The organism is Micromonospora sp. NPDC049101, assembly GCF_040648675.1.
Lineage (GTDB): Bacteria > Actinomycetota > Actinomycetes > Mycobacteriales > Micromonosporaceae > Micromonospora.
Genome location: NZ_JBEZED010000001.1, coordinates 57285 through 171220, shown reverse-complemented (window position 1 = coordinate 171220; position 113936 = coordinate 57285). Strand labels below are relative to the sequence as shown.

General features: G+C 71.8%; 108 protein-coding genes and 2 pseudogenes (2 of these 110 cut by a window edge). 63 read left to right on the top strand and 47 right to left on the bottom strand.

The window, feature by feature from the left end:
- Window positions 1–360: the 3' portion of a nucleosidase gene (locus AB0B57_RS00805; protein WP_357063548.1), read on the top strand. The gene continues 213 nt to the left of window position 1, outside the view; 360 of the gene's 573 nt are visible here — the last part of the coding sequence; its start codon lies off the left edge, out of view; the stop codon is at window positions 358–360.
- A 10-nt stretch (window positions 361–370) separates the two neighbouring features.
- Here AB0B57_RS00805 and AB0B57_RS00800 read toward each other — a convergent pair whose 3' ends face one another.
- Together AB0B57_RS00800 and AB0B57_RS00795 are read right to left on the bottom strand one after the other, a co-directional pair.
- Window positions 371–1555 (bottom strand): low temperature requirement protein A, encoded by a 1185-nt coding sequence (locus tag AB0B57_RS00800; RefSeq protein WP_357063545.1) that lies wholly within the window; start codon window positions 1553–1555, stop codon window positions 371–373.
- Window positions 1556–1668: 113 nt separating this feature from the next.
- On the bottom strand, window positions 1669–2853 hold the full coding sequence (locus AB0B57_RS00795; protein ID WP_357063543.1) for a low temperature requirement protein A: 1185 nt from the start codon (window positions 2851–2853) through the stop codon (window positions 1669–1671).
- 169 nt (window positions 2854–3022) lie between these two features.
- Here AB0B57_RS00795 and AB0B57_RS00790 point away from each other — a divergent pair, with 169 nt between their 5' ends.
- From AB0B57_RS00790 to AB0B57_RS00770, 5 genes are all read left to right on the top strand, one after another.
- On the top strand, window positions 3023–3871 hold the full coding sequence (locus AB0B57_RS00790; RefSeq protein ID WP_357063541.1) for a S1 family peptidase: 849 nt from the start codon (window positions 3023–3025) through the stop codon (window positions 3869–3871).
- A 96-nt stretch (window positions 3872–3967) separates the two neighbouring features.
- Window positions 3968–4993 carry a sugar kinase gene (locus tag AB0B57_RS00785; protein WP_357063538.1) on the top strand — a complete coding sequence of 342 codons (1026 nt, stop codon included), beginning with the start codon at window positions 3968–3970 and terminating at the stop codon, window positions 4991–4993.
- Between the two features lie 130 nt (window positions 4994–5123).
- Window positions 5124–5741 (top strand): bifunctional 4-hydroxy-2-oxoglutarate aldolase/2-dehydro-3-deoxy-phosphogluconate aldolase, encoded by a 618-nt coding sequence (locus AB0B57_RS00780; RefSeq protein ID WP_357063536.1) that lies wholly within the window; start codon window positions 5124–5126, stop codon window positions 5739–5741.
- A 344-nt stretch (window positions 5742–6085) separates the two neighbouring features.
- Window positions 6086–9799, top strand: coding sequence for a S8 family serine peptidase (locus tag AB0B57_RS00775; RefSeq protein WP_357063533.1), 3714 nt, complete (start codon window positions 6086–6088; stop codon window positions 9797–9799).
- A gap of 141 nt (window positions 9800–9940) precedes the next feature.
- Window positions 9941–10441, top strand: a complete 501-nt coding sequence (locus AB0B57_RS00770) for an anthrone oxygenase family protein (protein ID WP_357063531.1) — start codon at window positions 9941–9943, stop codon at window positions 10439–10441.
- Window positions 10442–10454: 13 nt separating this feature from the next.
- Here AB0B57_RS00770 and AB0B57_RS00765 read toward each other — a convergent pair whose 3' ends face one another.
- Entirely contained in the window at window positions 10455–10955 is a 501-nt protein-coding gene (locus AB0B57_RS00765) for a MarR family transcriptional regulator (RefSeq protein WP_357063528.1), read from the bottom strand.
- Window positions 10956–11089: 134 nt separating this feature from the next.
- Here AB0B57_RS00765 and AB0B57_RS00760 point away from each other — a divergent pair, with 134 nt between their 5' ends.
- Complete coding sequence (locus AB0B57_RS00760; RefSeq protein WP_357063525.1) at window positions 11090–11650, top strand: NAD(P)H-dependent oxidoreductase; 561 nt, start codon at window positions 11090–11092, stop codon at window positions 11648–11650.
- Between the two features lie 74 nt (window positions 11651–11724).
- On the opposite strand, the gene AB0B57_RS00755 is transcribed toward AB0B57_RS00760, so the two are convergent.
- Window positions 11725–12663, bottom strand: coding sequence for an SDR family NAD(P)-dependent oxidoreductase (locus AB0B57_RS00755; RefSeq protein ID WP_357063520.1), 939 nt, complete (start codon window positions 12661–12663; stop codon window positions 11725–11727).
- A gap of 119 nt (window positions 12664–12782) precedes the next feature.
- Here AB0B57_RS00755 and AB0B57_RS00750 point away from each other — a divergent pair, with 119 nt between their 5' ends.
- Window positions 12783–13688: a LysR family transcriptional regulator gene (locus AB0B57_RS00750; RefSeq protein WP_357063518.1), complete on the top strand. Its 906-nt coding sequence runs from the start codon at window positions 12783–12785 to the stop codon at window positions 13686–13688.
- A 77-nt stretch (window positions 13689–13765) separates the two neighbouring features.
- Window positions 13766–15070 carry an MFS transporter gene (locus AB0B57_RS00745; protein ID WP_357063516.1) on the top strand — a complete coding sequence of 435 codons (1305 nt, stop codon included), beginning with the start codon at window positions 13766–13768 and terminating at the stop codon, window positions 15068–15070.
- A 36-nt stretch (window positions 15071–15106) separates the two neighbouring features.
- On the opposite strand, the gene AB0B57_RS00740 is transcribed toward AB0B57_RS00745, so the two are convergent.
- The 3 genes from AB0B57_RS00740 to AB0B57_RS00730 are packed head-to-tail and all read right to left on the bottom strand — an operon-like array spanning window position 15107 to window position 17726.
- Window positions 15107–15592, bottom strand: a complete 486-nt coding sequence (locus AB0B57_RS00740) for a GNAT family N-acetyltransferase (RefSeq protein WP_357063513.1) — start codon at window positions 15590–15592, stop codon at window positions 15107–15109.
- 47 nt (window positions 15593–15639) lie between these two features.
- Window positions 15640–16656 (bottom strand): aminoglycoside phosphotransferase family protein, encoded by a 1017-nt coding sequence (locus AB0B57_RS00735; RefSeq protein WP_357063509.1) that lies wholly within the window; start codon window positions 16654–16656, stop codon window positions 15640–15642.
- On the bottom strand, window positions 16653–17726 hold the full coding sequence (locus tag AB0B57_RS00730) for a LacI family DNA-binding transcriptional regulator (RefSeq protein WP_357063507.1): 1074 nt from the start codon (window positions 17724–17726) through the stop codon (window positions 16653–16655). Before AB0B57_RS00730 ends, AB0B57_RS00735 begins: the two co-directional genes overlap by 4 nt.
- 114 nt (window positions 17727–17840) lie before the next feature.
- Between AB0B57_RS00730 and AB0B57_RS00725 the strand changes: the two genes are divergently transcribed.
- The 3 genes from AB0B57_RS00725 to AB0B57_RS00715 are packed head-to-tail and all read left to right on the top strand — an operon-like array spanning window position 17841 to window position 20940.
- Window positions 17841–18992, top strand: coding sequence for a Gfo/Idh/MocA family oxidoreductase (locus AB0B57_RS00725; protein WP_357063504.1), 1152 nt, complete (start codon window positions 17841–17843; stop codon window positions 18990–18992).
- The gene (locus AB0B57_RS00720; protein ID WP_357063501.1) at window positions 18989–20140 is read left to right on the top strand and encodes a dihydrodipicolinate synthase family protein; all 1152 of its coding nucleotides are present in this window, start codon (window positions 18989–18991) and stop codon (window positions 20138–20140) included. Before AB0B57_RS00725 ends, AB0B57_RS00720 begins: the two co-directional genes overlap by 4 nt.
- Entirely contained in the window at window positions 20137–20940 is an 804-nt protein-coding gene (locus AB0B57_RS00715; protein ID WP_357063499.1) for a sugar phosphate isomerase/epimerase, read from the top strand. The genes AB0B57_RS00720 and AB0B57_RS00715 overlap by 4 nt, the downstream gene beginning before the upstream one ends.
- A gap of 255 nt (window positions 20941–21195) precedes the next feature.
- On the opposite strand, the pseudogene AB0B57_RS00710 reads toward AB0B57_RS00715, so the two are convergent.
- Window positions 21196–21369, bottom strand: a pseudogene (locus tag AB0B57_RS00710) (thiamine pyrophosphate-binding protein); the annotation flags it as partial.
- A 184-nt stretch (window positions 21370–21553) separates the two neighbouring features.
- Window positions 21554–21859 (bottom strand): annotated as a pseudogene (locus AB0B57_RS00705) (GntR family transcriptional regulator); the annotation flags it as partial.
- Between the two features lie 231 nt (window positions 21860–22090).
- Here AB0B57_RS00705 and AB0B57_RS00700 point away from each other — a divergent pair.
- From AB0B57_RS00700 to AB0B57_RS00675, 6 genes are all read left to right on the top strand, one after another.
- Entirely contained in the window at window positions 22091–25159 is a 3069-nt protein-coding gene (locus AB0B57_RS00700) for a S8 family serine peptidase (RefSeq protein WP_357063497.1), read from the top strand.
- Window positions 25160–25541: 382 nt separating this feature from the next.
- Window positions 25542–26876 (top strand): transcriptional regulator, encoded by a 1335-nt coding sequence (locus tag AB0B57_RS00695; protein WP_357063495.1) that lies wholly within the window; start codon window positions 25542–25544, stop codon window positions 26874–26876.
- A 17-nt stretch (window positions 26877–26893) separates the two neighbouring features.
- Complete coding sequence (locus AB0B57_RS00690) at window positions 26894–27268, top strand: hypothetical protein (RefSeq protein ID WP_357063492.1); 375 nt, start codon at window positions 26894–26896, stop codon at window positions 27266–27268.
- Window positions 27269–27505: 237 nt separating this feature from the next.
- On the top strand, window positions 27506–27742 hold the full coding sequence (locus tag AB0B57_RS00685) for a hypothetical protein (protein WP_357063489.1): 237 nt from the start codon (window positions 27506–27508) through the stop codon (window positions 27740–27742).
- A 137-nt stretch (window positions 27743–27879) separates the two neighbouring features.
- Window positions 27880–29223 carry a serine hydrolase domain-containing protein gene (locus tag AB0B57_RS00680; RefSeq protein WP_357063486.1) on the top strand — a complete coding sequence of 448 codons (1344 nt, stop codon included), beginning with the start codon at window positions 27880–27882 and terminating at the stop codon, window positions 29221–29223.
- A 46-nt stretch (window positions 29224–29269) separates the two neighbouring features.
- A complete protein-coding gene (locus AB0B57_RS00675) occupies window positions 29270–29884 on the top strand; it encodes a hypothetical protein (protein WP_357063483.1) in 615 nt (204 codons plus the stop codon).
- Between the two features lie 45 nt (window positions 29885–29929).
- Here AB0B57_RS00675 and AB0B57_RS00670 read toward each other — a convergent pair whose 3' ends face one another.
- The 3 genes from AB0B57_RS00670 to AB0B57_RS00660 are packed head-to-tail and all read right to left on the bottom strand — an operon-like array spanning window position 29930 to window position 31826.
- The gene (locus AB0B57_RS00670) at window positions 29930–30562 is read right to left on the bottom strand and encodes a DUF4291 domain-containing protein (RefSeq protein ID WP_357063480.1); all 633 of its coding nucleotides are present in this window, start codon (window positions 30560–30562) and stop codon (window positions 29930–29932) included.
- A 45-nt stretch (window positions 30563–30607) separates the two neighbouring features.
- Window positions 30608–30844 (bottom strand): pyridoxamine 5'-phosphate oxidase family protein, encoded by a 237-nt coding sequence (locus AB0B57_RS00665; protein ID WP_357063478.1) that lies wholly within the window; start codon window positions 30842–30844, stop codon window positions 30608–30610.
- Window positions 30845–30893: 49 nt separating this feature from the next.
- The gene (locus tag AB0B57_RS00660; protein WP_357063475.1) at window positions 30894–31826 is read right to left on the bottom strand and encodes a LysR family transcriptional regulator; all 933 of its coding nucleotides are present in this window, start codon (window positions 31824–31826) and stop codon (window positions 30894–30896) included.
- A 122-nt stretch (window positions 31827–31948) separates the two neighbouring features.
- Here AB0B57_RS00660 and AB0B57_RS00655 point away from each other — a divergent pair, with 122 nt between their 5' ends.
- On the top strand, window positions 31949–33211 hold the full coding sequence (locus AB0B57_RS00655; RefSeq protein WP_357063472.1) for an MFS transporter: 1263 nt from the start codon (window positions 31949–31951) through the stop codon (window positions 33209–33211).
- Window positions 33212–33218: 7 nt separating this feature from the next.
- Window positions 33219–33959 (top strand): hypothetical protein, encoded by a 741-nt coding sequence (locus tag AB0B57_RS00650; protein WP_357063469.1) that lies wholly within the window; start codon window positions 33219–33221, stop codon window positions 33957–33959.
- Between the two features lie 24 nt (window positions 33960–33983).
- Here the strand turns inward: AB0B57_RS00650 and AB0B57_RS00645 are convergent, their stop codons facing one another.
- Window positions 33984–34886, bottom strand: coding sequence for a hypothetical protein (locus AB0B57_RS00645; RefSeq protein WP_357063467.1), 903 nt, complete (start codon window positions 34884–34886; stop codon window positions 33984–33986).
- The gene (locus tag AB0B57_RS00640) at window positions 34883–35284 is read right to left on the bottom strand and encodes a hypothetical protein (RefSeq protein WP_357063465.1); all 402 of its coding nucleotides are present in this window, start codon (window positions 35282–35284) and stop codon (window positions 34883–34885) included. The genes AB0B57_RS00645 and AB0B57_RS00640 overlap by 4 nt, the downstream gene beginning before the upstream one ends.
- Window positions 35285–35356: 72 nt before the next feature.
- Between AB0B57_RS00640 and AB0B57_RS00635 the strand changes: the two genes are divergently transcribed.
- Window positions 35357–38155 carry a CHAT domain-containing protein gene (locus AB0B57_RS00635; protein ID WP_357063462.1) on the top strand — a complete coding sequence of 933 codons (2799 nt, stop codon included), beginning with the start codon at window positions 35357–35359 and terminating at the stop codon, window positions 38153–38155.
- Window positions 38156–38186: 31 nt separating this feature from the next.
- Here AB0B57_RS00635 and AB0B57_RS00630 read toward each other — a convergent pair whose 3' ends face one another.
- Window positions 38187–39296: a tetratricopeptide repeat protein gene (locus AB0B57_RS00630; protein ID WP_357063459.1), complete on the bottom strand. Its 1110-nt coding sequence runs from the start codon at window positions 39294–39296 to the stop codon at window positions 38187–38189.
- Between the two features lie 124 nt (window positions 39297–39420).
- Here AB0B57_RS00630 and AB0B57_RS00625 point away from each other — a divergent pair, with 124 nt between their 5' ends.
- A complete protein-coding gene (locus AB0B57_RS00625) occupies window positions 39421–40233 on the top strand; it encodes a hypothetical protein (protein WP_357063456.1) in 813 nt (270 codons plus the stop codon).
- 3 nt (window positions 40234–40236) lie between these two features.
- Here the strand turns inward: AB0B57_RS00625 and AB0B57_RS00620 are convergent, their stop codons facing one another.
- A complete protein-coding gene (locus AB0B57_RS00620; protein ID WP_357063454.1) occupies window positions 40237–41253 on the bottom strand; it encodes a hypothetical protein in 1017 nt (338 codons plus the stop codon).
- A gap of 219 nt (window positions 41254–41472) precedes the next feature.
- Here AB0B57_RS00620 and AB0B57_RS00615 point away from each other — a divergent pair, with 219 nt between their 5' ends.
- Complete coding sequence (locus AB0B57_RS00615) at window positions 41473–42309, top strand: RNA methyltransferase (protein WP_357064486.1); 837 nt, start codon at window positions 41473–41475, stop codon at window positions 42307–42309.
- On the opposite strand, the gene AB0B57_RS00610 is transcribed toward AB0B57_RS00615, so the two are convergent.
- Window positions 42299–42835, bottom strand: a complete 537-nt coding sequence (locus tag AB0B57_RS00610) for an alpha/beta hydrolase (RefSeq protein ID WP_357063452.1) — start codon at window positions 42833–42835, stop codon at window positions 42299–42301. The two genes, AB0B57_RS00615 and AB0B57_RS00610, sit on opposite strands and share 11 nt — an antisense overlap.
- 50 nt (window positions 42836–42885) lie before the next feature.
- On the bottom strand, window positions 42886–44466 hold the full coding sequence (locus AB0B57_RS00605) for an NAD(P)/FAD-dependent oxidoreductase (RefSeq protein WP_357064484.1): 1581 nt from the start codon (window positions 44464–44466) through the stop codon (window positions 42886–42888).
- Window positions 44467–44603: 137 nt separating this feature from the next.
- Between AB0B57_RS00605 and AB0B57_RS00600 the strand changes: the two genes are divergently transcribed.
- From AB0B57_RS00600 to AB0B57_RS00580, 5 genes are all read left to right on the top strand, one after another.
- Window positions 44604–45848: a hypothetical protein gene (locus tag AB0B57_RS00600; RefSeq protein WP_357063449.1), complete on the top strand. Its 1245-nt coding sequence runs from the start codon at window positions 44604–44606 to the stop codon at window positions 45846–45848.
- A gap of 33 nt (window positions 45849–45881) precedes the next feature.
- Entirely contained in the window at window positions 45882–46322 is a 441-nt protein-coding gene (locus tag AB0B57_RS00595) for a hypothetical protein (RefSeq protein ID WP_357063446.1), read from the top strand.
- 68 nt (window positions 46323–46390) lie between these two features.
- On the top strand, window positions 46391–46963 hold the full coding sequence (locus AB0B57_RS00590; RefSeq protein WP_357063444.1) for a GNAT family protein: 573 nt from the start codon (window positions 46391–46393) through the stop codon (window positions 46961–46963).
- Window positions 46964–46992: 29 nt separating this feature from the next.
- Window positions 46993–47406 (top strand): type II toxin-antitoxin system Phd/YefM family antitoxin, encoded by a 414-nt coding sequence (locus tag AB0B57_RS00585; protein ID WP_357063442.1) that lies wholly within the window; start codon window positions 46993–46995, stop codon window positions 47404–47406.
- A 99-nt stretch (window positions 47407–47505) separates the two neighbouring features.
- Window positions 47506–48216, top strand: coding sequence for a helix-turn-helix domain-containing protein (locus tag AB0B57_RS00580; RefSeq protein WP_357063439.1), 711 nt, complete (start codon window positions 47506–47508; stop codon window positions 48214–48216).
- Here AB0B57_RS00580 and AB0B57_RS00575 read toward each other — a convergent pair.
- The 6 genes from AB0B57_RS00575 to AB0B57_RS00550 all read right to left on the bottom strand — a co-directional run bounded on the left by AB0B57_RS00575 (window position 48198) and on the right by AB0B57_RS00550 (window position 52556).
- Window positions 48198–48776: a dihydrofolate reductase family protein gene (locus AB0B57_RS00575; protein ID WP_357063436.1), complete on the bottom strand. Its 579-nt coding sequence runs from the start codon at window positions 48774–48776 to the stop codon at window positions 48198–48200. The two genes, AB0B57_RS00580 and AB0B57_RS00575, sit on opposite strands and share 19 nt — an antisense overlap.
- 154 nt (window positions 48777–48930) lie before the next feature.
- Window positions 48931–49998: an ABC transporter ATP-binding protein gene (locus AB0B57_RS00570; protein ID WP_357063434.1), complete on the bottom strand. Its 1068-nt coding sequence runs from the start codon at window positions 49996–49998 to the stop codon at window positions 48931–48933.
- Entirely contained in the window at window positions 49995–50810 is an 816-nt protein-coding gene (locus AB0B57_RS00565) for an ABC transporter permease (RefSeq protein ID WP_357063431.1), read from the bottom strand. Before AB0B57_RS00565 ends, AB0B57_RS00570 begins: the two co-directional genes overlap by 4 nt.
- A complete protein-coding gene (gene modA / locus AB0B57_RS00560) occupies window positions 50807–51592 on the bottom strand; it encodes a molybdate ABC transporter substrate-binding protein (protein WP_357063428.1) in 786 nt (261 codons plus the stop codon). The genes AB0B57_RS00565 and modA overlap by 4 nt, the downstream gene beginning before the upstream one ends.
- Entirely contained in the window at window positions 51589–52011 is a 423-nt protein-coding gene (locus tag AB0B57_RS00555; protein ID WP_357063425.1) for a helix-turn-helix domain-containing protein, read from the bottom strand. Before AB0B57_RS00555 ends, modA begins: the two co-directional genes overlap by 4 nt.
- A gap of 101 nt (window positions 52012–52112) precedes the next feature.
- Window positions 52113–52556 (bottom strand): helix-turn-helix domain-containing protein, encoded by a 444-nt coding sequence (locus AB0B57_RS00550; protein ID WP_357063422.1) that lies wholly within the window; start codon window positions 52554–52556, stop codon window positions 52113–52115.
- A gap of 138 nt (window positions 52557–52694) precedes the next feature.
- Between AB0B57_RS00550 and AB0B57_RS00545 the strand changes: the two genes are divergently transcribed.
- Window positions 52695–53561: an aldo/keto reductase family oxidoreductase gene (locus AB0B57_RS00545; RefSeq protein WP_357063419.1), complete on the top strand. Its 867-nt coding sequence runs from the start codon at window positions 52695–52697 to the stop codon at window positions 53559–53561.
- A gap of 102 nt (window positions 53562–53663) precedes the next feature.
- Here the strand turns inward: AB0B57_RS00545 and AB0B57_RS00540 are convergent, their stop codons facing one another.
- Entirely contained in the window at window positions 53664–54491 is an 828-nt protein-coding gene (locus AB0B57_RS00540) for a hypothetical protein (protein WP_357063416.1), read from the bottom strand.
- A gap of 85 nt (window positions 54492–54576) precedes the next feature.
- Between AB0B57_RS00540 and AB0B57_RS00535 the strand changes: the two genes are divergently transcribed.
- Entirely contained in the window at window positions 54577–55158 is a 582-nt protein-coding gene (locus AB0B57_RS00535) for a helix-turn-helix domain-containing protein (RefSeq protein ID WP_357064483.1), read from the top strand.
- Window positions 55159–55345: 187 nt separating this feature from the next.
- On the opposite strand, the gene AB0B57_RS00530 is transcribed toward AB0B57_RS00535, so the two are convergent.
- Together AB0B57_RS00530 and AB0B57_RS00525 are read right to left on the bottom strand one after the other, a co-directional pair.
- A complete protein-coding gene (locus tag AB0B57_RS00530) occupies window positions 55346–55801 on the bottom strand; it encodes a DUF1772 domain-containing protein (protein WP_357063413.1) in 456 nt (151 codons plus the stop codon).
- Window positions 55802–55974: 173 nt separating this feature from the next.
- Window positions 55975–56847 carry an SGNH/GDSL hydrolase family protein gene (locus AB0B57_RS00525; RefSeq protein WP_357063411.1) on the bottom strand — a complete coding sequence of 291 codons (873 nt, stop codon included), beginning with the start codon at window positions 56845–56847 and terminating at the stop codon, window positions 55975–55977.
- A gap of 56 nt (window positions 56848–56903) precedes the next feature.
- On the opposite strand from AB0B57_RS00525, the gene AB0B57_RS00520 reads away from it, so the two are divergent.
- A complete protein-coding gene (locus AB0B57_RS00520; RefSeq protein WP_357063408.1) occupies window positions 56904–57545 on the top strand; it encodes a TetR/AcrR family transcriptional regulator in 642 nt (213 codons plus the stop codon).
- Between the two features lie 106 nt (window positions 57546–57651).
- On the opposite strand, the gene AB0B57_RS00515 is transcribed toward AB0B57_RS00520, so the two are convergent.
- From AB0B57_RS00515 to AB0B57_RS00505, 3 genes are all read right to left on the bottom strand, one after another.
- Window positions 57652–58044, bottom strand: a complete 393-nt coding sequence (locus tag AB0B57_RS00515; protein WP_357063405.1) for an SCO5389 family protein — start codon at window positions 58042–58044, stop codon at window positions 57652–57654.
- Window positions 58045–58173: 129 nt separating this feature from the next.
- Window positions 58174–58665, bottom strand: a complete 492-nt coding sequence (gene smpB / locus AB0B57_RS00510; RefSeq protein ID WP_357063402.1) for an SsrA-binding protein SmpB — start codon at window positions 58663–58665, stop codon at window positions 58174–58176.
- 30 nt (window positions 58666–58695) lie between these two features.
- Window positions 58696–60948, bottom strand: coding sequence for a hypothetical protein (locus AB0B57_RS00505; RefSeq protein ID WP_357063399.1), 2253 nt, complete (start codon window positions 60946–60948; stop codon window positions 58696–58698).
- A 151-nt stretch (window positions 60949–61099) separates the two neighbouring features.
- Between AB0B57_RS00505 and AB0B57_RS00500 the strand changes: the two genes are divergently transcribed.
- The 3 genes from AB0B57_RS00500 (at window position 61100) to AB0B57_RS00490 (ending at window position 66347) form a co-directional block, all read left to right on the top strand.
- The gene (locus tag AB0B57_RS00500) at window positions 61100–62758 is read left to right on the top strand and encodes an FAD-dependent oxidoreductase (RefSeq protein ID WP_357063396.1); all 1659 of its coding nucleotides are present in this window, start codon (window positions 61100–61102) and stop codon (window positions 62756–62758) included.
- A 114-nt stretch (window positions 62759–62872) separates the two neighbouring features.
- Window positions 62873–64330, top strand: a complete 1458-nt coding sequence (locus tag AB0B57_RS00495) for an ATP-binding protein (protein ID WP_357063393.1) — start codon at window positions 62873–62875, stop codon at window positions 64328–64330.
- A 76-nt stretch (window positions 64331–64406) separates the two neighbouring features.
- Entirely contained in the window at window positions 64407–66347 is a 1941-nt protein-coding gene (locus AB0B57_RS00490; protein WP_357064481.1) for an ABC transporter ATP-binding protein, read from the top strand.
- Window positions 66348–66745: 398 nt separating this feature from the next.
- On the opposite strand, the gene AB0B57_RS00485 is transcribed toward AB0B57_RS00490, so the two are convergent.
- From AB0B57_RS00485 to AB0B57_RS00460, 6 genes are all read right to left on the bottom strand, one after another.
- Window positions 66746–67261, bottom strand: a complete 516-nt coding sequence (locus AB0B57_RS00485) for an NUDIX domain-containing protein (RefSeq protein WP_357063390.1) — start codon at window positions 67259–67261, stop codon at window positions 66746–66748.
- Window positions 67262–67443: 182 nt separating this feature from the next.
- On the bottom strand, window positions 67444–68085 hold the full coding sequence (locus AB0B57_RS00480; protein ID WP_357063386.1) for an SRPBCC family protein: 642 nt from the start codon (window positions 68083–68085) through the stop codon (window positions 67444–67446).
- Window positions 68085–68450: a metalloregulator ArsR/SmtB family transcription factor gene (locus AB0B57_RS00475; RefSeq protein WP_357063383.1), complete on the bottom strand. Its 366-nt coding sequence runs from the start codon at window positions 68448–68450 to the stop codon at window positions 68085–68087. The genes AB0B57_RS00480 and AB0B57_RS00475 overlap by 1 nt, the downstream gene beginning before the upstream one ends.
- A 28-nt stretch (window positions 68451–68478) precedes the next feature.
- Entirely contained in the window at window positions 68479–70569 is a 2091-nt protein-coding gene (locus AB0B57_RS00470) for a xanthine dehydrogenase family protein molybdopterin-binding subunit (RefSeq protein ID WP_357063380.1), read from the bottom strand.
- On the bottom strand, window positions 70566–71549 hold the full coding sequence (locus AB0B57_RS00465; RefSeq protein WP_357063377.1) for a xanthine dehydrogenase family protein subunit M: 984 nt from the start codon (window positions 71547–71549) through the stop codon (window positions 70566–70568). Before AB0B57_RS00465 ends, AB0B57_RS00470 begins: the two co-directional genes overlap by 4 nt.
- On the bottom strand, window positions 71546–72043 hold the full coding sequence (locus tag AB0B57_RS00460; RefSeq protein ID WP_357064479.1) for a 2Fe-2S iron-sulfur cluster-binding protein: 498 nt from the start codon (window positions 72041–72043) through the stop codon (window positions 71546–71548). The genes AB0B57_RS00465 and AB0B57_RS00460 overlap by 4 nt, the downstream gene beginning before the upstream one ends.
- Window positions 72044–72168: 125 nt before the next feature.
- Here AB0B57_RS00460 and AB0B57_RS00455 point away from each other — a divergent pair, with 125 nt between their 5' ends.
- Window positions 72169–72744, top strand: coding sequence for a nucleotidyltransferase family protein (locus tag AB0B57_RS00455; RefSeq protein WP_357063374.1), 576 nt, complete (start codon window positions 72169–72171; stop codon window positions 72742–72744).
- Here the strand turns inward: AB0B57_RS00455 and AB0B57_RS00450 are convergent.
- From AB0B57_RS00450 to AB0B57_RS00430, 5 genes are all read right to left on the bottom strand, one after another.
- The gene (locus tag AB0B57_RS00450) at window positions 72731–73399 is read right to left on the bottom strand and encodes a TMEM175 family protein (protein WP_357063371.1); all 669 of its coding nucleotides are present in this window, start codon (window positions 73397–73399) and stop codon (window positions 72731–72733) included. The two genes, AB0B57_RS00455 and AB0B57_RS00450, sit on opposite strands and share 14 nt — an antisense overlap.
- Before the next feature lie 119 nt (window positions 73400–73518).
- Window positions 73519–74886 carry a GH1 family beta-glucosidase gene (locus AB0B57_RS00445; RefSeq protein WP_357064478.1) on the bottom strand — a complete coding sequence of 456 codons (1368 nt, stop codon included), beginning with the start codon at window positions 74884–74886 and terminating at the stop codon, window positions 73519–73521.
- A 38-nt stretch (window positions 74887–74924) separates the two neighbouring features.
- Entirely contained in the window at window positions 74925–75764 is an 840-nt protein-coding gene (locus AB0B57_RS00440) for a carbohydrate ABC transporter permease (protein ID WP_357063369.1), read from the bottom strand.
- On the bottom strand, window positions 75757–76749 hold the full coding sequence (locus AB0B57_RS00435; RefSeq protein ID WP_357063367.1) for a sugar ABC transporter permease: 993 nt from the start codon (window positions 76747–76749) through the stop codon (window positions 75757–75759). The genes AB0B57_RS00440 and AB0B57_RS00435 overlap by 8 nt, the downstream gene beginning before the upstream one ends.
- A 70-nt stretch (window positions 76750–76819) precedes the next feature.
- A complete protein-coding gene (locus AB0B57_RS00430) occupies window positions 76820–78118 on the bottom strand; it encodes a sugar ABC transporter substrate-binding protein (RefSeq protein WP_357063364.1) in 1299 nt (432 codons plus the stop codon).
- Window positions 78119–78356: 238 nt separating this feature from the next.
- On the opposite strand from AB0B57_RS00430, the gene AB0B57_RS00425 reads away from it, so the two are divergent.
- Together AB0B57_RS00425 and AB0B57_RS00420 are read left to right on the top strand one after the other, a co-directional pair.
- Entirely contained in the window at window positions 78357–79556 is a 1200-nt protein-coding gene (locus AB0B57_RS00425) for an ROK family transcriptional regulator (protein ID WP_357063361.1), read from the top strand.
- A gap of 227 nt (window positions 79557–79783) precedes the next feature.
- Window positions 79784–82012, top strand: a complete 2229-nt coding sequence (locus AB0B57_RS00420) for a discoidin domain-containing protein (RefSeq protein WP_357063359.1) — start codon at window positions 79784–79786, stop codon at window positions 82010–82012.
- A gap of 111 nt (window positions 82013–82123) precedes the next feature.
- Here AB0B57_RS00420 and AB0B57_RS00415 read toward each other — a convergent pair whose 3' ends face one another.
- On the bottom strand, window positions 82124–83446 hold the full coding sequence (locus tag AB0B57_RS00415; protein ID WP_357063356.1) for an FAD-dependent oxidoreductase: 1323 nt from the start codon (window positions 83444–83446) through the stop codon (window positions 82124–82126).
- A 347-nt stretch (window positions 83447–83793) separates the two neighbouring features.
- On the opposite strand from AB0B57_RS00415, the gene AB0B57_RS00410 reads away from it, so the two are divergent.
- The 3 genes from AB0B57_RS00410 (at window position 83794) to AB0B57_RS00400 (ending at window position 86566) form a co-directional block, all read left to right on the top strand.
- Window positions 83794–84150: a YciI family protein gene (locus AB0B57_RS00410; RefSeq protein WP_357063353.1), complete on the top strand. Its 357-nt coding sequence runs from the start codon at window positions 83794–83796 to the stop codon at window positions 84148–84150.
- 2 nt (window positions 84151–84152) lie between these two features.
- The gene (locus tag AB0B57_RS00405; RefSeq protein ID WP_357063351.1) at window positions 84153–85361 is read left to right on the top strand and encodes an RNA polymerase sigma factor; all 1209 of its coding nucleotides are present in this window, start codon (window positions 84153–84155) and stop codon (window positions 85359–85361) included.
- 71 nt (window positions 85362–85432) lie between these two features.
- Window positions 85433–86566: a glutamate--cysteine ligase gene (locus AB0B57_RS00400; protein ID WP_357063349.1), complete on the top strand. Its 1134-nt coding sequence runs from the start codon at window positions 85433–85435 to the stop codon at window positions 86564–86566.
- Between the two features lie 13 nt (window positions 86567–86579).
- Here the strand turns inward: AB0B57_RS00400 and AB0B57_RS00395 are convergent, their stop codons facing one another.
- Both AB0B57_RS00395 and AB0B57_RS00390 read right to left on the bottom strand, forming a co-directional pair.
- Window positions 86580–88364 carry an N-acetylglutaminylglutamine amidotransferase gene (locus tag AB0B57_RS00395; protein ID WP_357063346.1) on the bottom strand — a complete coding sequence of 595 codons (1785 nt, stop codon included), beginning with the start codon at window positions 88362–88364 and terminating at the stop codon, window positions 86580–86582.
- Between the two features lie 160 nt (window positions 88365–88524).
- Window positions 88525–88956, bottom strand: a complete 432-nt coding sequence (locus AB0B57_RS00390; protein ID WP_357063344.1) for a MarR family transcriptional regulator — start codon at window positions 88954–88956, stop codon at window positions 88525–88527.
- A gap of 79 nt (window positions 88957–89035) precedes the next feature.
- Between AB0B57_RS00390 and AB0B57_RS00385 the strand changes: the two genes are divergently transcribed.
- Window positions 89036–90829 (top strand): ABC transporter ATP-binding protein, encoded by a 1794-nt coding sequence (locus AB0B57_RS00385; RefSeq protein ID WP_357063342.1) that lies wholly within the window; start codon window positions 89036–89038, stop codon window positions 90827–90829.
- Between the two features lie 36 nt (window positions 90830–90865).
- On the opposite strand, the gene AB0B57_RS00380 is transcribed toward AB0B57_RS00385, so the two are convergent.
- Window positions 90866–92065 (bottom strand): hypothetical protein, encoded by a 1200-nt coding sequence (locus AB0B57_RS00380; protein ID WP_357063339.1) that lies wholly within the window; start codon window positions 92063–92065, stop codon window positions 90866–90868.
- A 368-nt stretch (window positions 92066–92433) separates the two neighbouring features.
- Here AB0B57_RS00380 and AB0B57_RS00375 point away from each other — a divergent pair, with 368 nt between their 5' ends.
- The 6 genes from AB0B57_RS00375 to AB0B57_RS00350 all read left to right on the top strand — a co-directional run bounded on the left by AB0B57_RS00375 (window position 92434) and on the right by AB0B57_RS00350 (window position 97959).
- A complete protein-coding gene (locus tag AB0B57_RS00375; protein ID WP_357063336.1) occupies window positions 92434–93165 on the top strand; it encodes a restriction endonuclease in 732 nt (243 codons plus the stop codon).
- A gap of 49 nt (window positions 93166–93214) precedes the next feature.
- A complete protein-coding gene (locus tag AB0B57_RS00370; protein WP_357063333.1) occupies window positions 93215–94663 on the top strand; it encodes a Fic family protein in 1449 nt (482 codons plus the stop codon).
- A gap of 183 nt (window positions 94664–94846) precedes the next feature.
- Window positions 94847–95488 carry a TMEM175 family protein gene (locus tag AB0B57_RS00365; RefSeq protein WP_357063330.1) on the top strand — a complete coding sequence of 214 codons (642 nt, stop codon included), beginning with the start codon at window positions 94847–94849 and terminating at the stop codon, window positions 95486–95488.
- A 12-nt stretch (window positions 95489–95500) separates the two neighbouring features.
- Window positions 95501–96052 carry a hypothetical protein gene (locus AB0B57_RS00360; protein ID WP_357063328.1) on the top strand — a complete coding sequence of 184 codons (552 nt, stop codon included), beginning with the start codon at window positions 95501–95503 and terminating at the stop codon, window positions 96050–96052.
- Between the two features lie 138 nt (window positions 96053–96190).
- Window positions 96191–96760 carry a peroxidase gene (locus AB0B57_RS00355; protein ID WP_357063326.1) on the top strand — a complete coding sequence of 190 codons (570 nt, stop codon included), beginning with the start codon at window positions 96191–96193 and terminating at the stop codon, window positions 96758–96760.
- Window positions 96761–97068: 308 nt separating this feature from the next.
- Window positions 97069–97959, top strand: a complete 891-nt coding sequence (locus tag AB0B57_RS00350; RefSeq protein WP_357063324.1) for a hypothetical protein — start codon at window positions 97069–97071, stop codon at window positions 97957–97959.
- Between the two features lie 53 nt (window positions 97960–98012).
- Here the strand turns inward: AB0B57_RS00350 and AB0B57_RS00345 are convergent, their stop codons facing one another.
- Together AB0B57_RS00345 and AB0B57_RS00340 are read right to left on the bottom strand one after the other, a co-directional pair.
- Window positions 98013–98294: a hypothetical protein gene (locus tag AB0B57_RS00345; RefSeq protein WP_357064477.1), complete on the bottom strand. Its 282-nt coding sequence runs from the start codon at window positions 98292–98294 to the stop codon at window positions 98013–98015.
- Entirely contained in the window at window positions 98288–98581 is a 294-nt protein-coding gene (locus AB0B57_RS00340; protein WP_357063321.1) for a DivIVA domain-containing protein, read from the bottom strand. The genes AB0B57_RS00345 and AB0B57_RS00340 overlap by 7 nt, the downstream gene beginning before the upstream one ends.
- A 287-nt stretch (window positions 98582–98868) precedes the next feature.
- On the opposite strand from AB0B57_RS00340, the gene AB0B57_RS00335 reads away from it, so the two are divergent.
- The 16 genes from AB0B57_RS00335 to AB0B57_RS00260 all read left to right on the top strand — a co-directional run.
- Window positions 98869–99108 (top strand): winged helix-turn-helix domain-containing protein, encoded by a 240-nt coding sequence (locus AB0B57_RS00335; protein ID WP_357063319.1) that lies wholly within the window; start codon window positions 98869–98871, stop codon window positions 99106–99108.
- Between the two features lie 303 nt (window positions 99109–99411).
- A complete protein-coding gene (locus AB0B57_RS00330; RefSeq protein ID WP_357063317.1) occupies window positions 99412–99792 on the top strand; it encodes an HNH endonuclease in 381 nt (126 codons plus the stop codon).
- Window positions 99793–99927: 135 nt separating this feature from the next.
- Complete coding sequence (locus AB0B57_RS00325; RefSeq protein ID WP_357063314.1) at window positions 99928–100878, top strand: DUF559 domain-containing protein; 951 nt, start codon at window positions 99928–99930, stop codon at window positions 100876–100878.
- Between the two features lie 358 nt (window positions 100879–101236).
- Entirely contained in the window at window positions 101237–102640 is a 1404-nt protein-coding gene (gene mptB / locus AB0B57_RS00320) for a polyprenol phosphomannose-dependent alpha 1,6 mannosyltransferase MptB (RefSeq protein WP_357063312.1), read from the top strand.
- Window positions 102637–103866 (top strand): glycosyltransferase 87 family protein, encoded by a 1230-nt coding sequence (locus tag AB0B57_RS00315; RefSeq protein ID WP_357063309.1) that lies wholly within the window; start codon window positions 102637–102639, stop codon window positions 103864–103866. Before mptB ends, AB0B57_RS00315 begins: the two co-directional genes overlap by 4 nt.
- Window positions 103867–103919: 53 nt before the next feature.
- On the top strand, window positions 103920–104369 hold the full coding sequence (locus tag AB0B57_RS00310; protein WP_357063306.1) for a ribonuclease domain-containing protein: 450 nt from the start codon (window positions 103920–103922) through the stop codon (window positions 104367–104369).
- A 109-nt stretch (window positions 104370–104478) separates the two neighbouring features.
- Entirely contained in the window at window positions 104479–104847 is a 369-nt protein-coding gene (locus AB0B57_RS00305) for a barstar family protein (RefSeq protein WP_357063303.1), read from the top strand.
- A gap of 284 nt (window positions 104848–105131) precedes the next feature.
- Window positions 105132–106073 (top strand): hypothetical protein, encoded by a 942-nt coding sequence (locus AB0B57_RS00300; protein ID WP_357063301.1) that lies wholly within the window; start codon window positions 105132–105134, stop codon window positions 106071–106073.
- Window positions 106074–106113: 40 nt separating this feature from the next.
- The gene (locus tag AB0B57_RS00295; protein ID WP_357063298.1) at window positions 106114–107283 is read left to right on the top strand and encodes a hypothetical protein; all 1170 of its coding nucleotides are present in this window, start codon (window positions 106114–106116) and stop codon (window positions 107281–107283) included.
- A gap of 17 nt (window positions 107284–107300) precedes the next feature.
- Window positions 107301–107729 (top strand): hypothetical protein, encoded by a 429-nt coding sequence (locus tag AB0B57_RS00290; protein WP_030489675.1) that lies wholly within the window; start codon window positions 107301–107303, stop codon window positions 107727–107729.
- Window positions 107730–107773: 44 nt separating this feature from the next.
- Window positions 107774–108028 carry a hypothetical protein gene (locus AB0B57_RS00285; protein ID WP_357063295.1) on the top strand — a complete coding sequence of 85 codons (255 nt, stop codon included), beginning with the start codon at window positions 107774–107776 and terminating at the stop codon, window positions 108026–108028.
- Between the two features lie 2 nt (window positions 108029–108030).
- Window positions 108031–111222: a hypothetical protein gene (locus AB0B57_RS00280; protein WP_357063293.1), complete on the top strand. Its 3192-nt coding sequence runs from the start codon at window positions 108031–108033 to the stop codon at window positions 111220–111222.
- A complete protein-coding gene (locus AB0B57_RS00275; protein WP_357063290.1) occupies window positions 111219–112697 on the top strand; it encodes a hypothetical protein in 1479 nt (492 codons plus the stop codon). The genes AB0B57_RS00280 and AB0B57_RS00275 overlap by 4 nt, the downstream gene beginning before the upstream one ends.
- A 2-nt stretch (window positions 112698–112699) precedes the next feature.
- Window positions 112700–113197 (top strand): hypothetical protein, encoded by a 498-nt coding sequence (locus AB0B57_RS00270; RefSeq protein ID WP_357063288.1) that lies wholly within the window; start codon window positions 112700–112702, stop codon window positions 113195–113197.
- Window positions 113197–113844: a hypothetical protein gene (locus AB0B57_RS00265; RefSeq protein WP_357063286.1), complete on the top strand. Its 648-nt coding sequence runs from the start codon at window positions 113197–113199 to the stop codon at window positions 113842–113844. Before AB0B57_RS00270 ends, AB0B57_RS00265 begins: the two co-directional genes overlap by 1 nt.
- On the top strand, window positions 113841–113936 hold the beginning of the coding sequence (locus AB0B57_RS00260) for a hypothetical protein (protein ID WP_357063283.1). The gene runs 1932 nt beyond the window's last position; 96 of the gene's 2028 nt are visible here — the first part of the coding sequence; it begins with the start codon at window positions 113841–113843; its stop codon lies beyond the right edge, outside the window. Before AB0B57_RS00265 ends, AB0B57_RS00260 begins: the two co-directional genes overlap by 4 nt.

Below are 113936 nucleotides of genomic sequence, written 5' to 3'. Positions count from 1 at the left end.
GCCGGCATCCACGAGATCGCCACCGTCCTCCAGCACGATCTGGACACCGACCTGCTGCGGACGCTCACCGGGGAGACCTGCGGTGCGCCGCTGACCCTGGCCGCCGAGGGTGCCGTGCTGGCCACCGGCGACACGTTCGTGGCCGACGACGCGGCGCGGGACCGGTTGGCGCTGCGTGCCGACCTGGTCGACATGGAGGGGTACGCGGTGGCGTGGGCGGCCGCGCAGGCGGGTGTGCCGTGCCGGCTGGTCAAGCAGGTCAGCGACGAGGCGGGCGACGGCGCGGTGCGCAGCTGGCAGGAGTCGGTGGACGCGTGCGCCCGGGCCCTCGCCGAGTGGGCCGGCCACCACCTCGCCTGACCGTCGACGGTCATTCGGCGGGCCCTCGCGGTCGGAGCCCCCGCCTGGTCTCCCGGCTCTGCCCCCTGGGCAGCAGCACGTGCACGGCCAGCCCGAGGGCCACGATCGCGGTGACCAGCACCGGTGGCCAGCGGCCGGCCCAGGGCAGCAGCAGGGGCGGCAGTTGCGAGGCCACGCGAACCCACGGCACGCGGCCGGACAGCAGATAGGCGAACAGCACCCGGCCGAGCACGAACACCAGGGGCCCGCCGATGATCAGGACCAGCCACCGCACCGGTGTCGTTCCGGTGGGTCGGTCGACGACGAGGTCGAAGGAAGCCGCCGTGACGAGCACGCCGACCAGGAGCACCAGATGGGAGTACGGAGCGATCCGGGTGGACCGGCCGGGCTCCGACGAGGCCGCGGTTTCGAGCAACTCGCCGGCCCGATAGACGTAGATCTGCCACAGCAGCAGCATGATGGCGAACGCGCAGAGCAGCGCGGTGACCCTGGAGCGGTCGAAGTCGCTGCGGCTCAGCTCCAGGGTGGGCACCAGGATGATGTCGCCGAGGGCCAGGATGACGAACTGCTGGTACCGCTCGCCCAGGTGGCCGGTGGTCCGGTCGTACTGTTCGAGAGGCACCCGGCCGAGCCACGGTGTGGGGTAGCGTGCCGCCGCGGAGAGCAGGTCGATGGCGATCGCGGTGGTCCAGATCCACCACCGGGCGGTGCCGGCCAGCGCCCCGACGATCCAGAGGACGCCGGACACCAGGAACCAGAACAGGAACCGGGTGGCTCGCGCCATGGCCGCGGGGTGCTGCTGCCGGTACAGGGCGCTGAGCAGGACGATGCCGCGCACCACGTGCGTGCCGACGTAGGCGAGTGCGAAGGCCAGCGACTGCCCTCCGGTGACCATCGGCAGCGATGCCGCCATCCCCACCGATCCGACCATGGCGACCATCAGGATGGCCTGGATGGGGCGCTGCTGAGGGTCGTAGAACTCGGTCGTGGTGGAGGTGACCGACCAGGTCCACCAGATCGCGACGAGCAGCAGCGCCACCGACGCGCTCTGGGCCCAGGACGTCTGGTCGGCGAGCAGCTTCGAGGTCTGCGCGAGCGCGGCCACGAAGACCACATCGAAGAGCAGCTCCAGCAGCGTCGCCCGGGTCGACCCGTCCAGACGGCGTACCAACGCCGGGGTGCCTCCGGTGGTCATGCCCGGCCTCCCGCCGTGTCTTCCGAGAATTATCGGCGGCCCCGGCGCGGACGTCCCCGGATCGGCGATTCCCGCCAAGCGGGGAGGAGAGGGATCGGTGCCCCCGGGCGCGGTCAGGCGTCGTCGGTTCGCCGGACGTTCAGCCCCGGCGCGGTCTCCCGGTCTCCGGCGGGGACGACGATGTGACCGGCCAGCGCGAGCGCCACGACGGCGGCGACCAGCAGCGGCGGCCAGCCGCCGGCCCACGGCAGCACCAGTAGTGGCGTGAGCTGCCAGGCAACTCGCCGCCATGGCACGACCCAGGACACCAGCAGGGCGAACAGGACGCGACCGAGCACGAACAGCGTCGGGCCGCCGACGATCAGCACGAGCCACCGCACCGGTGTCGTTCCGGTCGGATGGGCGACGACCATCTCGAACGAGGCCGCCGTGGCGACCACACCGGCCAGCAGGACCAGATGGGTGTACGGAGCCAGCCGCACCGGCCGGTGCGCCCGGGCCTCGGCCGCCACCATCAACTCGCTGGCGCGGAAGACGTAGACCTGCCAGAGCAGCAGCATGGTGGCGAATGCGCAGAGCAGGGCGACGACCCGGAGAAACCGGAGTTCGCCCCGGCTGACCTGCAGGGTCGGCAGCAGGACGATGTCGCCGAGGGCCAGGATGACGAACTGCTGGTACCTCTCGCCCAGGTGCCCGGTGATCCGCTTGTACTGGTCGATGGGCACCTTGCCCAGCCGGGGCGTGGGGTAGCGGGCCGCCGAGGCGACCAGGTCGATCGTGATGGCGATGGTCCAGAGCGCCCAGTTCGGACTGTTCGACAGCGCGCCGGTGACCCAGAAGACGCCGGACACCGTGAACCAGAAGAGAAACCGGGTGGCCCGCTCCCTGGCCGTCCGGTGCCCCTGCCGGTGCAGGACGACGACCAGGATGACGCAGCGGGTCACGTGCGTGCCGACGTACGAGAACACGAAGAGCAGCAGGTGCGCGACGCTGACCATCGGCAGCGCCACCGCCATCCCCACCGAGCCGACCATGGCGATCATCAGGACGGCCTGGATCGGGCGCTGCCGCGGGTTGTAGAACTCGGTGGTGGTCGCGGTGAGCGACCAGGTCCACCAGATGGCGGTCAGCATCAGCAGCACCTTGGCGCTGCCGGCCCAGGTGCGCTCCTCGGTCAGCAGGGTCGACAGCAACGCGAGGGCGGCCACGAAGACCACGTCGAAGAGCAACTCCAGCAGCGTGGCCCGGGTCGACCCCTCCATCCGGCGTACCAGCGCCGAATTTTCTCCGGTGGTCATGCCCGGCCTCCCGCCGTGTTTCCGAGGATTATCGGCGGCGTCGGCGGGGCCCGTCCCCGGATCGGCGATTCCCACCGGCCGGGGAGGGGACGGCCCGAGGTTGCCACGGCGCCGGACCCGGGGCGATGCTTAGGGGCATCCATCATGCTCGATTCTCGCGGAGGCTCGGATGCGCCGCTCCCCGCTCGTCGCCCTCGTCCTGACCACCCTCCTGCTCGTCACGCCCAGCACGGCGCGGGCCGCCGTCCCGGACCGGGCCGCCGACGCGGCGGCCACCCTGACCGGGGTACGCACCGCGGGCACCGCCTGGGGGCTCGACCCCGCCACCGGCCGGATGACCCTCACCGTCGACGACACCGTGGCCCCCGGCGAGCTGGCCGCGTTGCGGACGACAGCCGACCGGGCCGGCGTGCTGCTGCGCCGCGAACCCGGAACGTTGCGCCCCCTGATCGCCGGTGGGCAGGGCATCTACGGCGGTGGCGCGCGCTGCTCGCTCGGCGCGAACGCGCGCAGCGGCAGCACCTACTACGTGATCACCGCCGGGCACTGCACCACCACCGCCGCCACCTGGTACGCCGACAGCGCGCAGACCACCGTGCTCGGCACCCGCACCGCCACCAGCTACCCCACCAACGACTACGGGCTGATCCGCTACACCGGGCGGATCGCCCACCCGAGCGCGGTCTACACGTACCCCGGTCTGCTGACCATCAACGGTCCCGGCACCGCGTACATCGGTCAGGCGGTGTGCCGCAGCGGCAGCACCACCGGCGTGCGCTGCGGCACCGTCACCGGTCTGAACCAGACCGTCAACTACGCCACCGGCGTGATCTACGGCCTGATCCGCACCAACATCTGCGCCGAGCCGGGCGACAGCGGCGGTCCGCTCTACGTGGCCTCCACCGGCACCATCCTCGGCATCCTCTCCGGTGGCAGCGGCAACTGCACCTCCGGCGGCACCACCTACTACCAGCCGATCGGGGAGGTGCTGGCCGCGTACGGGCTGACGTTGCCCTGACCGGCGAGGTGTGACGTATGACGGGTTGCCCGTCTCGCGCCCGAACACCTAGGCTCGGCGGCGCCCAGGATCCCCGCCGCGAGGACGTGTGCCCCGATGCCGACCGACTCCCCACCTGACGACGCGACCGTCCCGGCGGGCCCCGCGCCGATCGAGGTGGCCGCGGTCGGGGAGACGATGGTGGTGCTCTGTCCCGCGCCGGGTGAGCCGTTGGAGCATGCCGACCGGGTCGCCGTCTCGGTCGGCGGCGCGGAATCCAACGTGGCCGGCTACCTGGCGCGGCTGGGGCACCGGGCGGCCTGGGTGAGCCGGGTCGGCGACGACCCCTTCGGCCGGGCCGTCGTCCGGCACGTCGCCGCGACCGGCGTCCGTGTCGACCAGGTCAGCGTGGACCCGGCCGCCCCCACCGGCCTGTACGTCAAGGACCCGGGCCCGGAGGGCACCGCCGTGCACTACTACCGGGCGGGCTCGGCGGCCTCCCGGATGGATCCGGGCACGCTCGCCGCCCCGGGTCTGGCCGGTGCCCGTGTGCTGCACCTGTCCGGCATCACGCCGGTGCTCTCCGCGTCCTGCCGGGCGCTTGTCGAGCACGCCGTGACGGACCGGCCGCTGGCGGGGGCACTTGTCAGCTTCGACGTCAACCACCGGGGCCGGTTGTGGCCCGCCGAGCAGGCCGCTGGGGTGCTGCGCGACCTGGCCGACCGCAGCGACCTGGTCTTCGTCGGGCAGGACGAGGCGGAGACGCTGTGGGGCACCGCCGACCCGCTGGCCGTACGCCGGCTGTTGCCCGGGCCGGAGACGGTGGTGGTCAAGGATGGCGCGGTGGGCGCCACCGCACTGCGCCGGGACGCCGAGCCGATCTTCGTGTCCGCGCCCCTGGTGACGGTGGTGGAGCCGGTCGGCGCCGGAGACGCGTTCGCGGCCGGCTACCTGGCGGGGCTGCTGCGCGGCCTCGACCCCGTGCGCCGCCTGCGCCTCGGGCACCTCGTCGCCGCACAGGCGTTGACCAGCAGCGGCGACAACGCCCCGATCCCGCCGTGGGCCTGGTTCGAGCGGCTGGTCGACGCCCCCGTCGAGGCCTGGTCGCCGCTCGATCTGACCGGCGCCCTGGCGACGACCTGAGTCAGGCCGTCGCCGTCCGACCGGGCCAGGTGCGGCGGTCGATCGGGCCAGGTCGAAGGCCGGCGGGGCCCGGTCGGCGGTCGACGGCCAGTAGGCAACAGATTCACCGCGATCTCGGATGGAGTGCACCATGACCACAGCAGACTTCGAGCACATCTTCGGCAACGCCCGGGTGATGGCGATCCTGCGCGGCCTGCCGGTCGCCGAGACCGTCCGGCTCGCCGAGCGTGCCTGGGACCTCGGCATCGACGTGGTGGAGGTGCCGGTGGCCACCCCGGACGCCGTACCGTCGCTGCGCGCCGCCGTCGAGGCGGGCACCGCGCGCGGCCGGATCGTGGGCGCGGGCACCGTGCTCGACGTCGAGCAGGTCGCCGCTGCCGCCGACGCGGGCGCCCAGTTCACCGTGGCGCCCGGCCTGGACCTCGCGATCGCCGACGCGGCCGCCGCGCGTGGTCTGCCGCACCTGCCCGGCGTGGCCACCCCCACCGAGGCCCAGCAGGCGCTGCGGCACGGCCTCACCTGGCTCAAGGCGTTCCCCGCGATCTCGCTCGGGCCGGCCTGGTTCAAGGCGATGGCCGGCCCGCTGCCGCAGCTGCGCTTCGTCGCGACCGGCGGCCTGGACGCCAGCAACGCCGGCGCGTTCCTCCAGGCCGGCGTACGGGTGGCGGCCGTCGGCTCAGCCCTGTCCGACCCGACCCAACTGGACCGGCTAGCCGCCCTGCTAACCCTCCAGTCCCCAACGCCCTAACGCCCCCCACCGCCCCCCACCGCCCCCCCACCGCCCCCCACCGCCCCCCACCGCGCCCCCACCGCCTCCCGCCCGCCCCCGCGTCGGCGGTGCGGGCGGTTGATCATGAGGTTATTGTCACGACACGCCGCGACGGGCGGCTATAACTCCATGATCAACGGAGAGGGGGCGGGGAGGGGCGGGGGCGGGGAGGGGAGGGGCGGGGAGGGGCGGGGAGGGTGGGGTGGGTGGGTTGGTGGCGGGTTTGTGCCATGGCGTAAGTGCGTCGGGGGTTGGTGGGGGTCGGGGGTGGGTGTTGCGTCGATGCTGTGCGGCGTACCACTTCTCGACGCAAAGAGGTCATCTTGGCTCTGTCTCGCCGGCGTCGCCGATCCGGGCTGATCGCCCTCGGCACCGCCCTCACCCTGGCGGCCGGGTTCACCCCACCCGCCGCGGGGGCGTCCGTCGCCCCGCCGAACACCCCCGACCGACCGGCCGGCCTTCCCCCGGCGGCCGCCGGACGGGCGGCCACCGTCACGCTGATCACCGGTGACACGGTCACGGTGACCACCGCGGCGGACGGCAGCACCGTGTCGACCGTGCGCCGCCCGGACGGCAGTACGCCGACCTTCCACCGCACCGTGCGCGACGGCGACACGTACGTCTACCCGGACACCGCGCTGTCGTACGTCACCAGCGGTGTGCTGGACCGGCAACTGTTCAACGTCACCGACCTGATCGCCGACGGCTACGACGACGCCCACACCGACACGTTGCCGCTGATCGTCACGATGACCGACGCGGCGGCCCGCGCCCGCACCCGTCCCACTGTGGACGGTGCCGAGCTGGTCCGCCCGCTCGACAGCGTGCAGGGCGCCGCGTTGACGCGCCAGCGCGCCACCGCCGACCGGTTCTGGACCGCTCTCACCGCCGGCACCGCCCGGCGTACGGGTGCCGTCCCGACCCTCGCCAACGGCATCGCCAAGGTCTGGTTGGACGGTCGGGTGCACGCCGACCTGGCCCAGTCCACCGCGCAGATCGGCGCCCCGGCGGTCTGGGCCGAGGGCAACACCGCCGCCGGTGTCGACGTCGCGGTCCTGGACTCCGGCGCCGACGCCGAGCACCCGGACCTCGCCGGTCAGATCGCCACGTCGAGCAGTTTCGTGCCGACGGAGCCCGACATCCTCGACTACAAGGGCCACGGTACGCACGTCGCCTCGACGATCGCCGGTAGCGGTGCGGCGTCCGGCGGGGTCGAGCGGGGCGTCGCCCCCGGCGCCCGGCTGCACATCGGCAAGGTGCTCAACAGCGAGGGCAGCGGGCAGGACTCCTGGATCATCGCCGGCATGGAGTGGGCGGCCCGCGAGCAGAAGGCCCGGGTCGTCAGCATGAGCCTGGGCGGTGAGGCCACCGACGGCAGTGACCCGATGAGCCAGGCGGTCGACCGGCTCAGCGCCGAGACCGGCGCGCTGTTCGTGATCGCCGCCGGTAACGGCGGGCCGAACAGCATCGGCAGCCCGGGTGCGGCGAACTCCGCGCTGACGGTGGGCGCCGTCGACTCCACCGACCACCTCGCCGAGTTCTCCAGCCAGGGGCCCCGTGCCGGCGACGGCGGGCTCAAGCCCGAGATCACCGCACCCGGCGTGGACATCCTGGCGGCCCGTTCCCACTACGTACGCGGTGGCTCCGGGGACTACACGCTGATGAGCGGCACGTCGATGGCCACCCCGCACGTGGCCGGCACGGCGGCGCTGGTTGCCGCCGCGCACCCGGACTGGACCGGTCAGCGCATCAAGGAGGCGCTGGTCAGCACGGTCAAGGCCACTGCCGAGTACACCCCGTACCAGGCGGGTGCCGGTCGGGTCGACGCGGTCGCGGCCACGCGGGCCACCGTCTTCGCCACCCCGAGCGCCTACTCCGGCTTCCAGGCCTGGCCGCAGCAGCCGGGGATGACAGTCGACCGGACGGTCACCTACACCAACCTCGGCGGCGCGCCGATCACGCTGAAGCTGGCCCTCGACGCGACCGCCGCGCCGGCCGGCCTCTTCGCTCTCTCCGCCGACCGGGTCACCGTGCCCGCCGGGGGCACCGCCACGGTGACGCTGAGGGCCGCGTACGACAAGCTGCCGGCGGAGAAGCAGGTCAGCGGCATGATCGTCGCCACTGACGAGGCCGGCGTGATCCGCGGCCGTACCCTCGTCGGCGCCGGCAAGGAGGGCCAGCGGCAGAACCTGACGCTCGTCGCCAAGGACCGGGACGGCAAGCCGCTCGCCGGCAAGGTCATCCTCACCACCGACGGGCTGTTCAGCGCCGTGGACCTGCCCGAGAGCGGCACCGCCACGCTGCGGCTGCCGGTGGCGAGTTGGACCGGCTGGATCTCCGCGGACGTGCGCGGCGCGCACGGGCCACGTTCCAAGGGCATGGCGATGCTCAGCTTCACCGACGTCAACCTGGACCGCGACCGCACCGTCACCCTGGACGCGCGGGAGGCCCGACAGGTGCGGGCCGCGGTGCCACAGGAGGCCACCGCCACCTCGCTGCGGATGGACATCCACCGGTCCACCGCGAACGGCCTCACCGAGAGTCAGGTGCTGCCCAACGACTCGTACGACAGCATGTGGGCCCTGCCGACGACCCGCAGGGTCACCGACGGCGAGTTCGAGTTCGGTGCCCGGTGGCGGCTCGAACAGCCGGCGTTGACGATCTCCGCGGCCGGCCGCACGTACGACGATCTGCTGGTGAAGCGGGCGACCCCGGCGCTGCCGGCCGGTCGTCGCCAGCTGGACGCGGTCTACGTCGCCGACACCTCGGCGGCCGGGCTGGCCAAGCGGCCGGTCCGGGATCGGGCGGTGGTGGTCCGGCGCAGCGACACAGTGGACATCGCCACCCAGGCGCGGCTCGTCGCGGCGGCCGGCGCGAAGCTGCTGCTGGTGGTCAACGACGGCGTCGGTCGGCTGGACCCCTGGGACGAGACGCCGTGGAGCCCGGAGAGCCCGGCCCCGGTGACCGTGGCGACGCTCGGTGCCGACGAGGGCGACCAGCTCATCGCGGCGCTGGAGCGCGGCCCGGTGCGGCTGTCCGCCGAGTCGCACCCGGAGACCACCTACCTGTACGACCTGGCACACCACTGGACGGGCACGGTGCCGGCCGACCCCACCTACCGGCCCGCGAAGCGGGACCTGGCCCGGGTCGACGTGGAGTTCCGCAACTACCGGCAGGGCAAGGCGCTGGAGTTCCGCACCGACGTCTGGAAGGGCATGGCCTCGGGCAACCAGGAGACCGTCCCGGCCCAGGGCCGGCGCACCGACTGGGTGACCGCCGGCGAGCGGTGGATCGACGACGCGTACATCGTCGGCGAGACGGGTCAGCACCTGATGGAGGTGGCCAGCTACCCGGCCGGCCGGTCGAGCACCGTCGAGTGGTTCGGGCCGATCCAGCGGCCCCGGATGGGCGGGGGCTATGTGCCGGTGCGTTACCTGGACACCCTGTACCTACCCGCGCCCGGCTGGGGCGACGGGGGTGGCCACATCGGTGAGGCGCGCGCCAACTACGACATGGTCAACCGGACCACCCTCTACCAGGGCGACAAGGAGCTGAACTGGGGCAACGCCGAATACCTCCAGGTCTCCGGGCTGGCCGCGCAGCGGCTGCCGTACCGGCTGGTGGTGCAGAACGACCGGGCCGCCTGGACCAACCCGTACTCCCGGCAGACCCGCACCGAGTGGGGCTTCACCTCGGCCGCCACCGGCGTGGAGTCGTCGGAGGTGCTGCCGATGATCCAGCTGGACTACCAGGTGGCCATCGACTCCGCGGGCCGGGCGTCGCGGCGGGCACCGCTGACCGTGGTCGCCTCCCACCTGCCCGGCGTCCGGGGCACGGTCGGCGCGGTCACCGTCGAGGTGTCCTACGACGACGGGGCGAGCTGGCAGCAGCAGCGCCTGACCCGGCACGGGGACGGCTGGCGTACCGCGCTGGCGGCACCGGCCCGGGCCGGCTTCGTGAGTCTGCGCACCACCGCGCGTGACGCCGCGGGCAACACCGTGAGCCAGAGCATCACCCGGGCGTTCGGCCTGCGCTGACGCTCTGGCTGGCCGTCGGTCGGGGTGCCGCGCGCATCCCGGCCGGCGGCCGGTCCGCGTCGGTCCCCGTTTCGCGGTGTACGCGTCGGAGCCGGGCCCGACGTCTGGTCAGGACGCGCGCCAGCGGGTGCAATGGGGCCCATGGGATTCCTGAGTACCGCGAGCCTGTTCGTCGCCACCCTGACCACCGGCCTGACCGCCGGGCTGTTCGCCGCCTTCGCGTACGCGGTCATGCCGGGCCTGGGCCGCAGCGACGACCGGACGCTGGTGCTCGCCATGCAACGGATCAACGAGTCCATCCTCAACGGGTGGTTCGCCGTCTGCTTCGGGGGAGCGTTGCTGTTCACGCTGCTGGCGGCGGCGCTGCACCTGGGCGCCGAACGTCGGCCGGCGTTGCCGTGGATCGGTGCCGCGCTGCTGGTGTACCTGGTGGTGCTCGGCGTCACCGCCGTGGTCAACGTGCCGCTGAACAACACGCTGGCCCGCGCCGGCGACGTCGACCGGGTCACCGACCTCGCGGCCGTGCGGCAGCGCTTCGAGACCACCTGGGTACGCGGCAACGTGGTCCGGGCGGTCGCCTCGACCGGCGCCTTCGGGCTGCTGGCGTGGGCGCTGGTCGAGGCTGCCCGGCTGCCCGGCTGAACCCGTTGTCGGCTCAGTCGGCCGTCTCGGTCGTCGCGGCCGTGCCGGTCGTCTCGGCCGTGCCGGCCCGCTGGAACGCGCGGGCCAGCTGCTCGAGGTCGAAGCCCTCGAAGTGCTGGAGGAACCGGCGGCGTACGGCGGCCAGGTGACTGGGCCAGGACTCCGCCAGGCGGGCGAACCCGCTGTCGGTGAGGACCGCGTTCCAGCCGCGGGCGTCCTCCTCGCAGCGTTCCCGCCGGACCAGGCCCTGGGTCTCCAGCCGGATGATGGTGCGGGTCATGCCGCTGAGCGAGAGGTGGCAGGCCGAGGCGAGCTCGTTCATCCGCATCCGCCGGCCCGGCACCTCGGATAGGTTCATCAGGGCGGTGTATTCGGTGAGCGGCAACTGACGGTCTCCGACCATGTCGGTGTCGATCGCGCGGGGCAGCACGTGCATCACCTGGCCCAGGGCGCGGACCAGGGCCTCCTCGTCGGGGTTGAGGGGTTGCAGCGGTTCTGCGGCGGGGTTGGACATCCTCATATCTTAGTTGCTTGATTGAGCAATTGCTTGCACGGAGTGTGAGCGTGGCCATAGCCAGTTCATTTGCTTGACCGAGCAATCACTGGTTAGCGTCGTGCCGTCAGCCAGTCCCTAGGAAAGGCGCCACCATGACCAGGATCGGGATCATCCTCGGAAGCACCCGCCCGGGGCGTAACGGTGAAGCCGTCGCCCGCTGGGTGCTCGAGATCGCCAAGCAGCGCTCCGACGCGGAGTACGAGCTGATCGACCTGCTCGACTACCAGCTGCCGCACCTCGACGAGGCGTACCCGCCCTCGATGGGCCAGTACACCCAGCCGCACACGCTGCGGTGGGCCGAGACGATCGCCTCGTACGACGGGTTCATCATCGTCACCCCCGAGTACAACCACTCGACCTCGGGTGCCCTGAAGAACGCGATCGACTTCCTGTACGCCGAGTGGAACAACAAGGCCGTCGGCTTCGTCAGCTACGGCTCGGTCGGCGGGACGCGCGCCGTGGAGCACCTGCGGTTGATCTCCGGTGAGCTCCAGATGGCCGACGTGCGGTCGCAGGTCGCGCTGTCGCTCTTCACCGACTTCGAGAACTTCAGCGTCTTCAAGCCCAACCAGTTCCACCAGGACGCGCTGACCACCACCCTCGACCAGGTGGTCGCCTGGAGCACCGCGCTCGCGCCGCTGCGCCAGGCCTGATCGTTTCGCGCACCACCGGAGACGGCCGCGGGATCACTCCCGCGGCCGTCTTCGTCTGCCCGTTCCCCGGCCGGTCAGCCACGCCCGACGTCGGCGAGCAGGTCGAGCGAGACCTGCCACAGCCGCGCCGCCGCCACCGGGTCGGTCGCGTGCTCGGCGACACCCCGCAGCGGTGTCTGCGGGCTGTGCCGCTCGGCCTGGTCGCAGTCCTCGAAGTAGCGGCCGCCGACGCCCTCCAGCCCCGGCCAGGCGGCGAGCAGCACCGACGTCGCGGCCCCCTGCTCGGGGGTCTTGAAGTCGAATGCCGGAAGCCCCGCGTAGTCCTCCTCGGTGAGGTGCCGTCCCAGATTCGTGGTGACCGCGCCCGGGTTGGCCGCGTTGACAGTGATGCCGTCGTCGGCCCAGCGCCTGTTCGCCTCGACCGCGAACAGGGCGGTGGCGGTCTTCGACTCGCCGTAGGCCAGCATTCGGTCGTAGCGGCGTCCGCGGAAGTTGACGTCCTCGAAGACCATCGGCGCCTGCACGTGGGCGATGGAACTGAGCGACACCACGCGGGCCCGGCCGGCCGCCGCGAGCGCCCGGCGCAGCCCGGTGGCGAGCGTGAAGTGGCCGAGATGGTTCGTGGCGAACTGCAACTCCCAGCCCTCGGGTGTGCGTGTCTCGGGGGTCGCCGACACCCCGGCGTTGTTGACCAGGATGTGTAGGGGTCCCTCCCAGGCCGAGACGAAGGCCGCGATCGACTGCTGGTCGGACAGGTCCAACTGGGCGACCCGGATCGACCGGTTCGCCACGGTGGCCCCGATGTCCTCCGCTGTCCGCTCGCCGGCCCGCACGTCGCGTACCGCGAGGGTCACCTCGGCGCCCGCGGCCGCGAGGGCCCGGGCCGTCTCCACGCCGATGCCCGACGAGGCGCCGGTGACGATGGCACGCTGCCCGGTGAGGTCGACACCGGCCACGACGTCACGGGCGGTGGAGCGGGCGTCGAAAGGCGTGGTGAGGCGTGTTGCACTCATGATCGAATTCCCTCTCGCGTGTGTCGTTGGGTGGCCGATACCGGCTCCCGAACGATCGTGCGTGCAGGTCTGCCGAGACGGCCAACACACGCTTGCTGCCCTGGCTACAGTCTGTCCCTGTGGCCACCCCTGAGCTGCGGCAACTGCGGTATTTCCTGGTCCTCGCGGAGGAACTGAGCTTCACCCGGGCCTCCGCTCGCCTGATGATCGCCCAGCAGTCGCTGTCCCAGCAGATCACCGCCCTGGAACGCACGCTCGGGGTGAAGCTGTTCGATCGCGACTCCCGCGGCACCACCCTGACCGACGTCGGCGCCCTGTTCGTGCCGGAGGCGCGCGCCGTGACGGACCGCGCCGACGAGGCCGTCGCCGTCGTGGCACGAGCCCAGCGGGGCGAGGTCGGCAGCCTGCGCCTCGCCTTCCTGACCACCGTCGCCAACCACCTCCTGCCGCCGGTGGTCCGCGCCGTGCACCGCCACCTTCCCGATCTTGACCTGGCCACCGAGTCCACCGGCATCGCAGCCCTGGTGCAGGGTGTGCTCGGCGGCCACTACGACGTCGCCTTCACCCGGACCCCGCTGGTCCCGGGCCTGGCGTCGCGGCGGCTGACCACCGAACCGGTGTGCGCGGTGCTGCCCGAGGGCCACCCGCTCGCCGACCGCGCCGAGTTGAGGCTCGCCGACCTGGCGGACGAACCGTGGGTGCTGACGCCGCGCAGTTCCTGGGAACCCTGGCACCGCACCTTCGACGAGCAGTTCCGGGAAGCGGGGTTCGTGCCGAACGTCGTCCAGGAGGACGCCAGCGTGCAGAGCCTCCTCGGCCTGGTCGCCGCCGGCGTCGGCGTCACCCGGCTCGCCAGCTCGGCGGCCAGCCTCCGCCGCACCGGCGTGGTGTTCGTTCCGCTGACCGGTGCCCACGCCCATACCGAGATGGTGTGGCTGCCGGGCCGCACCGCGCCCGCCCTGCACCGACTCCTGGACGTGGTCACCGACCTCGCCGCCACGACCGACCTCACCACGACCGGCTGACGGCGGGCCGCCCGGGAGATCGATGTGACGCCGGCTACGGCCCGCGTCGGCCGCTCGCGCCGACTACTGTCGTCGCGATGAGCCGAGCTGCCACCGCTGCCCGGTCTCCGCTGTGGCGGGACCGCACCTTCGGCACCTACTGGATCGCGCAGTCGCTCTCCGCGGCCGGCGACTCCTTCGCCTACCTGGCGGTGCCGCTGCTGGTGCTCCAGGCCACCGGGTCGGTGGCGCGGATGGGCCTGCTCACCGCCGTCGCCGGCGCGGCGTCCGTCGTCGCCGGGATCTTCGGCGGGGTGCTGGTCGACAGGTACGACCGCCGCACCCTGATGATCGTGGCGGACCTGGCCCGGTTGGTGCTCTACGGCCTGGTGCCACTGGCCTGGCTCGCCGGCCCGCAGGTCTGGCTGCTCTTCGTCGTGCTGCCGATCTGCGAGGCGGCCGGCATGGTGTTCCAGGTCGCGGCGGTGACCGCGGTCCGCAACCTCGTCGACTCCGACCGGATCACCGAGGCCAACGGCCGGTTGCAGGCGACGTACGCGGCGGCGGCCGTCCTCGGGCCGCTGTTGGCCGGCGTGGTGTCGGCCCGCTTCGGCCCGGCGCTCGCCATCGCCGTCAACGCGGCGAGCTTCGCTCTCTCGGCAGCCGGTCTGTGGCTGATCCGCCTGCGACCCGCGCCCGCCGACACCGCCGCACCGGCGACCCGGGAGCGGCCGCTGGCCGAGTTCCTGGCCGGGGCGCGGTTCCTGTGGCGGCAGCCCGTGCTCCGCGCGCTGACCGTCCTGCTGTCGGTCTTCATCTTCCTGACCTACGGCTTCACCGACGTGCTGATCTACCACGTCACCCACGATCTCGGCGGCTCCGAGGGCACCGTCGGCACGGTGCTCGGCCTGGCCGCGCTGGGCACGGTCGCCGGCGCACTGTTGGTGGCCCCACTCCGCCGCCGGCGCGGCTTCGGCGCGACCTGGATCGGCGCGCACTCGGTCTGCGGGTTCGCGGTGACGGGCGTCGGCCTCGCGACGAACGTGCCGGCGGTCACCGCCCTGACCGCGGTGTACCTGTGCTGCCTGAGCATCGGCGGGATCTGTTCGATGTCGCTGCGCCAGGAGATCACCCCCGATCACCTGCTCGGCCGGGTCACCTCGGCGTTCTGGAGCACGCACTACGCCCTCGGGCCGATCGGCGCGGCCACGCTGACCTGGGCCGCCGGCCGGTACGGCGTCCAGGCGGTCACGCTCGCTGCCGGAGCGGGATGCCTGCTGGTCGCGGTCGGCGGTCTCTTCACCCCGGTCCGCCGCGCCGGCTCCGAGGCGCGTCGTCCGCCGACCGCAGTCGTGCCGGGCACGGCCGGTCAGCCACCGGCGGACCATCCCTCGGCGGCGTGAGGTGGAGCGGTTCGGGCGTCGGCGAGACGCCGCCCGTCAGAACTCCTGGTACATGACGTGTAGACCGACCCGGCCGAGGGTGGGGTGGCGGAACGCGCCGGGCACGGTGCCGACCACCGTGAAACCCTCCCGCCGGTACAGCTCGACCGCTGAGCTGTTGCTCTCCACCACGGCGTTGAACTGCATGCCGGCGTACCCCTGAAGGCGCGCCCAGGTCAGGGCGTGGCGGCACAGCGCGGTGCCCACGCCCCGGCCCCGGGCGGCGGCGGCGACCAGGAAGCTCGCGGTGGACACGTGCGCGCCCGGCCCGGGTCGGTTGGTGCCCATCTTCGCGGTGCCGAGCACCCGCTCGCCGTCGACCGCGACGACGGTCCGGCCCGGCGGCGCCTCCGCCCACATGGCGTACGCCTGCTCGGTGGTCATCGCCGGGTCGTAGGGGAAGGTCTCCTGGGCCCGGATCACCTCCTCGACGATCGGCCACACCTGCGACCAGTCCTCCGCCACGAACTCCCGAATCCGCACGCCGAGCAGGCTACGAGCGGCGAACCGGCCGGACAACGGGATTTCGGTCAGCGCGCGAGCGCGTCGAGCTCCGCGTCCAGCAACGTCGCGAGCCGAGCGTGCCGCTGCGGATGGCTGCGCGGGGTCATGCCACGGCTGGGCATCTCCACGGTCATCAGCAGGTACAGGTGCAGTCGGTAGAGGCCGAGCCGTCGGCGCGCCGAGGCGTCCAGCGCCAGCGGTGTGCCGGCGGCGTCGCGGTAGCCGCGCAGCAGCGGATGCTCCGGCTCGTCCTCGACGCGCCGGAAGAGCAGCGGCGAGACCAGGTCCAGCAGCGGGTCGCCGTAGAGGAACCGTTCGCCGTCGACCAGGCCGCGCAGCCGAAGCCGACCCTGCGCATCGGGCGCGGCCAGCACGTTGCCGTCCCAGCAGTCGAAGTGCAGCAGCGCCGGCCGGTCCACCTCGTCCAGCACGTCGGCGTGCCGTCCCACCAGCTCGTGCAGGCGGTCCGGGGTCACCGGCAGCCGCACCTTCCAGTCGGTCGCGTCGGCGAGCAGCGCGTCGAGCATCGCCGTGAACGCCACAGGCCAGGTCGGCCCGCCGGCCCGGTCGCCGTCGTACCCGAACCGGTCGCCGGTGACCCGGTGCACCGCGGCGAGGGCCACCCCGAGGTCGTACCGTGCCGGGCCGTCGTCGACCGCGACGCCGCCCGCGGCCAGGTCGGACAGCGACCGGCCGGGCAGCAACGTGGTGACCAACCACTCGCCGTACGCGGGGTCGGTGCCGTGCCGCAACACCGGGGGTACGGGCACCCGCGGGGCGTGTTCCGCGACGAGGCGGAAGTAGCGGGCCTCGGCGGCACAGAGCCCTCGTTCGTAGCGCAGCAGCGGCGTCCCGGCCGGTGGGGCGAGCTTCAGCACCACCCGGCGGTCGTCGTCGAGCCGCGCCCACCAGACCGTCGCGTATCCGCCGCCGGCCAACGGCCCGGCGTCCCGGACCCGGGTGTGCGGCCCGAGCGACGCGCGGACCAGGTACGCCACGTCGTCGCGGGTGAGCGGACGCTGCGTCGGGCTGATGCCGGTCACGAGACGGTGTCACCCCGTCGAGCGCGCGGCGCGAAGCCGGCGGTGACGCGGACGGCGGGCGGGACGGGACCGGCGCTGTCCCTGCGGACCAGCTCGGCGGGGAGCACCTCGACTCGGGGGGTCGGCACCTCCGCGGCGAGCACCAGGGACATCGCCCGGACTCCCATGTCGACAAGGGGCAGTCGCACGGTGGTCAGCGCCGGGGTCACGTCCCGGGCGATCGGCATGTCGTCGAAACCCACCACCGAGACCTGCCGCGGCACCGCCAGCCCACGTGCGCGCAGGGTGGCGAGCGCGCCGATGGCCATCGAGTCGTTGAGCGCCGCGATCGCGGTCAGCTCCGGGTCGGCGTCGAGCAGTCGAGCGGTCGCCTCCGCGCCGCCGTCGCGGTCGAACTCGGCGTACCGGATGCGCCGCTCCGGCAGGTCACGACCCTGCTCGGTGAGGGCCTGGCGGAGGCCGGCCAGCCGGTCGGTGGTGGTGGTCAGGATGCGGGGGCCGGCGACCACGCCGATCGCCCGGTGCCCCAGCCCGCACAGCTCCCGTCCGGCGAGGTAGCCACCGGCCCGATTGTCCGGCATCACCGCGTCGCCGGAGTGCTCGTGTCGACCGATCACGACCACCCGCCCGCCCGTGGCCTCGTACGCGGCGAGCTTCTCGTTGAGCTGCCGGGTGAACGCCTCGTCGTGGTAGCCGGAGCCGGCCAGGATCAGCGCCGCGACCTGGTGACCGCGCAGCAGCTCCACGTACTCCAGCTCGCGGTCCGGGTCCCGGTAGCTGTTGCAGATCATCAGCAGTCGGCCCTGGTCGGTGGCGACGCGTTGCAGCCCACGGGTGATCTCGGCGAAGTACGGGTCGGAGACGTCGTGCACGATCACGCCGACCGCGCTGCGGTGCGAGCGGGCCAGCAGTTGCGCGTGCGCGTTCGGCACGTACTGCAACTCGGCGACGGCGGCGAGCACCCGCTCGCGCAGCTCGTCGGTGACCGGCTTGCTGCTGGCGTTGATGACGCGGGAGGCGGTGGCGGGTGAGACGCCCGCCCGGCGGGCCACATCGGACAGGGTCGCCATGGCCCGCCCCCTCGATCTGTTGACGGCGTTTCCTCGTGCCGGCTAGCGTCACGGTACCGCAGAGAAAGCCCTTTCCCGCAGGGAGGCACGACCAGCACGACGGAAGGAACACCCATGACCCGCAGGTCGATCGGCATCATCGTCAACGGCGTGACCGGACGGATGGGCTACCGGCAGCACCTCGTCCGCTCGCTGCTGGCCATCCGCGAGGCCGGCGGTGTGACGACGGCCGACGGCACGACCATCTGGCCGGAACCGGTCCTGGTCGGGCGCAACGAGACGAAGCTCCGGGAGCTCGCCGATCGGCACGGGCTGACCGACTGGACGACCGACCTGACCTCGGCGCTGGCCCGCGACGACGTCGAGATCTACTTCGACGCCCAGGTCACCCAGCAGCGGGAGAAGGCGATCCGGCGGGCCATCGAGGCCGGCAAGCACATCTACACCGAGAAGCCCCTCGCCGAGGACACCGCCGCCGCGCTCGACCTGGCCCGGGCCGCCGACGCGGCCGGCCTGCGCACCGGTGTCGTGCAGGACAAACTCTTCCTGCCCGGCCTGCGCAAGCTCAAGCGCCTCGTCGACGGCGGCTTCTTCGGCCGGATCCTCTCGGTGCGCGGCGAGTTCGGCTACTGGGTCTTCGAGGGTGACTGGCAGCCCGCCCAACGTCCGTCGTGGAACTACCGGGCCGAGGACGGCGGCGGCATCGTCGTCGACATGTTCCCGCACTGGCACTACGTGTTGGAGGAGCTGTTCGGCCGGGTCGCCGCCGTCTCCTGCGTGACCGCCACCCACGTGCCCGAGCGGGTCGACGAGGCCGGTCAGGTCTATCCGGCCACCGCCGACGACGCCGCGTACGCCGTCTTCGAACTCGACGGCGGCATCATCGCGCAGATCAACTCGTCCTGGGGCGTGCGGGTGTACCGCGACGAGCTGGTGGAGTTCCAGGTCGACGGCACCGAGGGCAGCGCGGTGGCCGGGTTGCGCAACTGCCGGGTGCAGCACCGGGCGGTCACCCCGAAGCCGGTGTGGAACCCGGACCTGCCGGCCACCGAGGACTTCCGGGCACAGTGGGCCGAGGTGCCCGACAACGAGGAGTTCGACAACGGCTTCAAGGTGCAGTGGGAGGCGTACCTGCGGCACGTCGTGGCCGGCGAGCCGTTCCGGTGGGACTTCCTGGCCGGCGCACGGGGCGTGCAGCTCGCCGAGTTGGGGCTGCGCTCGGCCCGCGAGGGCCGTCGAGTCGAGGTGCCGGAGCTGTTCGGATGAGGGCCGAGGTCGTGCTGCCGGGCGGGCGGCGGCACCGGCTGGCCGGTGGCAGTGGCTTCGCCCGCCCGGCCGCTCCGGCGCGGACCCGGATCGCGTACGCCGCCGCACACGTGGTCGCCAACCCGGCCGCGGAGAACGTGCCGGGCGCCCCGGCCTCGGTGGACTGGCACACCACACTCGCGTTCCGGCGGCACCTCTGGTCGTACGGGCTGGGCGTCGCCGAGGCGATGGACACCGCCCAGCGGGGGATGGGGCTGGACTATCCGGCCACCCGGGAGTTGATCCGCCGCAGCGCCGCCGAGGCCCGTGCGGTGGGTGGTCGGATCGTCGCCGGCGTCGGCACGGATCAGCTGCCACCGGGCCGGGCCACCCTGGCGGCGGTCACCGCCGCGTACACCGAGCAGCTCGCCGACGTCCGCGCGGCCGGCGCCCGGCCGGTGTTGATGTGCAGCCGGCACCTGGCCGCCGCCGCCCGCGGCCCCGAGGACTACCTGCGGGTGTACGACGCGCTGCTGAGCGCCACCGACGGGCCGGTGGTGTTGCACTGGCTGGGCCCGATGTTCGACCCGGCGTTGACCGGCTACTGGGGTGCGGTCGACCTGGACGCCGCCGCCGACACGGTCACCGAGCTGATCAAGGCGCAAGAGTCGAAGGTGGACGGCATCAAGGTGTCGCTGCTCGACGCCGGCCGGGAGGTCGCGCTGCGCCGCCGGCTGCCCGCCGGGGTGCGCCTCTACACCGGTGACGACTTCCACTACCCGGAGCTGATCCGGGGCGACGAGGTGGGGCACTCCGACGCCCTGCTCGGGGTGTTCGCGGCCATCGCACCGGCCGCCGCCGCCGCGTTGGCCGCCCTGGACCGGGGCGACCTGGCGGCGTACGCCGAGATCTTCGCGCCGACTGTCCCGCTGGCCCGGCACCTGTTCGCGGCACCGACCTGGCACTACAAGACGGGGATCGTGTTCCTGGCCTGGCTGGCCGGGCATCAGGACCACTTCACGATGGTCGGCGGGGCGCAGTCCGGCCGGTCCCCGGCGCACCTGGCGACCCTGCTCATCCTGGCCGACCGGGCGGGGTTGTTACCGGACGCCGACCTGGCCGCCGCCCGCGCGCGGGCGTTCTTCGCGGTGGCGGGTGTGGCTCAGTGAGCCTCGCGCGCTTCTCGTTCAATCAGGCCACCGCCCAGCACTGGCCCCTGCCCGACGTGGTGTCCGGCTGCGTCGCCGCCGGGGTGCCGGGCATCGGGCTGTGGCGCGAGCCGGTCGCGGAGCACGGGCTGGCCCGGTCGGCGAAGCTGGTCCGCGACGCCGGTCTCACCGTCACCTCGCTGTGCCGGGGCGGGTTCTTCTGCGCCGACGACTGGTTGGCGGAGAATCTGCGTGCCATCGAGGAGGCGGCCACCCTCGGTGCCCCCGAGTTGGTGCTGGTCTCCGGTGGGCTGGCGCCGGGCAGCCGGGACATCGACGGCGCCCGCCGTCGGGTCGACAACGCCATCGGCGAGCTGGCACCGCACGCCGAGGCCGCCGGGGTACGGCTGGCCATCGAGCCGCTGCACCCGATGTTCGCCGCCGACCGCTGCGTGATCGCCAGCCTGGGCCAGGCGCTGGACATCGCCGAACGGTTCGACCCGACGGTGGTCGGTGTGGTCGTGGACGCGTACCACGTCTGGTGGGACGACACGGTGTACGCGCAGATCCAGCGGGCCGGGCCACGGATCGCCGCGTTCCAGGTCTGCGACTGGGTGACGCCGCTGCCGGAGGGGGTGCTGCTGGGCCGGGCGCTGCCCGGTGACGGGTGCATCGAGTTGCGTCGGTTGCGCGAGGCGGTGGACGCGGCCGGGTATGACGGCCCGATCGAGGTGGAGGTCTTCTCCGCCGAGGTGTGGGCGCGGCCCGGCGCGGAGGTGCTGGACGCGGCGATCACCGGTTACCTGGACCACGTCGTCTGAGCCGCTCGAACGGCGGTGACCGCTATCGAGCCATGGCGGGGCTGACGTGATCAGCGCGCTGCCAAGAAGGCACTGAGGCGTGCGGACGAGGTCGCTGTCGCGCTGGCGACGGGGCCCAGCCGAGGCTGATTACCCACTGAGCGGCGTGGCCGGCCAAGAGGAGTGGGCATCCTGCTGGCCGCCTTTGCTCTGCACCCGCGGATGCGACGGCTACGGTCCGTGACTGGCGCCTATAGGGGTGCAGAGCAAAGGCGGTCAGGAGCAGTCCTCGGCGCTGTGCGCTGGTGTTCGCTCAGGCGATCGTCTCTGACAGTTGTGCAAGTTCGTCAGGCCGTACGCGAGCCCGGGCCCGAGATGCAGCAGCGTCGCGGCGGGTTTGTCCACGGTCCGGGCGTAACCGTCGGCCGCCCTGGCGGCCCGTGACGCGCCCTCGGAACGGCAGTGATCGGGCCGTCAGCGGCCTCCCGCCGGAACGGGAGCAGGCTCGGTAGTTGTGAGGTCGGTGCGGTCGAACACGCCGGGCATGACGTCGGGGTCGAACCGGCGCAGGTACTCGGCCGATGCGGGGATCGTCCAGCGGGGCCGGCGCGCTGACGGCCTCGCCGTGGCGAACCCACACCTCCTGGCTGCTTGCCGAAGGGAACGAGTATCCGGTTGCCTGCTCGTTGCGCTTGACCAGGTCACCGCGTGGTCGACGTGGGCGCATGGTGCCGTACCGAACGGCGATGCCGCGCCCCTGGACGGCCCACACGTAGCCCTCTGTCTCCAGCAGGGCGATGGCTCGGCCGACGGTGTCGCGGTTGGCGTCGTACTCGGCGGCGAGATCGTTGAGGGTTGGAAGCCGCGCACCCGGCGCCCACTCTCCGGCCTCGATCCGCTCCCGAAGCATGGACGCGATGTTCAGGTAGCGCGAGTGCACCGGCACGGTCGCTCCCTTCCCGAGGCTTTGCCCAGGTGTTCGCCCTGCTCCGGGGGCATCGGGAAAACTTGATCTAGGCGCGGCCGACAGATCGTGATCTTATACGCACCGGCGATCCGTAACACCGTGCAAACCGTCGATTAACCGTCGGCGGCTTAGGTGGGGGAGCGCTCCCATGAGCGGGTCGCGATCGAGGAACAGCTCCACAAGGGAGCCATTGAAAGGAGCCTCGTGGCTACAGGCACGAGCGGAAACAGGCTGCGGAGACTGGCGATACCGTCGCTGGTCGTCGCGCTGATCACCGGTACCACAGGTGTTGCGGGACCGGCGTCGGCGGCCCCAGCGGGCAGCGGCACCAGCTACTTCACCGCTGGGCACGACAAGAAGGTCACCCTGACCGACGGGGCTGATCGCCGACCCGGCGGCCGGAACGCGGCCAGCCAACGGGCCGCGGTGGACGAGACCGGTTCGGGCATGTACGTCGTCGAGCTGGCCGAGGACCCGCTGACCGCGTACACCGGCGGTGTGGCCGGGCTGGCGCGGACCCGTCCGGAGGCCGGCAGCCGGCTGGACGCGACGTCGTCGCCCTCGCGGGCGTACCGCGGACACCTCGACGCGCAGCGCAAGGCCGTCGCGGACGCCGCTGGCGTCACGGTCAAGGCGGCGTACACCGCCGCCTTCAACGGGTTCTCGGCGAAGCTCACCGCGCGGCAGGCGACCACCCTGCGGGCGGACAAGCGGGTCCGCGCGGTGACCGCCGCGCGGGCCCTCGGCACCCCGACGCCGCCGCCCACCGCGCCGTCGCCGACCGCCCCGAGCGCCGGTGCCCCGGCCGCCACCGCTCCGGCCGCGCCGGAGCGCGCCCCGGCGGGAGGTCCCGCCGGCAAACCGGTCAAGCCTGGCCCCGGTACCGGCGCGGGCATGGTGATCGGTGTCCTGGACACCGGCATCTGGCCGGAGAGCGAGTCGTTCGCCAAGAAGATGCCGGCCCCCTCGACCTGGCACGGCACCTGCCAGACCGGTGTGGCCTTCGTGGCCGAGCACTGCAACGGCAAGATCGTCGGAGCCCGGTACTTCGCCGACACGTGGCTCGCGGACGGCGGCTCGGTGCCCGGCGGTGAGGTGCTGTCCCCCCGTGACATGTCCGGGCACGGCACGCACACCGCCTCCACGGCCGCCGGTCTGCCGATTCCGAACGTCACGATCGACGGTCGGCGCTTCGGCCCCGTCTCCGGGGTGGCGCCGGACGCCCAGATCGCCGTCTACAAGGTGCTCTGGGGCGGCATGGGCTACGACGCCGACATCATCGCCGGCATCGACGCCGCCGTCGCCGACGGCGTGCAGGTGCTGAACTTCTCGATCGGCAGCGAGCTGGGTGACTGGGAGGCCAACACCCCCATCGGCACCGCCTTCCTCAACGCCACGTTGGCGGGAGTCTTCGTGGCGGCGTCGGCCGGCAACACCGGCATCGTGAGCGGGGCGATCAGCAACGCGGCACCCTGGGTGACCACGGTCGGCGCGGCGGTGACGAACCTCGACGAGGCCACCGTCAAGCTGGGCGACGGCACGAAGCTCGTGGGCGGCTCACTGGACGCACTGCCCGGCGGCGCCTCGCGGTCGATGGTCTTCGGCGAGCAGGCCGGTACGCCGGATCTGGGTGCGGTCTACTGCGAACCGGGCAGCCTCGACCCCGCCAAGATCAAGGGCAAGGTCGTCGCCTGCGCGCTGTCCGACATGTTCGGTTCCGCCGCCGAGATCAAGGCCAAGGGCGGAGCGGCGATGGTGGTGTTCGACCCGGTCGGCAACTACCGGATCAACTCCATCTTCAACTTCCCGGTCGTCTACCTGCCGACCGAGAAGCAGGCCGGCACGCTGTTCAACTACCTGATGCGCCACCCCACCGACGCGACGGTGTCCCTGCGCACCGGCGGTGACGGCTCCAGCGTCCCGGGCATGCCCAGCGTCGCGGACTTCTCCTCCACCGGCCCGGACAGCGTGGCCGTCGGCGTCGTCAAGCCAGACCTGGTCGCGCCGGGTTCGGACATCATCGCCGCGGTCTCACCGGCGGGCAACTTCGGGCGGGCGTACGACGCGTACTCCGGCACCTCGATGGCCTCACCGTACGTAGCCGGCGCGGCCGCCGTTCTGCGTGCCACGCATCCGACCTGGTCCCCGGGCCGGGTCGCCTCGGCGCTGCGCACCACCGCCACCGACACGGTCGGCACCAGCAGCCCCCTGGACCAGGGCAGCGGTTTCATCAACCTGGCCGGGGCCACCGATCCCGGGCTGGTCATCGAGCCGACCGCGGCCGACCTGGTCGCCTTCAGCGAGACGGCCGTGCCGGACGGCAAGGAGCTCAACCTGCCGGGCATCTCGCTGCGCGAGTACGACGGGACCCGCCCGGTGACACTCACCCGCACCCTGACCAACGTGGGCAAGGAGCGGGAGACCTACCGCTCGTCGGTGTCCGGCCTGAAGGGCATGAAGGTCACCGTGTCGCCGGCATCGGTGACGGTGGCGCCCGGCAAGTCCGCGACCGTGACCATCACGCTGCGTCGCGGCAGCGCGCCCTGGGACCGGTACGTGACCGGGTCGATCGGCTGGCGCGGCAAGGCCCACAGTGCCCGGATCCCGGTCACCGCCCGTCCGTGGGGCATCATGCCCCGACCGTACGGTGACGACGGGGAGGAGTTCGGCCGGATGACCAGCGGTGCGTCCGGCCTGGTCCAGCCCGGCTTCAGCGGACCGCTCGCCGGTCGCAGCACCGGTTACACGCCGATGCAGCGTGCGTCGTACTCGATCCCGGCGGGTGTCTACGGCGGCGTGTTCGACCCGAAGGCCGCTGGCGTGAAGAAGTTCGACTTCACCGTGCCGGCGAACACCGCGGGCATCATGGTCGAGACCAACACCGACGACCCGAACACCAACCTGGACCTCTACCTGTACCGGGGCGACACCCTGGTCTACAGCAGTGACAGGTACTGGACCAGCACGGAGCAGGCGTACAAGTTCCTGCCCGAGCCGGGGCGCTACACCGCGTACGTGTTCGCACAGTACCCCGGCGGCCCGGTCGTCGACTTCCAGTTCGGTCACGCCATCATCGGCCGCAACGCGAAGTACACGGGTGCCACGCTGACGCTTCCCCACACGGTGGAGCGCGGCTCGTCGCAGCAGTTCAACCTCAAGCCGAACAAGCCGCTGCCCGCTGGCGACTTCTGGGCGTACACCGAGTACAGCAGCACCAACGGAACGGTCATCCCCGGCAACCTCGTCTACACCCAGCAGAGTGCCTGGGAGTAACGGGTAGCTGAGCGTGGGGCGGTGCCGAGCGCACCGCCCCACGGTCCTTTCCGGCACCCGGCCCACCGGTTAGGTCATGACGTACGCCGGCCGGCGTCGGTCACTCATTGGTCGAGCCCGCGCCGCACCATCGACGCGTCTTGTGGTCAGCCCCTCGTACTGGCATTCTGACGTGGCATTCCGGCATTCCGGACCACCGCGTATCCGTCGGGTGCGGGTAGGGCGCGCAGGTAGCTTCTCTTACTGTTGGCGTGCACGTCGGCGAGGCTCGGTGGGCGGTGAGGGGATCATCATGCCGCGGTCGGTTGATCCGGTTGACCCCAACACGTTGCTCAGCGACGCCCGACGCCGACTCCTGTCACCGAGTGGTTCGGGGCGGCGGATGTCTCGGCAGGAGGTTGCCGAGGCGGTCAACAACTACCTGTGGGTTACCTACGGCATACGAACCTGCCTGGACGGCAACCACGTGGGAAAGCTTGAACGTGGGCAGTATCGATGGCCGCAAACCGCGACCCGGGAGGCCTTCCGGGCGGTATTGAACGCAGCTCACGATGCTGACCTGGGCTTCTACATCAACCGTAGAGAACGTCACGCTGACAACTTCGGGGGCGGGATGCCCCCAGGTGTGGCCGCCGTGGCCGATGAAAACCGCGATGCCGGGTCGCCGGCAGGCGCGGAGATCACGGACACTGGCGATATGAACCGCCGTGAGTTGCTACGCCTGCTTAGCCTGACGGGAACGCTCCTCGCCGCGCCCGTTCCTGGCGGCCAGCTCGATTGGGCGCGCATCGAATCTTCCAGGGACGGATCCAAGCGTCTTTCTTCAGCCACTCTGCGCGAGTTTGAAGGGCTGAACGCCCACCTGTGGACGGTCTTCGGCGCAGCCGGCTCCAAGACGGCAGTGGCACCGCTGGTGAACAGTCAGCTCAGCACGCTCACGGCCAACCTACGTCGCCCTCAGACGACTGCCGTACGCCGACGGCTCTGCGAGATCGCTGCCGATTTGCTTCAGTTGGCCGGTGAGATCGCCTTCGACGCAAGCGCGTACGACGAGGCGGCCCACTGCTACACCTTGGCCGGGGCGGCTGCTAGGGAGGCGGGTGCCTACGACCTCTGGGCGTGCGCGATGATTCGTCACGCTTTCATCAGCGTCTACGAGCGCGACTTCCGGCAGGCCATGCCGATGCTTGAGGCTGCGGCTGGCTTGGCGGTCAACGGTGACAGCGGGTTGTCGACCCGTCAGTGGGCGCATGCCGTGCGGGCGCAGGCGTTCGCGGGCCTGGGAAACCTTGGTGACTGTCGACGGGCGCTCGGCCAGGCCGAGGAAGTCGAGGCCCTACCTGGGCGGGTCCACAACGGTGGATGGTTGCGCTTCGACGGGTCGCGGCTCGCCGAGGAGAGCGGAGCCTGCTACGCCGAACTGGGGCACCCGGACCTGGCTGAACCGATTCTGTCCGCCGCGCTGTCGCAAGAGCTCTCCGTACGGCGGCGTGGAACCGTTCTAGCGGATCTCGCGCTGGTCGGGATCCAGCGGGGCGACGTGCATCAGGTTGTGCTATACGGTGGCGCCGTTCTTGATGTTGCCCGGCAAAGCCGCTCGGGTGTGGTCGCGGCCAAGCTGAGTCGGCTTCAGCACCACCTGCGGCCGTTTCTTCGTGACAGTCATGTTCAGAACCTCGACAGACAGATCAGTGTCTTGACAAGGGCATCTAACTGATCGACCAGGGGGACCAGGTGCAGGTTGAGGAAGCGGGACGAGTCTTCCGCGAGGCGTGGGTTGCTGGAGTCCACAGGCACTACCCCGGCGAGCCGAAGCCGGGCTACACCGCGCCCTGGGAGGATATGCCCGAGTGGGAACGGGAGAGCGCTGCGGCCTGCTTCGAGCAGGTCCGCCACTTCATCGAGTTGGCTCGGGGAGCAACCGCGAACCTGACCCGCGAGCAGAAGAGCCGTTTCGTCGCCCTGTGCTGGATCGCGCAGATTTTCAGGCACTTTCCAAACCCCAAGGCTTCTTATGTCGCCGACTGGCCCGACATGCCGGTGTGGCAGCGAGAGACAGACGCGGACATCTTCGAGCACATCGAGCGACTGGTCAGCTCCTCGTCCTGACGTCGCGACGTGCCCCGCATCGTCTTGTTCGCGTCTTGCGATTCTCCCGCCGACCGATAAATCTCCCCGCAACCCTCCCCCTTGATCGACGTTCCCGACACGTCCACGATCCGTGATGGTTGACGTGCCGTCAGCGATGTTCCGGTGCGCCGGTGCGCGGCATGAGCGGTGACGGGACGTGCCTCAGCGAGGGGTGTTCGTGATTACCCGTCGGCGAGAACGAGAGGAACTGCGGCGATGACCGAACCGTCGATGCCCGAGATCCCAACCGTTGTCGTGGCGCAAGTGCCACAGGTCTTCATCCTCATCAGGGAAGAGGCGACAGTCGGATACCTGTTCGACCTTCCTTCCGGCGCGGTGGCGATCCTGGACGGCGCCAGGGAGATCTTCCGATCGGACTCCCTGGCAGACTTCACCAGGTTCTTCGGCCCGTTGCTGGACCTGAACATTGCGAGAGTCCGACAAGACCTCTAGACGTAGCATCTCGGATGGTCTGGGCTATGGACGGTGGCGGACGTGTCGATTGCCCGCCCGCCACCGGTCGCCTCGACGGGCGTGCCGCTTGTTCGAGTCTCTTGAACCATCCGTGTAACTGGTCAAGAATCGGCGCGGTGGACGACGTGGACTTCTCGTACGGCTGGGCCCCGTTGCTGGGCCACCTCGACCGGCAGGTGTCCTCCGGGCTGCTGTCGCCGGACACGGCGGCGTTGACCGATCTGATGAGCAGCTACCAGGTGCCGGGGGTCAGCATCGCCGTCGGGCACCTGGACGGGCAGGCGTGGGCTGCGGGGTACGGCGTCACCGGTGGCGCGACATCGACCCCGGTGACCGCCGGCACCGCGTTCGCGGCCTGTTCGATAAGTAAGCACGTCGCCGCGTTCGGCGCACTGCGACTGGTCCAGGACGGTGTGCTGGCTCTGGACACCGACATCCGCGCGTACCTCACCTCCTGGCGACTGCTCGACCGCGAGGGCCGGCAACCCGCGGTCACCGTCCGGCAGCTGCTGGCGCACACGGCGGGCCTGTCCGACACCTGGTACCGGGGCTATGCCGCGGATCGCGCCCCCTCGCTGTTGCAGGTCCTGGACGGCAGCGGCCCGACGACCACCGCACCGGTCCGGTCGACCCTGTTGCCGGGGAGCCGTTTCCGTTACTCGGGCAGCCACTACTGCGTGCTCCAGCAGTTGCTGGTGGATGTGACAGGCACGCCGTTCGAGGACCTGATGCGCACGCTGGTGCTGGACCCGGTGGCGATGGCCGACAGCAGCTTCGACCAGCGGTTTCCGCACCAGCGGCCGGATCTGGTGGCGCGGGGCCACCACGGCGGCGGCACCGGGGTCCCCGGCGGGTGGCGTACGCAACCGGAGCTGGCGGCGGCGGGACTGTGGAGCACACCGACCGACCTGCTCCGGCTCGACCTCGAGATCGCCCGAGCGGTCTCGGGAGACTCGCGGCTGCTCGACCGCGACCTGGCCACCGAGATGTGCAAGCCGCAGATCCCGGGCGGCGCCTACGGGCTCGGCACCGAGGTCGAGGACCGCGCCGGACACCGGCGATTCGGACACACCGGGTTGAACGTCGGCTACACCTGCTTCTCGTACGTGTGGCCGGACAGCGGCATCGCGGTCGCGGCGATGACCAACTCCGAGGACGGCTGGGAGACGCTGGTCAGCATCCGCGCCGCCGCGGACCGTCGGTACGCCACAGGTGTCACCACCGCACCGCCGGGTGACGTGTCGGGCCGCTACGTCCTGCGCGACGACTATCCGATCGACGTCGCGGTCTCCGACGGTCACCTGACCTTCTCCGCGGCTGGGCAGCAACCGGTGGTGCTGCGCGCGGAGCCGGACGGTCGCTACCTCCACCCAGGACTCGACCTGGAGATCCGGTTCCTACCGGCCGACGTCCTGGAACTGCGGCAGGAAGGAGTGACCCAAACCGCGAAACGGTCGTGATGGTGACGGATAGCGATTCGATCTTGGTTGCACTACTCTTCCCGCCATGGCCCTGAGTCCAGACCAGTTCTATGACCACGCGATCTCCGTCGCGGACGGCGAACGGCGGCTTCCGCTGGCGGCGGGCATGACCGGATGGGACATCAGCCCATTCGACCAGGACGGGCTACGCGCCGCGCCGCTGCGCCCCCCGGTGGTGCCCGACCCCGCCCGACACGGCGAGGATCCGGCGGAGTGCCGCAACTGCCAGGAGCGTGACGAGGGAATCTGGTTCAACGATCACTGGCGGCTGGCCCGTATCACGGGCGTGGGCGTGCCGCTGGCCCTGATGCTGTACCCGCGCGACCACTACGACATGGCCGACCTCCCCGACGATCTCGCCGCGGAGCTGGGCCTGCTGAGCACGCGGATCGTCCGCCACGTGCAGGCCCTGCCGCACATCTCGCGGGCGCACGTCTACCGCGTCGGAGACGGCGCCGCCCACCTGCACGTCTGGTTCTTCGCGCGGCCCGAGGGCCAGGCGCAGCTCTTCGGATCCTGGCTTGTCGTCTGGGACGACCTCCTGCCGGAGTATCCCGCCGACATCGCCGAGGCGGACGCCGCGATCGTGGCCGACGCCCTGGTCGCCTCGCACGGGGGCCGTCGAACGGCCGCCCCGTGACCGCCCGCCCGCCCGGCTGATCCGGCCGGAGGGCCAGCGCGGTCCTTACTGTCGCTCGGGCACGTCTATGGCGGTGGCGTGCGGGTCGATGTGCAGACCTGCGGCAATCTGCACCGGCAGCGGGTAGACCTGTTCGTTCGGAAGGTGGGCTGCGGCAGCCGCTTCGTCGCCACCGCGCAGCAGGTCTCTGACGCGGTGAACGGTGGGGGTGATGTCCGTGACGGCAACCGTCCATTCGTCGACGTACCGGTCGACAGCCTCGTCGGACAACCCAACCTGTAGCGACCGGTACGGCAGCGCCTTCAGGTGCAGTGACCGTTCCGGATCCCACTGCACCCGTACCGGGCTGGCCTTCAGTTGCCGGCTCCAGGTCGCCCTGTCACCGTGCAGGTCTCGGTCGTAGTGGCTGAGGCAGGCTCGTGCCAGCGCCCACTCGAACCCTTCCCGCGTGATGTCGATCGACAACACGCGTTCCTGCCCTGGCTTGGTGGCCCAGCCGCAGCGGTACATCATCCACAGGAATGACGGCTTGATCCACGTCATCCGGTCCCGCTTGAAGGGGACCACGAGACGTCCGGCCGCCACCGCTGGCAGCGCGATCTGCGGAGGGTACGCCTGGTACACGGTGATGGTGTCGGCCGAGTGGCGTGCGCGGATCTGCCGGGTGGGGACGGACACGGCCCGATCGTCACCGACCGAGAGTTGACCGCGCAACCGAGATAGCTACTGCGCGGTGCCGGCGAGCAACCACCGCCGGACGGGGATCTCCAGAAGCACCCGGTCGCTTCCCGTGCTGACGTCCCAGCCGCAGCCGATCCACCAGGTCTCGGCGGCGTAGACGAACCAGACCGGCGTCAGGTGCGGGGAGCCGTCGCGCCGCAACGTACACAGCCAGACGTTCCACTCCCGCGACAGGCGTAGCGCAACGTCCGTCGATGGCATGGTGCGGGGCTCGGTCACCTGGCAAGTCGATCACACCGAGGAGCCGGGGTGCCGGGCACCCGCGCCGTCAGGTGGTCGGTGCCCAGGAGGGGCGCCAGGTCGTCGCGGGGAGCGCAGCCAGGCTTGCGACGTGGTCGATGACCGCCCGCAGGCCGGGGTGCGGGTTCGCCCGGGGGAGGAGAAGCGACAGCGGGTACGCGAGCGTCGGATTCACGATCGGGATGCGGCGTAGGTCGTGGTTCGCCGGCCAGAGGTACCTGTCGCGCGAGCCCACCAGGGTTGCCACGTCGGCGGAGTCCGCGAGGATGTCGAGGAGCACCTCGTCGCCGAAGTGCGGGCCCGCCGCGTCGATGCGCAGGTCGAAGTGGGTCGCGAGCTGGTCGTAGAAGTCCGCCCATTCGCTGCGCGGCGCGATGCCCGGCACCCAGATCCGATGCCCGCGCAGCCGCTGCGGTGTCAGTGATCGGGCGGAGGCGAGCGGGTGCCTCGGGCCGACGAGGAGTTCCAGCGGGGAGTCGAACGCGGGGACCATCCGCACGTCGCGCGGCAGCGTGGCGGGGTCGGTGACCGAGCGGAACGAGGCGTCGATGTCGCCGGCCTGGACGGCGGCGGCCGCCTCGCGCGGGTCGTTGACCCGCAGGGTCACCACGTCGAGGTTGATCTCCGGATGCGACCGCCAGTAGTCGTGTAGGACGACTGCCTGCGCGGATCGCAGGCCGAGCACGTCGATCCGCAGGGCCCGCGAGCCCGGCCTGATCGCGGCGACGGCACGGTCGACCCCGGCGACGACGTCCCGGGCGTGCGGGAGGAACGCCTGGCCGTCGAGTGTCAGCTCGACCCCTCGGGCGGTACGGGTGAACAGCCGGACGTCGAGCTCACGTTCGAGGGCGGCGATCCGCTTCGACACGGCCTGTTGGGTCACGCCGAGCTCGTCGGCAGCCTGTTGCAGTTGGCCCAGCTCCGCCGCCCGGACGAACGATCGCACCGCCTCGGTATCCACGCACCCATTATGCGCACGCACAACCGATGGTTGTGGCTCGCTCGGGAGTCGGTTGTTTGCTCCCACGGCGGTCGGTGCGGTGGGATGCCCGGACCGGAACGTCTGGTGTCACGGGGAGTCGCATGCGCACACGATTGGGGCCCGACTTCGGCTGGCTGTGGTCGGCCTACGCGGTCAGCGCGTACGGCACGTGGCTCGCCTTCGGCGCGTTTCCGCTGCTCGCGGTGCGAGTTCTGGACGCGTCGGCAGTCGCGGTGTCGCTGCTGGAGGCGGCGGGGCTCGCCGTCGCGTCGATCGTCGCCGTCTCGCTCGGGCCGTGGGTCGAGCACCGGGCCAAGCGCCCGGTGATGGTCGCGATGGACCTGGTCCGGTTCGCGGCGATGGTCAGTGTCCCGGTCGCGTACCTCCTCGGCGTGCTGTCGTACGGCCAACTGTTGGTTGTCTCGGTGGTCTGCGGGACGGCGAGCATCGCGTTCACCGCCGCCTCCGGCGCGTACCTGAGATATCTGGTCCGTGGTGAGCATCTCCTGGTGGCGAACGGGAGGTTCGAGGGCACGACCTGGACGGCGATCGCGGCGGGCCCGCCGCTGGGCGGTGCGCTTGTCGGGTTGCTCGGCCCGGTCGTCACGGTCCTGGCCGACGCTCTCAGCTACCTGCTGTCCGCGCTCGCGGTCCTGCGCATCCGGGGCGGCGACGTCGCGGCGCCCCGTGACCGGGTCACCCGGCTGCGCCCGGCCGACCTGCCGCACGGCTGGCGACTCATCCTCGGCGACCGCGTCCTGCGGGGTCTGTTTCTCAACTCGGTGCTGGTCGGCGGCCTCATCATGGCCACCGCCCCTCTGCTGGCCGTTCTCCTGCTCGGCGAGTACCACACGCCGGCCTGGCAGTACGGTCTCGCGTTCGGCATCCCGGCGCTCGGCGGGTTCCTGGGTGCCCGCCTGTCCGCGCGTCTCGTGCACCGCCACGGCCGGCGCCGCGTCATGCTCGTCTCCGGGTGGCTGCGCTCGGTGTTCCCCCTCGGTCTCGCGTTCGTCCAGCCCGGCATCCCCGGGCTGGTCACCGTGGTCGTCGTCGAGAGCCTGCTGATCACCTGTATGGGCGTCTTCAACCCGATCTCCGCGACCGAACGACTGCGACGGGCGCCGGTGTCGCACACCGCCCAGGTGCTCAGCACCTGGACTGCCAGCAGCAGACTCCTGCAGGCTGTGCTGATGGTGATCTGGGGTGTGCTCGCCACCCGCACCAGCCCGCTTGCCGCGATCGCCGTCTCCGGCGTACTCCTGCTCGCCACCCCGCTGCTGCTGCCCGACCGGAAGGACTGGTCGGCCCCGGAGCCGGTCCGGCCGGCCGAGCCCGTCCGCGTCGGCCGGGGCGTCAGTGAATGATGGGCGGATGGAGGGACGGGCGTACCTGGAGAAGTACATTGTCGATCGACTGCCGGCCGGAGCTGGTCAGCCGCCGCACGGGCGGACGGTGGACCGTTCGGAGATCCGCGGCGTGGCGGTGGGACTGGTGGCGGCCGGTGCCCTGGCTCAGGAGGAGATGGAACGCATCCTCGCCGACCTGGATCGGGAGTTGGAGCGACGTGGCCGGTTCACTCGCGTCGTGAGGCACATGTCGACCGAGAAGCGCATGTCGACCGAGGGTCGCGTGACGTCCGATCACTGGGCGCCGCTGTCGGTCGAGGCCCGGCAACAGTTGGTGTTACAGCACGGTCGTGACCGCGCGCGGTGGCAGCAGCCGGTTGTCGACCCTGCCCGGTTGCGGGAGGTGATCTCGCTGGCGGGACGCACGCTGACGCTTGACGCGGTGCCCGCCACGCTGATCAGCCTGGAACGCTGGTCGACGATGGTCGTGGTGCGGCTGGCGTACGCCGGCACCGACGCCCGTGATCCGGGTTCGCTGGACGGCATGCACGCCCGACTGAGGCGGTGGCGCGGGTGGGACGACGCGGGAACGCAGTACCGGGCCGGCGGCGGCAGCGGCGAAGGGCGCGGGGGGCTATTCATGGAGACGGTGGTCTTCGAACCCGGCCCTCCGGACGAGGCGCGCACGCTGATGCTGGTGTACGACCGGGACGGTGGGTCGGAACGCTGCACAGTCGCCCTCGGCGACCCGACGACGCCAGCCTGATCGGGAGCACTCCCGGCTCCGGGATCACCGGTCCTTGCGCAGCAGGACCGTCACCGCCTGTCCGTCGGCCGTGCCGAAGGTGCCGTCGGTGGGATGCCCCAGCGCGGCGCCGAGGGCGCGGACGTGCAGATCGACAACCGCCTCCACCAGGTCGGCCAGCACCGACACCGTGCCGCGGCCCTGTCGCCAACCCGCCACGCACAGACCGAGGCCGATGACCGCCGCGGGCCACCACAGCAGGCCGAGCGCCAGGTACAGCAGCCCCCAGCCCACCCGTCGGGCGGCCGCGGTGAAGTCGGCCTGGGCGAGGGCGAGCGGGTCCCGGGTCTCCTCGGGCAGCAGCAACCACAGCCGGGGCCAGGCGGCGGCCAGGTCCAGGTCGTAGCAGGCCCGCACCCGTACCGCCGTGGCGAGCATGCGGTCACCGATCCAGGTCGGCCGGTCCGGCTCGGTCAACGCGATCCGGTCGCAGGCGCGCGCGAGCGCCTGGGTGTCCGGCAGCGGCCCGGTGGCGCCGTCGGCGGACCGCAACCGGCGTGCCTTGTCCCGCAGGGCGGCCTCGTAGCGGGCCACGGCGGCGTGCCACCGGCGCCGCCGCCGGCGGGTCACCGCCTCGCCGGCCCGGCCCCAGCCCTGGGTCCACAGGGCCACGACCAGGCGTTCCAGGCTCTGAGCGGCCGTCGCGGCGACGACGCTGGCCAGCACGACACCGAGGACGATCAGCAGCGCGGAGCCGGTGCCCGGGGCCGGTGACCCGAGGGCGAGCCGGTCGATCTCCCGCGCCAGCAGCCACAGGTCCCACCAGTGGGCGTGGCCGAGTCGCACCGCCACGGCGGCCACCGCCACGAACACCACACCGGGCAGCGCCAGGCCGGCGAGCCACCGCTCCGCCAGCTTTCCGCCGAGCGAGGCGATGACCGCGTTCACCGGTCCATCCGAAACGTCGGCAGCGGGCAGTCCCACACGGCGCAGCGCGGCGGCGGGACAGCGTACGGCCGGGGGATCTCCACCCGGTCGCACAGGTCACCGGGGCACACCTGGACGACCTCCGGGCGGCGGCCGTGGACGCCGGCCAGCGGCAGGTAGTGGTGGCCCCGGACGGCCGTGTCGCCACCGACCAGCCCGCCGAGGCGCATCAACTCGGTCACCTCCGCGAGCACCGCGTCCACGCCCTGGTCGGACACCGGCCCGTCCCGCAGCCGCGCCAGGGCCTGGGCTGGTTCCGGCCCGAGCAGGTCGCCCACCTGCGCGATGTCCGCGCAGATCCGGGCCAGCCGGGCCGCCCGGTCGCCGTCGAGTCGCCTGTCCGGCGCCGATTGACTCATCGGCTGATTATCTCCTGTCGATGTGGCGCGCGGCTGGCAGGCTGGGGGCAACCGCGACGGGGAGGTGCGCCGGTGGGTCGCTTTTCGAGAGACGCCGTCGACCAGTGGCGTCGTGCCGCGGCCAGGCAGCCGCGCGGCGACCGGCGGTGGGCCGAGGCCCAGGTCGAGCTGGGGGCCGCGCTGCTCGACCGGTACCACGCGGGCCAGGCGCGGCAGGACCTGATCGAGGCCACCGTCGTGCTGGAGGCCGCGATCCGCACGATGGCCGACTCCTTTCTGGCCGAGGAGTTGGGTACGCCGCACGGTGTGCGCGCGCTTGCCACATACACCGACGTGCTGCTGGCCAGAGCCCGGATCGAGAGTGAGCCGCAGCTCCTGGACATCGCCGAGCGGTATCTACGGTTCGCGGAGGACGCCTCGGCCGACCTCGGCAACAGCGCGGTGCTGGGGCTGAAGACCTGCCAGGTCTATCGGGTCCGGCACGACTTCGACGGCTCGGTCGACACGCTCTACCGGCTCACGGCCATCGCCAAGACGGCCGAGCGGTGGATCAGCGAGGAGCAGCTGCCCGTGTTGCGGGGCATCCACGCGGAGGCGCTGTTGCGCGCCCACCAGCTCACCGGCGTGGAGGACTACGTCGACGAGGCGTTGCAGCTGGTGTCCTCGGTGGATACCACCGGGCCCAATCAGGACCAGATCGTCATGCTGCGAGCCCGGTGCCTGCTGGCCCGGGCGGCCGGGACCACCCACACGGCAGATGTCGAACGGGCCGTCGCGATGCTGCGCGACCACAGCCCGCAGAGCATCGACGCACGGTTCCTGGCCGGGCAGACGCTGCTCACCCTGGTCGACCGCACCGGCCGCGCCGAGCTGCTCGGCCAGGCCTGGGAGGAGTTCGCCGCCGCGCTGAACACCGTCGGTGAGCGGCATCCGCACCATCGGACGGCGCTCGCCAGCCTCTCCACCGTCGGCATGAAGACGCACCAACTGACCGGCGACCTCTCCGCCCTGGAGACGGCGATCGGCCTGCTGCGCCGGGCGCTCGCCCTCTCCGTGCGCGGGGAGCCCAACCATGCGTTGTACTCAGACCAGTTGGGTTACAGCCTCCGGTTGCTCTACGACGCCACCGGGGAGCCCGCCTACCTGGAGGAGTCACTCGTCCTGCTGCGGCGGGCGCTGGACGCTCTGCCCGCGCGTGATCCGCACCGCGCCGAGACCGGGTTGTCCATCGCCCAGGCGTTGCGGGCGACCTATCTGCGTACCGGTGAGAAGGCACTGCTCACCGAGGCCGCCGAGCGGGCGCGCGCCGCCGGCCGCGTCGACTCCGGCGCCGTGCCGGTCCGGATCCAGGCCTTCGACAAGGCGGCCTACACGCTGACCGCGCTGGGCCGGTGGAAGGAAGCGACGGAGGCCTTCGACGAGGCCATCACGCTGCTGCCCCGGCTGGCCTCCCGGGGGCGCACCCGACGCGACCAGTACGCCGACCTCGGCTCGACGGCCGGGTTGGCGGCGACGGCCGCCTCCTGCGCCATCGGCGCCGGGCAGCCGGAGCGGGCCCTGGAGCTGCTGGAGCGTGGCCGGGGCCTGCTGCTGCACCAGCGGTTGACGGCGGACGGCGAGTGGGCGGCGCTGCAACGCGCCGACGGGCGTCTGGCGGGCGACTTCCAGCGGATGCGCCGGGACTTCGAAGCGCCCGCCCCCGAAACGCCGCGGCCCACCACCTTCGGCCGGGACCGGGAAACCGAGTGGAACGTGCTGCTGGCGACGATCCGGGAGCTGCCCGGCCTGGGCGACTTCCTGCGCCCGCCCAGCGCCCGGCAGTTGCTCGACCAGGTCGACGGCACCGTGATCGTGCCGATCGTGAGCGAGTTGCGCGGCGACGCGCTCATCCTGCGGCAGCACCGCGTGACGGTGCTGCCGCTGCCGGATCTGACGCTGACCGAGGCCATGACGCAGCTGCGCCTGCTCCAGGAGGCCACCACCACGGCCTACGATCCGGCGGCGGACGCGCGGAGCCGGCTGCGCGCCCAGTCGGTGCTCACCGGCGTACTGGAATGGTTGTGGCATGCCCTCGTCGGGCCGGTCCTGGAGCACGTGGACGCGCCCGGGGCGGCCGGCGAGCTGCCGCGTGTCTGGTGGTGCCCGGTCGGCCCGCTGGCGTTCTTCCCCCTGCACGCCGCCCAGGCCGGCGCCGGCCGGTCCGCCCTCGACCGGGTGGTCTCCTCCTACACCCCGACCGTGACCGCGCTCGCCCGCAAACGCACCGGGCCGCGCAGGGCCCGGCCCGACGCCCGGTCCTGCGTCGTGGCGATGCGCGCCACCCCCGGCGGCCCGGGAGCGCTGCCCAGCGCCGAACGCGAGGCCGCGTCGGCGGCGCGGGCGCTGCCCCGAGCGTGGCTCGGGCTGGACGCGACAGCCACCCGGCAGCAGATCCTGGACCGGCTGACCGACTCGGCGTACGCGCACTTCGCGTGCCACGCGGTGGCCGATCCGCACGACCCGGCGCAGGGCCGGCTCCTCGTCCACGACCACCAGGACAACCCGCTCACCGTGACCGACGTGTCCCAGCTCGACCTGGACGCGGAGTTCGCCTTCCTGTCGGCCTGCGCGACCGCCCAGGCCCCGCCGACCCTTGTCGACGAGTCGCTGCACATCACCGGCGCCTTCCAACTCGCCGGGTTCCGGCACGTCATCGGCACCCTGTGGGAGATCGACGACGCGGTCTCCCTCGCCCTGACCACCGCCTTCTACCAGCACGCCGACCCGACCGGGGCGGCGGCGTACGCGCTGCACTCGGCCGTGCGAGGGCTGCGGGACCGCTACCCGCTGGCGCCGACGCTGTGGGCGGCGCACATCCACACCGGCGGCTGAACGCCGCGCACCGGGCCACCGCCCGTCGGCGTCAGCGGGTGAGCCGGACCAGCGCCCGGGCCTTCTCCGTGTGGGGATGAGTCGGGCCGTGTACGCGTTCACATGCGGCAAGCGCGGCCCGCGCCTCCCGACCCGCCCGTGGGTCACCCTGCTCGACCAGCAGCAGGGCGAACAGCGTCCGCATCTCCAGGGTCGCGGGATGGTCGGCGCCCCGGCCCCGTTCGCTGTCCGGCAGCGTGTCGGCCAGCAACCGGATCGCCTCGGCCCGCCGGCCCACTCCGTCCAGCGCCCTGGCCAGGGAGTGCTGGGCGTGCAGGCGTACACCGTCGGTGTTGCTCAGGGCGCACCCGGCGTCGTCCGCCAGCGTCCGGGCGGCGTCGACCGCCTCGGCCGCCCGGCCGTTGTCGAGCAGGACGACGAGCAGGTTGCTGCGGGCCTGGAGCGACACCGGGCTGATGGGCCCCAACGTCCTGGTCATCCGCTTGACCACGTCCCGTAGGGCCCGCTCGGCCTGCTGGCTGCGGCCCTGCAGGTGCTGGATCCCGGCAAGCTTCAGCTGGCAGGTCAGGGTGTCCGCGTCGTCCCTGCCCAGCGTCCGGGCCATGCCGTCGGCGACCCGCCGCAGCAGCGGCTCGGCCTCGTCGAGGCGACCCAGCTCGATCAGCAACCAGCCGAGGTTGTTGCCGCTGCGCAGCGTCTCGGCGTCCTCGTCGCCCAGCACCCGGCGCCGGGCCGCGTAGACGTCTCGTTGCACCCGCTCCGCCTCGGCGTGGGAGCCGCGCTGCCAGAGCGCGAAGGCCAGGCTGTGCTTGCTGCGCAGGGTGTCCGGATGCTCCGGCCCCAACGCCGAGCTGCGCAACCCGACGATCTCCTGATAGACGGCCACGGCTTCGGCGACGTCGTTGCCGCGCATCAACTCCTGCGCGTAACGGGACCCCGCCTCCAGCGTGCGGGTGTCGGTCGCGCCGTACTGCTCGTGGTAGGCGTGGTATTGCAGCCCGAAGGCGACCGGACCACCGACCGTCTCGGTGGTCGAGCGGCCACCCTGGGTGACGGTGATCTCGATGACCGGCCCGGACGACGTCGCTTCACGCGGTGGCTCGTCGTCGCGTTTACGGCTTCGGTTGAACCATCTGCCCACCGCACGCACCTCCCGCAGTGTCGACAACTTCACGACCCGTCATCGACAGCAGACTACGTGTAGACGTCAACCGATATCGGCGGCGGCGAGGGAGTATCGACGCTCGCACGTCAGGAGGTGGGGAGTGCACGTCAGTCTGGCGACGAGCGCGGGTAGGGCCGACCGGCCGAACGAGGACTTCGTCGGTGCGGTGCCCGGCGCTGTCGTCCTGCTCGACGGCGCGGGCATCCCCGGAGCCGAGTCGCTCTGCCACCACGGGGTCGCCTGGTACACCCACCGCCTCGGCGGTGCGCTGCTCGGCCACCTGTCGCCCGACGACGGGCGGGACCTCGGCGACATCCTCGCCACCGTCATCGACGAGATCGCCGCCGAGCACCGCGACACCTGCGACCTCGCCGACCCGAGCAGCCCGCAGGCCACCGTCCTGCTGGCCCGCGCCCACCGGGGCCGCCTGGACTATCTGCTCCTCGCGGACTCCTTCCTCGTCCTCGACCAGGCCCACGGTGCCCCGCAGGTGATCACCGACGAGCGCGAGGCGCTCGCTCGGCGCGACTGCGCGGCCCCCCTGAGCGGCATTGCCCGGGGAACGCCGGAGTACGACCGCGTGCGCGCCTCCTGCGTCACCGCGCTGCGTGCCCGCCGGAACCGACCGGGCGGTTACTGGATCGCCAAGGATGACCCGCGCGCGGCGCGGGAGGCGGTGACCGGCAGCCGGTCCCTTGCCGACCTGAACGGCGTCGCGCTGCTCAGCAACGGCGCCAGCCGCATCGTCAGTCCGTACGGTCTGACCGACTGGCCCGGCGTGCGGGACGTGCTCGCCACCCACGGCCCGTCCGAGGTCGTCCGCCGCGTCCGGCAGGCCGAGGCCGACGGGGGCCCCGACGCGCAGTCCCCGGACGACGCCACGGTGGCGTACTGCACGCACCTGTCGCGCTGACGGTCAGCCGCGAAGCGGACCCGTCTCCGGCTGGGAGCGAGGTGCGCACTCGGGTGTGGTCTGGCTGACGTACGAACTGGTGGCCACCAACAGGCCCAGGCCCCACAGGGTGTAGGCCGGCAGCACGATGGCCAGGAACCACCTCGCCCCGTCCACGTTGTTGCCGGTGGCCCAGGCGATCATGCCGCCGATGCCGAAGTAGGTGGTGAGGCCGGCGCCGAGGAAGAAACCGGGGCCGGCCACCAGCCAGCGGGGGACCTGACGGCCGGCGAGCGGCAGCACCCATCCGGGCCAGATCCGACCCCAGCGGTGCACCAACGCCAGCGGCAGCAGCGTGCCCGCGAGGAGCAGCAGGACAATGAAGGTGATCATGAAGGCCCAGGGGATCTCCGGTGCCTTGCTCGACACGAAGCCGTGCACGATCTCGGCGACGAAGCGTGCCAGACAGGCGGCGACAGTCAGGTATGCGGCGAAGAACGCCCACGATGGCGCAGGAGCGTCCCGCCCCTCGGGCCGGCGACCGTGGACGCGACCGCAGCTCCGGCAGCCGCCGCGGGCCCGCCGCTGCTCCCCGACGGCGACGGCGATGGTCACGGCACCGCCGAGGGCGCCACTGCCCCTCGCCAGCAGGGTCACCCAGTCCAGCGCGTCCAGATCCATCCCGAACAGGCCGCCGAGGATCATCAGGAGGCTCAGCGGGAACATGAACGAGTACAGGACCAGGGCCACGCCGGACACCCAGCCGAGGGCGGCCAGCGCCCATCGGACCCGGCGGCTCCAGTCTCGTTCGGCACCCGACCTGATCAGCAGGATCGCCGTCGTCGACAGCACCGCGGGCACCACGGGAAGCCACCCTCCGGGAAAGAACGACTCACCCGGCTCGGCGAACCGTGGCGCGCCCCGGACGGCCCACCAGGCGTGGACGACCGCGTACGCCGTGACCCACGCGGCGGTGCCCGCGGGAACCCACCTCCGCCAGCCGGCGGTGGTGCGCACGGGCCGTTCTGTCCAGCGGATCATGGACCGATCATCGCTGGCGCCGGCCGGCTCCTCCTCCCCGCCGAAGGGGAACGCCGTGCCTCCGCCGGGGGAGCCGGGGAGGACCGTCACCGGGGCGACTCGTCGCGGAGCGCGCGCCGGGTGCGGTGCCCAGCCACGTAAGCTCGGCGGGTTCTGGTGCGTCGTGGCTGGCCGCACGGCGTGCCGAACAGCGAACGGGCAGACGCGATGGAGGCGGGGTTGGTGGCAGTCCTACGGGTGACGACTCGCAATGCACGGTTCCAACAGTGGGAGGCGCTGCTGGGCAATCGCACCAAGCGCCAGCGCAGCGGCGAGTTCCTCGTTCAGGGCGTCCGACCCATCAAGCTGGCGATCCACCTCGGGTGGCAGGTCCGCCACCTTCTGTACAACGCGGACGCCCACCTGTCGACCTGGGCGCAGGAGACCCTCGACGTGGCCGGCGCGACCAGGGTCGCCGTCGCCGGCGAGTTGATGGTCGAGCTGGGCGGCAAGGTGGAGGGCGCCCCGGAGCTGCTTGCCGTGGTGGCGTTGCCCGACGACGACCTCGGTCGCATCCCGACCGGCCCCGACCTGCTCCCGGTCGTCTTCGACCGGCCGACCAGCCCCGGCAACATCGGGACGCTGATCCGGTCGGCGGACGCCTTCGGCGCGAGCGGCGTCGTCATCACCGGCCATGCCGCCGACGTCTACGACCCCAAAGCCGTACGCGCCAGCACGGGTTCGCTGTTCTCGGTGCCCGTCGTGCGCGTGCCCGGACACCGGCCGGTCCTCGACTGGGTCGCCGCCATCCGAGCCGACGGCGTCGAGGTGCGGGTGGTGGGCACCGACGAGAGCGGGGCGGTCGAGGCGACCGAGTACGACTTCACCCAGCCGACCCTGCTGGTGATCGGAAACGAGACGTCCGGGCTCAGCTCGGCGTGGCGCGACGCCTGCGACCACCTGATCCGGATCCCCATGGTGGGCATGGCCAGCTCCCTGAACGCCGCCACCGCCGGATCCGTCGTCCTGTACGAGGCGGCACGCCAACGGGCCGGCGGGGGGCGCGTCAGGCGATGAGTCGGTCGAGCAGGTCGAACTGGTCGTACGGCTGGTCGTAGTCGCCGAAGTGCCCGTCGTCGCGGACGATCTGGGTGCCGCCGAGGCGTTCGAACATGGCACGTCCCTGGCGGTCGTCGCAGCCGTACGGATCCTGGCGCGAGTTGATGAAGGAGATGTCGCGCACGTGCGACCGGATCGCGGCCCAGTTGTAGCTCTGCTGCAGGACCGGCTCCGCACTGGTGTTGGGCGGGGTGCAGTAGCCGGCGACCAGGATCGCCTGGGCAACTGTCACCTCGACGTGCTCCAGGAGCGCCAGGAGGAACGCCGCGCCGCCGGAATGGCCGACCAGGACCGTGTCCTCGTCGAAGCGGTGCGCGCCCAGCACCTTCGGCAGGAACGTGGCGATCGGCTCGACGTTGAGGTCGGGGAGGTGCGGCACCTCGACGGTGTAGCCCCGGGCCGCCAACCGCCCGGCCAGCCAGCGATACCAGCAGACGTCCGGGTTTCCGCCGGTCCCGTGGAAGATGATCGCTCTGCGCCCCACCGTGCCCCCTCGGATCGAGGGTCTGATCAAACCACGCCCCGCCGACACCGTCAGGCCAGCGGCACCTGCTCGGCCCGGTCGCCGTCGCCCCCGGAGCGGACCCCGACGGGCGTGGCGATCGGGGCGGTGACGATCCGGCTGGGCAGCACCGGCGCGTCCCGGCCCGTGCCGCGCCGGTCGCCGCCGGAGGACTGCTCGTGGTAGTCCTGCTCGACGTTGACCGTCCAGACGTCATGCGTACTGCCGGTGGCGATGTTCTCGACGGTGAGCATCGCGGTCAGCATCGAGTGGTCCTGGTTGTTGTAGCGGTGCATGCCGTTGCGCCCCACCGGGTGCACGTTCGGCACCGCCTCGGCCAGCCACGCCCGGATCACGTCCACGTTGTGCTGGTAACTCTCGTCGTACACCGGGTAGGCCTTCGGCATCCGCACGACGTAGCCGGCCTCCACCACGCCGGGCCGGGCCAACCCCAACCCCTCCAGCTCCGCGGTGCCCAGGGCCACGAGGTCGGCATCCGGGGTACGCCACATCTCGTCGTCCTCGAACACGAAGTACTCCAGGCCCAGGCAGGTGCGGCCGTCCTTGACCAGGTACGGCGACCAGGAGCCGAAGTTCTGGATGCGACCCACCCGCACCCCCGGGTCGTGCACGTAGATCCAGTTGTCCGGGAACGAGAACTCCGCCGGCACCACCAGCGCGACCGTCAGGAAGTCGCGGTAGCGCAGGTCGGCGGCGCAGGCCAGCACCTCCGGCGGCGCCGCCGGACGCAGGACGGACACCAGCTCCGAGATCGGCATCGACGAGATCACGTGGTCGGCCGGTTCGGTACGCTGTCCGCCCGCGCCGTTGACCGTCACGCTGGTCGCCCGCCGTCGCGCCGGGTCGCGGTGCACCGCGGTGACCCAGGTGCCCGTCGACACCTGCCCACCCCGGTGGCACACCTGCTCGGCGCAGCGCTCCCACATCATCCCCGGCCCGTACTTCGGGTACTGGAACTCCTCGATCAAACTTGTCACGTCCGTGCGTCGGCGGCTCGGCAGCAGCGCGTTGCGGATCGCCGTGGCCAGCGACAGGTTCTTGATCCGCTGCGCGGCCCAGTCGGCCTGCAACCGGTCGGCCGGCATTCCCCAGACCTTCTCCGTGTACGTCTTGAAGAAGATCGAATACAGTCGCCAGCCGAACCGGGCCGACACCCAGCCCTCGAAGTGCGACTGGTCCCGGGGTGGCCGGAGGCGGGCGCGGGCGTACGAGCCGAGGCAGCGGACCGCCTCGGTCAGCCCCAGGTTGCGCAGCGCGTTCATCGCGCTGAGTGGGTAGTTGAACAGCGCACCCCGGTAGAAGATCCGGCTCATCCGGGGCCGGGTCAGGAAGTCCTCGTCGGGCAGGATCTCGTGCCAGAACGCCTCCACCCGAGGCACCTTGGTGAAGAACCGGTGCCCGCCGATGTCGAACCGCCACCCGTCGCGTTCCACGGTCCGGCTGATCCCGCCGACCACCTCGTCGGCCTCGAAGACCCGGACCGTCCGGCCGTGCCGGAGCAGCTCGTACGCCGCCGTGAGCCCCGCCGGCCCCGCACCGATGACCACCGTGCCGTGCTGCTCGCTCCCGCTGCCGATGTCCCCGCTCCCCACCGTCGTGGGAAACGCCCCGCCTACCCGCTCTGCGTCGAATGTCACTCCTGGTCAACGATCGATTCCGCTCCGGAGTGGCGTCTGGCGGCGGACAACCGGTTGGACCACACTCCGGTGCGGCGGAGATGGACCGGCGGATGGGGGAGCGGGGGCGGATGCACAGGTGGCGCAGCGGCACGGCGAACCTTGCCGTCCGGTTGGCCGTGGTCGGCGACGCCACGGCGCGCGCGGCCCGTCGGGTGCCGGAACCCTGGCCGTACGTCATCGGCCTGTTCCTCGGCGCGAAGCTGCTGCTGACCCTGCTCGGGCTGCTGGTCCTGCACGCCTGGGACGGCGTGCCCGGTGCGCCGCCGCCGGACGAGGCGATGATGTGGGCGCAGCAGCGCGAGATCACCGGGCAGCGGTGGATCTCCTTCTGGTTCGCCTGGGACGGGCTGCTCTACCTGCGGCTGAGCGAGCTGCCCCTGAACCAGCCCTGGAACGACTTCGGCTTTCCGCTGCTCTACCCGTTTCTGGCCCGGCCGGTCGGTGCGCTGCTCGGCGGCGACAACGCGCTGGCCCTGCTGTTGATCAGCAACGTCGCGTTCCTGCTGGCGCTCTGGTACGGCTACCGGCTGGCCGAGCTGCTGCTCGGCGACGCGCCCGCCGCCCGCCGGTTCACCCGGTACCTCGTGCTGTTGCCGACCGCGTTCCTGTTCCAGGCCGCGCTCACCGAGTCGCTCTTCGTCTGCCTCGCGTTGGCCGCGTTCTACCACGCCGAGCGGGGGCAGTGGCTGCTGGTCGGTGTGCTCGGCTACTTCCTGGCGATGAGCCGCTCCGTCGGCCTGCTCGTCGCACTGCCGCTGGCCCTGATCCTGCTGCGCCAGCACGACTGGCGGCTCGGCCCGCGCGCCCTGCTCGGCTACCTGCGGATCGGCTGGCCGTTGCTGCTGCTGCCCGCCGGGTGGTTCACCTTCATGGCGTTCTGCCGGTGGCGCGGCGGGGACTGGTTCGCCTACCAGCACGCCCAGCGCATCGGCTGGGGCATCGAGGTGCAGAACCCGGTGCCGGTGCTGCTGAACGGGCTGACCGGCGAGCCGCACGACGCCGCCCGGGCCCTCTTCGCCGGGGCCGTGCTGGCCGTGCTTGTCGCCGGGTTCCGCCGCCGGGACCTGGCCTACCTGGTGTACGGCGTCCTCATGGTGCTGGTGCCGCTGTCGATGGGCCCGGCGGTCTACCGGAGCCTGCTGCGGTACCTGCTCGCCGCGTTCCCGGTGGCCCTGGTGCTGGCCCGGTGGGCCCGGCACGCCGGTGTCGACGTGTGGCTGACCGCGACGCTCGCCGTGGTGCAGGGCGTGCTGTTCGCGCTCTGGCTCAGCTACTGGACCCACACGATCATCTGATTGGCGCGGCCGTCGGCGGGGCAGGATGAGGCGATGACCGAGCCGCGCGTGCGCCTCGACGACCTCGGGGCCTGGCTGATCAAGGGCAACGCCGACCTGGTCGACCTGACCTCCCGCTTCGCCCGGGATCCGCGGGTGACCAACTGGTGCGTACGCCCCGGCTACCGGGCGCGGTTGATGCGCGCCGGACAGGCGATCGTCTTCTGGGCCAGCGGCAGTCGCGGCCGACTGCCCTACGGCGTGTGGGGGATCGGTCGGGTCACCGGGCGAGCCGAGCCGGGGCCGCCGGGCCAGGCCTGGTCGGTGCCCCTGGACCTGCCCATCCTCGCCGAGCAGGACCGGGTGCCCCGGCTGCGGCTACGCGCCGACGAGCGGCTCGCCGCCCTGGAGGTGTTCCGCCAACCGCAGGCGGCCAACCCGTCGTACCTGACCGTGGCGCAGTTCGCGGCGCTGCGTACCCATCTGCCGAGCTGAGCTGTGCCCGGCGCGCGCACCCGACGGGCCTGTGCGAGGCTGCTTCTCCATATCTCACTGGAGGCCCGGTGTTCGCCCTGCCGCTGACCGAGGACGTCGAGCTGCGCCCGCTGAACCCGTGGCGGGCCGAGGAGTTCCTCGCCAACCTGGATCGGGCGCGGGAGCACATCCAGCCCTGGGTGTCGCCGTCGTTCGTCGCCACCGACCTGCCGTCGGCCCGCGCGGTGTTGCAGCGCTACGCCGACCGGTGGGCCAGCGACACCGGCGGCATCTGGGGGCTGTGGTGGCGCGGCACGCTCGTCGGCGGCGTCATGTTCGTCTCGTTCGACGTGACCCGGGGCGTCTGCGAGGTGGGTTGCTGGGTGGAGCCGGCCGCGCAGGGCAGGGGAATGGTCGCCCCGGCGATCCGCCGAATCGTCGACTGGGCGGTCCGCGAGCGCGGCATCCAACGGGTCGAGTGGCGTACCACCGCCGACAACGTGCGCAGCAGGGCCCTGGCCCGGCGACTCGGCCTGCGCCTCGACGGCACACTCCGCCAGGTCAGCCCGGGCCCGCACGGCCGCATCGACCTGGAGGTCTGGTCGGTGTTGGCTGACGAGTGGCCCGCCGCGCACGCACCGTCCACTGGCGACCGCGAATAGTTGTCATACCCGTGCGGCACCATGCATTCATGGCCGTCCCCGCGCTCACCCCCCGTCCCGACCCGCCGCGTTCCGTGCCGCTGCGTGAGGCGCGCACCCGGTTCAGTCAACTTGTCGCGCTCGCCGAGCTGACCGACGCGGTCACCGTCGTCACCCGCGACGGCGATCCCCGCCCGGTCGCCGCGATCGTCCCCGCCGCAGCCGCCCGCAGCGGCGCACAGGCCCGCGCCGACGCCGACCGGCTCGCCACGGTCACCGCCGGCTGGGCGCGGCGCCTGGAGGAGCAGCACCGACGCAGCGGTCAGCGGCACGCCGCCGAGCTGGGTGCGATCCGCGCGGCGCTGGCCCAGGCCTGGGCCGAGCTGGATCGCCGGGTCGTCCCGGGCAGCGACCCCACGCTGGCCCGGCTGCGCGCGGCGCACAACGACCTGCTCGCCGGCTGATCACCTCCACGCCGCCGGGGTGGCCCGCCTGTCGCAACGGTGCACGCCCCGCCTGGCCGGGCGAGCCACGCCGACCACGCAGCGACGTATCCTTCGCCAGTGGGACTGCGGTTTACGACACGCGGATCGGACTCGCCATGGGTGGACACCGTGTGGACCTGCGCGAGCGACCAGGTCACCACGATGACGTCCGTCGCCGGGGTGCGTTGGGGCCTGGTGTTCTGGGAGCAGGCCGGCCGGGCGCAGACGGCCATCAGCGGTCCGGAGACCCGGTCCGGCACGGCTCCGGTGCCGGAGGGCGCGACCTTCACGGGCATCGAGTTCGCCGTGGGCACCTCGTTGCGGTCCGTGCCCACCGCGGCGCTCACCGACGGTGGCATCGAGCTTCCCGACACCACGCGGCGGACGTTCCGGCTGGACGGGGAGCGCTGGGAGACGCCCTCTCCCGACGACACCGAGGCTCTGGTCGACCGCCTCGTCCGGGCCGGCACCGTGGTCCGTGACCCGCTCGTCAGCGACGTGCTGCGGGGTCACCGTCCGGCCGTGTCGGGGCGCACTGTCGAACGCCGGTTCCGCGCGGCGACCGGTCTCACGCGGACTGCCGTCCGGCAGATCGAGCGTGCCCGCACGGCGGCAGAGCTACTGGCTGCCGGCGACCCGGCCGCCGACGTCGTCGTCAAGCTCGACTACTTCGACGAGCCGCACCTGGCCCGAGCGCTGCGCTCCTACGTCGGCCGCACCGCCCGGCAGCTACGCGAGGGCGCCGGCGGCGCGATCGCCCTCGACCTGGATCACCGCCGGACGTCGTAGACCAGCTTGAGGATCCCGTTCGGGTAACTCTCCGACTCCCGCAGCGTCAGCATGTGCTTGTCCCGATCGGCCCGGCCGAACAGGCTCTTGCCGGCACCGAGCAACACGGGGAAGACGAGCAGGTTGTACTGATCGATCAAGCCCGCGTCGGACAGCCGCCGAGCCAGCTCCGCGCTCCCGTGGATGAAGATCGCACCGCCGTCGCCCTCCTTGAGCGCGGCGATGTCCCCGCTCGAGCGCAGGATCGTGGTCGGCCCCCACCCGTCGACGATGGCGTCGTCCGACAGTGAGGTCGACACCACGTACTTGGGCAGCTCCTTGTAACCGGCGTGATCCTGCGAGCCGGGCCAGACCGGCGCGAACGCCTCGTAGCTGCGACGGCCGAACATCAACGCCGTCGTGTCGGCGAGCTCCTCGCTCTTCAGCGACCAGGCGTCCGGGACGAACTCGAGGTCCTTGAACACCCACCCACCGCTGCGGTGCTCCTCCGTTGGCCCGCCCCCGGGCGAGTCGACGACGCCGTCGAGCGACATGAAGCCGGTGTAGACCAGATTGCGCATCGTGCTGTCTCCTCATGCTGGGGCGAGCTGCCGGGTCCACGCTAGATCGTGCCCGCGGCGGTCGTCTTGGACGAAAACGACAGCGCCAACAACGCCGTGGCCGGCTCCTCGGTCACTGTCCTGGTGATCCGAGCGTGATCTGGCCGCCCGACATTCAGCCGGTGGCCGGGTAGGCGTGCGTTTCGGCCGCCTTGAGCGCCACCCAGACCCGTTGACCGGGGAGCAGTCGCAGCTGGGCGGCGGCGGCCGGCGTGACGTCGGCGGCCACCCCGATCGGCCCGTCCACCTGCACGCGCACGTTGTCGCCGTGCCGCTGCACGCCGGCCACGGTGCCCGCCCAGGTGTTGCGGGGGCTGCCCTGCGGTCGGCTCGGGTGCAGGGCCACCGCCGCCGGGCGGAACGCCACGAACGCCTCGCCGTCGAGCCGGTCGGCGACGGTGAGGGTCAGCTCCGGCGCGACGCGTACCCCGTGCCCCTCAGCCCTTCCCCGATAGAGATTGAGCCCGACGAGCCGGGCGACGTAGTCGGTGCGCGGGCGGGCGGTGACACTCGGCCCGTCGCCCTCCTGCACCACCCGGCCACCCTCGACGATGACCAGCCGGTCGGCCAGCGCGAGGGCGTCCAACGGGTCGTGGGTGACCAGCAGCGTCGCGCCCGGGTGCGCGGACAGGTGGCGGTGCAACTCCGCGCGGGTGTCCAGCCGGGTGCGCGCGTCCAGCGCGGCGAGCGGCTCGTCCAGCAGCAGCAGTGCCGGTGCCACGGCCAGCGCGCGGGCCAGCGCCACCCGCTGCGCCTGCCCGCCGGAGAGCTGCCGGGGCCGGCGCTGCGCCTGTGCGTCGAGCCCCACCCGGGCGAGCCAGTCCCGGGCCGTGGCACGCGCGGCCCGCCTGTCGACGCCGTGCCGGCGCGGCCCGAAGGCCACGTTGTCCAGGGCGCTGAGGTGCGGAAAGAGCAGATAGTCCTGGAAGACCACGCCGATCGACCGGCGTTCGGTGGGCACCCAGCCGCGGGCCGCCGGCCGATCCAGGTCGACGCCGTCGAGCGTGACGTGCCCGGCCGTGAGGGGATGCAGCCCGGCCAGCGCGCGCAGCGCGGTGGTCTTGCCGGCGCCGTTCGGGCCGAGCAGCGCGACCACCTCGCCGGGAGCCACCCGCAGCGCGGCGTCGAGCTGGAAGGCGCCCCGGTCGACGACGAGCCGGGCGTCCAGCAGCGGAGGCGTCATGCGCCGGTCATCCAGCGATCCCGCAACGCGACCAGGATGCCCACCGACACGACGAGCAGCACCAGGCTGAGCACGATCGCGGACTCCAGGTCGGTCTCCAGTGCCAGGTAGACGGCGAGCGGCATCGTCTGGGTGCGACCGGGGTAGTTGCCGGCGAAGGTGATGGTGGCACCGAACTCGCCCAACGCCCGCGCCCAGCAGAGCACCGCCCCGGCGGCCAACCCGGGCGCCACCAGCGGCACCGTGACGTGGGTGAAGGTGGTCCACCGGCCGGCGCCCAGTGTGGCGGCGGCCTCCTCGTAGCGGTGGTCCGCGGCGCGCAGCGCGCCCTCCACGGCGATGACCAGGAACGGCATGGCGACGAACGACTCGGCCACCACGACACCCGTGGTGGTGAAGGGCAGGGTGACGCCGAACGTGGCGTCCAGCCAGCCGCCGAGCAGCCCCCGCCGGCCGAAGACCAGCAACAGCGCCACGCCGCCGACCACCGGCGGCAGCACCAGCGGCACGGTGACCAGCGCGCGGACCAGTCGGCGGCCGGGAAACTCGACCCGGGCCAGCACCCAGGCCAGCGGCACCCCGAGCAGCAGGCAGAGCACGGTGGCCAGGGTCGCGGTCTGCACCGACAGCCGCAGCGCGGTCAGCGCCCCCGGCGCGGTGAGCCGCTGCGGCAGGGTCGACCAGGGCGCCCGGATCACCAGACCAGCCAGCGGCAGGACGAGGAAGAGCAACCCCAGCGCGGCGGGGATCAACAGCGCCGCCGGCACCCGCCCGCGCCGTCGGGGGGTCACCTGGTCGAGGACCCGACTCATGGCGCCTGGAAGCCCGCCTCGGCGAGGACGGCCTGCGCCGGCGCCGAGCGGACGTACGCGACGAGGGCCCGCGCGCCGGCCGGATTCGGTGCGTCCTTCAGCGCGACGATCGGGTAGTCGTTGACCGCCCGCGCCGACTCGGGAAACTCCACAGCTGTCACGTCGGCGCTCGCGGCCCGTGTGTCCGTGCGGTAGACCAGGGCCGCGTCGACCTCGCCGAGCCGCACCTTGGCGAGCGCGCCCTTGACGTCCTGCTCCAGGGTGACCGGGGTCAGCGCGACGCCGGCCGCGTCCAGGGCGGTGCGGGCGGCCGCCCCGCAGGGCACCTGGTTGGCGCAGAGCGCCACCTTCACACCAGGCCGGCCCAGGTCGGCCAGCCCGGTCACCCCGGCCGGGTTGCCCCGGGGCACCGCGATCACCAGCTGGTTGCGGGCGAAGACGCTCGGTGCGCCGTCGGCGTTGCCGGCCCCGGTGACAGTGGCCATGGTCGCCGGGGCGGCCGAGGCGAACACGTCCGCCGGCGCACCCTGGTTGACCTGGTTGGCCAGTGCGGAGCTGCCGGCGAAGTTGAGAGTCACGGTGCTGCCCGGGTTGGCGGCCTCGAAGTCCCTACCGATGCGGGTGAACGACTCGGTCAACGAGGCGGCCGCGAACACCGTCACCGGGCCGGTGACCCGCCCGTCGGCGGCGCCACCGGAGGCCCGGTCGCCGCCCGTGCCGCAGCCGGCGACGGTCAGCGCCAGGACCACGACCATCGCCGTACGCGTCGCCCGCGCGCTCATCCGCCCGACCTTCCCCCGCTCGGGGCGGGTGCGGCCCGCTCCACCACCACCGTGGTCGACTTGATCACCGCGACGGCGACCGAGCCGACCCGCAGATCCAGGGCGTCGACCGCCTCCCGGCTCATCAGCGACACGACGCGGAACGGGCCGGCCTGGATGTCGACCTGGGCCATGACCGTGTCCTTGCGGACGTCGACGACGATGCCGCGCAGCCGGTTGCGGGCCGAGGAGAACTCGGCACCCGCGTCCGGGTCGGCGGCCTGGGCCCGGGCGAACGCGGCCAGGTCGACCCCGTCGATCACCCGGTGGCCGTGCTCGTCGCGCCCGGCCGGCAGCCGCCCGGCATCGACCCAGCGGCGGATCGTGTCGCTGCTGACACCGAGCAGGTCGGCCGCCGCACCGATCCGGAACATCGTCACCGGCTCACCCTAGCTGCCGCAACTACGAGCCTGGAAGGCCGGATCGTGCTGTGGCTGCGTACTCGCGTGGGTCTTTTCGGCCGCAGGTGCGCGGGGGCGGCTCAGCCGGCGTGGTCGTCGTACGTCGCGCGGTTGGCGAGCACGTCGTCCATGTGCGTCTCGGCCCAGCCCTTCAGGCCGCGGACCACCTCGTGCAGGGAGACACCGAGGTCGGTCAGCTCGTAGGTGACGGTGACGGGCACGGTCGGCACCACGGTGCGGGTGAGCAGACCGTCGCGTTCCAGGGATCGCAGCGTCTGGGTCAGCATCTTCTGACTGACCCCGGCCAGGAGGCGCGACAGCTCCGAGTACCGCATCGGTCGGGGCTCGCCGGCGCAGTCGGCGCCGAACTGGTGCGAGCCGTCGCTGCGCAGCGCGGCCAGCACCAACGTGACCCACTTGTCCGCGATGCGGTCGAGCAGCTTGCGGCTCGGACACTGCGCCAGGAAGGCGTCGTATTCCACCTTGGCCTGAGCCCTGTTCCGCGCCGCCGTCGTCGTCGTCATCGAACCGCTCCTCCCGCCGCTGGGGCGTTACGCACTTTCAGGTGCCTACTTCCCGTAGTGAAGTTACATCCCGATAGTGGAGCGGGTAGGCGATGCACCGGCACGACTCGGTGCGACACGAAAGGCAGAGGTAAGAACATGGTCTCCACCTCCCTTCCCGGCGGCACCTGGACGCTGGGAGACCTGACGGTCACCCGGTTCGGCTACGGCGCCATGCAACTGGCCGGCCCCTGGGTCATGGGGCCGCCGGCCGACCACGACGGCGCACTCGCCGTCCTGCGCGCGGCCGTCGAGCGGGGCATCACCCACATCGACACCTCCCAGGCCTACGGGCCGCAGGTCACCAACCAGCTGATCCGGGAAGCGCTGCACCCGTACCCCGATGCGCTGCACATCGTGACCAAGGTGGGCGCGAACCGCGACCAGCAGGGCGGCTGGCCCCCGGCCCGTGACCCGGCAAGCCTGCGCCGGTCCGTGCACGAGAACCTGGAGACCCTCGGTCTCGACGTGCTCGACCTCGTCAACCTCCGGCTCGGCGATGCCGCGGGGCCACAGCCCGAATCCCTCGCCGAGGCGCTCGAGACACTTGTCGACCTTCAGCGGGAGGGCCTGATCCGGCACCTCGGAGTGAGCAACGCGACGCCGGAGCAGGTCGCCGAGGCACAGGCCATCGCGCCGATCGTGTGCGTGCAGAACAGGTACAACCTCGCGCACCGCCAGGACGACGAGCTGATCGACGCGCTCGCCGAGCAGGGCATCGCCTTCGTGCCGTTCTTTCCGCTCGGCGGCTTCAGCCCCCTGCAGTCCTCGCTGCTCTCGACCGTGGCCGCCCGGCTGGGGGCGGCACCGATGTCGGTCGCCCTGGCCTGGCTGCTGCGGCGTTCGCCGAACATCCTGCTGATTCCGGGCACCTCGTCCACGACACACCTGCACGAGAACGTCGCGGGCGCCGCACTGCCTCTGTCCGACGACGACCTGGCCGAGCTGGACAAGATCGGCCGCTAACGAACCGGGTGGACCCGCCGACGTTCCGACGGATCCACCCGGTGTCGTCGGCGGTTGCCAGGAACGCCGCGCCGCGCCGGGTGTCGGGGTGTCGGCGGATGCCTATGCCTGCGCGCTCTCCGGCGGTTCGACGCGCTGCTGTGCTGGATGGCGACGCTGGCCGTCGGGTAGATCGGCCTGCCGATGGTCTGATCGAAATGACTCAACGGGACCGGTGCGTCGGTTCTTCGGTATCGCCTGGATGGGAACGGATGTCGGGCGGATCAGGGTGATGCCGTAGGCGACGACCCACACGACCCAGATCAGCCAGCCGACAAGGCCGAGGAGACCGACCGTACCGGGGTCGTCGATGGCCAGAGGGCTCAGCACGGCCGAGCCGAACTGGAGTGCGGCGGCAAGCAGACCGATCCCGCTGTGCCAGCGGCGGATCAGGCCGGCGCGTCGGCCGCTGATGGACAGGCCGGTCATGGCCAGTGCCAGGAAGGCGCCGTTGAAGACGAACAGCGCGTTGTGGAGTGCCCAGAGTCCGGCGATCGTGCTGCTGTCCTGCGCGGTCGTTGACGCGAGCGCGAGCCGGGTGGCCATCACGCCGGTGAAGGTGATGTTCTGCATGATCACCCCGGCGAACCCGACCAGGGACCAGGCTGTGCCTTGCTCGAGGTCGGAACGCCACAGCACGGCGACCGCGCCGGCGGCGAACAGGGTGGCCAGCACCCAGGCGATCGGGGCGAGTGCTGATGCGAGGCCGACGGTGTTCTGTTGGGTGGTGAAAAACTGGACAACGTCGTTGGTCTCAGCGCCGGTGTGGGGCAGGCCGGCTGGCACCAGGAAGGCGTTGGTGGAGGCGATCAGGATGGCGAAGCCGAGTCCGGCGAGTCCGGCGATCCGCGAGAACGTCCAGGTGCCTCCGACGCCGAGTTTACGCAACATATATTCAATATAATGGCCGAAAACTGAAGGAGGCAAGCCATTGACCGCCGAGACAGGCAGCCGGAGGTACGAATCACTGCGCCGGGTGGCGCAAGCGGCAGAGACGAGGGGTGAGATCGCCAGCGCCGCTCGTCGACTGTTCCTCTCCCGCGGCTGGGCGGCGACCACGGTGCGTGACGTGGCACGGGAGGCGGGGGTCTCGGTGCCGACCGTCTACGCGGTGTACGGGAACAAGACCGGGCTGATCCAGGCCCTGGCCGACGCAGCAGACATCGCCGCAAATCCATCGCAGTCGCTCGCCGAACTGGAAGGGGCCGAGAACAATCCGGTGCGGCAGCTCGCGGCGATGGCCGGCTACGACCGGCGGCTCTTCGAGCGTGCCGGTGACATCATCGCGCTCGTACGCGAGGCGGGCCGCACCGAGCCTGCGCTGGCGAGCGTCTACCGCGACGGCCGTCAGCGGGGGGACGAGACCAGGATCCAGGTGTTCTCGTCGTGGCCGGGCGGCGTTCTCCGGCAAGGACTAGACATACGGTCGGCCGTCGACATCTATGCGGCGATCTGCAACATCGACGTCTACACCACACTGACCGGCGAACGCGGCTGGCAACCCGATCAAGTCGAGCGCTGGTGGACCGAGGCCCTGGCCCGCGAACTCCTGACCTGAAGTGTCATGAGGCGCCTCATGACGGGCCGTCCTGGTACGGAAGATTACGAGGTAGACGACGACCACGAAGACCACGCCACCTCGTCCCAGCCGGTCGCATTTGATCCGGTATCCGCTTCTGTAATCCCCTACACCACAACGGATCCCGTCAACTCACTTCACGTGGTCAACGGGTAACCCAACACTCTCAGCCGACCGTGGCGACCGAGAGAACGACGAGCAGGAAGGCCGCGAGATAGGCCCACGAACGGTATCCCTGAAACCACTCCCAGCGGTTACGGCGCTCTTGCCAGCGCTCCGGAGGGAAATCCTTGTCCCAGCGCAGTGTGGACAGGTTGATCGGCACGTTCACGACCACGGTCGTGACGATGCCCGTGGCCCAGGTCGCGGCCGCAACCCAACGCAACACCTCGGGCAACCCCGCCCCATCAGGGCGGGCCGCGTAGCTGATAGCCAGCACGAGCGAAGCCGTCATCAGCACCGGCATGACAATCCCGAAGGTACGCAGCAGACCCTGTTCGACCAGGATGTGGTCACGCGGCGCCAGACGCCTGACCACCGGATGCACAAAAGCATAGGAGCCGAACTCGGCGCACGCCGTGAACCCCAGCACCGCGACGGTGGCGAACATCAGCACGTCCATACCCGGTCCTCTCATCGCGCCGGACTGCACAGTGTTGTGTCCCATCGGTGAGTTCTGCCGCAGCATCCGCGACGTGACACCGCACATGAGAAAGCACGGCTGGAGCCGATCGCGCGAATCGCCGGCGCTCACGCTGATCGAGTATCCGGATCTGCCGCCGTCCGCGCGCGCCATCACGAGCCGGAGTTGTCACGCTCCGTGGCAGACCTCCCGTGTCGGGCGACGTCCGGAACTGCCGATGTGCGGGTGTTGCCCGCCGGCCACCTCCGGCCGGCTTCTTCTGCAGTTGCGCCCCGCGGGTGGCCGTCACGCTGACTGGCAACTCTCGGTTCCACGGTCATAGGCAGGACTGCATCGACGATCGTGGCCGTCTGTGCACCAAGCGTTCGGCCCCACACGCGGTATCCGGCTGGGCCGGGATGGAAGCCGTCCGAGGCGAAGAAGTCGTCTCGTTCGATGGGCAGGTGCCCGACCGGCAGGTGGAACACGCCCGTGTCCCGTCGAGCCAGGCGCGTGAGTTGACGGTCCAGCCGGCGCGCGTGGGTCCCAAGCAGCAGCCGCACCGGCGCAGGCAGGGCGGGAAAGCGGTGCACGGGGGGCAGCCCAGCCAGAAGCACAGGGATCGGGGCACCGAGCCGACGCCGAATCACCGCCACCAGATGCTCGACGTCGCGCCGAAACCGGCCGGGTCGCCGCAACCGGACCGCGTCGTTGACCCCCACAACCACGAGGACCAAGTGTGGGCTCCAGCGCGTGTGTGGATCCGTGATGCCGTCCACCAAGTCTCGTCGGATCGTTCTGGCCGTGGCTCCCGATCGTGCCACGACCCGCCAAGACAGGTGCCGCCCGGTCAGCGCGGCGAGTGCAACCGCAGTCTGACCGGCCAAGGCCGCCTGATGGTCGGGAGCACCGACCCCGGCCGCTGCGGAGTCGCCGAGCACGGCCAGCCGAAGTGGCTCTCCGCCGCCGGCCACCGTTCCCCAGTCATCTCCGTGCGCTTCGGCAAGTCGCGGGATCCGTGCTCGGATCCGTCGTGGCCCCAACATCCAATCGCCTCTCCCTCATAACACCGTTATGTCAATAACACCGTTATGATGAGCTCATGTCAAGGGCAAGCAGCGATCCGCGGCAGGAACTCGTCGAAGTCGCCGCTCGGCTGCTGACCGAGCAGGGACCCCGGTCACTGTCCGCGCGAGCACTAGCCCGCGAGACGGGCACCTCCACAATGGCCATCTACACGTACTTCGGCGGCATGCCAGGTCTGGTCCGGGCCGTCATCCGGGAAGGCTTCGCCCGGCTAGCTGACCGGCTGGCGACGGTGCATGCCAGCGACGACCCGGTCGCCGACAGCTTCCAGTTGGCCATCGCGTACCGGCAGTCCGCGCACCTGGCACCCCACCTGTACGCGGTGATGTTCGGCGGCCCAAGCATCGCCGGGTTCCAACTTTCAGAAGAAGACCGGCGCATCGGCCTCTACACGCTGCGCGTAGCTAGGGATACCGTCCCCCGATGCATCCAGGCAGGCCGGTTCCGTCCCGCAGACCCCTGGTCCATCACCCGGCGCATGTGGTGTCAGCTGCACGGACTAGTCAGCCTCGAACTCGCCGGCTACCTCACCTCAAGCCACCCGTCTGATGACGAGTTCCGCCAGTACCTACGGGACCTTGCGGTTGGAGCCGGCGACACACTCGAGCAAGCCCAGGCATCGATAGCGCTAGCCCTGGACAGAGCGAACAACACCTGACGACGGCCCGCCGCGCCAAACACGGCCCGCGCGCACCCGTGGCAGGAAAGGCGGGGCCGCAGGCTCGGGGCGGGCCGGAGGGCTCCCGCCCGCCCCGAGCCCACCGTCAGCAGTTGCGCAGCTCCGGCGACTGGTTGAGCAGTTGCCCACGGGTGGACACGAAGCGGCGGTAACGCTCCCCGTCGACGGCCGACGGGCGGAACGCGGCGACGCGGTGGCAGTTCTGGAAGGCCAGGCGTACGCCGAAGTGCCGTTCCAGACCGGCGCGGATCGCGTCGCTCGCCAGTGCCCGCAGCAGTTGCCCCCGGTCGTCGTCGGTGGGCGGCGGGACGACGTTGTCGGCGAGGTCGGCGTCGCCGGCCTCCAGCTCGGCCACCACCCGGCTGACGGTAGCCCAGGCGTACGGGAGTGACTCGCGGACGCAGGCGACGAACGCCTCGTCGTCGACGGGACCGCGTTCGGCGGCGTCGAGCAGGGCGGGCGGGACGGTGAGCGACATGGGTTCTCCTCCACTTTCAGCTAATGATGACCGTTTTCATTAACGGCGTCGACTGAGCAGACCACGTCAGCGCGGGGACGTCAACGACCCGCGGGCGCGCCGCGGGAAAGAACTGCGATCCGACGGAGGTCAGGGGCGGCGGGGGTGGCCCTTGAGGTGCCTGCCCAGCTCGCGGGCGATCTCCCGGTTGGCATCCCGCTCGGCCAGCGTCTGCCGCTTGTCGTAGGAGCGCTTGCCCTTGGCCAGGGCCAGCTCGACCTTGGCGTAGCCGTTCTCGAAGTACATCGACAACGGGACCAGGGTCACCCCGCCCTCGCGGACCTTGTCCAGGATCCGGTCGATCTCGGCCCGGTGCAGCAGCAGCTTGCGGTTGCGGCGGGGGGCGTGGTTGGTCCACGTGCCGTACGCGTACTCGGCGATGTGCAGGCCGTACAGCACGATCTCGCCGTCGCGCTCGTGCGCGAACGCGTCGACAAGCGAGGCCCGCCCCTCGCGCAGCGACTTCACCTCGGTGCCGACCAGCACGATGCCCGCCTCGTAGGTGCGCAGCACGGTGTACTCGTGCCGGGCCTTCTTGTTCGAGGCGATCAACCGGCGCTCGGGCTTCTTGGACGGTGTCACCCGGCGACGATATCCGGCCGCCAGGTCGGGTCAGTCGACCGCCGGGCGGTCGCGGTGCAGCCGTGCGGCCAGATCCCGCACCGCCTGCCCGAACGCCTTCTCGGACTCGCACGGCCAGTGCCCCAGGATCGGCGGGGGGACGCTGTCACTGGGCGGCGGCACCACGTCCTGCGGATCGGTCAACCGACGATCCACCATCGCCGCCGGCCCGGTCAGCGTCTCGGCCTCGCCGGGCCGGTGAGAGGCGAAGATCCAGCCGCCGATCGGGTCCGTGTCGCGCCACAGGTTGACCCACCGCCAGCCGACCCGCTCGCCCACCTCCCGCAGCGTCGACATGTCGACCGAGGCGGGAAACAGCCGCGAGTACAACCGGCCCAGGGGCGACCCGTAGGTCAGCAGAGCGACCCGGTCGGTGACCCGGGCCGGCAGCTGGAGCACCGTGGCGGCGAGCAGCACCGAGCCGTGGCTGTGCCCGGTCAGCAACACCCCCTGCCCCTGGTCCACCAGGTAGGTGATGCGCTTGGCCAACTCCGGCACGGCCCGCTCGGCGTAGCAGGGCGGGGCGAACGGGTGCGCCGCGCGGGGCCAGAAGGTGCCCAGGTCCCACAGGACGCCCACGTACCGGCGAAACCCGGCCGTGCGGTAGGCGAAGAGGCCGCCGATCACGAGTCCGAGAATGATCGCGGCGATGACATAGCTGCCCATGCCGATGAAGAAGTTGACGAAGTCGTCGGGTACGCCGAGGAACCGCTGGGTCATGTCGCCGGGATAGATCTGGAACAGTCCGACCACACTGGTGGCCAGCCCCAGCGCGGCCAGCCCCGCGTACACCACGGTGAGCGGCTCCAGTCGTTCGGTGAACCGTGCCCGGGCCACCGCCCGTTCGACCTGGCGCAGTCGGTCGGCCGCCTCCGGGGGCGCGTGCGGGAAGTCCGCGGCCACGATCGCCCGCGCGGCCCGCCACCGACGGCGTCGGGTCAGCACCGTGACCAGGGCGGCCACCAGCAACGCGCTCAACACCGCAAGGAAAAAGCTGAAGATCGCCCATTTGTACGCCAGCGGCGGGCTCGTCGCGATTCCGTCGGCGGTTGTTCCCTCCCGGTCCAGGAGGTCCGCGGTCCGGTAGACCAACTCGGCGGAGAAGGCCACCGCGAGTCCGGCGGCGATCGTGACGAGGACCGGCGAGCCCAGCGCGCGCAGCCTTGCGGGCCGCGGTCCTCCGACGCGCTGCTGACGACCCCGCCGCGAGATCACCACGGCGGCGAGGACCGTGATCAGCACGGTCTGGCTGACGAACAACCCGGCCACGGTGGCGCCGTACCCGGGCAGTGCGCGGCTCTGCGGCCACGGCGCCGGGCTGACGAGGACGTGCACGATCACCAGGATCGTCAGCCCGCAGGTGATCGTGCGCAGTCCGCGGGTGAGCCCGTCCACCAGGGGTGTCGGTTCGGTCCGGTCGAAGCTCCGCACCGCGCTGACCAGGACCAGGCAGGCCAGCAGCACCGCGCCGACGGCCACCACCAACACCACCATCACCCAGGTGCGGTGCTGGCTGGACTCGGCGAGCAGCAGGCTGCCGTCCAGCGTGGCGAAGGCGGCGGCGACGTGCACCGACCGCAGGCGACCGACGAGCGGTGCCCCGTCCCACTGGCCGACCGCGCTCAACCGATGCCGTGAGGTCGCCGGCCCGCCGGTGCGGAACGCGTCGAACGAGTGGCTCAGGCGGGTACTCAACCACCAGAGGACACCGACGGCGGCGATCGCCACCAGCGCCAGCACTCCCAGGCGCACCCCGACCGGGCGGCCCCCGAGCCAGGACAGCCAGCTCCGGCCCGCAAGGCAGGACGGGTCGCCCATGCAGCGCCAGGCGATCAGGTCCAGCACCACGCCGACGATGGAGAGCACGTAGAGCATGGTGAGGCTGAGGGCGAGCGCCCTACCGAGGGCGACGACGACGCTCTTCGGTGCCTGGGGCACCGGGTGCATCCAGATCGCCACGTTGCAGAGCATGAACGGCAGCAGGAACACCAGTGACAGCGTCCGCACGGCCGTGCCGGACGGCAGGTCACTCCAGCGGTACGCCTCCAGCGTCACCCCGTCCGTCGCGGCGGACCCCGGATAGCCGGGCTGGGGGCGGTAGAACCCGCCGTTGCGGTCCCCGGCGACCTGGTGCACGTACGGCCGGTCCAACACCTGGTCCGCGCCCGCACCGGAGACGCCGTGCACCCGCAACTGAACGATCCCACCCGACGTCGTCTCTCCGGTCGGCGACACGTCCGCCATGGGCCCCCCGAGGTGTGCGCGGCAGCGGGGCGTGTCGTCGACGGACGACCACCCACGCGGCTCCCCGGCTTACCCATCCCGAACCCGGTCAACCGTGCCGCGCGGCTCGGGCCAGGTGCGGCCGAGTGGCAGGAGGTGATTTCATGGCGCCATGGCGAACCCGGTGATCCTGACCGTCGACGACGACCCCGTGGTGTCCCGTGCGGTGGCCCGGGACATCCGCCGCCGCTACGGTGACCGCTACCGGGTGCTGCGGGCCTCCTCCGGGCCGGAGGCGCTGGACGCGCTGCGAGAGGTCAAGCTGCGCGGCGAGCAGGTGGCGCTGCTCCTGGCCGACCACCGGATGCCGGAGATGACCGGGGTGGAGTTCCTGGAGGTCGCCATGGACATCTTCCCGGCCGCCCGCCGGGTGCTGCTCACCGCGTACGCGGACACCGAGGCCGCGATCGAGGCGATCAACGTCGTCGACCTGGACCACTACCTGCTCAAACCCTGGCATCCGCCGGAGGAGAAGCTGTACCCGGTGGTCGACGGGCTGCTGGAGGCGTGGTCGATCACCCCGGACGCGGCGAGCGCCGAGATCCGGGTCGTCGGGCACCGCTGGTCGGCGCCGTCGTTCAAGGTCCGTGACTTCCTGGCGCGCAACCTGGTGCCGTACCGGTGGATGCTCTCCGACGACCCGGAGGGCGCCCGCCTGCTCGACGCGGCCGGGGCCACCGAGGCGGACGTACCGCTTGTGGTGACGCCGGAGGGCAAGGCGCTTGTCGCCCCCAGCGAGGCCGAGTTGGCCGCGCTCGCCGGGTTGACAGTGGTGCCGGCGTGTGACTTCTACGACCTGGTGGTGATCGGCGGCGGCCCGGCCGGCCTGGGCTCGGCGGTGTACGGCGCCTCGGAGGGGCTGCGCACGGTGCTCGTCGAGCGGCGGGCGACCGGCGGGCAGGCCGGGCAGAGCAGCCGGATCGAGAACTACCTGGGCTTTCCCGACGGCGTCTCCGGTGCGCAGTTGACCGATCGGGCCCGGCGGCAGGCGGTCAAGTTCGGTGCCGAGTTGCTCAGTGCCCGGGAGGTGGTCGGTCTGAGTGAGGCCGGCGGCGCCCGGCTGTTGCGCTTCGGTGACGGCTCTGAGATCGCGGCGCACACCGTGGTCCTGGCCACCGGGGTGTCGTACCGGGTGCTCGACGCTCCCGGGTTGGCCGACTTCACCGGTCGGGGGGTCTTCTACGGTGCCGCCGCCACCGAGGCGCCGAGCTGCGTCGAGCAGGACGTCTACATCGTCGGCGGGGCCAACTCCGCCGGCCAGGCGGCGGTGCACTTCTCCCGGTACGCGGCGCGGGTGCACCTGCTGATCCGGGGTGCGGACCTGACCGCCTCGATGTCGCGTTACCTGATCGACCAGCTGGAACGGATCGACCGGATCACCGTGCACCCGCACACGGCGGTGGTCGGCGGGGCGGGTGATGATCACCTGGAGCGGCTCACCCTGTGCGACACCCGCACCGGGGAGTCCCGCTCGGTCGACACCTCCTGGCTGTTCATCTTCATCGGCGCCGAGCCCCGCACCGACTGGCTGGACGGGGTGCTGGTCCGCGACGGGCGTGGCTTCATCGTCACCGGCCCGGACCTGCTGTCCGGCGGACGCCGGCCGGCCGGCTGGTCGCTGTCGCGCGACCCGTACCACCTGGAGACCAGTGTCCCGGGGGTGTTCGCGGCCGGGGACGTACGGGCCGAGTCGGTCAAGCGGGTCGCCTCGGCGGTCGGCGAGGGTGCGATGGCCGTCTCGCTCGTGCACCGTTACCTGGAGGCCCAGTGAGCGCGAGGAGTGAGCCGGTTTTGCGAGCCCCGCAGTCGCGAGCGAAGGAGGCCCAGTGAGCGCGAGGAGTGAGCCGGTTTTGCGAGCCCCGCAGTCGCGAACGAAGGAGGCCCAGTGACCACCGAGTCCGATCGACTGACACCGGCGCAGTTGCGCACCCTGTTCCTGTTCGAGTCTCTCGACGACGCGCAACTCGACTGGTTGGCCGAGCGCGGCCGGGTCGAGCAGCGTGCCGGCGGCACCCTCGTGTACGCCGAGGGTGAGCCCGGGACCTGCTTCTTCGTGTTGGTGCGCGGCGCGGTGGCGTTGAGCCGACAGGTGCGCGGCGACGACGTCGAGATCAGCCGGACCGACCAGCGCGGGGTGTACGGCGGTGCCGTCCAGGCGTACCTGGGTGACCAGGTCGACCAGATCTACCGCAACAGCATGCGGGCGCTTGTCGACTCGGACTTCTTCGTGCTGCCGGCGGAGGACTTCGCGTACGCCCTGCGGTCCTGGTTCCCGATGCCGATACATCTGTTGGAGGGGCTGTTCCTCGGCCTGCGCAACAGCCAGGCCATCGTCGGCGAACGGGAGCGGCTGTTGGCGCTCGGTTCGCTGTCGGCGGGCCTGACCCACGAGCTGAACAATCCGGCCGCGGCGGCGGTGCGGGCCACCTCGGTGCTGCGGGACCGGGTCGCCGGGATGCGACACAAGCTCGCGATGGTCGCCGACGGCCGGCTCGACGGTCGCGCCCTGCACGGCCTCGTCGCGTTGCAGGAGGAGGCCGTCGCCCGGGTCGCCACCGCACCGAAGCTGACCCCGATGGCCACCGCCGACGCCGAGGACACCCTCACCGACTGGCTGGAGGAGCACGGGGTCGGTGGGGCCTGGGACCTGGCGCCGATCCTGGTCGGCGGTGGGCTCGACGCGGCCTGGTTGGCGCAGGTGAAGGCGGCGGTCGGCGCCGCGGACCTGGAGGCGGCGGTGCGCTGGCTCACCTACACGGTCGACACCGAGCTGCTGATGCGCGAGATCGGCGACGCGGTCACCCGGATCTCCGGCCTGGTGGATGCCGCCAAGCAGTACTCGCAGCTGGACCGGGCACCGCACCGGGTGGTGGACGTGCACGACCTGCTCGACGCCACGCTCGTGATGTTCAAGGGGAAGGTCCCCGCCGAGGTCAAGCTGGTCCGCGAGTACGACCGCGACCTCCCGCACATCCCGGCGTACGCGGCCGAGCTGAACCAGGTGTGGACCAACCTGATCGACAACGCGTTGGGCGCGATGGGGGAGAAGGGTGTGCTGACCGTCCGCACCGCGATGGTCGGCGACCTGCTGGCGGTGGAGGTCACCGACACCGGTCCGGGTATCCCGCCCGAGGTGCGTCCGCGCATCTTCGAGCCGTTCTTCACCACCAAGCCGGTCGGCGCGGGCACCGGGTTGGGGCTGGACATCTCGTACCGGATCGTGGTGCACAAGCACCACGGCGACATCCGGGTGGAGACCGAGCCCGGACGGACCACGTTCCGGGTGCTGCTGCCGATCACGGAGGGCTCGCCGGACCAGCCACGCGACGCGCCGACTACCTAAGGACATCGGGTGGTTGCGGGCAGTAGTCTCGGGCGGCGTTCGTGATCCCCGCCCCGAGGAGGGTCCCGTGGAGTCGATGGCCCGCCAGCGCACCTCCGTCGAGAACGACGACCAGCCGGACGATCCACCGGGCACGATGCTGCCGGAGTTGGAGGACCGCGACTGGCTGCACCACGCGCAGGAGTTCGCGCACACCAGCTTCTGGGCGGTGGCCCGTCGACTGCCGCGGCTGGTCCGCGAGGCGGTCGGCCTGGCCTGGGCCACCAACCGTCGGGACACGGTCGCCTCCATCGGCCTGAACATCGCCGCCGGGGTGATGACCACGTTCGGGCTGCTCGCCACGACCAGCGTGCTGCGCGAGTTGTTCGCCGCCGGCCCCACCCCGGACCGGGTCCGCTCGGCCCTGCCGGCGCTGATCGTGGCCGCGGCGGCGGTGTCGGCGCGCGGCGGCCTGACGATCGCGGCCGGCTGGGCCCAGGCCCGGCTGACCCCGCAGATCAACTATCAGGTGGAGCTGCGGCTGTTCGAGGCCACCACGGCGGTGGACCTCGCCGCGTTCGACGACGCCGGCTTCGCCGAGGAGATGGACCGCGCCCGCGACCGGGGGATGGCCGAGGCCGCCTGGATCGTCGACCACACCGTCAACCTGGTCACCGGCGTGGTCGGGATACTCGCCACCGCCGTCGCGGTGACAGTCATCCAACCGCTGCTGCTGCCCTGCCTGCTGCTCGCCGCGGTGCCCCAGGCGGTCACGGCGGTGCGGATGGCCCGCCGGGAGTACCTGGCGATGCTGGCCCGGATCACCAGGCGGCGTCGGATGTGGATGCTGGCCCACCTGATGGCCAACCGGCACACCGCCGCCGAGGTGCGCGCGTACCAGATGCGTGACTTCCTGCTCGCCGAGTACCGCGGCGTGATGGCCGTCGAGACCCGCGCCCAACTGCGGCTGGTCCGCTCGCAGACCGGCACCCGGGTGGTCGGTGCCACGGTGGCGGGGTTGGCCACCTTCGGCGTGTACGCGGTCCTCGGCGGCCTGCTGCTGGCCGGGATGGTCGCCCTCGCCGCCGCGGCCACCGCCCTGCTCGCGCTGCAGTCCGCCCGAAGCAGCCTGGGCGTGGCGGTCGTCGCCACCAACTCGCTGTACGAGGACGCCCTCTACTACCAGGACTACCGCGACTTCCTGGCCCGCGCCCACGCCCGGGTGCCGATCGGGGGCAACCGGGTGACCGACGGCGTCGACGTGATCGAGCTGGACGACGTGAGCCTGCGCTACCCCGACACCGACGCCCCGGCGGTGGACCGGGTCAGCCTCACCATCCGGCGCGGTGAGGTGATCGCGCTGGTCGGCGAGAACGGCTCCGGCAAGACCACCCTGGCCAAACTGATCGCGGGGCTCTACCAACCGACCGGCGGGGTGATCCGTTGGGACGGGGTCGACGCCGCCGAGTTGGACCCGCGCGCCCTGGGCGCCCAGGTCGCCGTGATGACCCAGGAGTGGTGGAAGTTCCCGTTCACCGCCGGGCAGAACATCCGCGTCGGGCGGCACGACCGCCCACCGGACCGCTCCGGCCCGAGCGTGCAGGAGGCCGCCGACGCCGCCGCCGCGCACGACATGATCGTCAGCCTGCCGCACGGCTACGACACGCTGCTCGACCGGGAGTTCAAGGATGGCCACGAGCTGTCCGGCGGGCAGTGGCAGCGGCTCGTCGCGGCCCGCGGCCTCTACCGCGACGCCGCCCTGCTGATCTGTGACGAACCCTCGGCCGCCCTGGATGCGCGTGCCGAACACGCCCTGTTCCAGCACCTGCGCCGTCGCCCCGACCGCGCGGTCGTCCTGATCACCCACCGGCTGGCCAACGTCCGGCACGCCGACCGGATCTTCGTGCTGGAGCGGGGCCGACTCGTCCAGCAAGGCGGTCACGACGAGCTGATGGCGGCCGGCGGCCTCTACCGCGAACTGTTCGACCTACAGGCCAGCGGCTACCTGACCGGCGCCAACGACGCCCGGCCCAACTGACGCCCCGCGCCGCCCTCGCCCCGCGCCGCCCTCGCCCCGCGCCGCCCTCGCCCCGCGCCGCCCTCGCCTCTCCCTCGCGCCGTCAAGATCGTGCTCAATCCTGGTTGTCAACACCGCTGCGTTAGGGCTGTAGCCGGCGGGTCAACCCGGGACAGGAAGTGCCCGATCGGGGAGCGGGTTGGGCCCGGCTTGGCGATCATGGAGTTGTGGTGCCGACTTTGGGGGTTTTACGGGCGTTCTGTTATCCACCACAACTCCATGATCGGCGAGGCAGTGCTGGTTGACGGACAGCCGTTCCACTTAACGCAACGGCGTTGATAACCAGGATCGAGGACGATCTTGGCGGTCGGGTGCGGGTGACGAGGCGAACGGTGGCGGGGCAGCGCAGAGGCGGGGGTTCAGGCCCGGCGGTTGGGGTTCAGGAAGTCGGCCAGGACCTGGGTGTGGGTGGAGAAGGCCAGCTCGATCGGGTCGGTGAGTACCAGCCACTCGGTCGCCTCCTCGGTGGGCGCTGAGGGTGGCAGATCCTCGGCCGCCTGCTCGGGCAGCACACCGAAGATCATCATCGTGCCGCCGGCCGGAGCGCTGTGCACCGCGAACAGTCGGGCGTCCTCGGCCGCCGCGACCAGTCGGGTCTCCTCCCGCAGCTCACGGACGAGGGCGTCGGACCAACTCTCGCCGTACTCGATGAAGCCGCCGGGCAGCGCGAGCAGGCCGCGGGCCGGCTCGATGTCCCGGCGGACCACCACCACACCCAGGCTGTCGGGGGTGCGGACCGGCAGCACCGCGACCGCCACCGGCAGCGGGTTACGCCAGACGGTCTCGCCGCAGACCGCGCAGACGCGCGGCCACCCGGCCGCCGCCGGGTAGGCCGCGCCGCAGTAGGAACAGTGCGAGTACGGCGTGCCGGTCATGCCGCAGCACGTTACTCCGCGCCGCCGCAGCGTCTCGGCCGCCGCCACCGCGCCGCCCGGCCGCCGCCACCTGCCCGCCGCTGCCGCGCCGCCCGCCCGCTCGCCCGCCGTCACCGCCGCCCGGCCGCCACCGCCGCGCCGCCCGGCCGCTGGCCGCCGCTGCGCCGCTGCGCTGGTTGCGCTCAGACTGCCGGTGCGCCGGTGTAGAAGGCGGTGGTGCGCGCGGCGGCGGCGTTCGCCTCGTCGGCGTCGGTGCCGGCGGCGATGCTCGCCGCACCCCACAGTCGGCTGCTCAGCTCCATGGCCTGTCGGCCCTCGGCGGAGGCACTCCATTCGGCGCTCTGCTCCGGGGTGACCCCGCTGCCGTCGCCGGCCAGGTGGGCGGCGAGGCCGAGCAGCCCGAGATCCCAGCCGACGCCGACGGCGCCGGGCCCGAACTGGGCCCACCGGTCCTGGTCGACGTGCGCGATGTGGTCCAGGTCGAGGCGGGCACGCTCGTCGTCGACCGCGGTGATCCGCACCTCGATCCAGCTCACCTCGTCGCCGTACTCCCAGGTGGCGGTGAACCGGTGCGGCGGCTCGCAGCTCTCGATGACGCCGTGGGCGTTGCCCTGCAGCTCGTACTTGCCGCCCAGCCGCAGGTCGCCGGAGATCGGCAGGAACCAGCGGGGGATGCGCTCGGCGTTGGTGCAGGCGTCCCACAGATCCTCGGCCGTCGCCTGGTAGGTCTGGCTGATCGTGGTCACCCGAGCCTCGCCGGCCTCCAGGGTGCGGCTGCCGACCGCGCGCTGTACGGCGTTGATCTGCTCGGTTGCGTCGAACATCAGGTGTCCCTCTCGTCGGGTGAGTCGGTGGGCTCGCGCAGCCGACGTTCGCGTCGGCCCCGGGCCAGCTCGGTGGCGAGTGCCGCCAGGGGTGGGGTCCAGAACCGGCGGAAATGCTCCAGCCAGCCGTCGACCTCACGCAGTGGCCGTGGGTCGACCGCGTAGAGCCGCCGGGTGCCCTCCGGCCGCACGGTGGCGAAGCCGTTGTCCCGTAACACCTTCAGGTGCTGGGACACGGCGGGCTGGGAGATGCCGAACTCGTCGCGGATCACCGCGCTGACCGCGCCGGCGGTCCGCTCGCCGTCGGCGAGCAGCTCCAGGATGCGGCGCCGGACCGGATCGCCCAGCACGTCGAAGGCGTGCACGACGACATTTGTATCACCACTGGCTTATTTAAGCCAGCTCTGATGCTCCGATGAGTTTGTCCAACCGGATCGGCAGGTCCCGGATCCGCACGCCGGTGGCGTGGTGCACCGCGTTGGCGACCGCCGCCGCCGCACCGACGATGCCGATCTCGCCGAGGCCCTTCACCCCGGCCGGGTTCAGCTCGTCGTCCCGCTCGTCCAGCCAGTACGCCTCGATGGACTCCACGTCCGCGCAGCCGGTGATGTGATAGGTCGCCAGGTCGTGGTTGACCCAGTCGCCGTACCGCTCGTCGAGCAGACCCTCCTCGTGCAGCGCCATCGACAGCCCCATCGTCATGCCGCCGACGAGCTGGCTGCGGGCCGTCGTCGGGTTCACCACCCGCCCGGCCGCGAACACCCCGAGCATCCGGTTCAGCCGTACCTCGCCGGTGTCCGCGTCCACCCGCACCTCGGCGAACTGCGCCCCGTACGCGTACCGGGGCAGGACGGGCTGCTCGCCCACCTCGTCGGTGGTGTCCGCGGACGCGCTCACCTCCCGATCCGGTGGCACGCCCGCGCGCAGTTTCCCGCCCAGCGCCTGACAGGCGCGGATCACCGCCCAGCTCCAACTGGCGGTGCCTGTCGAACCCCCGGCCAACGCCGCGGCCGGCAGGTCGCTGTCCCCGATGTGGATCTCCACCCGCTCCGGCGGGACCCCGAGCGCGTCGGCGGCCACCTGCCAGAGGGCCGTCCGGGCGCCGGTGCCGATGTCGGTGGCGTTGATCCGAACCAGGAAGCCACCGTCGGGTCGGGCGGTGGCGGTGGCCGACGACGCCCTGGCCCGCGCCGGGTAGCTCGACCCGGCCACCCCCGTGCCGATCAGCCAACGCCCGTCGCGCCGGGCGCGGGGCGTCGGGTCCCGACCGGCCCAGTCGAACCGCCGCGCGCCCTCGCGCAGGCAGGCCACCAGGTTGCGGCTGGTGAACTGTCGCTCCTGGTCGGGGTCGACCCGCGCGTCGTTGCGGACGCGCAACTCCACCGGGTCGACGCCGATGGCGGTGGCCAGCTCGTCCATCGCCGACTCCAGGGCGTACGCGCCGGGGCACTCGCCGGGTGCCCGCATCCAGAACGGCGTGGGTACGTCGAGGCGGACCAGCCGGTGCGTGGTGCGGCGGTGGGGTGCGGCGTACATGCTGCGGGTGTAGACGGCGGTCTGCTCGGCGAACTCCCGGATGGTCGAGGTCTGGCTGATCGCGTCGTGGCAGATCGCGGTGAGCCGCCCGTCGGTGTCCGCGGCGAGGCGGACCCGTTGGATGGTGGGGGTGCGGTACCCGACCGGCCCGAAGAGTTGCTGACGGGTCAACGCCAGCCTGACCGGCCGGTCCACGTGTCGGGCGGCGAGGGCGGCCAGCACCACCGAAGCCTTCGCGTACCCCTTGCTGCCGAAGCCGCCACCGACGTGCGCGGCGATGACCCGGATCGCCTCCGGGGGCAGCGCGAACAGCTCGGCGAGGGTGGCCCGCACCGGCGACGCGCCCTGGGTGGAGTCGTGCACCAGCAGTCGGCCGTCGCGCCACTGCGCCGTCGTGGCGTGCGGCTCCATCGGGTTGTTGTGGTAGGCGGGCGTCCGGTACGTGGCGTCCACCCGGACGGGGGCGGCGGCGTACCCGGCGTCGAAGTCGCCCTCGGCGGTGTCGGTCGGATAGCTGGGGTTGACGTGCTCCGGCCGGTACCGGCCGGGGTGGTCGGTGGTGAGCACGGTGCTGTGCGGTCCGGTGTCGTAGTCGATCCGGACCAGCCGGGCGCCCTCGCGGGCCGCCTCCAGGCTGATGGCCACCACCACCGCGACGAACTGCCCCCGGTAGTGCACCGCCGGCTCCTGCAAGAGCCACAGCTCCGGCGGCCCGCCGGCGGCGAGGCGGGGCGCGTTGCCGTGGTGCACCACGGCCAGCACGCCCGGCGACGCCATCGCCTCGGTCGAGTCGATCCGGGTGATCCGGCCCCGGACCACCGCCGAGGGCACCGCCCAGCCGTAGGTGACGCCGTCCACCGGGTACTCCACCGCGTACCGGGCCGTGCCGGTGACCTTCTCCGGGCCCTCCAACCGGGGGTACGCGCGGCCGACCGCCCCGGTGCTCACGACGACGCCAGCTCGCTGAGCGCCCGCACGGTGATGGCCCGGGTCAGTGGCACCTTGAAGCCGTTGTGCCGCAACGGGCGGGCCTCGGCCAGCTCCGCGTCGGCGGCCCGCCCGGCGAGCTCCGGGCTGAACGGCCGACCCCGCAGCTCCTCCTCGGCCCGGTAGGCCCGCCACGGCCGGTGCGCCACCGCCCCGTACGCCAGCCGCACGTCGCGGACCACGTCGCCGTCCAGGTCCAGCACGGCGGCGACCGAGCCGGCGGCGAACGCGAACGAGGCACGGTCACGGACCTTGAGGTACGTCGAGCGGTGTGCGGCCGGCAGCGGCGGCAGCCGGACGGCGGTGATCAGCGTGCCCCGGGCCAGGGTGGTCTCCCGCTCCGGGTGGGTGCCGGGGGAGCGGTAGAGGGTGGTGATCGGAAGCTCCCGGGCGCCGTCGGCCTCGTGCACCTCCACCACCGTGTCGAGCGCGGTCAGCGCCACGGCCAGGTCGGACGGGTGGGTGGCGACGCACTGTTCGGACCAGTCCAGCACCGCCAGGTCGCGGTTCTGGCCGTGCAGCGCGGCACAACCGCTGCCCGGCTCCCGCTTGTTGCACGCCTTGCCGGTGTCCTGAAAGTAGACGCAGCGGGTGCGCTGCAACAGGTTGCCGCCGGTGGTGGCCATGTTGCGCAGCTGTCCGGACGCGGCGGCGAGCAGGGCGCGGGCCAGCACTGGGTAGTCCCGGCGGACCACCGGGTGGGCCGCGAGGTCACTGTTGCGCACGGTCGCGCCGATCCGCAGCCCGCCGTCGGGCAGCTCCTCGACGGTGTCCAGCGCAAGCCCGGTCACGTCCACCAGCACGTCGGGGCGCTGCACCCCGAGTTTCATGAGGTCCACCAGGTTGGTGCCGCCGCCCAGGTAGGCCGCGTGTGGCTCCGCGCCGAGCACGGCGACCGCGTCGGCCACGTCGGCGGGCCGGTGGTAACGGAACGCCCTCATCGCGTCGCCGCCGTCTCGCGCACCGCCGCGACGATGTGCGGGTACGCGGCACAGCGGCACAGGTTGCCGGCCATTCGCTCGCGGATCTCCGCGTCGGTCAGGTCGGCCGGCGCGCCCAGGTCGGCGGTGACCGCGCTGGGCCATCCCCGGGCGACCTCGTCGAGCATGCCCCGGGCGGAGCAGAGCTGCCCCGGCGTGCAGTAGCCGCACTGGAACGCGTCGTGCGCGATGAACGCGGCCTGTAACGGGGACAGCTGGCCCGGCTCGGCCAGCCCCTCGACGGTGACCACCGACCGACCGTCCACCGTGACCGCGAACACCAGGCAGCTCTTCACCCGCCGACCGTCCAGCAGCACCGTGCAGGAGCCGCACTGGCCGTGGTCGCAGCCCTTCTTCGCCCCGGTCAGGCCGAGGTGCTCGCGCAGCGTGTCGAGCAGGGTGGTGCGGTTGTCCAGGGTCACCTCGCGTGCCGCGCCGTTGACCTCGAACGCCACCCGGGACGAGTGCCGCTCGTCGGTCGTCGTCGCGTTCTCTCCTCCGCCGTGCACCGGCCCAGACTAGCTTTGTCGGTATATCTCGGGGCGAATAACGCAAAGCCCTTCGCGGGGAGGTGAGGACGGTGACCGCCGGGCTGCTGCTGGCCGCCGGGGCCGGGCGGCGCTACGGCCGGCCGAAGGCGCTTGTCGAGCTGGCCGGCGAGCCGTTGGTGCGCCGGGGCGTCCGGCTGCTGCGCGACGGCGGCTGCACGCCCGTGCACGTGGTGCTCGGCGCGGGCGCCGACGAGGTGCCCGACCTGCCCGGCGCGGTGCCGGTCCGGCACGACAGCTGGTCCGAGGGGCTGGGCTCGTCACTGCGCCGGGGCCTGGCCTCGCTGCCGGCCGACGTGCCGGCCGCGGTCGTGGTCCTCGTCGACCAGCCGCTGCTGCACCCGGTCGCGGTCCACCGGGTGCGGGCGGCGTACGCCAGTGGTGCGCTCGTCGCGGTCGCCACCTACGCCGGCCGGCCGGGGCACCCGGTCCTGCTGGGCCGGGACGTCTGGCCGCTGCTGGACCGGTACGCGATCGGCGACCGGGGTGCCCGCGACCTGCTCCGTGACCGGCCGGACCTGGTGGTCGAGGTGCCCTGCAACGACGTCGGCTCACCGCTGGACGTGGACACCCCCGCCGACCTGCCCCGGCTGGTCAGCGACGGGTGAGCCACCGGGGCAGCCCCTCGCTCGTCACCGCGTGATACGTGATCATGAAGATGACCGCGAGCAGGCCCAGCAGCGGGTTGACGAACCAGCCGAGCAGGCCGCCGAGCGCGTACAGGACCAGGCCGGTGATCGGCCGCAGCCGCTGCCTGCGCGCGTACTCGGGACTGACCCCGCGCCGCAGCAGCACCGGGTGCCGCCGCAGGTAGCCGAAGAACACCAGCCAGGGGGCCGACATCAGCGCGGCGGACAGCGCGTACAGGGCGACGGCCGCGCGCTGGTCGTCGGTGTCGCCGCGGGTGAACGCCGACGCCAGCACGGCGGTGGGAAACGGAATGATCACCGCACCGAAGAGCACGCCGAGGTTGATCCAGCTCAGCGTGAGCGTCGTGCCGCGGATCAGCCGCAGCAGCGCGTGGTGGTTGAGCCAGAGCACCCCGACGTAGACGAAGGACACCACGAACGCGAGGTACGAGGCTCCCTCGTCGAGCAGGTCGGTGAGCAACTCGCCCTCGTGGTACTCCGGCACCCGCAGGTCGATGACGAGCAGCGTGATGACGATGGCGAAGACACCGTCGCTGAAGGCCGTCATCCGGTCGGTACCGGAGACTCGCGCCCCGGCGTCGGGCTGCTCGACCTCGTCAGGTGCTGCGGACATTGCCGCAGGTTAGCCACCGGGCACAGCGGTCGGTGGCGGTTTCGTCCGATCGGGACCGAAACGGCCGCCCGGGTCGCCACGACGGCTCCCCGGACGGCCGGTCGGACCGCCGGTGATGGTCAGGCCACCGGCGCTGCCGTCCCGGTCGTGCTCCCGAGACGCCGGTGGGCGCTGATCAACTCGGCGTAGCGCAGACCGCTCGCCTTCATCGTCCGGCGCTGCGTCGGGTAGTCCACGTGCACCAGCCCGAAGCGCTTGTCGTAGCCGTACGCCCACTCGAAGTTGTCCAGCAGCGACCAGACGAAGTAGCCGTCCAGGGGAACCCCCCGGGCCACCGCCGACGCGCACGCCGCCAGGTGCTGCTCCAGGTGGTCGGTGCGCTCCTTGTCCTGCACCGTGCCGTCCGCGGTGACCTCGTCCGGCCAGGCCGAACCGCTCTCGGTGACGATGATCCGACCCGGCCGGTACTCCTCGTGCACGTCGACGAGCAGCCGCTCCAGCCCCGCCGGGTACATCTCCCAACCCATCGCGGTCTCCACCGAGCCGGGCACCGGCACCTGCCGGGCGTACGGTGCCGCGCCGGTCGGGTCGTCGACCACCAGTTGACGGAAGTAGTAGTTCACCCCGAGAAAGTCGGTGGGCGTGGCGATCACCGTGAGGTCGTCGCCGCGTACCGGTGGCTCGACGCCGTAGGTGGCGATCATGTCGGCCGGGTAGCCGCGCCCGTGGATCGGGTCCAGCCACCACCTGTTGACGTGCCCGTCCGCCCGGCGGGCCGCCGCCACGTCCTCGGGTCGGTCGGTGGCCGCCTCGATCGGGCTGAGGTTGAGCACCAGACCCACCGAGGCCGGACGGGCGGCGTTGGCGCGGATCGCCTGGGTGGCCAGGCCGTGCCCGAGCAGCACGTGGTGCGAGGCGTGCACCGCCCGGGTCAGGTCCCGCTCGCCGGGGGCCATGTTGCCCTCCAGGTGCCCGATCCAGCACACGCAGAGCGGCTCGTTGACGGTGCACCAGTCGGCGACCCGGTCACCGAGACGGGCGGCGACCACCGCCGCGTAGTCGGCGAACGCCTCGGCGGTGGCGCGCTCCGGCCAGCCGCCGGCGTCCTGCAGCGTCTGCGGCAGATCCCAGTGGTAGAGCGTGACGAACGGCCGGATCCCGTCGGCGAGCAGCGTGTCCACGAGCCGGTCGTAGAAGTCCAGCCCGGCGGGGTTGACCCGACCGACGCCGTCGGGCATCACCCGGGGCCAGGCCACCGAGAAACGGTACGCGCCCACGCCGAGCCGGCGCAGCAACGCGAAGTCCTCGGGCCACCGGTGGTAGTGGTCGCAGGCCACCGCGCCGGTGTCGCCGTTGTCGACCTTGCCGGGGGTCGCCGAGAAGGTGTCCCAGATGGACGGCGCCCGGCCGTCGACGTCGACGGCCCCCTCGATCTGGTACGCCGCCGTGGCGACGCCCCAGAGGAAGTCGGGTGGCAGCTTGGACAGGTCGGGCACGGGACGGATCTCCTCTGGCATTGACTGACTCACTTGACCGCGCCGGCGGTGAGGCCGGCGACGAAGTAGCGCTGGAGGGCCAGGAACCCGACGACGACCGGGACGCTGACCACCAGCGAGGCGGCCATGATCTGGTTCCAGTAGACGTTGAACTGGGTGGAGTAGCCCTGCAGGCCGACGGCCAGGGTGCGGCTGCCCTCGTCGGTCATCACCGACGCGAACAACACCTCACCCCAGGCGGTCATGAACGCGTACACGGTGACCGCCACGACGCCGGGTACGGCGGCCGGCAGGATGACCTGGAACAGGGTGCGCAGCGGCCCGGCCCCGTCGACCTGCGCCGCCTCGTCCAGCCCGCGGGGGATCGAGTCGAAGTAACCGACGAGCATCCAGATCGAGAACGGCAGCGAGAAGGTCAGGTACGTGATCACCAGGCCGGTGCGGCTGGCGTACAGCTCGATGCCCGTGGCGTTGCCCAGGTTGACGTAGATGAGGAACAGCGGCAGCAGGAACAGGATGCCGGGGAACATCTGGGTGGACAGCACGGTCACCGAGAAGAGGCTCCGGCCGCGGAACCGGTACCGGCTGACCGCGAACGCCGCGAAGATGGCCACCGCGACCGAGCAGATCGCCGCGATGCTGGACACCACCAGGCTGTTCACCAGGTACCGGGCCAGCGGCACGGTGCTCCACATGTCGACGAACGGTTGCAGGGTGGGTCGGCTGGGCCACCAGGTGAAGCCGTTCTGCACGTCCTGCAACGGCTTCGCGGCCGAGGTGACCATCACGTACAGCGGGATGACGACGAAGAGGGTGAGCAGGGTCAGCACGATGCGCCGGCCCCAGCGCTCACCGGCGGTCTCACGCATGGTCGTCCCTCCGACGGTTGGTGATCAGCAGGTACGCGGCCGAGACGATCATCAGGAACAGCAGCAGCGCCACCGACATCGCCGAGCCGGAGCCGAAGTCCCAGGTCTTGAAGGAACTGCGGTAGATGTGGATGGAGATCAGGTCGGCCTGCTCCGGCGCGGAGCCGCCGAAGAGCACGAACGGTGTGTTGAAGTCGTTGAACGTCCACAGGAACAGCACCAGCAGCAGCACCAGGTTCACCGGCCGCAGCATGGGCAGGGTGACCGAGCGCAGCCGGCGCCAGAACCCGGCGCCGTCGATGGCGGCGGCCTCGTACAACTCACCCGGCACGTTCTGCAGACCCGCCATCAGGCAGAGGAACGCGAACGGCCAGTTGCGCCACACCGACACCACCAGCAGCGACCAGAAGCTGTTGTCGCCGATCAGCCAGAACGGACGCTCGTTCAGCAGCCCGAGCTGGTCGACCAGGACGTGGTTGACCAGGCCGGTGTCGCGTTGCAGCAGGAAGCTCCAGGTGATCACCGCGGCGTAGACCGGCAGCGCGTACGGGGTGAGGAACAGCGCCCGCAGGATCGCCCGCCCACGGAACGGCTTCTGCAGGACGACCGCCGCCGCGATGCCGAGCAGCCAGGCGAACCCGACCGAGAGCACGCTGTAGGCCAGGGTGACCCAGAACGAGTGCAACAGTTCCTTGCCGGCGGCGCTGTTCAGGTCGAGCGTCGCCCGGTAGTTCTCCAGCCCGACGAAGGGCGCGGTGGACCAGTTGCGAATGTGGAACTGGGTCAGCTCCAGCAGGCTCATCCAGACCCCGACCACCATCGGGACCACGTGGATGGCGAGTTCCAGCACGATGGCCGGTGCGAGCAGCAGATAGGGCAGGAGTGAGCGGCGGGGGCCGCGGGGCCGGCGGGCCGGCCCCCGGGCCGGTGACCCGGCCCGGGGTTCGCGCCGGTCGGCGTCCGGCGCGGTGGTGCTGGTTGCCATCGGGGTCCTCTCGGAGGCGGTGGCCGTGGCCGGGCTCGACACCCGACCACGGCCACCGGTGACGCCTGGGTCAGCGCATCTTCTGCTGCGCGTCGGTCAGCTTCGCCTTCACCGACGCCTCGGTGACCGGCTTGCCGCTGGCCGCGTCCGCGAACAGCTCCTTCATCGCGGTGCCGACCAGGGTCTCGAAGGTGCTCTCCTCGGGCACCTGCGGCAGCGGGGCCGCCGTGGTGACCAGGGTCTCCTGGATGGTCTTCTGCTCGGTGGCGCTGAACGCCGGGTCGGAACCCGCGGTCTTCACCGCCGGCAGCGAGCCGTACGTCTTGTTGAGCAGCGTCTGCTCCTCGTCGCTGGTCATGAACTTCACGAAGCTCAGCGCGCCGTCCTTGTTCTTGGTGTGCTTGAACACCGCCATGTTGATGCCGGCGACCATGCTGTTGACCTTCTTGCCGCCGGCCGGCGGGCTGGCCAGGAACGGCACCGGGGCCACCCCGTACGCGTCGGCGGCCATGTTCTGCGTCTTCAGGTTCGAGCCGGCGGACTGCCAGAGCAGCATGGCGGCCTTGCCGTTGGCGAAGTCCGAGACCGACTGGTTCTGCGCGTACTCGGCGTTGCTCGGGTTGGTGATCTTGTCGGCGGCCATGAAGTCGATGTACCGCTTGATCGCCGAGACGTTCTGCGGGGTGTCGAAGGTCGGCTTGCCGGCCGAGTCGAACCACTCGCCGCCGTACTGCTGGCTGAAGGTGAAGGCGTGGTGCGCGTTCTCCGACGGGTTGGCCCCCTCGATCGCCAGGCCCCACTTGCCGCCGGTGCTCAGCTTCTTGCCGTACTCGGCGAGCTGTTCCCAGGTGGTCGGCGGCGCGGTGAGGCCGGCGTCGGCGAACGACTTCTTGTTGTAGTACAGGCTGTACGCCATGCTGTAGAGCGGCACGGCGGCCGGCGGCTTGCCGGGGGCGCCGGCGGCGGCGAGCGCGGCGGGCACGATCCGGTCCTTGCCGCCGACGGCCTGCAGGGTGGCGTCGTCGAACTCGACGAGCGCGCCGGTGGCCTGCAACGACGCCGACCAGGTGTTGCCGATGTTGACCACGTCCGGGCCCTTGCCCGAGGCGGCGGCCGCGAGCAGGCGGTTGAGCAGGTCCGACCACGGGACCACCTCGACGGTGACCTTGATGCCGGTCTGCTTCTCGAACTTGTCCAGCTCGGGCTGGAGGATTGTCTTGTCGGCCTCCAGGCTGGCGCCCTGGTTGCTGGCCCAGTAGGTGAGCGTCTTGGGCGATGCGGCGGAGTCGTCGCCGGAGCCGCCACAGGCCGTCAGCGACGCGGCGGCCAGTACGGCGGCGGTGAATATCCCGAGGTGTCGTCTCGACACGGGTCTGCCCTTCCGGTGCGTGGTGGGGGTCCACCGACCTCCGTCGCCGATAGGGGTCGAAGGCGACGGGCGGCCGGCTGCGGACAGGGTTCGGGGGTGCGCCGTCGGGGTCCGTCGGCGTTTCCCGGGAGTTACATCACGGCTTAATTTATGTCGTCATTAAAGTGGTTGGCTGGTGGGTCGTCAAGCACGAGGCGGTTACAGTCGCCTCGAACGACCGACGGGAACGAGGTGACGAGTGGAGCTGGCGCGTGCCACCAACCGCAGCGTGCGGCTGCGCAACCGGTCCGCCCTGCTGACCAGGCTCTTCCTCGACGGTCCGCTCACCCGCCAGGACCTGGTGCGCAGCACCGGGCTGAGCCAGCCGGCGGTCAGCAACGTGGTGGCCGACCTGATCGACGAGGGGCTGGTCGCCGAGGCCGGGGCCGCCGAGTCCGACGGCGGACGACCCAGCATGCTGCTGCGGATCGCACCCCGCTTTGCCTTCGTGGTCGGCGTGGACGTCGGCGAGACCCGGGTGCGGGTGGAGCTGTTCGACTTCGCGATGACCCTGCTGGCCAGCATCGAGTACCCGCTCGACCCGGCCCGGACCGAGCCCGACCTGGTGGCCGGGCACGTGCTCGCCGGCATCGACGCGGTGACCGGGCAGGCCGGCGTGACCTCCGGCGACGTGCTCGGTGTGGGCATCGGCGTCTCCGGGGTGGTCGAGCAGGGCGCCGAGGCCGTCGTGCACGCCCAGGCCCTCGGCTGGGACCGGGTGCCGCTGGAGCGCCTGATCAGCGCCGGCACCGACCTGCCGCTGCACATCGACAACGGCGCGAAGACCCTCGGCCAGGCCGAGATGTGGTTCGGCGCCGGCCGGGGAGCCCGACACGCCGTCTTCGCGCTTGTCGGCTCCGGCGTGGGCGCGTCGGTGGTGACCGGCGGGGCCACCTACCGCGGCGCGTCCAGCAGCGCGGGGGAGTGGGGGCACACCACCCTGGTGTACGGGGGACGGGCCTGCCGGTGCGGCGCGCGCGGCTGCCTGGAGGCGTACGTCGGCGCGGAGGCGATCATCGACCGGTACCGGGAGGCGCGTCGGGGTCGACAGGTGCCGGGCGAGGATGAGGAGTCCCAGATCGCGGCGCTGGTCGCCGCCGCCGGGACCTCGGCCACCGCCCGGCGGGTGCTGGACGACACCGCCGGCTACCTCGGTGCCGGGGTGGCCAACCTGATCAACCTGTTCAACCCGGAGCGGGTGGTGCTCGGCGGCTGGGCGGCCATGGCGCTGGGTGAGCTGCTGCCGGCCGTCCGCGAGGCCGCCGGCCGACAGGCCCTGCGGCAGCCGTTCGAGCAGGCGTCGATCGAGCTGTGTCGCCTCGGCGTGGACGCGGTGGCACTGGGCGCCGCCACGCTGCCGATCGCCCGCTTCCTCACCGAGGGCGGCGTCCGCCGCTGAGCCGGGACGACGGCAGCGGCGCCGGCGAATTACACAAAAAGAATCCTCGGGATAAATAACGAAGTTATAGATCGATGTCTTGACGCCGCCGCAATCTCGCCGCAACACTCCTACGAGAGCGCTCTCCGGCCCGCGGCGCCGCATCGGCGGCACCACCCACGGCACCACGGGGCGAGCCCGATCCCACCCTCGTCGGCATCCGTAACCCCCTATCGACAGGCGATGTCATGACATCTCGTGCAACATCCGTACGCCCGCGTCCCCGCCGGGCCGTCCGACACCTGCTCGTCGGACTCACCGTGGCGCTTGTCGCGGCGCTCACCCCGACCGGTGCCACCGCACCCGCGCAGGCCGCGCCCACCCTGCTCTCCCAGGGTCGGACGGCCACCGCCTCGTCCACCGAGAACGCCGGCACCCCCGCCAGCGCCGCCGTGGACGGCAACACCGGCACCCGCTGGTCCAGCGCGTTCAGCGACCCGCAGTGGCTCCAGGTCGACCTGGGTGCCCGCGCCACCATCACCCAGGTCAATCTGCTGTGGGAGGCCGCCCACGGCCGGGCCTTCCAGCTCCAGACCTCCGACAACGGGTCCACCTGGACCACGATCTACTCGACCACCACCGGCGCCGGCGGCACCCAGAACCTCACCGTCTCCGGCGCCGGCCGCTACGTCCGCATGTACGGCACCGCCCGGGGCACCGGCTACGGCTACTCGCTCTGGGAGTTCCAGGTCTACGGCGAGACCGGCGGCGGTACCAACGAACCCCCGGTGACGCCCACCGACCCGCGCAACCCCAACCTCGGGCCGAACACGTTCGTCTTCGACCCGAGCACCCCGACGTCGACCATCCAGAGTCGACTCAACACCCTCTTCACCCAGCAGGAGACCAACCAGTTCGGCCCGCAGCGCTACGCGGTGCTGTTCAAGCCCGGCACTTACACCGCCGACGTCAACCTCGGCTTCTTCACCCAGGTCGCCGGCCTCGGCCTGAGCCCCGACGACGTCAACCTCAACGGCCACGTCCGCACCGAGGCGTTCTGGTTCGGCGGCAACGCCACGCAGAACTTCTGGCGGGCCGCCGAGAACCTGTCGGTCACCCTGCCCGCCGGGCAGACCGTGGAGCGGTGGGCGGTGTCCCAGGCGGCGCCGTACCGCCGGATGCACCTGCGCGGCGCGCAGAACCAGATCCAACTGTGGAACGGCGGCGACGGCTGGTCCAGCGGTGGCCTGCTGGCCGACACCCGCATCGACGGGCTGGTCGTCTCCGGCTCGCAGCAGCAGTGGTACTCCCGCAACAGCGAGTTCGGCAACGGCTGGACCGGCTCGGTGTGGAACATGGTCTTCCAGGGCGTCACCGGCGCACCGGCGCCGAGTTTCCCCAACCCGTCGCACACCGTCATCGCGCAGACCCCGCAGGTGCGGGAGAAGCCGTTCCTCTACGTCGACGGCACCGGCGAGTACCGCGTGTTCGTGCCGGCGCTGCGCACCAACTCGACAGGCACCAGCTGGTACAACAAGACGCCCGCCGGCTCGTCGATCTCGCTGTCGCAGTTCTTCGTGGTCCAGGCCGGCACCAGCGCGGCCACCATCAACGCGGCCCTCGCCCAGGGCAAGCACCTGCTCTTCACCCCGGGCGTGCACCACGTCACCGAGCCGATCCAGGTCAACCGGGCCGACACGGTGATCCTCGGCCTCGGCCTGGCCACCATCCAGGCCGACAACGGCAGCGTGGGCATGCGGGTCGCCGATGTGGACGGCGTGAAGGTCGCCGGCCTGATGTTCGAGGCCGGCACCACCAACTCGCCGGTGTTGATGGAGGTCGGGCCGTCCGGCTCGTCCGCGAGCCACGCCAGCAACCCGACCTCGCTGCACGACGTGTTCTTCCGCATCGGTGGGCCGCACGTCGGCAGGGCCACCAACACGCTGACCGTCAACAGCGACAACGTGATCGGTGACCACATGTGGCTGTGGCGGGCCGACCACGCCGCCAGCGGCGTGCCGACCGGGTGGACGCTGAACACCGCCGACACCGGGCTCACCGTCAACGGCGACAACGTCACCATGTACGGCCTGTTCGTCGAGCACTACCAGAAGTACCAGACCATCTGGAACGGCAACGGCGGGCGGACGTACTTCTACCAGAACGAGCTGCCGTACGACGTGCCGAACCAGGCGGCCTGGATGAACGGGTCGACGCGGGGTTACGCCGCGTACAAGGTCGCCGATTCGGTGACCAGCCACCAGGCGTTCGGGCTGGGCAGTTACAGCTACTTCAACGTCAATCCCGCGGTGGTCGAGGAACGGTCCTTCGAGGTGCCCACCAACCCGAACGTGCGGTTCACGAACATGGTGACCGTCTCGCTCGGTGGCGTCGGCACCATCAACCGGGTGATCAACAACGCCGGTGGCACCGCGAACGCGGCCAACCAGACGGTGTACCTGACCACCTACCCCTGACCGGTGCCCCCGCGCCGGCCCGGTCCGTTGAGGCCGGGTCGGCCGGGTGACACCCAGGGCCGAGGCCGGCCCGGTCCCGCCGAGACCGGGCCGGCCCCGGTCGTGTCCGTCTCAACCGGCCAGTACCTCAGCCGCCGCCCGCTCACCGGCGCGCACCGCGCCCTCCAGGTAGCCACTCCAGCGGGTGGCCGTCTCGGTGCCCGCCCAGTGCACCCGTCCCACCGGCGTCCGCAGGTGCGGGCCGTACGTCCGCCAGGTGCCCGGGGTGAGCACACCGGAGAAGCAGCCCCGGGTCCACTCCTCGGCCGACCAGTCGTACTCGACGAGGTCCACCGGGTTTTCGGCGTGCGGCCCGACCACGCTGGTGAACGCCTCCAGGAGGCACTGCCGGCGCCTTGCGGGGGACATGCCGCGCAACGCGGCGGCGTCCGAGGAGTAGCTGAACCCGGTCAGCACCCCGAGCGGCGAGGTCGGGGTGGAGTTGTCGACCGTCTCGGTGAGCGGACCGACGCTGCTGGTGGCCACCCCGGAGCGCCCGTCGGCACGCCAGAACGGCTCCGGGTAGACGGCGTGCACCTTCAGCGCCGACCCCATCGGCATCCGCTGGGTGAGCCCGTCACGCAGCGGGGGTAGCGGCGGGTCGTACCGGATTCGGCCGGCCAGTGCCGGGGCCAGCGCGACCACCACGGCGTCGCCGTCGACGCGCCCGGTGTCGGTCCACGCGGTCGCGCCGTCGACCGTCTGTTCGATGGCCCGCACCGGCGCGGCCAGCGTCAGCGTCCCCGGCGGCAGAGCCGCGGCCATCCGCTCGGCCAGCGCCGCCGGCCCGCCCACGATCCGGTCCTGCTGCGCGCCACCGGCCATCCCCAGCAACGGCCCGGTCCCGCCAGCGCTGCGCAGGTAGAACAGCAGGTGCAACAGGGACAGCTCGTCGGCGCCGGTGGCCAGCAGCCCGCCGGCGAGTAGCCGCCCCAGGTAGTCGGCGGTGTCGTCGTCCGCGGCCGTGGTGGCGAGCCACCCGCCGAGGGTCGTCCGGTCCCACCGCGCGGCCTCCGGCGTCGCCCAGGGTGCGGCCGGGTCCAGTCGTGCGGCGTACTCGTCGAGCAGGCCGAGCACCCGGCCGACCTGCGCCGGCGGTTCGGCCCGGCGCTGACCGCCCCAGAGCAGCGTGGGCGCGCCGACCGACGCCGAGGCGAAGATGGCCAGCCCGTACTCGGCGACCAGCGCGTACATCCGGTCCTGCGTCGGGCCGATCCACTGCGCGCCCAGGTCGAGCTGCGTGACCTCGGGCAGCCAACGGGTCAACACCCGACCGCCCACCCGGTCGCGAGCCTCCAGCACCCGCACCTGGGCACCCGCGCGGCTCAGCGCCAACGCGGCCGCGAGACCGGAGAAGCCGGCGCCGACCACGACCACCCGCAAGCCGTCGACCACACAGCGGTCTACCCACAACCGTCGCAGGCATGACTACCGGCTCTGGTCGCGGCACTGGCGGGCCGTCCCCCTGTCCTTCGTCCTTTGCTCTGCACCCGCTGATGCACCACCCGGGCCCGGGCCCGGGCACCGTCGCGCCCGCGGGTGCAGAGCAAGGGGCAGCGTCCGGTCCGCGGGGTGCGGAGCAGAGGGCAGCGTCGCATCCGCGGGTGCAGAGCAAAGGGCGCGCCCACACCGGGGCCGGGCCGGCCGCCGAGAACTTTCTGCCGGCCTGTCGAATCGGGCGGCGGCCGATCGTGTGGAGGATGAGAGGTCGGCGACGCGCCGACCACCCGCGAGGAGGAACGATGACGCTGTACCTGCTCAGCCTTCACCAGCCGCAGGGTGAGCTACCGCCGGAGCCGGCATTCCTGGCCGAGGTGATGCGCCAGGTCGGCGAGCTGCGCGACGAACTGGCCGCCGCCGGGTCGTGGGTCTTCGGGCAGGGCCTGCACGGCCCGGAGACCGCCACCGTGCTGCGCCCCCGCGACGGCGAGGTCCTGGTCACCGACGGGCCGTTCGTGGAGGGCAAGGAACACCTGGGCGGCATCACCATCATCGACGTGGCGGACCTGGACGCCGCCCTGCACTGGGGGCGCCGCTACGCGCTGGCCACCACCCTGCCGATCGAGGTGCGTCCCTTCCAGGGCGGGGCCGGCGACTGACCGTGCCCGACGTGGAGGCGGTGTTCCGCGCCGAGTACGGGCGTGCGGTCGCCGTCCTGGTCCGTCTCCTCGGCGACATCGACCTCGCCGAGGAGGCCGTCCAGGACGCGTTCGCCGTCGCGGTGGCCCGCTGGCCGACCACCGGCCCACCGCCCAGTCCGGCCGGCTGGATCATCACCACCGCCCGTCACCGGGCGATCGACCGGCTGCGCCGCGAGGCGTCCCGGGCCGAGCGGCAGGCTCAGGCGGCCCTGCTGTTCGCCGCCGACGAACCCGTCGAGGAGGGACCCGTGCGCGACGACCAACTGCGGCTGATCTTCACCTGTTGCCATCCGGCGCTCGCCCCGGCCGCGCGGGTCGCGCTCACCCTGCGGCTGCTCGGCGGCCTGAGCACCGCCGAGATCGCCCGAGCCTTCCTGGTGCCCGAGCCGACGATGGCGCAGCGGCTGGTCCGCGCCAAGTCGAAGATCCGCAACGCGCGGATCCCGTACCGGGTGCCCCACGACGCCGACCTGCCCGACCGGCTGCACGGCGTCCGCACGGTGCTCTACCTGATCTTCAACGAGGGATACACGGCCAGCGCCGGCCCGCACCTGATCCGCGCCGAACTGTGCGTCGAGGCGATCCGGTTGACCAGGCTGCTGGTGGAGCTGATGCCGGACGAGCCGGAGGCGCTCGGCCTGCTCGCCCTGATGCTGCTCACCGAGTCCCGCCGGCCGGCCCGGACCACCGCCGACGGTGAGCTCGTGCCGCTGTCCCGGCAGGACCGAGAACTGTGGGACACCGCGCTGATCGCCGAAGGGCAGGCGCTGGTCCGCCGCTGCCTGCGCCGCGACCGGCCCGGCCCGTACCAGATCCAGGCCGCGATCGCCGCCGTGCACAGCGCCGCGCGCCGCGCCGCCGACACCGACTGGGCTCAGATCCTTGCGCTGTACGACCAGCTGACGGTGCTCGCCGCCGGCCCGGTGGTGGCGCTGAACCGGGCTGTCGCGCTCGCCGAGGTGTCCGGTGCGGCAGTGTCGCTGGCCGAGGTGGACCGCCTCGATCTGGTCGGCTACCACGTCTATCACGTGGTCCGTGCCGACCTGCTCGCCCGGCTCGGTCGCGGCGGGGAGGCCGTCGAGGCGTACCGGACGGCCGTCGCCCTGACGGACAACGCGGCCGAACGGGCCTTCCTCACCGCGCGCGCGACGGCCCTGGCACCGCCCTGAGCGGGGCGTTTGCCACAGGGGCGGCCGGGAACCCGAGGCACCCAGCCGCAGCAGGAGATGAGGGAGGGGCCATGGCGTACCGTCCGACCGCCGTCGACACCGTGCCCGACCTGTCCACCCTCACGCTCGGCGTGGAGGAGGAGTTCCTGCTGCTCGACCCGGACAGCGGGCGCAACCTGCCGGTGGCCGACCAGGTGCGGGCCGCGCTGCGCGGCCCCGCCCGCGACCAGAGCCGCCAGGAGTTCCGGCACAGCATGGTGGAGATGGTCACGCCGGTCTGCGCCGACCTCGGCGAGCTGCGCGCGCACCTGGTGGCGCAGCGCCACTGGGCCGCCGAGGCCGCCACGGCGGCCGGGGCCCGGCTGGTGGCGATCGGCGCCACCCCGCTGGCCGAGCCGCAGCGGACGGTTCCCGACGAGCCGCGCTACCACGCGATGTCGCGCCGGTACGGCCCGGTGGCGCACGATCCGGCGGTGTGCGGCTGCCACGTGCACGTCGGGCTGCCCGACCGGGAGCTGGCCGTGCAGGTCTGCAACCACCTGCGGGCGTGGCTGCCGGTGGTGCAGGCGATCACCACCAACTCGCCGCTGCACGACGGGCGCGACACCGGCCACGCCAGCTGGCGGTCGATGCAGCTGGAACGCTGGCCCAGCATCGGGCCGACGCCGTACTTCGACTCGGCCGCCGACTACGACCGGACCGTCGACGAGCTGATCGCCGCCGGCATCATGCTCGACGCGGCGATGGTCTACTGGTACGCCCGCCCGTCGTCGGCGTACCCGACGGTGGAGATCCGGGTGGGCGACGTCGGTTCGACAGTCGACGACACGGTGTTGGTCGCCGCGCTGGTCCGGTCTCTCGTCGCCACCCTCGCCGACGACGTCCGCGCCGGGGTGCTGGCCCCGCCCATCCGCGACTGTCTGATCGCCGCCGCGCACTGGCGGGCCGCGCACGACGGCCTCGACGGCGAGCTGATCGACCTGCGTGGCGGCGGCAGCCGACCGGCCTGGGCGCTCGTCGACGAGTTGATGGCGGTGATCGCCCCGGCCCTGCTGCGCCACGGCGACCTCGGTTACGTGTTGGCGCAACTGGCCCGACTGCGCCGCGACGGCACCGGCGCGACCCGGCAGCGTCGGGTGCTGGAACGCACCGGTGACCTGCGGGCGGTCATCGACGACCTGGTCGCCCGCACCGTGGCGAACTGACCGCCGCGCCGCCTCAACGGATGTCGTGCGTCTGTAGCCACAGCTCCAGGAGCCCGAGCTGCCACAGTTTGTTGCTGCCGGCGGCCGCCTCGGCCCGGTCCGGCTCGGCGAGCAGACGTGCCACGTACCCCGGTCGGAACAGCCCCCGCTCGCGCGCGGCCGGCGCCTGCAACGCCTCGGCGACCAGCTCGCGCACCGGGCCGTCCACGTTGCGCAGCGCCGGCACCGGGAAATAGCCCTTCGGGCGGTCGACCACCTCGGCCGGCAGTACCTGCCGGGCGACCTCCTTGAGCACGCCCTTGCCCCCCTGGGCGACCTTGTGCTCCGGCGGGCAGTGCGCGGCCAGGGTGACCAGATCCTGGTCGAGAAAGGGGGTACGCACCTCCAGGCCCCACGCCATGCTCATGCTGTCCACCCGCTTGACCGGGTCGTCCGGCAGCATCAGGTGGGTGTCCAGGCGCAGCACCGCGTCCAGCGCGGTCTGCGCCCCGGGCGCGGCCAGGTGGTCGGTGAGCAGGTCCCGGCTGGCGTCGTGTTCCAGCGCGTACGCCGGACCGACGATGGCCCGCAGCTCGTCGTGGCCACGGTCGAAGAACGCGGCGGCGAACGTCTCGGCGGCGCCGTGCCGGGGCGCCTCGACCAGCGGCCGGTGGTAGCCGTACCCGGCGAACACCTCGTCGGCGCCCTGCCCGGACTGGGCCACCCTCACGTGCCGCGCCACCTGCTCGGACAGCAGGTGGAAGGCGACCACGTCGTGGCTGCCCATCGGTTCGGTCATCGCCAGCACGGCACGGCGTACGGCGGGCACCAGGTCGTCGTCGGCGAGCCGGATCCGATGGTGGTCGGTGCCGTACGCGCGGGCCACCAGGTCGGAGTAGCCGAACTCGTCGCCGGACTCGTCGCCGCGGCTGTCGAAACCGATGCTGAACGTGCGCAGGTGCTGCTGCCCGGCCTCGGCGAGCAGCGCGACGATGAGGCTGGAGTCCAGTCCACCGGAGAGCAGCACACCGACCGGCACGTCGGCGACCAGCCGTCGGCGTACCGCCGTGCGCAGCGCGTCGCCGACGGCGGCCCGCCAGTCGGCGGCGTCCATTCCCGCGTCGGCGGGCTCGCGGACGTAGTCGGGTCGCCAGTAGACCTCCTCGCGGCTGCGCCCGTCCGCCTCGATCACCCGCAGGGTGGCCGGCGGCAGCTTGCGCACGCCGCGCAGCACGGTGCGCGGCGCGGGCACGATGGAGTGCCAGGACAGGTAGTGGTGCAGCGCCACCGGGTCGATGCCGGTGTCCACGTCGCCGGCTCGCAGCAGCGCGGGCAGGGTGGAGGCGAACCGGAGTCGCCCGGGTGTCTCGGCGAGGTAGAGCGGTTTGATGCCGAGCCGGTCGCGGGCCAGCACCAGCCGGCGCCGGTTCCGGTCGACGAGCCCGATCGCGAACATGCCGACCAGGTGGTCGACGAAACGCTCACCCCAGTGCGCGTACGCCACCAGGATCACCTCGGTGTCGCTGGTGGAGTGAAACCGGTATCCGGCGTTGCGTAGCTCCTCGCGCAGCTGCGGGTAGTTGTAGATGCAGCCGTTGAAGACCAGGGCCAGGCCCAGGTCGTCGCGCACCATCGGCTGCCCGCCGGCGTCGGACAGGTCGATGATGGTCAGCCGCCGGTGCCCGAGGGTCACCCAGCCCTCGGCGCGCAGGCCCTCGTCGTCCGGGCCGCGCGAGCGCATCGCCTCGGTCATCCGGGTGACCGCCGCCGCGTCGGGTGACCGACCGTCGAAGCGCGCCTCCCCGCTGATCCCGCACATCAGCCGGGGCGGTTGTGCGGGTGTGGCACCAGCGGCACGAGCGTCCTCCTGTCACCTCGCCCCCGGCCGGTGACGGCCGGTCCCGCCGACCGGACGGGGCCGCTGGCTACCCGTGCGCGAGGTGAGCAAACCCGCCGCGTGGCGGGCGGGCCGCCGTCGGTCAGGCGCGCAGGGTACGCAGGATGCGGGCCAACTCGGCGCGGTCGGTGTCGTTGAGGTGGCCGAAGAAGCGGTCGGCCTCGGCTCGGCGGGCGGTCCGGATGGCGGCGCCGACGCGCTTGCCCTCCTCGGTGAGGGCGACCAGGGTCGCCCGCCGGTCGGCCGGGTCGGGTCGGCGTTCGACAAGCCCACGGGCCTGCAGGTCGTCGACGACCTCGGTCGCCGAGCGGGCCGCGATGCGCAGGTGCTCGGCGAGGGTGCCGGGGCGTACCTCGCCGTGTCGGCCCAGCACACCGAGGGCTCGGGACTGGCTGGGCGTGATGTCCCAGGGGGTCAACGACTCCTTGGTCTGTCGGCGCAAACGGGACGCCACCGCCCAGAACGTCTCGGCCAGGCTGTCGTCGTCGCCAGTCCCGGTGGTGTCCTCGGTCACCGGAATACCGTAGCAGTCGATGCGGTTGTTCCCTCATGTTGAGGTAACCTCAGCATATCCGAGCGAAAGGCAGTGCCCCTTGGAACCCACCCCGAAGGGCCGCGACCGCGGCCACCGCACCCTCAGCGCCGAAGAGAAGACGCAGGCCCGCCAGGTGTCACTGCGCCGCATCGGCCGCCTGTTCACCCCCCACCGGCCCGCGCTGGCCGTGGTCACCATGATCATCGTGCTCTCCTCGATCATCGCGATGGCGACCCCGTTCCTCCTGCGTACCGTGATCGACCGCGCCCTGCCGCAGGGCGACGTGACCCTGCTGGTCTGGCTGGTCCTCGGCATGGTCGCCGTCGCGGCCGTGACCTCCGCCCTCGGCGTCGTGCAGACCTGGATCTCCACCCAGGTCGGGCAGCGGGTCATGCACCGGCTGCGCACCGACGTCTTCAGCCACCTCCAGCGACAGTCGCTGGGCTTCTTCACCCGCACCCGCACCGGCGAGGTGCAGTCCCGGATCACCAACGACATCGGCGGTATGCAGTCGGTCGTCACCTCCACCGCCACCGCCGTCGCGGCCAACCTCACCACGGTGGTCGCCACCGCCGTCGCCATGGTCGCACTCTCCTGGCAGCTCTCCCTCGTCTCGCTCGTGGTGCTGCCGCCGGCCATCTGGCTGACCCGCCGGGTCGCCCGGATGCGCCGCGAGATCACCGCCCAGCGGCAACGCGAACTCGCCGACCTCAACGTCACAGTCGAGGAGGGCCTGTCGATCAGCGGCGTGCAACTGGCCAAGACCCTCGGCACCGGCCCCGCGCTGATCGACAGGTTCACCGCCTCCTCGGAGCGACTCGTCGACCTGGAGCTGCGCAGCGAGTTGGCCGGCCGCTGGCGGATGGCCTCGATGAGCATCATCTTCGCCGCCGTACCGGCGGTCATCTACCTCGCCGCCGGCCTGCCCGGCACCGCCGGTACGCTGAGCATCGGCACCCTGGTCGCCTTCACCGCCCTGCAGGGCGGCCTGTTCCGGCCGCTGATGGGCCTGCTCAACGTGGGCGTCTCGCTCACCGCGTCACTGGCGCTCTTCGCCCGGATCTTCGAATACCTCGACCTGCCCGTCGACGTGGCCGACCCCGCCGAGCCGGTCCACCTCGACCCCAGCCGGGTACGCGGGCACCTGCGCCTTCAGGACGTCACCTTCGGCTACCCGGGCAGCGACACCGCAGCCCTCGCCGGGATCACCCTCGACGTGCCCGCCGGCACCAGTCTCGCCCTGGTCGGCGAGACCGGCTCCGGCAAGAGCACGCTCGCCGGCCTGGTCAGCCGCCTGCACGACCCGACCGCCGGCCGGGTCACCGTCGACGGCGTCGACCTGCGCGACCTGCGCCTGGCCGACCTGGCCGCGATCGTCGGAGTGGTCAGCCAGGAGACGTACCTGCTGCACACCACCGTGCGGGAGAACCTGCGCTACGCCCGGCCGGGCGCCACCGACACCGAGATCGAGGACGCCGCCCGCGCCGCCCAGATCCACGACCTGATCGCCGGGCTGCCCGACGGGTACGACACCATGGTCGGCTCGCGTGGCCACCGGTTCTCCGGCGGCGAGAAGCAACGGCTCGCCATCGCCCGCACGCTGCTGCGCGACCCGCGCGTCCTGGTCCTCGACGAGGCCACCAGCGCGCTGGACACCGAGACCGAGCGGGCCGTGCAGCGGGCGTTCGACGCGCTCGCCGAGGGGCGGACCACGATCACCATCGCCCACCGGTTGTCCACAGTGCGCGACGCCGACCAGATCGCCGTGCTCGACCACGGCCGGATCGTCGAGTCCGGCACCCACGACAGCCTGCTGAACCGCAACGGCCGCTACGCCACCCTGGCCGCGTAGCCGGCACCGCGCGCGGTCATACCCTGACCGGCAGGTCTACTGATCCAGACGAGCGGCCAACTCCTTCCCTGCCGGCCACGAGTCGTCGCCCATTCGTTCGGCAAGACAGGACAGCGCGAAGGCCAGGGGCCAGGACGCCGCGTGCCGGATGTCCGGAGGCAGGATCCCCAGCGGATGGTGGAGGTCCCAGCCGGAGGCCGGAGTGAGGTCGACAGCCATGACTTCCCCCACGTAGGGCCGCTCCGTTCGGCGGACGGCCCGGGCGACCAGTTGGTCGCCGGCGACGTTCAGGAAGGTGACAGCGCAGAATTCGGGCGTGGCACCACGACTGAGCCAGCGGCCGTAACCCAGAAGGTCGCTGCCCTCGATCTCGGACGGGTTGATGTGGCATTCCTCCCGCAGCTCACGTTCCGCGCCGGTACGAATGATCTCCTGAAGAGTCGGTGTCGACTGTGGTGACACGTCCTGCGGTTCGAGTGAACCCGAGCCGGAGGGCGCGAGAAGTCCCGGGCTGCCCACGTTGTCCTTGGTCTGGGCGACCAGGAGCAATTGCCCGTCGGAGGTGAAGGCCAGCGTGGAGACACCGATGATGTTGGCCAGCCGGCTGTTTCTGAACGTCCGCAGTCGGCCGTGGCGGTCCACGATGAGGTCACGTCCGCGCAGTGCCAGGTTGCGCCGTCCCACCTCGCACACGTCATAGGGAACGAGCACGTTGCTGCAGAAGAAGTCGAAGTAGTGGGCGCTCTGCAGGACGACGACCCCGTCATCGCCCTCCCCGGGCAGGTCCGAGCCGAGCCCCAGCACCGCCGCGTTGTGCATCACCGCTCTGCGCGCCTGCCGGGCCAGAAAGTCGAATGACCAGGGCTTCAGATCGCGGTGCAGGACGTACTCGCTGATCACGGGATCGACCGCAACGGCTTGCTGTCGCAGTCGAACGCTCGCGTCGGTCATCACGATGCCGATGTTGCGTGCGCTCTCCAACACCCGGCCCAGGTCGCTCGCGTGCTCGGCGATGTCCCGGTACGTGTCGGCGTCGCGTGGTTGGAAACGTACGGTCCTGGCCCGCCGCCGGTTGGCGCGAATCTCAAGCGTGGACACCAGAGCCCCCGCCGCGGCGGCCACGACGCTCAGGACCACGGGCGGGCTGTTCAACGCGGTTGAGGTGCCGAAGGCAGCAAGGACGACACTGGCAGTGGTGAGTCGGTACCGCCACAGGCCGCGACGCCAGATGCTCATGGTCGTCTTGACTCTTCTCGACGTCGCCAGCATGCAGTACCCGCCTTAGGCCCGACCCTGCTTCGGCACTTGCAGGGTATCGGCGGCACCAAGCGGATCAATGGCCGTAAAAGCACAGGTACAGGCCGATGCTATCGAAGTGGGACCGGATTACCAGCGGGTGCGACCGCGCGTCGCGCATTTCGTGCAGCGTCAGTTCGACCAGCGCGGCGTTCCTTGAGCGCACGCCGCTACGCCACCCTGGCCGCGTGGCCGGTTCGGGGGAGCGGCATTGGGAGTGACGGGTACCGGACACTTTTGACGGGCATGCACGCGGTTTGTCGGAGGCTGCCGCGAGACTGAGGCTTCCGCGAACGAGGAGGTGCCTCGTGCCGTACGTCAGATCACACACCAGGAGGGGCGGAGCCCGGGTCCGGGCCCACTACCGACGGCGGCGCACCGGCAGTGTCCGGCGTCGATCGACGGTCCGCCGCCTGTCCGGTGGCAGTAGGTCGGCCAACGGCTGGTTTCTGGTGCTGTGCGCTGTCGTCGGTTTCGTGCTCGTGCGCATGGTCATCGACGTCGTCCAGCGGCATCCATACTGGACCGTCCTCGTGCTGAGCCTCGTCGTGGCAGGGGCGACCACCGTCAGTCTCATCGCGTCGAAGCAGCGTGCCCGGGAGCGGGCCGACCAGGCTGAGCGGGACATGCTGATCGCGGTGACCGATGCGATGAGCGGGCCCGAGTTCGAGCAGTGGTTCGCGCGGATCCTGGTCGCGTCCGGTTTTCGGAACGTGCAGGTGTGCGGCGGCTCCGGTGACCGGGGAGCCGACGTCACGGCCATCGCACCGGACGGCCGACGCGTCGTGGCGCAGTGCAAGCGGCAGAGCATCAGCAACCGGGTGGGCAGCGCCGCCATCCAGCGGTTCGCCGGCACCTGCCGGGACATCCACCGTGGCGAGATCTGCCTGCTCGTGACGAACAGCTTCTTCACCGCAGGCGACGGCATCCAGATCGCCCGACAGCTCGACATCACGCTCGTCGACCGGCGCGCGCTGGAGATGTGGGCCTGGACGGGACGACCCACGCCAGAGTCCATCGCGGCGGGCGGGCCGCACTGATGCAGAGCGGCGGATAGCGGCGCGACGCCCGGTGGCAGGATAACCGTCGATGACGGCTGACGAAACGTGGAAGCGAATCTCCCCGCACTCGCTCACCTGGCCGGAGGTCGACCCCGCGCGACACCCGTTCGACCCGACCGACGTGCTCGATGTGGTGCGTGGCCTCGGGCCTCCGGTGCCACCGACGCCGCGTTGGGAAGGGTCTGTGTCCATCGGCCGCAGCGATGCCGAGCGGTGGCGGGAGACGGTGAGTCACGCCCTCGTCGACCACTACGGACGGTGGGCCAGCGGCTGGTGTTGCTCCCAGGGCGAGGGCGACTACGACGGTGGTCCGGGCACCGAATGGTGCTGCGTGTCCCACTCGATCAGCTCACCGGAGGAGACCCTGGCCCTCGTCGCCGGCTCGCTGGTCCAGTGGCGAGCCTGGCTGGAGGATCTGGCCGAACGCTTCGAGCGTTTCCTGCCACTGCCCGATCCCGACGAATCACCCGATGCCCTCGTCGTGGCCTGGGAAGTCGCGGTCGCCCAGCTCGTGAACCTGACCGTGGGCCGGACAAGCAGCGACAGCGGCTGGTACGGCCACTGCAAGCAGGTCCTCTCCTGGTTTCTCGTCGCAGCCGGTCTGCCCGAGGACCGCCACTCGACCCTGATCGACGACGCCATCGGCGGACGATTCCGCAGCTGGGTGCAGCCGTCTGCCGCCGATGTCGCCGATGTCGCGGAGCGCCTGGCACAGCAGCTGGTCGCGCAGTCCGGCGTCGACCTGTCCCCTTCCTCCGTCCACGCCACCGACGAGTGGCCCGACACCTGGCCGCAGGGTTGGCCATCGTCACGGACTGCCACGCGGCCGACGCGAGGTCGAGACGAGCGCAGCCCCGAGGGTAGGCGCCCCGACGACCTGGAGACGTGGCAGGCCGTTCGTGCCCGGGTCGACTGGGGCACCGCGTCCGAGCCCGTGTCCGGCCCCGTCGGTACGGGCGAGGACGCCATCGCCGAGCACGCGGCCAACCGTCCGACGGACGGCCCACAGCTTGCCGCCGCGGTCGACCAGGCGGGGTGGGCGGCGGCTGCGGGTGGACCGCTCACCTTCGCCCTGCTCGCGCAGTGGCAGGGCACGCTACTCGGTGTGCCGGAGCCCGCGTTCCGCGATGGCCCGGCCTGGGCCAAGGGCGGCCGTGAACGCTACTACTGGCATGCCGACCTTCCCCGCCGGTTCGAGGCGTGCCTGCTCGAGGCGACGGAGGACGACCTGCCCCTGCCCTCCCGAGCCGCGCGGGTCTATCTCGACGTGGCGTTCTTCCACCCGTTCGACGACGGCAACGCCCGCTCGGCCATGCTGGCGCTCTACTACGTGCTCGCCCGGGAAGGCGTGACACTCGACCGCGCAGCCCCTCTGCTGAAGACCGTCCGACAGGCGCACGACACGTACGGCGCCGCCGGGCTCGCGAAACTCGTCGAACTGCTGATCCGAGGCACGCGGAAACGGATGCGGCCCTGACCGTCCGGCGAACGGCTCACGGCAGACGAGTGTCGTTGAGCGCGCCGTGCTTCGGCCCTGCCCTCCAGATGTAAGGCGGTGTCCGGTCGCGGGAGGCAACTGCGGGCTTGTCACCGACAACTGGATCGGATCGTCCTCGATCGCATCGTGCGGGGCGAAAACGGCATATAGCATGATTGGTGCATGAACGCCCAGAGGGGTACGTCACCACTGACCCGTCAGCCGGGTCGGCTGGTGTCCTTCAGTGACGGTGTCTTCGCCATCGCCGTGACGCTGCTCGTCCTGGAGATCCAACCGCCACCGGACTTCGGGCACCTTCTGCGGGGCCTCGGGGCACTGTGGTCGTCGTACCTGGCCTACGCGCTGAGCTTCCTGCTCATCGGGCAGGTGTGGGTCAACCACCACGTCATGTTCGACCGCGTCCGACACGTCGACCGGGGAATCCTCTTCCTCAACACGCTGCTCCTGATGGTCATCGCGTTCCTGCCGTTCTCCACGTCCCTCCTCGCCGGCGCTCTCCGCGCGGAGCAGGGCCTGCGCATCGCGGTCCTCGTCTACGGCAGCACCCTGTGGATGGCAGCGGCCCTGTTCAACGTCATCTGGTTCTACCTCCGCCGCGCCACACTGCTGGACTCCAGCCTCGGCGCCTTCGGCGTCCGGGCCATCGGCCGCCGATTCGCGCTCGCGCTGATCTGGATCGGTTCCGGCATCCTCGTCGGCGCGTTCGTGCCGATCGCGGGCGTCGCCATCATCGCCGGATTCCTCCCCGCCTACTACCTACCCATCCGCGGCGAGTACGGCGAGACCAGTCAGGCGGCGAGATGACAGGCTCAGCACATGGATAGCGTTCTGACGCAGTTGCCCGCCCTGCTCGGCGTGCTGGTCGGCACCATCGGCACGATGGTCGCCACGGCGGTGACGGAGCGGGGCCGATGGCGACGTAACCAGGGGGTCCGCTGGGACGAGCGGCGGCTGGACGCGTACGCCGATTTCACCCGTGCGGTGAAGGAGATCCACCTGGTCTCCCTGGGGATGCTGAGCGGTCACCGCCCCGGCTCCCGTACCCCCGCCCTGGACCGCGAGGACGGGATGGCCCGGCTGGCCGAGGCGGACCTGCGTCATACCCTGACCTGGGAGGCAGTCCTGCTGCTCGGTGACGCGGCCACGGTACGGGCAGCCTCCACCTGGCGCTCCGCCGTGCGGAGGCTGGAGCAGGCGGCGCGGAGCCTGCCGGACCCACCGGCCGACCTGGCCGCCATGATCCGTCAGGCCGACGAAGGCCGCGACGACTTCTACCAGGCCGCCCGCGGCGGCCTCGGCGTACGCGGCGGGACCGTCGAGCAGTTTCGGCGTCCCGCCGAGGGACGGATCCCGGCGGCGCGCAACTGAGCACGGCACGCCCCACCAGCGCGGCGACCGGCTGCTGGTGGCGCTGGAGGTCAGCGAGGACGACGCCGGCTGATTTCCCGACAGCGTCCGCAGTCCCCAACGGCGTACCGTCCGTGGCCAAGCATGGGGAGGAGTCGGATGAGTTTCCTGCAGCAGGCAGAGCAGTCGCCGGACACCGAGCGGATGTTCGACACCGACACGAAGGCGATGGGCTACCTGCCCAACTACACCAGGTTGTTCGCGCACAGCCCGGCGGCGTACCTGGCATGGCAGCAGCTCAACGGTGCGGTGAAGGCAGAGATGGAGCTGCGCCGCTATGAGTTGGTGACCCTCGCCGCCGCCCGGGCCCTGAAATCCTCCTACTGCGGCCTGGCACACGGAAAGGTCCTCCGCGACAGGTTCTTCGACGCGTCGACCGTCGCCGCCATCGCGTCAGACCACGGCAGCGCCGGTCTCTCCGCGCAGGAGGTCGCAGTCGTCAACTTCGCCGGGAAGGTCGCGGCAGATGCGAACTCCGTCACCGAGGCCGACGTCGTGGGTCTGCGTGGTCACGGTCTCGATGACACGGATGTCTTCCGCGTGATCCTCGCCGTTGGCGCCAGATGCTTCTTCAGCACCGTCCTCAGTGCTTCCGGGGCTGAGCCCGATCCGCAGTACAACGAGAGCCTGGGCAGGGACCTGCGGCAGGCGCTGAGCTTCGGCGGTTAGACCCAGAGGGAACACACCGACCAGGCTGTCTCAGGGCCTGCGGGGTGTGTGCCAGCTGATCGAGGAGCTGCCCGTGCGGGACATCTTCGGCATCGGGACTGCAGATCGTTTCGGCCACGTCCATCAGAAATCTGACACCATCAATAGATATAGGCGGCCCGCGCATCCGTCTGGCAGCTAAAGAATCTCGTTGACGCGGCGGAATGCCGGATCTTCAGCGACAGGACCCGATTGGCAGCGCCCAGCCAGATACTTAGGGTTATTGGTGCTTCACCCCAAGCGACGGCGAGCCGATCGGCGGACTGCGGATGGCTGTGAACACGCACCCTGCAAACTGCGCCAACGCCCAGAACCCGGGCTGCACGTGCTCTCGCTGCGGCGGCTCCCTGCACGGCTGGGATGGGTGGGCAACGCTCGCCGTCGAGCCCCCAGCCGTGCGTGGCGAGCGGCGAAGCGCGCTCAAGAGGGACATCGGCAAGGATCGCAATGGGGCGCCGAAATTCAACGCCAAGAATCGGCGCAAGTCCCTCGACCTCGCCCGTCTGGACCTTGCCGATCACCTGTGGGTAGCGGACCCGCGCCCCAAGGGCGACGCGCCGCTGCCGCGTAACTTCGACGTCGGCGACCGGGAGGCGGTGGCATTCGACAACGGGCGGATGAACATCCTCGCCGATTCGATCATGGCTGATCCGTGGGGCGAGATTTCGGAGGGCATCGAGAGCCTCGTCCAGAACAAGCAGACCGCCCGGGAGATCAAGAAGGGGCTCGCCAATCACTGCTGGTGCAACCTGCTGGTCGCGCTGATCCAATTGATCGAGAAGGCTAACAAGACCATCGGTATCCTCACCGACGCGGCGAAGCGGGCCGTCCAGGATGCGTTGTCGAATCACCTCAGGTCCCGCATCCCACAGCAGGTGAAGGACGCCGTCGCCGGCATCGTTGTCGACAAGGTGTGGGCGGCCCTGGCGCGGCTGGTCGACGCTCACTTTCCCCTTCTGGGTGCCGGCACCGTGCGCGTCCTGCGGATGTTGGCCGTGTTCGCCTGCCCGTCGGTCGAACGGCACCGGGACGTCTACCAGCACGCCGTCGTGCCGCTCATGGGTGACGCTCGAGGGCTCGTTGCGGATGAGGTCAAGGCGCAGGTGGTCACCCTGTTCGAGGCGTGGTGGCAGCGGAAGGGCCCAGCAACTGCCTCGTGACAACCTCTGTTGAAGCGTCGGTGAGTGGCCGTGAAGCACATGGATGGTGTCGGTCAAGGAGCGACTCGGGGTCGGAGGCCCCGCCCGCCTCGATTCGGTGGAGCGAGCACGGGAGCGGGGCGGAGTCCGGCGAGTTGGACGAAGATCTCCCGTCTGGCGGTCGCGTCGCCTCGTCGGTTGATGACATAGCCGGTCAGCCAGATCCACCCCTGGTAGGTCGGCTGGTCGGACACTGAGCCGACGCGGAAGGTCAGGGCGCGATCGCCGGCGAACTGCACCGAGGCTCGGCCGTCGATGACAAGCAGGTCGCCGGGGGTGGGGCGCGCGGTCACCAGTGGCCGGAGTTCGGGTGGTGCTCCTGGGCTGGCGGGCACTCCTGCGCGTGCATGATCTGCCAGTCACGCAGCGCCCGCCTGATCCGGTCGTTCTCCTGGCTGAGCAGCCGTACCGTCTCGTTGAGCATGGCCAACTCGTCGGCCACCCGGGCCTGGAACTCGCGTACCTCATCGTGGTCGACGCCGCGCCGGCGCGCGGCGAACTCGCGGGTCCGCACCTCGTGCGGCGTCAACCGGGACGGGTGGCCGGCGGGGTAGGGCTGACCACCTCGATACACCTGAGCCACGACGGTCCTCTCTGAGGGCAGGCGGGAGCGCGGAAGGTCCCTGCGGTGGGTGTGGAAGGGCGGGCCGCCCGCTCCGCCGTCGCAGCCCCATTCAGCGGTACGACAGCAGAGCGGTCCGGTGTTGGGTCGGGACGGGCACACACCCGCCCCGACCAGGGGATGAACCGAACTCGTTGCCACGCGAGGATCGGCCCTGCCCAACATAACTAGGGAACACAGGGAAGTCAAAGAACGTTGTTAAGACATTCGAGCTGTGATCGAATTCGGGTTGCCACGCGAGGAGTGACATGCCCGAATCAGCTGGATATCTACGCATCGCCGACGACGTGATGGCGAACGTGAGGTCAGGGAAGTTGGAGCCCGGCGAGCGGTTGCCGTCGGTCGCCGAGACGCGCGCCGACTACGGCGTCAGCTATGGGACCGTGCAACTGGCCTACGTCCGACTCGAAGCGCTACGCGTGATCCGGCGGCAGCAGGGCAAGGGCGTCTTCGTGACCGATCCGAAGACCTGGATGCGTGAACCGTAGGTCGTGACTCGACGGCCAAGGCGGCAGGTCTTCTGCGGAGGTCGGGTCAGCGCCGAATCGGCTGAGCCCGTCTAGTTGAACCATGACCGTGCCGCCCCGCCCAGCCTTCCGATCCCGCCCGTGCCCCAAATGACAAACGGTGAATTGGCGGACCTGGCGGCGAGCCGAGACCTCTCGACCAGTTGAGGAGGCTTCAAGCCCAGCGGGAGTACCGCGCGGCACATCTGGTGAGTCTCGACGGCGGAGGTAGACCTGAGCGGGCCGTGGCATCGTCCTGGCCCGGTCTACGGCGATCCGCGACTGGTGCCCCAACGGCTCGGACAACAATCCTTCAAGGCGGTCGTCCTGGGAGCCTACGGCCGGCGCTGCGCCATCACCGGCAACAAGGTTCAGCCGGTGCTACAGGCCGCGCACATCCGTCCGCTCCCTCTGGGTGGCGAGCACCGGCTGGACAATGGCCTCCTGCTCAAATCCGACGTACACATTCTCTTCGATCGCGGCTACCTGGGCGTTGATCCGAAGCATCGTCTTCTGGTCAGTCCTCGGCTTCGGAGCGAGTTCGGCAACGGCGACCAGTTCTATGCCAAGGCGGGTGAGCAGATCGCTCTGCCGGAGCGCCGCGATGATCGGCCACGTGCCGAGTTCCTGGAATGGCACCTCGACACCGTCTACAAGGCAGCTTGAACGGCAGCGCTGGCTGCCGCGGGTCTGGCCGGGTGCGGATACCACATTTGAGTGCGCCCCGGACCCCTGTCCACAGGTGCCTCCGCTGTCCACAGCGGCCCCCGACGGGACAGTGCTCGGGGGCAGGGTGGACGGGTGGACCCTAGGTTGCAATCCCTGCTCGTACGCCATGGTGGCGTGGTCACCCGACAGGACTTGCTGCGCGAGGCGCCGGCCTGGACGATCCAGGCCGCCGGGCGTGCGGGTCGGTTGGTTCCGGTGCTGCCCGGGATCTACGTCGACGTTGAGCTGATCGGCGATGGGGACGCCGACCTGCCGGTGCTGGCCCGTGTCGAGCCCGAGCTGGCCCGGCGGGCGGCGCTGGCGTATGGCGGTGGGCGAGCGGCGCTCAGTCGCCTCACCGCCCTCGACGTGTGGGGCCTACGCCGCCAGCCACCCGCAGAGCCGGTTCAGCTCGACCTGCCCAGAGGGTCAGGCCTGCGGAATCGGCCACACCTCGCGGTACGCCATCGCAGCGACTTCGCGATCGCTCCGCCGCAGGTGGTGACTCGGACGGGAATGCCGGTCACCCGGCTGGACCGGACTCTGGTGGACTGTTGGCCGCTGCTCCAACCGGTCGACCGATCTGGCCCGCTCATCCGCGTGGTCAATGACCGGCTCACCACAGCGCAGCGCCTCGTCGCCGCTCTTGCCGAGGTGCCGACGATCAACGACCGCGGGACGTTGCGAAGTCTGCTCGACCGGCTCGCCGCCGGATGCCGCAGCCCACTGGAGATCTGGGGCCACGACCACGTCTTCACCGGCCCGGGAATGCCGACGTTCACCCGGCAGGCACGGGTGCGGGTCGGGGCCCGAACCATCTATCTCGACATGTTCGCCGAGGCGGAGCGGGTCGACATCGAGCTGGATGGTGCCACCAGCCATGGCGATCCGGCCGAGCGGGAGATCGACCTCCGCCGCGACGCTCTTCTGGCGACCATCGGGATCCTCGTCGTCCGGTTCACGCATCGCCGGCTCATCGCGGACCCGGATCAGGTGCGCCGGGAAACCCTCGCCATCCTCGCCGCACGCTCCTGCTCGCCATGATCAGGTGATGAAAAGTAGGTCTCAGAGGCGCCCCAGACCTACTTTTCATCACCTGATCATGAAATGGGGCGGGCGGGCGGGCGCAGGGCCACGATCAGTCGGGGCGCGTCGCGCTGTTCGACGAGTGGGCCGGACGGCGTCAGCGCGGCGGCGGAATTGACTGGCGCTTCGTCCTGCAGCGCGGCGACCAGGGGCGTCCGTCATGGCGCCACTCCATGGTCACGGATCTGCGTTTCACGCTGACAACCAGTGATCGATATGCCCGCCGCCACGCCGTCAGCCGGTACGACATCGCGACGTCGCTTGCTGATCGTTCGGGCGTCGTGTGGCGGTCAGCGGTGCACGACATCCTGCCCGGGTGCGCACACTGCCGACCGTCGTCGCGTACCGGCTGCTCGGGGGAGCCGGTGCCACGCTGCTGTCCTGCGCCGGCCTGGCCGCCGGCGCGTTGCCCGTCGGCGCGCACGCCGCCTGGTGGAGCGCCCTGCGGCAGCTCGCGGCGCCGGGGTTGCTCTGCGGGTACGCCGGCCTGACCCTGCTCGTCGTCGCCTGGTGGTGGGCGGGCCGGCACCCGCACGCATCCGACGAGGTCGTCGACCGGCGATCCGCCGCGCTCACCCTGGCCTGCTGGGCGGGACCGTTGCTGGTGGCGCCGCCGCTGTTCAGCCGGGACGCGTACAGCTACCTGGCGCAGGGCGCGATGGTCCTCGCCGACATCGACGTGTACCGGCACGGGGTGGCCCAGTTGGGCGGTGCGTTGGCCGGTGAGGTGCCGCAGATGTGGCAGCAGACCCCCGCGCCCTACGGGCCGGTGTTCCTCGCGGTGGCGGCCGTGGTCACTGCGGCGACCGGCGGCAAGCTGGTGCTCGGGGTGCTCGGGCTGCGCCTGGTGGCGTTGGCCGGGGTGGCGCCGCTGGTGGCGTATCTGCCCCGGTTGGCCCGGCCCTGCGGCGTCGACCCGGCCGCCGCGCTCTGGCTGGGCGTGCTCAACCCGCTCGTACCGTTGCACCTCATCGCGGGAGCGCACAACGAGGCGGTGATGCTGGGGCTGCTGGTGGCCGGGCTGAGTCTCGCCTTCGAGCACCGCTACGGCGCGGCCACCGTGCTGGTCACCCTCGCCGCGCTGGTCAAGGTGCCGGCGGTGGTCGGGCTGCTGGTGGTCGTCTCGCTCGCCGCGCGCCACCGCGGGCTGCCGACCTCGGTGGCCCGCACCGCCGGGTTCGCGCTGGGCACCGCCGCCGTGGTCACCTGGGCCACCGGCATCGGGTACGGGTGGGTAGGCGCACTCGGCACCCCGATGTACCGACACAGTTGGTCGATCTCCAGTGCGCTGGGTCGGGTGGCGTCGCGCGCGGCCGGGCGCTTCGGTCTGCACCTGGGCGACGCCCCGATGCGGCTGTGCCTGGCGCTGGGCGTGGCCGCCGCGTTGGCGGTGGCGGTCGGCGTGTGGTGGCATCGGCGTCGGCTCGGCCCGGCGTACGCGCTGGGGTTGGTGCTGGCGGCGGCGGCGCTGCTCGGCCCGGCGACCCGTCCCTGGTACGCGCTCTGGGGTCTGGTGCTGATCGCGGCGGCGGCGCACGGGCGGGCCCGGCCGGCGGCGGCGCTGGGCGCGGTGGTGCTCGCGTTCGCGGCGCTGCCCAGTGGCTTCGGACCGGACGTGGCGCAGGCGGTGCTGGCCGCCACCGGGGTGCTGGTGGGGTTGCTCGCGGTCGGTTCGCTGCGCCTGCTGGTGCCGCCCGCCCCGGTGGAGGTGGCCCGATGAACGCGGGCCGGCGGCGCGTGGGGACGGTACTCGCCCTGGTCGCCGTGCTCGCGGTGGCGATCGCGGTGCTGCCCGGGCATCGGGGCTGGTTCGACGTCGGTGTCTACCACGGCGCGGTCGGGCACTGGATGCGCGGCGGCGACCTGTACGAGTGGACCACGCCGAACGGGTACGGCTTCACCTACCCACCGTTCGCCGCGGTCAGCATGGTGCCGATGGCCGCGCTGGCCTGGTACCCGACGATCGTGGCGAACCTGCTGCTCACCGCGTTGGCCGTCGCCTTCCTGCTGCATCTGCTTGTGGACCCGTTGGCCCGGCGGCACGGGTGGACCCGCTGGTACGCGCTCGCGCTGGCCTGCTGCCTGCTGGCCGGGCTCAACCCGGTGCGGGACACGGTCAGCTTCGGGCAGGTCAACCTGTTGCTGGTGGCGCTGGTCTACCTGGACCTGTGGTTGTTGGAGCGGGGCGGTCGGCTGGCCGGTGTCGGGGTTGGGCTGGCCGCCGCGGTCAAGCTCACCCCGGCGGTCTTCATCGGGTATCTGCTGGTCACCGGGCGTTGGCGGGCCGCCGCCACGGCCGCCGGCACGGCCGTCGGGGCGACGATGGTCGCGGCGGCGCTCGCCCCGGACGCCACCCGGACGTTCTTCACCGAGGCGCTGTGGGACACCGATCGGGTCGGTGTGTTGGCGTACGTGTCGAACCAGTCACTGCTCGGCCTGGTCGCCCGGCTCGACCCGGAGCGCCCGGACCGGCGGCTGTGGCTGCTGCTTGTCGTCGCCGTGCTGGCGGTGTGGGCGGTACGGGTACGCCGGGCCGTGCGCGAGGGCGACGACAGGGCCGGTTTCGCGCTGACCGGCGTCGCCGCGTGCCTGGTCAGCCCGGTCACCTGGGTGCATCACCTGGTGTGGTTGGTGCCGGGGCTGGTGGTGCTCGCCGCGTCCACGCCGCCGTGGCCGCCGGTCGACGCGACGGCCCGCCGTCGGGTGCGGGCCGGTGTCGTCGGCTACGTCGTGCTGTGCAGTGGGCTGGTCTGGGTCTTCGCCAACGGGTCGGCCGGGCCGTGGGGGTTCGTGGGCGCCAACTCGTACGTCTGGGTCAGCGTCGGCATGCTCGGGCTGCTCCCGATCGGGCGTGCCGCGACAGATGATCATCCGGGATTCACCGAGCATTGTGGAGTAGTTGGAGCGCCCAGGGGTGTTGCCACCGACCGGCAGCGGCGAGACTGAGTCCGGTCCGACAATCACGCGGATCGATGAACTGGATGGTCTGGAGGCAGCCTGTGTCCACCCTCGTGTCCCCGCTGGCCACGCTCGGCGCGATCCGCCGGCGTACCACCACCCTCGCCCTGCTCCTCACCATGGTCGCCGCCGCGCTTGTCGGCCCGTCCGTGGTCTCTCCCCGGTTGACCGACTCGGCCTCGGCGGCGGTCTACAGCTCCTGCACCATGAGCCGCTGCGCGGACGCTCGCACCGCCCGCTCGGGCTGGTCGGCCAAGGGGTTCCCGACCAGCCGCGGCTGGTACTCCTGGAGCGGTGGGAAGTCCAATTTCGCCGGCGGGCAGTTCTACAACTACGAGGGTCAACTGCCCACCAACGCGACCTACTACGAGTACGACGTCTACCCGCGCACCCAGGGCGCCGCCCGGGACGCGTACCGGATCGTCGTGAACCGCAGCACCGGGGTCACCTGGTTCTCGCCCAACCACTACACCGACTTCTACCGACTCTGACCGACCTGGGGCCGGCCGGTCGCGGTCGGTCGGCCCCGCCGCGGCGGCGGCACCCCGGTCGGATGTCGCCCGGCCCGGATGTCGACCCGGTCGAATCAGGAGGCACGTGATGACCGATGACGAGGGTCGGCTGCCCGCGTGGCTGATCGTGTGCCGCGACGACGCCGTCGAGCTGCCCGATTCGGTGGTGCTGGCCGGAGCGGCAACCCGGACCAGGGCCGGGCTGTTCGCCGCGCTCGCCACCACGCTGGCTCTGCCGGCGTACCTGGGGGACACCTGGGACGCTCTCTCCGACGTGCTTCGCGACCGGCTCGCCGCCGGCCCGCTCACCCTGCTGGTCACCGACGCCGGCCACCTGCTCGCCGACGAGCCGGCCGATCAGTACGCCCTGCTTCTTAGCGTGCTCGGCAACCTCGCCACCAGCGCCCCGCATCCCCTCCGTCTCGTCCTGCACGAAGCGTCGCCTGCTGACCGTTAGCCGGGGGCGGAGGCGCGTGCTCGGATGAGCGTGATGACTGTGCGGCATCAAGATGACTGTGCGGCATCACGCTCATGAGTGATACCGGGCCGGGGCCGGGCCGCGCCGGCCCCGGCGAGGGCGTTCTAGGGCGGCGGGGAGCTGTGTGGGTGCTCAGTTCCCGACAGTCCTGGCACGGGCCGGGCCCGGTGACGGTGGCGGTGACGCTCGGGTGACGGGTCCTCCGCGATCCTCGTGCCGAGCCGGGCAGGGTGCACCGGCACGCGCAACGGGGAGGCCGTGCGGTGGACTTCGTCGACGGGGTGCTGGTGCGGTTGGCCGATCCGGGCACCCGTTCCGCGCTGTTCGACGACGCGTCGCTGGCGCACCTGGTCGAGGCCGCGTACGACACCGAGGCGATGCCTGTCGCACCGCCGTACGCGGCGGTCTTCGACGAGCTGACCCTCGGCTTCGCCGCCGCACCCGTCACCCTGGCCGAGGGGGAGTGGCTGGCCTCCGGCGGCACCGTCCGCACCGAGCTGCGGGTACGCCTGCACGGGCTCGGCGGGGAGGCGCTGCGCATCGACGCGTTGTGGCGGGGCAGCCTGGTGGTGCGGACCAGCGCCGCCCGGGACCGGGTCGAGGACCTCGACGTGGCGGTGCCCGCCTTCGACGTCGACCCGCAGATCGTCGCCGACCTGGGTGCGTTGCCGGCCGACCCGGCACAACTGGAGACCGAACGCCGCAGCCGGCTGGTGGCCCGACTGCGGGCCGGACTGCACCAACCGGCCGCGTTCACCGACGCGCACCTGGACCGGCTGCTCGCGGGGGTCGGCGCCGCGAACGCCGGTGATCTGGTGACGCGGATGCGGGGGCAGGCCGCCGGCGCCACCGTGCGGCTGCGCTACGCCGCGCCGTCGGCCGCCCCGCCCATCCCGCGCCCACTGCCGTTCGCCGCCGCCGTGCTGGTCCGCGACCAGGGCTTCTCCCTGGCCGACCTGCTCGTCGAGACGCGCCTGGTGCGGGCCCGCGCCGAGGAGTTGGGGCTGGACGTGCCGGCGCCGGACGACGTTCGGCGCCGACATCGGGTGGTCGCCGTCTGGGTGGTCCCCATCGAGACCTTCGACGACGACGGCTGGCCCGGCGGCGACACCGGCACCGCCGCACAGAAGCGGGCCGCCCGGTTCGCACGGGCCGGCCAGTGGCTCGCCCGCAGCGGCATCGGACTGGCCGCCGTGACGACCTGAGACACCCAGACCGCAGCAGCAACTTCGTCCGGGAGGACCCGTGGCACCGACAGCAGCATTCCCGTTCATCGAGGTCCGGATCGTGCCGCCTCCGGCGCCGCTGGCCCAGCGCTCACCGGGCGTCATCGCCGTGGTGGGCAGGGCACCGTCCACCGCGGACGGCGGTTCGGCGCCGGCGAACACGCCGGTGCGGATCGAGACCCTGGACGACGCGGTCACCAACTTCGCCCGCCGGCAGGCCGGCAACGTGGTCCGCAACGCCCTCTACAACTCCCTGGAGTTGGCGTTCCTGCAGGACCCACGTCCGGCCAAGGTGTACGGGGTCAAGGTGGCCGGCGACGACTACGCCGCCGCGCTGAGCGGCCTGGAGGCGGCCGACGACGTGACGATGGTGTCGCTGGCCAACGAGTCGACAGTCGGCAACCCGGCCGGTGCGGGCGCACCCACCGGGTTGCACGCGCTCAAGGCGCACGTGGAGACCATGTCGGCGGCCGGCCTGCGGCGGCTCGGGTTCGCCATGGTCAACCCGGCCACCGAGAAGGGCCCCACCTACGTCGCGGACGTCACCACCGCCGCGAACCCGCTCAAGAGCAGCACCAGCCGGATGGTGATGATCGCCGCCCGGGGCGCGGACGGCGACGCGGCCACCGCCGCGATGGCCGCCGTGGCCGGGCTGCCGGTGCACCACAGCATCGTGCTGAAGAAGATCCGTGGGGTGGCCATTCCGGTGGCCAAGCAGTACAGCCCGGCCGAGATCAAGGGCCTCTCCGAGGCCAATCTCACGCCGATCATCGACCCCACGCTGATCACCGGGGAGAGCCTGCACTTCGCCGACGGGCGGTTGTTCACCTCCGACGCGAGTCTGCTGCACGTCGACCTGGCGCGCACCCTCGACCAGGCCGAGTTCCTGCTGCGCGCCGGGCTGATCGGCCTGGTCGGCGACGCGCGGATCACCAAGCCCGGGATGACGCTGCTGAAGACCCAGGTCGACGGCATCCTCGGCCCGCTCAAGCGGCAGGCGGTGATCGACGACTACCGCATCGAGATCCCGGTGCTGGACATCCTCTCCATCCCCGAGGTCGCGCGTACCGCCACCGACACCTCGATCGTCACCGCCGCCCGGGCCGACCGCACTGTCGACCTGGTCGTCACCGTCACGTACGGCCCGGCCGTGAGCCGCCTGCTGGTCACGCTCGTGGCCAAGTTCTGACCCGGAGGAACCAGACCATGGAGTGGAAGACCCGCCTCGCGGTGCAGTACACCAAGGGCACCGAGACGGTGCTGATCAGCCCCATCGACTCGTTCAGCCCGTCCTTCTCGCTCAACGTCGAGGCGTTGCACTCGTGCGAGGTGACCCACCTGGGTGTCATCCACGCGCCGGTGTCGATGAACTTCACGATGACCGTCAAGGCGATCGGGGACGTCGCCGGACGGCTCACCAAGCTGGCCCTCGACGGCGAGCTGTTCGACATAGCCCTGTTGGAGCACACCGGCGACGACTGGTCGTTCTCGTCCTTCGTCCTGCGCGACTGCCTGATCACCAGTGCCACCCCGACCACCGCCACCATCTCCGGCGCGCCGGCGGCGACCTTCAGCGGCTTCAGCCTGGCCGCCTCGGTCGACCCGAAGACCGGCGACCCGTCCGTGCTGCCCTGACCGGGCCGGACGACAACCCGCAAACGATCAACCGGAGGTAGCAGATGGCGACCGGTGCTGGCCGCGCCGCCCGGGTCACCCGTACCGGGCTGGCCCTGGTGCACGCGGGTGAGCTGGTGCTGCCGGCGGCCGGCAGCGAGGCGCAGGCCGAGCAGGTGGTCGAGGACGACCGCGCGGTCATCGCGTACCACTTCCCGGTGGAGATCGAGGTGGTCGCGGCCGGCGGCGCCCTCGACGCCGACGCGCTCGCCGACCTCGCGCTGGCCCGCCTCGCCGAGCACCTGGACGGGCGGTTCTGACGGTGGCCATCTCGGTGCACGTGCCGGTGCGGATCCGGCTGGACGCCCGGTCGCTGACCGAGCGGCCGGCGGCGGTGACCGACGCGCTCGCCGCGGCGTTGGCCCGCGCGCTGGAGCGCTCCCGCCGCGAGGTGGTCGCGCCCCACGGCGGCTATCTGGAGGTACGCCCCGAAGCGCCGACCTTCCGGTGGACCGGCGCGGGCGGTGCGCGGGTGTCCCCGGACGAGCGGCGGGCCTTCGAGGCCCGGCTGCGCCGGCGCATCGACGAGGTGGTCACCGCCGCGCGGCTGGACCCGGGGCTGCCCGCCGGGGTGGCCGCGCCGTTGAGTGAGCCGCCGACCGAGCTGTTCGACCCGCGGCGGATGCGTCACCTGCTGGCCGTCTACCGGGTGCCGTCCTACGACGACGGTGGCGACGCCGCGGAGGTGCCGGTGGACGGCGACGAGCCGCCCCGGGTGACGTACCAGTGGCTGCTGCGCCCGGCCAGCTACCTGGCCGGGCACTTCGTCGAGCTGGCCCGCGAGGCGGTACGCCAGCACGGTGGCCTGCCGTCGGGCACCCCGCAGGGGATCATCGCCCGGGTGGTCGGCTCCGACGGACGCCCGGTCTGGGCGATCATGGTGACCACCACTCCGCTGTCGGTGCTGACCTTCGACACGTTCGGCGAGACGGTGTTCCGGGCCACCCCGCAGCCGCACTTCGAGGTGGAGGCGCGGGTGCCCAGCCCGCAGCCCGGCACGGTGCAGCGTCGGCCGGTCACCGACCGGGCCGGGTTGGTGGCCATGGTGGACGAGGAGCTGAGCGCCGACATCCGGCAGCGGCTGCGGACCGCTTCGCCGCGCGGCGAGACCACCAGCACGGAGGAGTACCGGGCGCAGATCGAGCGGGCCGTCGACGCCGAGGTGACCCGGCGGGTCGACGCGATCCTCGCCTCGCTGGGCGGCGCGCTGCCGACCAGCCTGGTGGTGGTCAGCATCGGCGCGGTCTCCCTGCTGCTGGTGGGCACCGAGGAGACCGACGCCACGCTGCACTGGACCGGTACGGCCAACCTCCTGCCGATCAGCGTCGAGCAGCGCCCGGCTACCCCGCCGGACCCGAACGCACCACCCGGCGCGGGCATGGGTTCCGGCTCCGGGGCGGGCACGGGCAGCGGTTCCGGGGCGGGCACGGGTACCGGAGCGGCCACGGGCGCGGGGCCCGGCGGCACCGGCACGGGTGGCGACGGCAGCGGTGGGGACGGCACCGGCGGTGCCCGGCGGGGTGGGTTCGTCTTCGACCCGAGCAGCCCCAGCGCCCCACCCGGTGTCGAGGGTCGCCGCTTTCCCGCTGTCACGGGCGAACACGCCGAGCTGCGGGCCTGCGCCCCGTTCAACGGCGAACCGGAGGTGGCCGCGCTCGGCCCGGACGGTGACGAGCTGCGCCGGCTGATGGACGACATCGCGTTCCGGTTGCAGATGGGGGAGCCGTGCCGCTACCCGGCGAACTTCTGCCTCCAGGCCGCCGCCGTGCTGCGCGGCCGGGCCGCGGCGATCAGCCTGCTGGTCGGGGCGGCCGAGCGGGTGGCGTTCACCAGGCCCGTGCCACAGGGCTCCGGAGGGCTCGGCCCGTTGGACTTCCGGCCGGTCGCGTCGCCCGCCGTGCAGTTCCTGCGCCACCTGGCCGGTGTGGTGCCCCGGCTGGACCGCCTCGCCCAACTGGTCATGGACCGCTACCGCCAGCCCGAGCACTTCGCCCGCATCCAGGGCGGCTGGATCGACTCGTCCGCGTCCTGGAACCTGCACTTCATCCAGGCGTTCAGCCCCGCCGTCAAGGGCGCGGTCGGGCAGCTGTTCATCGTCGGCAGCCAGGCCATGCTGGTGCAGCTGCTGCTCAGCTCGCGGGCCGGCATCGACGCGCGGATCACCAACTTCGACAGGTACGCGCCGATCTTCGAGCGGTTGATCGTCTCCCAGCTCACCGACTACGCCGAGCTGCACGGGCTGCGCGAGCGGTTGCGCCGGCACGAGGCGGCCCGCTGGGTGTCCACGCACACCGGCGTCGGCGGCGGCACCCTCGCCACGGTCAGCGTGGCCAACCCGTCCACCGCCTGGTACGGGGCCGCCCGCGCCATCTCCAGCGCGTTCCTCGCCACCGAGGCCGCGCTGAGCAGCCCCGGCGCGGCCGGCGAGATCGTCGAACGCGACGGCACCACCCGGATCCGCGACTCACACGCGGTGCTCTGGACCCTCGCCGAGATCGAACAGGCACTTGTCATCCAACGCGGCGAGGCCGAGGGCATCGACCCGCTGGTCAAGCAGATCACCGACCTGCCCGACGTGCTGGCCCGCTTCGCCGGCGACCGGTCGGCCATCCGCGACGAACTGTGGCGGGTGTTGCAGGACATGCGCCGCAACAACACCGAGATGCTCGGCCGGGCCCGCACCGACGCCCGGTTCGCGTTCCGGTCCAGTCGGATCAGCGAGCACATCCCGTCGGCGACCATCCCCCGAGGACGCTTCGCCCTGCAGGGCATCCACCTGGTCACCCACCAGCAGATCGGCGAGTTCTTCGGGGGCAACCTCTACTACGCCACCGGGGTCGACGAGCTGTTCGGCACCGAGTTGGGCCGGGAGGCGCTGAACGCGTTCGCCACCCTGGTGGGGATCATCGCGCTGTCGCTGCTCTGCCCGCCGCTGGGCTTCGTGGTCGGGGTGGCCGTCGCCGCCGTCGACGTGGCTCACGCCCACCAGCGCGAACGCCTCTACGCCTCGATGCTCGACCCGGAGCTGGTGCTCACCCGCACCGAGGTCGAGGTCGAGCTGTTCGCCGCGTACCTCGGGCTGGCCCTGTCGCTCATCCCGGAGGCCGGCACCATCGGCGGCGCGGCCGTGCGCGGCGGCCGGGTCGCCCTGCGCTTCGGCGTCCGCGCCGGGCTGCGCGCCGCCCGGGGGTACGTGGTGCGCCGGGTCACCCGGCAGATCATCGAAGCCGCGTCCCGGGACCTGCTCCAGGGGTTCCTCACCGAGATCCTGCTCAACGAGGTGCTGGAACGGGTGGTGCAGAAGCTGATGGAGCCGATCCTCGCCTACGTGGAGCGGGAGGCGATGCTCAACGGCGCGGTCGGCGGCCCGGAGGGCGCCCGGTTCATCCTCATGGTGCTCGACTCGCAGCAGGCCGCCGCGTCCGGCCCGCGCGTGCCGGTGGTGCGGCCGTGACCGGGCCGCGCCGGTTCCGCGCCGGCCGGTTCCTCGACGCCGCCGCCGTGCACGCCGCCGCCGACGCCAACCCCCGGCTGCGCAGCTTCCTGCGGACCGTCGCCGCGCACAGCGAGGCCGGCGAGGTGCGCTCCCGACGGCTGCTGGAACACCTCATCCGCCGCATCGTCGACGACGTCGGTGACCTGCACCTGAACAACGCGCTGAACCGGCTGGAACGCGTCGCCGTGCTGCGCGACAACATCGCCGTCATCCTCGACCACGTGCTGGAGGGTGGCACCCTGCCCGACGGGGTGCGGGTGGCCACCCTCGGCGAGTACTTCGACCAGCTCAACACCGAGATGCGCGAGCTGAGCCGACCCCGCGACGGCATCGTGGGTGACGCGCCGCTGCGGTTGGCCGACGACTCCGCCGCGTACGCCGACTCGCTGTTGCGCGAGTTCGACGCCGGCGGCGGCGCGGCCGGCCGGCACACCGAGCCCGCCGCGATCGTCGGCGACGCGTTCCGGGCCATGCCGGCGGACCGGCAGGCGGCGCTGCGCCGCGCCGCCGAGGTGGAACCGGCCGCGCTGTGGCGTGCGGTGGCCGCCGAGGGCGAGGGCGGCAAGCGGGCCGCCGTCGCCGACCTGGAGACCCGCCTCGGTGGCCGGCTCACCCCCGACGAACTGGCCCGGCTGCGCACCGCCGTCGACGACCTCGGTCGCGCCCGCTCCCGGGGCCTGCAGGTCAGCGAGGCGCGGCTGGCCGACGCCCTGGCCCGGATCGGGGACGCCGACCTGCGGGCGGTCGTCGCCGGCGGCGACGTCTGGCTCACCCAGCAGCTCGCCCTGCACAACCCGGAGGCCCTGAGCACCCTGTGGCGGCGCTTCCGGGACCGGGGCGGCCGCGCCGACGACGGCCCCGGCTTCCGCGCCTACCTGCGCCACGACATGGTCACCTACGGTCGGGGCGTGCTCGGCGAGTACAGCGCGGCGTTCTCGCTGAGCAGCATCGAGTTGTTCCTCAAGGGCCCCGACGCCAACGTCAAGGTCGCCGGCACCGACCTGGTCGGCATCGGCCACGACGGCTGGGTGTGGCTGATCGACGACAAGTCGCACCGGGCCGCCAGCGTCGGCGGGGTCAGCGCGCTCACCGACAACCTCGTCACCAACCTGCGCCGCGACGCCGCCGACTTCCGCGACGCCATCGCCCGGCTGCACCGCGACGACCCCGGTTTCACCGCCGACCCGCGCATTCTCGACGCGATCTCCCGGATGGAGGACGCCGCCGCCGAGATCGACCGGATCAACCGGCGCGGGTCCGCGTCCACCCGGCCGGCGCGGATCAGCGCGGCGCTTGCGGAGCGCCGGTTGCGGCTGCGGGTCACCAGCGCCGCCGGCGAGGTCCGCGAGATCACCCAGGCGCTGCGCGACCTGGGCCTGGCCGTCGAACCCACCGGTACGCCGGTGCCGCTGCCACCCACCGGAGGGCGCTGAGCATGGCCACCACCAGTTTCCTGCGGTACGGCACGGTGCCGTCCGCGATCATCAGCGACGGGATCCTGCCCATCCCGATCTGGGCGGTGACCGCGATCTCGCTGGCACAGACCTATCACCTGCCGCCGATCGGCTCCACCGCGCACAAGGCCATCGTGGCCACCCACGACGACACCATCACGCTGACCGGGGTGCTGGTCGGCCCGGAGCGCTACGCCTGGAAGTTCGCCCTGGAGACGATGGCCGAGGCGAGTAAACGCGGCACCGCCCTCGCCGCGTACTCCGGGGGGAAGTTCGGTGGGCTGATCCTGGTCACCTCGATGACCATCCGCACCGACATGCAGGTGCAGTCGCTGACCTTCAACGCCTCGGCCGCCCGCCGCGACGTCCTGGACACCACCATCACCCTCGTCCACGTGCCCCGTCCCAGCCTGCTCGGCAAGCTGCTCGACGTGGCCAGCATCGGAGTCGGCGCGCTCGCCGACGGGTTGGGCAACTGATGCCGCCGTTCCCGATCGACCGCTACCTGCTGCCGGAGACACCGATCGAGGTGCCCGACGGGTTCACCGAGGTCCGGCAGCGCCTCACCGCCGGCCTGCCGCACCGCGTCGAGCTGGGCGTCGGTGTGCACGCGGTGCTGATCCTGCCCACCGGCCTGGCCCGGCAGTGGCTGCACACCGACCCGCTCGCCGTGGTCAGCGGCTCCGCCGACGACCTGGCACCCCGACCCGCGCCACCGGCCGTGCCCCCGCCCCCGGCGCTCGCCGGCCGGGTGCCGCTGCGTCTCGTCGTCCGCCAGGGCACCCGGATCCTCGGCTCGGTGCCGCTGGCCGCCGGTCTGCGCCGGGTCTGCCCCGACGCCGGCCCGGCGGTCGCCGCCGGGTCCACCCCGGTCACCGTGGAGGTGGTGGTGCTGAGCTGGCTGCTGCACGCCGGGACGGTACGCGGCTCCGGCGACTACGGCTCGTCCATCGCGCTGGCCTGGCGGCGGGCCGACCGGGCGGCGGACGAGTTCGGGCCGCCACCGATCAACGAGTTCGTGTGGCGTCGCCGCCCACCCGCGCAGCGTGTCGAGTCCGAGTTGGGCCCCGGCCGGCTGCGCTACCGCTACCTGCTCGACAAGAAGCTGCGGAGGGTGCTGCGATGACGCTCACGCCGTTCCAAACCGGTCAGGTCCGCCAGGGCGCGGTCGGCAACGACGCCGGTTGGACCCTGACCTTCCACCGGGAGACCCCGACC

Coding starts and splice junctions, on each gene's coding strand:
- AB0B57_RS00800 (WP_357063545.1), bottom strand. CDS start 1,555: ATGACCACCGGAGGCACCCCGGCGTTGGTACGCCGTCTGGACGGGTCG.
- AB0B57_RS00795 (WP_357063543.1), bottom strand. CDS start 2,853: ATGACCACCGGAGAAAATTCGGCGCTGGTACGCCGGATGGAGGGGTCG.
- AB0B57_RS00790 (WP_357063541.1), top strand. CDS start 3,023: ATGCGCCGCTCCCCGCTCGTCGCCCTCGTCCTGACCACCCTCCTGCTC.
- AB0B57_RS00785 (WP_357063538.1), top strand. CDS start 3,968: ATGCCGACCGACTCCCCACCTGACGACGCGACCGTCCCGGCGGGCCCC.
- AB0B57_RS00780 (WP_357063536.1), top strand. CDS start 5,124: ATGACCACAGCAGACTTCGAGCACATCTTCGGCAACGCCCGGGTGATG.
- AB0B57_RS00770 (WP_357063531.1), top strand. CDS start 9,941: ATGGGATTCCTGAGTACCGCGAGCCTGTTCGTCGCCACCCTGACCACC.
- AB0B57_RS00765 (WP_357063528.1), bottom strand. CDS start 10,955: ATGTCCAACCCCGCCGCAGAACCGCTGCAACCCCTCAACCCCGACGAG.
- AB0B57_RS00760 (WP_357063525.1), top strand. CDS start 11,090: ATGACCAGGATCGGGATCATCCTCGGAAGCACCCGCCCGGGGCGTAAC.
- AB0B57_RS00755 (WP_357063520.1), bottom strand. CDS start 12,663: ATGAGTGCAACACGCCTCACCACGCCTTTCGACGCCCGCTCCACCGCC.
- AB0B57_RS00745 (WP_357063516.1), top strand. CDS start 13,766: ATGAGCCGAGCTGCCACCGCTGCCCGGTCTCCGCTGTGGCGGGACCGC.
- AB0B57_RS00730 (WP_357063507.1), bottom strand. CDS start 17,726: ATGGCGACCCTGTCCGATGTGGCCCGCCGGGCGGGCGTCTCACCCGCC.
- AB0B57_RS00725 (WP_357063504.1), top strand. CDS start 17,841: ATGACCCGCAGGTCGATCGGCATCATCGTCAACGGCGTGACCGGACGG.
- AB0B57_RS00720 (WP_357063501.1), top strand. CDS start 18,989: ATGAGGGCCGAGGTCGTGCTGCCGGGCGGGCGGCGGCACCGGCTGGCC.
- AB0B57_RS00695 (WP_357063495.1), top strand. CDS start 25,542: ATGTCTCGGCAGGAGGTTGCCGAGGCGGTCAACAACTACCTGTGGGTT.
- AB0B57_RS00685 (WP_357063489.1), top strand. CDS start 27,506: ATGACCGAACCGTCGATGCCCGAGATCCCAACCGTTGTCGTGGCGCAA.
- AB0B57_RS00675 (WP_357063483.1), top strand. CDS start 29,270: ATGGCCCTGAGTCCAGACCAGTTCTATGACCACGCGATCTCCGTCGCG.
- AB0B57_RS00655 (WP_357063472.1), top strand. CDS start 31,949: ATGCGCACACGATTGGGGCCCGACTTCGGCTGGCTGTGGTCGGCCTAC.
- AB0B57_RS00650 (WP_357063469.1), top strand. CDS start 33,219: ATGGAGGGACGGGCGTACCTGGAGAAGTACATTGTCGATCGACTGCCG.
- AB0B57_RS00640 (WP_357063465.1), bottom strand. CDS start 35,284: ATGAGTCAATCGGCGCCGGACAGGCGACTCGACGGCGACCGGGCGGCC.
- AB0B57_RS00620 (WP_357063454.1), bottom strand. CDS start 41,253: ATGATCCGCTGGACAGAACGGCCCGTGCGCACCACCGCCGGCTGGCGG.
- AB0B57_RS00600 (WP_357063449.1), top strand. CDS start 44,604: ATGGGGGAGCGGGGGCGGATGCACAGGTGGCGCAGCGGCACGGCGAAC.
- AB0B57_RS00595 (WP_357063446.1), top strand. CDS start 45,882: ATGACCGAGCCGCGCGTGCGCCTCGACGACCTCGGGGCCTGGCTGATC.
- AB0B57_RS00585 (WP_357063442.1), top strand. CDS start 46,993: ATGGCCGTCCCCGCGCTCACCCCCCGTCCCGACCCGCCGCGTTCCGTG.
- AB0B57_RS00575 (WP_357063436.1), bottom strand. CDS start 48,776: ATGCGCAATCTGGTCTACACCGGCTTCATGTCGCTCGACGGCGTCGTC.
- AB0B57_RS00570 (WP_357063434.1), bottom strand. CDS start 49,998: ATGACGCCTCCGCTGCTGGACGCCCGGCTCGTCGTCGACCGGGGCGCC.
- AB0B57_RS00565 (WP_357063431.1), bottom strand. CDS start 50,810: ATGAGTCGGGTCCTCGACCAGGTGACCCCCCGACGGCGCGGGCGGGTG.
- modA (WP_357063428.1), bottom strand. CDS start 51,592: ATGAGCGCGCGGGCGACGCGTACGGCGATGGTCGTGGTCCTGGCGCTG.
- AB0B57_RS00550 (WP_357063422.1), bottom strand. CDS start 52,556: ATGACGACGACGACGGCGGCGCGGAACAGGGCTCAGGCCAAGGTGGAA.
- AB0B57_RS00545 (WP_357063419.1), top strand. CDS start 52,695: ATGGTCTCCACCTCCCTTCCCGGCGGCACCTGGACGCTGGGAGACCTG.
- AB0B57_RS00540 (WP_357063416.1), bottom strand. CDS start 54,491: ATGTTGCGTAAACTCGGCGTCGGAGGCACCTGGACGTTCTCGCGGATC.
- AB0B57_RS00530 (WP_357063413.1), bottom strand. CDS start 55,801: ATGGACGTGCTGATGTTCGCCACCGTCGCGGTGCTGGGGTTCACGGCG.
- AB0B57_RS00525 (WP_357063411.1), bottom strand. CDS start 56,847: ATGTTGGGGCCACGACGGATCCGAGCACGGATCCCGCGACTTGCCGAA.
- AB0B57_RS00520 (WP_357063408.1), top strand. CDS start 56,904: ATGTCAAGGGCAAGCAGCGATCCGCGGCAGGAACTCGTCGAAGTCGCC.
- AB0B57_RS00515 (WP_357063405.1), bottom strand. CDS start 58,044: ATGTCGCTCACCGTCCCGCCCGCCCTGCTCGACGCCGCCGAACGCGGT.
- AB0B57_RS00505 (WP_357063399.1), bottom strand. CDS start 60,948: ATGGCGGACGTGTCGCCGACCGGAGAGACGACGTCGGGTGGGATCGTT.
- AB0B57_RS00500 (WP_357063396.1), top strand. CDS start 61,100: ATGGCGAACCCGGTGATCCTGACCGTCGACGACGACCCCGTGGTGTCC.
- AB0B57_RS00490 (WP_357064481.1), top strand. CDS start 64,407: ATGGCCCGCCAGCGCACCTCCGTCGAGAACGACGACCAGCCGGACGAT.
- AB0B57_RS00485 (WP_357063390.1), bottom strand. CDS start 67,261: ATGACCGGCACGCCGTACTCGCACTGTTCCTACTGCGGCGCGGCCTAC.
- AB0B57_RS00480 (WP_357063386.1), bottom strand. CDS start 68,085: ATGTTCGACGCAACCGAGCAGATCAACGCCGTACAGCGCGCGGTCGGC.
- AB0B57_RS00465 (WP_357063377.1), bottom strand. CDS start 71,549: ATGAGGGCGTTCCGTTACCACCGGCCCGCCGACGTGGCCGACGCGGTC.
- AB0B57_RS00450 (WP_357063371.1), bottom strand. CDS start 73,399: ATGTCCGCAGCACCTGACGAGGTCGAGCAGCCCGACGCCGGGGCGCGA.
- AB0B57_RS00440 (WP_357063369.1), bottom strand. CDS start 75,764: ATGCGTGAGACCGCCGGTGAGCGCTGGGGCCGGCGCATCGTGCTGACC.
- AB0B57_RS00435 (WP_357063367.1), bottom strand. CDS start 76,749: ATGGCAACCAGCACCACCGCGCCGGACGCCGACCGGCGCGAACCCCGG.
- AB0B57_RS00420 (WP_357063359.1), top strand. CDS start 79,784: ATGACATCTCGTGCAACATCCGTACGCCCGCGTCCCCGCCGGGCCGTC.
- AB0B57_RS00410 (WP_357063353.1), top strand. CDS start 83,794: ATGACGCTGTACCTGCTCAGCCTTCACCAGCCGCAGGGTGAGCTACCG.
- AB0B57_RS00400 (WP_357063349.1), top strand. CDS start 85,433: ATGGCGTACCGTCCGACCGCCGTCGACACCGTGCCCGACCTGTCCACC.
- AB0B57_RS00395 (WP_357063346.1), bottom strand. CDS start 88,364: ATGTGCGGGATCAGCGGGGAGGCGCGCTTCGACGGTCGGTCACCCGAC.
- AB0B57_RS00380 (WP_357063339.1), bottom strand. CDS start 92,065: ATGAGCATCTGGCGTCGCGGCCTGTGGCGGTACCGACTCACCACTGCC.
- AB0B57_RS00370 (WP_357063333.1), top strand. CDS start 93,215: ATGACGGCTGACGAAACGTGGAAGCGAATCTCCCCGCACTCGCTCACC.
- AB0B57_RS00365 (WP_357063330.1), top strand. CDS start 94,847: ATGAACGCCCAGAGGGGTACGTCACCACTGACCCGTCAGCCGGGTCGG.
- AB0B57_RS00360 (WP_357063328.1), top strand. CDS start 95,501: ATGGATAGCGTTCTGACGCAGTTGCCCGCCCTGCTCGGCGTGCTGGTC.
- AB0B57_RS00355 (WP_357063326.1), top strand. CDS start 96,191: ATGAGTTTCCTGCAGCAGGCAGAGCAGTCGCCGGACACCGAGCGGATG.
- AB0B57_RS00350 (WP_357063324.1), top strand. CDS start 97,069: ATGGCTGTGAACACGCACCCTGCAAACTGCGCCAACGCCCAGAACCCG.
- AB0B57_RS00335 (WP_357063319.1), top strand. CDS start 98,869: ATGCCCGAATCAGCTGGATATCTACGCATCGCCGACGACGTGATGGCG.
- AB0B57_RS00315 (WP_357063309.1), top strand. CDS start 102,637: ATGAACGCGGGCCGGCGGCGCGTGGGGACGGTACTCGCCCTGGTCGCC.
- AB0B57_RS00305 (WP_357063303.1), top strand. CDS start 104,479: ATGACCGATGACGAGGGTCGGCTGCCCGCGTGGCTGATCGTGTGCCGC.
- AB0B57_RS00290 (WP_030489675.1), top strand. CDS start 107,301: ATGGAGTGGAAGACCCGCCTCGCGGTGCAGTACACCAAGGGCACCGAG.
- AB0B57_RS00285 (WP_357063295.1), top strand. CDS start 107,774: ATGGCGACCGGTGCTGGCCGCGCCGCCCGGGTCACCCGTACCGGGCTG.
- AB0B57_RS00270 (WP_357063288.1), top strand. CDS start 112,700: ATGGCCACCACCAGTTTCCTGCGGTACGGCACGGTGCCGTCCGCGATC.
- AB0B57_RS00265 (WP_357063286.1), top strand. CDS start 113,197: ATGCCGCCGTTCCCGATCGACCGCTACCTGCTGCCGGAGACACCGATC.